The organism is Paraburkholderia kururiensis JCM 10599 = LMG 19447, assembly GCF_003986935.1.
Classification (GTDB): Bacteria; Pseudomonadota; Gammaproteobacteria; order Burkholderiales; family Burkholderiaceae; genus Paraburkholderia; species Paraburkholderia kururiensis.
On the sequence record NZ_RJZE01000001.1, the window covers coordinates 396,891 to 486,214 of the forward strand.

An 89,324-nucleotide genomic window follows, 5' to 3' on the forward strand; every position below is an offset into this window, starting at 1 on the left:
CGCGCTCGGGTGATGCAGCACGGAACCGTCGGGGCAGATTGCAATGGGCAGGTCTTCGGGGCGTGCGGCGAACTGCTCGATGAGATGCAACGCGTCTTCGTCGCTTTCGTCGATGACCGAATGCGGGTGGCTGTTGCGCGTGAGGAAACCTTGCAGGCCGACCAGCCGCGGATCGTGGCGCTTACCCACGAGAATCGGGCCGCCCGCGCCCTTTTCGATCAGCGCCACGCGCCGCAGGATCAGCGCGCGCATGATGCGCTCGCCCAGTTCCGCTTCGGCCACGATCAGCGCGCGCAGACGGTCGGGCGGAATCAGCAGCGCCTCGACGTGCTCGAGCGCCATGCCGTCCACGAGCGCCGGCCGCCCGGACAATTGGCCGACCTCGGCCAGAAAGTTGCCCTCACGGTGTTCGTTGATGAGCCGCTCGCGCCCGAGACCATCGCGCTGAAAGACCTTGACGGAGCCTTTGAGCACCACGAACATGCCGGGCCCCGGCTCGCCGGTGCGAAACAATGTCTCGCCCGCTTCCCAATGCAGGACTTCGCCGAAGCGGCGCAGCCGGTCGATCTCTTCGCAGGTGAGCTGCGGAAACATCTGGTGACGCCGCGTGGCGAGCGACGAGAACGGTGCCTCGGCGACCACGGGGGCGGAGTCGTTGCGTACTTCCACTTCCTCGATGGAACTCATCAGACTGCGCTCCTTGTTCGTTCGGCAGGACCGCCGCAGCGCGCACGCCGGAGCGCCCCTCGCGGTGCCTGCGCGGGCCGCCAGTGGCTTGCGCCCGCACGTGGGCGATGCGGCTAGACCGGTTTCGGCTCGATGCCGACGTCCGCCATTGGTTCGGCCGGCGGCGTGGCAAGCGGCTCGAGCGTTTGGCCCGCATCGCGCCAGGCGTCGAGCCCGCCGCGCAGCGGCAGCACGTCGTTGAAACCTGCTTCGTTGAGCTGTTTCGCCATCCACGCCGCCGAAATTTCGTTCGGACACGAGCAATAGATAACGAGCTTCTGGTCACGCGGATACCGCTGGATGATGTCGTCCAGCTGGCGCTCGTCCGCGAACACCGACCCCGGAATGACGTACGGGTCGAGCTTGCGCTTTTCATCCGAGCGGATATCGAACAACACCGGCGAAGTCCCGGCCTGGATGAGGTTGCCCAGCTCGTTCACTTCGATGCGCGCAGCCGCGAGCTTCTTGAGCAGCTGACGACGGCGATACCAGCGGTACGACGCATACAGCAGGAGCAGCACGGCCACCACGACGCCCGCCATGCGCCCGAGGCGCCCCGCGCCCGCGAACAGCATGTCGATCTGCTGCGCAAACACCACGCCGATGATCAGCCCGAGACCGGCCCACAGCACGGCGCCTATGCTGTCGAACGCGAGAAAGGCGCGGTACGGCGTGCCCATTGCCCCGGCCATCGGCACGGACACAATGGAAAGCCCCGGCACGAATTTCGATACCGCGAGCACGCGCACGCCCCAGCGGCCAAAGAAACGCTCGGTCTTTTTCACACAGGTATCGCGCGAGAGCGACAGCCGGCAAATGGTCTTCAGCGTGTTGCCGCCGTAGATGCGGCCCGCCAGGAACCAGGCGCTGTCGCCGATCAGCGTGGCGAATACGGACAGCACGAGCACGGGAATCACCTGCGTGCCGACCGATCCGGGATGCATGGCCGCCATGGCACCGAACAGGATGAGGGTGGGCAGCGCGGGCACGGGCAACCCGAGCGAAGCGGCGAGCACATTGGCGAAGACGATGGCAGGCCCGTACTGCGCGACGAGGTCATGTAGCATCGGCTTACTTCCTGAGCCTTTCGGGCGGGAAGCGGGTAGGGGAGTCAAGAATTATGGACGCATTTTCGAGGTATGAAAATGTCCCCTGAAATGCGATCGCTGCGCCGGAAATTCAAGTGCGGCGCAGCATGCAGGAAGCGAACGGAAAGCGTGTTGGGGTTGGACGATTAGCGACAGTTAGCGACGGTTGGCGGCATGGGTGGCGCGCCGCCAGCGGGATGGCATGCTCCTCGTGCGCTTAGCGGCTGTGCGATTCGCCGGGCAGTTCGGCGCCCTGGGCGCGGATAGCGGCAATCAGCTCGGCCGGCGTGATCTCGTAACGCACTTCGCGGTGCACGCCCGGCTTGCGTTCATCGACCTCGATGAGAAGAATGCTCTTGCCGTCTTCCGACGATTCGAGCCGCAGCGTGCGTACCTCGCGCCCCGTCGCGTCGTCGTGTTCGGTTAGCAGGGTCATGGCCCCGGAAGACCCGGTCGTGCGCATTGCTGTTGTCCTCTTCCGTTGTTGATCGATTCATTGTGCGGGTTGGCCATCGCACCTTGTGTATGCGACCGCGCATACACGTATCGCTCGCGTTTGCCCGCCCGCGGCGCGCCTGACTGACGTTCGGGCCGGCCCGCCGTGAACCGCGCGGTGACTGCCGCGCCGCGTTGTCGAAGCAGTGTAACGCGAGTCTTCGCGCAACTGCCGCATTTTTGCGTGCCCCGCGACGGTGCACGCGACGGTGGTCGTTTTCCGCCGCCATGTCATGGCGGTGTCATTGCCGCGTGCCGTCCGGCGGTTGCCAGCCGGGCGCCATAGCCAGGCGCTCCCCGCGCAAAAGGCGCCTATCATCTGAAAGATCTGGACCGGATTGGGCGGCAGCGCCCCGGGAGCCGCATGACATTGGATAGCGAAGCGCATTGGCTCACCATGCCGAGCCCGCTCGGCAACGTCCTGTTGCGCGCGGCGCACGACGCGCTGACAGGCGTGTTCTTCGTCGGTCAAAAGTACGCACCGTCCGATCCGGCCATGGGCTCAGCCGATTCGCCCGTGCCCACGCTGCGCGTGCTGCTGCAGGCGCGCGACGAAATCGGCGAGTATTTCGCGGGCACACGGCGGCGCTTCACCGTGCCGCTGCGCGCGCACGGCACGGCGTTCCAGCGCAGCGTCTGGGACGAGCTCGTGAAAATTCCCTATGGACAGATGGAGAGCTATGGACGTATTGCCGACCGCCTCGGCCTGGGGCTGGGCGCGGCACGCGCCGTGGGCGCCGCCAACGGACGCAATCCGATCGCCATCATCGTGCCGTGCCATCGTGTGATTGGCGGCAATGGAGAGCTGACCGGCTATGCCGGCGGCATCGAGCGCAAGGAGGCGTTGCTTGCGCTGGAAGGTAACGAACAGCCGGCGGCGCGCCAGATGAACCTGTTCGGCGGGACGTGAGCGGCAGCAACGTCAGGCTGGCGCTATGGGACAAAAAAACGGCCCGTCCGTTTTCGCCGGATGGGCCGTTCAAACGCCGTTGTTACTCGGGTCAGCCAGCCCGCGTGCCGGGCCCTGACAATCGCATCCTGACCCGATTGACCTACCCTGTCGAGATGGGACTTACGCCGATCTTTCAGATCAATCGGGCCGGCCGCCGCGTTCAGCCGCCGGGCTCAGTGGATCGAGGTCAGCCGGTCAGGCCGGAATTTCCTCTGCCTCGGGCGCCTTTTCGCGCTGTGCTTCGACCTTCTTAGCACGGAACGCACTGCCCGACGTTGTCGGTTTGCCGTTGCTGGCCACATTCGGAAGCGTGAAGAGACGCACGGCTTCGTCGAGCACGTCCGCCTGCTCCACGAGGCGCGTGGCCGTCGCCGCGGCCTGCTCGACGAGCGCGGCGTTCTGTTGCGTGGCGCTGTCCAGATGCGAGACGGCCTGATTCACCTGGCGGATGCCCTCGGCCTGCTCGCCGCTCGCGTTGGCGACTTCCATGATGATCGAGGAGACGCGGGCCACGGCTTCGTCGATGGAGCGCATCTGCGCCGTGGTGCGCGCGACAAGCTGCGTGCCCTGAGCCACTTCGTTCACGCTCGCTTCCACCACTTCCTTGATTTCCTTCGCCGATGCCGCGCAACGTTGCGCCAGCATCCGCACTTCGCCCGCCACCACGGCGAACGAACGCCCGGCTTCGCCTGCCCGCGCCGCTTCCACGGCGGCGTTGAGCGCGAGGATGTTGGTCTGGAACGCGATGCCGTCGATCACGCCCGTGATATCGGTAATCCGCTTCGATGCGTCGGTGATGCTGGCCATGGTGCGTTCCACCTGGCCTGCCATCGCGCCGCCTTCGGCGGCCGTCGCCTGCGCTTCGCGCGCGAGGTCGAGCGCTCGTGCGCTGGCTTCGGCATTGGCTTGCACGGTGGTGGTCAGCTGGTCCATCGTGGCGGCGGTTTCTTCGAGCGATGCCGCCTGCAGCTCCGTGCGCCGCGAGAGATCGAGGTTGCCGGTCGAGATTTCGCGGGCGGCGTCGAGCATGCCGTCGATCTGCTGGCGCACGTCCAGCACGATCGCCGTGAGATTCGCCTTCAGCTGGTTCAGGGCGAGCAGCACTTCGCCCAGATCGTCGTGGCGAATGACCTGGACGTCCGCGGTCAGGTCGCCCGCGGCCACCTGGGCCGAAACGCGCTTCATCTCGTCGATAGGTTTGCCGACATGGCTCACGAGCACGCGCCACGTGACAAGGCTTGCGAGGCAGCTGGCCGCGAACGCCATCCAGAACGGCGTGGGCGGAATGCCTTGCCACGCGGCAACGCCTGCCGCGAGCAGCGCGCCGGGACCGGCGCCGTAGCCCAGCACGGCGCGCTTCGCGACCGGCACGCGCATGACCGCGTCGACGAGCCCCAGCAGTCCCGTGCGAACCACGAGCCCGCGCCGCAGCTTGCGGCCGCGCAGCGTGCCTTCGCGCATCTGCGCGTAGAGCGCATCGGCTTCGCGGATTTCATCGCGCGACGGCTTCGTGCGCACGCTGAGATACCCCACCACCTGACCGCGCTCCGTCACCGGCGTGACGTTGGCCGCGACCCAATAGTGATCGCCGTTCTTGCGTCGGTTTTTGACGAGGGCCGTCCAGGGGCGGCCGGCCTGAATCGTCGTCCACAGGTCTGCGAATGCCTCGGCGGGCATGTCGGGATGGCGGATCAGGTTGTGCGGCTTGCCGATCAGCTCCTCTTTCGTATAGCCGGAAACCGCGATGAACGCCGGGTTGCAGTACTGGATGCGGCCTTTGAGATCGGTCGCGGAGACGAGCATTTGCGACGCGGAGTAATCGTATTCCTGCTGGGTGATGGGCTGGTTGTTGCGCATGTCGTTCCTTGCATTGAGGACGCGGGCAAAACGCACGTCCTGTTCATCGCTACAGGTCTTAACGGCATTAACCCCATCGACTTGAGGGAAATCCAGGCAATCTACCAGGGTAATAAGGCGGCGTTCACGATGCATGTTTGATTGCCATCATGTTTACATTTCATGCACATGTTTTTGCATAACATCGTGACAAGACGTCTGACGACTTCGCTTTTGGCTTGAGTGGGGCATGGCGCTTCGCGTGTGTCGGCGCAAATGATGGCAAGTGGTGGTCCATTGCCCGCAGGGCGTCGTGACGCAATTTGCCGCCGCGACGAATAGGCCTTTCCGCTCAACGCCTTGGCGGATTTGTGCAAAGGTTGTTCACAAGCTTGCGAACAAAATGTGGGGATAACTGCTACGTGGTTCACGCCGGCGGCCGCCGGTTCCGCGCGAAGCCATCAGTGGGAACCGCCGCCGCCATCGAGCGATGCGGCTCGCAGCGCCTCGCCGGGCTTCGTGAACACGCGCTGCCGCAGTTGGGCGATCTGGGCATCGCGGACCTGCGGCGCCAGCCCTTGGGCTTCGATCTGCGCGCGCTGCGCAGCGTAGCTCGCGTAGCGGTCGCGCCAGTCGGTCTCTTCCTGCTCCATCTGGACCACTCGCTGGGCGGCGTCGGGCCCGAGTGTTTGCGTGAGTTGCGCGCGCGTTTCTTCGGGCGAGGCGCCCGACTCCTGCAATTGCGCGATCTGCGAGATGGCCGCCTGTTGTCGTTGTACGCGTTCCTTCGTGGGGCGTTCCTCGGGCGATAGCGATTGATCGAGCGCCGCGAGTTGCTGCGCCTTCTGTGCCTCCGTCAACGTGGAGTTCCGTGCAATCTTCAGCCGTGAAAGCTCGTAGCGCTGGTGCTGCAGTTCGGCGCCGAAGAAGGGCGCGCTCCATTCGCCGAGCGTGCGGCTCGCAATGGCTTCGCGTTGATCGAGCGCGAGTTGAACGGAAGCGATATCGAGCTTGCCGGCAGAATCTGCGCCGCCATCCGGTAGCGACGCGAGCGCAGCCAGATACGCGCGATACCGCTGCCACACGTCGAGCGCTTCAGCCTGCGCGGCCGTGCCGTCGAGTTGCGCCGCGATTTCGCGCTTTACCAGTGCGTCGAGCGCACCCGAACTGAGATCGCTTTGTGCGCTCAGGCAATAGTCGAAGAAGTCGCGCACCGCGCGCGACTTCGCGAGATGGCCGCCGGCATCAAGCGGCAAACGCGGCGCGGAAGAACCCGCGAGGGACGTGGGCAGATTCGGCAGCTGTGCCGCGGCATTGCGCATCTGCGCGACGGCGGCGTGGGCGGGACCGGACGAGTTGCCGTTGGAAGCGCGATTGGCGCTTTCGTTTGCGGCTGTCGTCCCGTACCACGCCACGCCCGCCGCTGCGAGCCCGAAGACGACGCAGACGGCGAGCCCGATTGCCGTGACCGACCTGATGCGCCGCCTACGCGGCGTACTGCGCGAACGCAGGGGCATGGTTACACGCCGGCCAGTTTCAGGCGATTCGCGTGCGTGCGAATCACGGCGAGCGGATCTTCCGCATACGCGCCGCGCACGCCGAGCAGCTGGTTGATTTCGTCGAGGTGATTCCACTTGTAGCTCGTGCTCAGCACGCTGCCGTACAGCGAGCTGCACATCGAGACGAGACCGTCGTTCGGACCTGAATTGCGATTCATCATCACAGTGCCCGTGCCGAGCAGAACGAGCGTGGACGGGTCGAGCGCATTGGCCGGATCGACAAGCGGAATCGTGCTCGCGTCGCGTGTGGCTGTTGCGCCGAACAACGTGCCTGCCGATTGGACATTCGTGCCCGCCCACGAATACAGCAGGTGTGTGTTGCCGCCTACCGTCTCCGTGGGTGCGCCTGTCTGGCATGAACCCGGTGCGCCGAGCCCGGCGCTCGGGTACTGTGTGTTGAATGCAGCGGCGCTGGTGGTGGTCAGCGTGTTGAGCGCGGCTAACGCGTCCTGATTGGAATTGTTGGTGCTGTTGGTAAGCGTACCGAAGAGGTTGAAGAATTGTGCCGCCGCGACGCTGGAGAGGCCGGTGGGGTCGGTGGCCAGCAGGTTCTTCACGAAGTCGGCGAATTCGGAGCCGCGATGCGGCGTGCCGATGGTCGTGACGGATGCAACAAGATCCGGCGCGACCGCTGCGACATAACGTGAGGTCAGCCCGCCTTGGCTGTGACCGATCAGATTGACCTTGCTTGCACCTGTTGCCGCGAGCACCTGCTTCACGTAAGCCAGCAACTGCTCGCCGCGTCCGTTGGGTCCCGTGTCGCTCTGGAACCCTGAGAGATTGGCGACGTAGACGGTGGCGCCACGGCTTTGCAGGTCTTGCTGCACGCCGTACCAGTAATCCAGTACACCGAGGTATTTGTCCGTGCCGGAGAGACCGTGCACGAGGATGATCGGATAGCGCGTGGCCGCATAGTCGCTGGTGGGGGCGGTCTGGGCGTGTACCGGCGGGGTCGAGCTAATGGCGAGCAGTGCTGTCCATCCTGCGAGCGAGGCACCGGTCAAGGCCCAGGCAAATGCGCCCGCAGCGAATCGGGAACGTATTGAACGCTTCATGTTTGTCTCCCTCCATTTCGAGTTGTTGTTCGATCGGCGGGCTTCGTACAGGACTATCCCGATGCCGATAGATGAAGAGGGAGCATAGAGTATGTCCCGTGAAAGAGCGCAGTACATCTAACGAAATACGTTGGATTAGACGAGAGGCACTAGTTGGAGGCGGCGCTTCGCGGCATTGCACAGGAATGCGGGTTTGTTGCACCTCGTGCGGCCGCTCTCGTGATGAACCCTTTGCAACGGCAGAAAAAGGAGTGTTCATGCAAGACGATATCGACGACGCCAACGCGCCCCTCGTCGTGGTACATGCCGACAGAGAGATCAGCACGGTGCAGCGCCTGCCTTACTTCGTCGGCCTCTCGGCAGTGACCGCGGGCACGCGCGGGCTTTCGATGCACCTCGTCGTGGTACCGCCCGGCGGACACGCCGAGCCTCACGTGCATTGCGGCTACGAGACAGGCATCTACGTGCTGGAAGGTCGCGTGGAAACACGATACGGGCCAGGCTTGCGTCAGTCCGTCATCACGGAAGCGGGGGACTTTCTGTTCGTTCCGCCGGGCGTACCGCATCAGCCGTTCAATCTCAGCGACACGGCGCCGGCGCGCGCGATCGTTGCGCGCAACCGGCCCGACGAGCAGGAAAAGGTGCTGCCGTACGATCCTGCAAGCGAGAACCCGGCAGCGTAACCGCGAACGATTACCGCAGCTTCGCGACGTCCTTCTCCGTCACCTTCGCGGCTGGATTGCCGAAGTGCGCCGTCACGTAATTGGTGAGGGCCGCGATCTGCGCGTCGTTCAGGTCGGCCGCGAACGCCGGCATGCTGACGTTGTTGCCGGCCGCGTTGCGCTGTACGCCGTGCAGAATGACCTGGACGAGGTTGTTCGGGTTCGGTGCGCCTACCGTCGAGTTGCGCATCAGCGACGGGTAGTAGCTATCGGGCGAACCTTCGCCGTGAGCCTGGTGGCAAGTCGCGCAATTGCCCAGATAGAGCCGCGCCGGATCTGTCGCGTTGTTGAAGCCGACCCCGCGGAGTGTCGCGACGTCGTCCACGGGCTGGCCCCATGCGTAGCGCGGCTTCGTGCTGCCGTCGCTCACGGCGGGCACCGTGCGAATGTAGGTGGCCACGGCCTTCACGTCCGCGTCGGTCATATGCGAGAAGCTGTGCTCCACGGCTTCGCCCATCGGGCCCGCGGCCTGCGCGACGCCCGGTACGCTGCCCGTGCGCAGATATTGTGTGAGCTGCGCGTCGGTCCATGATCCGATGCCGCTGTTTGCATCCGATGTGATGTTGTAGCCGTCCCATCCCGAAAGTACGGATCCCGAAAGAAAGCCGCTGCCCGTTTCGTCGAGCGCTTTCTCCTGCATCGTGACGCCGCGCGGCGTGTGGCACGTGCCGCAGTGTGCGAGACCCTGCACGAGGTACGCGCCACGATTCCACTCCACGCTCTTGCCGGGCTTAGGCTGATACGAGCCTTCTTTCAGGAAGACCCAGTTCCACACGGTGAGCGGCCAGCGCATGTTGAGTGGCCACGGGATGTCGCTTGCGCGCTGCGGCTGGTCGATGGGCTGCACGCCGTGCTCGAAGTAGGCATAGAGCGCTTTCATGTCGTCGTCGCCGATCTTCGCGTACGAGACGTAGGGCATCGCCGGGTACAGGTTGTGGCCGTCTTTGGCCACGCCCTTGCGCACCGCACGTTCGAAGTCTTCATACGACCACGTGCCGATGCCGGTGTTCTTGTCCGGCGTGATGTTGGTGGAGTAGATCGTGCCCAGCATGGGCACTTTGAGCGGCAGGCCGCCCGCGAACGGTTTGCCCTTTGCGGCGGTGTGGCAGGCCATGCAGTCCCCCACCACGGCGAGATATTCGCCACGCTTCACGAGCGCGGCGTCGCCGCCGGGCGGGGATTGCGCGGAGTCGTCCGCACGCGCCATACCGGAGACCGCCAGGGCGCCCGCGAGCATCAGGAACAGGGTCTTCTTGAGCACGTCAGACTTCCTTTTTGAGCTGGTCCGCCATGCGCAGCGCGAGCGCCGCGATGGTCAAGGTCACGTTCACGGTGCCGACGGTGGGCATGGTCGCGCTGCTCGAAACGAACAGGTTCGGATGGTCGAAGGTGCGGCAATCCTTGTCGACCACCGAATTGCGCGGGTCGCTGCCCATGATGACGGAGCCCGTGATGTGGTTGTTCGGCGCGAAGTCGTCGTGGAATTCGACCTCCGTGCCGCCCAGCACTTTCGCCGCGGTGGCGTACACCTCGCGCGTGTGAGCGGCCCCGCGTTTCACGTAGTCGCCGATGGCGTAGGTGATCTCGGGGCGGGGAATGCCGATGGCATCCGTTTCCGTGCGGCTCGGCACGATGCGGTTTTCCGGCTGCGGCAGGATTTCGTGGAAGCAGTCGAACTGCACGTAGCGCGCCGAGCGGTCGCGAATCTGCGCGTCGAGATCGGCGGGCTTGAGCAACTTCTTCTGCCCGAAGATCTTCTGCGTCTCCTGGTCGATACGCGAGAGGTTCGACAGGTGGATCTTCTTTGCCGCTTGTTGCGAACGGAATGCACCGTCGCGAAAGCCGATCAGCGAGGTCATTTCCTGCGGCCCGCGTCCGGGCCAGAGTTTTTCGTCCGCGTAGAACGACACGCCGGTGCCGGGATGGTCCATCAGATTGCGGCCCACCATGTCCGAGCTGTTGCCCACGCCGTTCGGAAAATCGTGGCTCGTGGACATGAGCATGATCTTCGGCGTTTCGATGCCGTTGGCCGCAAGCACGAAATACTTGCCTTCCACGCGATGCGAAATGCCCTGAGGGTCTTTGTACAGCGCCGCGACGATGCGCTTGTTCGAGCCCACTTCGAGCCGGTAGACCACGGCGTTGTCGATCAGCTTCGCGCCCGCCATCTCGGCTTTCTCGACGTGCACGATGCCGTTGTACATCGCGCCGATCGGGCAGATCGGCATGCAGTTGTTGTTGCCGCAGCAGGTGGGGCGGCCGTCGTAGGGCACGCTGTTGCGCGCCACGGGTTCCGTCACGACGTGATAGGCCGCGTCGTAGGCGTTGAGCTTCGACTTGATGGTCGCCTCGTTGTACGAGAGCGGCAGCGGCGCCATGGGATACGGCGCTTTGCGCGGCGAATAGAGGTCTTCGTCGTTGGGCCCCCACACGCCCAGCTCCTGCTCCGCGCGGTAGTACCACGGCTCGAGGTCGTCGTACTGGATGGGCCAGTCGCGCGCTACGCCGTAGACGGTCTTCATCTTGAAGTCGTTCGGAATGAAGCGCCACGCGGAAGCCGCCCAGTGCCACGTAGTGCCGCCCACCGCGCGGATGTATTGCGAGTTGAACTTGTGCTCGCCCTTCAGGATGAGGTAGTTGTTCGGCGGGCCATATTCGGGATGCGGCGCCCACGGTGTGGACGGGTACGGCGCCATGAAGTCCATCTTGTCGAACTGGTTGCGAAAGCGTTCGACAATTTCCCAGCGCGGCAGGCGCGGCCCGGCTTCGAGCATGATTACCGACTTGCCGGCGAGCGCGAGCTGATGCGCAACGAGCGCGCCGGCCACGCCCGAGCCCACCACGACGATATCGGCTTGTAGTGTGTCGGCCATGGTCAGGATTGCCTCTCGACAGGTTTCGACGCCCAGAAGCCGGGCTTGTTGGGGCAGTAGGTGCGAATGACGAGCGTGTCCGACACCACGCTGAACATCAGCGCCTGCTCGTACGTGACGACTGTGTCGTCCACCACACCCATGTACCAGGCCGTGAGAATTTTCAGCGCGAGCGCTTCGTCGTCGGGCTTCAGCGAGCCGGACGCGAGCGCGCCGGCAATCTGCGGCACGCGCTGCGCGAGATCAGGCGTCTTCTTTTGCAGGGCCGCGACGAGCCGCGCACCGACTGCGCGGTCCAGCCCGCTCTTGCCCGTGAGCGACTGCGAGAGCGTCATGAACGCGTCGAGCGCCTGGCCGCTGTCTGCGCCGCTGGCAGGGCTTTGTGCGAGCGCTGTGAGCGTGGCGGAGCCGGTCAGACTCGCCGCGGCGAGAGCGAGCGTGGCTTGCAGCCAATGGCGCCGCGTGTAGTGCGTACCGGACGCGGGGGACGCGGACGCTTCGCTGCTGCTGGCGATCGGTGGTTCATCTCGTGTCAATTGATCGTCCTTTGAGGGATGTGCCGTGATGTGCCGGTGAAAGCCCGGCAAAGGCCGCGTTAATAAAAACGTAATGACGAAAGCGTAATGACAGGCACGAACGGCGCGATGAAACATCGCCGCCGCAGCCAACTTTGGATCCACTGCATTGCATTCGGGCGGTAGCAAAAAACGACCCCGCCCTCGCAAGAAGCCACAACATGCGTCAGCATTCGAGCAGCCTCGCGCGGCTATGTCAGAAGTTATGCATCATCCCCACGTAAGCACCCGTCTGCGATTCGCCCGCGAGCGGACTCGTGTTCGGATTCGCGTCGCGCGGCGTGGCGAACACCGAGAAGTTTGCGTGGCTGCTGTTGCGCAGATACGCCACGGTCCCGTAAAGAAACGTTCGCTTGCTGAGGTTGTAGGTCGTGCCCAGCACATAGAGCGTGGCGTGGCCTGAAGGGTCGTGCGCGGCATCGCCTGCGCCTTCGCCCACCTTGATGTAGAAGCCCGCGGCCGTTACGGCCCAGCCCTGGTTCGCCTGATACGTTGCGCCAAGCCAGTAGTGGTCTGCACTGTCGGCGAGACCTGCGGGCGTGTCCGGTGCCGCGTAATGCGTGTAAGCGCCCTGGAACTTGAACTTCGACACACGCACGTTGGCCCCCACGAAATATTCGCGCGACGCCGTGAAGATATTGCTGAAACGGCCGTTCGGATCGCGCAACTCGTCGTAGATGCCGCGCACGTCGAAGAGCGGCGAGTGGTACGTGAGCATGATGCCGTCCGAGCGGCCGAAGTCGTCGGGCGCGCCGTAATTGAAGCCGCGCGACTGGTTGCCGAACGCGTACTGGCCTTGCACGTCGAAGCCGCCGAATACCGGGCTGTGGTACTCCACGTTGTTGCTCGTCTGCTGCCAGTTGCGGCCGCGCACGAGCGACGCCGACGACACGGCCTGCTGCACGAGCGGATCGAATTCCCAGACGCCGTCGCTATCGATAAAGAGGTTGCGGCCCATCTGCACGCGGCCCCAGCGTTCGTCGCTCAAGCCGACGTAGGCGCGCCGCGAAAACATGCGGCCGCCGCCGGTGGTGCCGTTCATGATCTGTAAAGCGGTTTCCAGATCGAACAGCGCCGTGAGGCCGCCGCCCAGGTCTTCGACGCCCTTGAGCCCCAGCATGCTGGTGCCCCAGTCGCCGCCTTCGGCGCTCCAGCGCGTTGAGGTGCCGCCGGATGCGTTGGCGACGTGATTCAGGTATTCGAGGCCGCCGTCCACACGGCCGTACAGCGTGACACTGGTTTGGGCATACACCGCGGGCGTGGCTGCGAGCAGCACGGCGGCGGTTGAGGCGCGAAGTTTCATGGTGGGCATCCGCAAGTTGGCGTTGTGCTCTGGGACGGCCTGTCGGGAAGTGCGCAGCAAGAACGACGGCTGCAAGCAACTGCAAACAGGCCGTGCGGCTGCAACGAGCCGGCTGAATGAAGTGCTCCATGCTTCGCCGTCTCGCGCCGGGCAAGATTATAGTTGGAACCGGTTCCATATTGCGACGATTTGTCGCAATTAATAAGTGTGCGAGGTGAATCAATGGGTTTAAGCGGTATGCATAGACGCGACGCTTTAAGCGGCTCGCGTGAACCGCATCGAAGGTTGCAAAGCGGCAGTGCAAGCCATGCCATGGGCAGCGAAGGCGCATCGCATGTCGGTGTTGTTAAATCGTGCCGCGAGTTGGGGAAGCTCAAACCGCCTCATGTGCTGTGCGGGGGCACGCTTTAACGATCGGGCACCAACGCAGTGCACGCAGCCGACTGCTAGCAGTAACAGTTGCGGCTCAAACTGCGCATTCGGCGCGTCTTTAGCGATTCCTTATCGCTCGCTTAAATCGGCATGGAAGTTGCGTGAATGGGCTCGACGCCTGGTTGCCATCATCGCGAGCCTGGTTTGCGCCGGCACGGAACCCGTCCATGTACGGTGCAAGCGATGAAAACGCGGTTCGGACTGCGATTGAACGCGGGCCGCCGCATAGCGGTTACTCGATCGGGCGATAAAGATTGCGGCGGCATGCGCGCATGCTGCACCATACTGGGCAGCGCAAGCGCTGTTCAGTGTTATTGCGTCGATCGAAGAAGCGCTTGAGCGAAGAGCGGTCGCGGTGCGGTTGAATCGCGGACGCAACCGGGCCGGACCATGGCGGGCACAACGATTGGATGACCGGTTATGACGCAAGCTTTCTTCAGCGAGATGTTCGAACGCAGCGAACTCGACGTGCGCGGCGTATCGGCAGCGGCCTTTCCGCAGGCAGGCGACCCGCGGGCTCACTACCGCGAGTTCTTCTCATGGATGTCCGGGCAGAGCGAGCAGCAGATTCGCAACAAGCGCGCCGAAGCGGATCTCAATTTCCGGCGCGTCGGCATCACGTTCGCGGTGTACGGCGCAAAAGACGAAACCGGTGTGGGCACCGAACGCACCATTCCGTTCGACGTCATTCCCCGCATTTTTCCCGCACACGAGTGGGCTGCGCTCGAAAACGGCCTGCGGCAGCGCGTGAATGCGCTGAACCGCTTCATCTACGACATCTATCACGATCAGATGATCGTGCGCGCAGGCGTGATTCCGGCTGAGCAGATCGTCGGCAACGCGCAGTATCGCCCGGAGATGCAGGGCGTAAAGGTGGCGCGCGACATCTACGCGCACGTGGCCGGCATCGACATCGTGCGGGCCGGCGAGGGCGAGTTCTACGTGCTCGAAGACAACCTGCGCGTGCCTTCGGGCGTCTCGTACATGCTGGAGAACCGCAAGATGATGATGCGGCTCTTCCCGGACCTCTTTGCGCGCAACCGCGTGGCGCCCGTGGCGCACTATCCCGATTTGCTACTCGACACGCTGCGCGCCGCGGCGCCCGAGGGCGCGGACAACCCCACCATCGTCGTGCTCACGCCGGGCATGTACAACTCCGCCTACTTCGAGCACGCGTTCCTCGCGCAGCAGATGGGCGTGGAACTGGTGGAAGGCCAGGACCTGTTCGTCGACGACCATCATCTCTACATGCGCACGACGCAAGGGCCGCAGCGCATCGACGTGATCTATCGCCGCGTGGACGACGACTTCCTCGACCCGCTCGTGTTCCGCCCGGAATCCACACTGGGCGCGGCCGGTCTGCTCGACGTGTACCGCGCCGGCAACGTGACGCTGTGCAACGCAGTGGGCACAGGCGTGGCCGACGACAAGTCGATCTACCCCTACGTGCCGGACATGGTGCGCTTCTACCTGGGCGAGGAGCCCATTCTCAACAACGTGCCCACCTGGATGTGCCGCAAGCCAGGCGACCTGCAGTACGTGCTCGACCATCTGCCCGAACTCGTGGTGAAGGAAACGCACGGCGCGGGCGGCTACGGCATGCTGGTGGGCCCGGCGTCCACGACCGCCGAAATCGAGGCGTTCCGCGCCGCGCTCATCGCGCATCCTGACAAGTACATCGCGCAACCCACGCTTTCGCTCTCCACGTGCCCCACCTACGTGGAAGCCGGCATCGCGCCGCGTCATATCGATCTGCGTCCGTTCGTGCTCTCGGGCAACGAAGTGCGCATGGTGCCGGGCGGTCTCACGCGCGTTGCGCTGCGCGAAGGGTCGCTTGTCGTCAATTCGTCACAGGGAGGCGGTACGAAAGATACCTGGGTGCTGGAGCGATAACGCTCGCCTGCCCTCGCCGGCGGTCATACCTCCGGCACCTTCGCCAGATCGATTCAACGCCATTCAGGAGCACCCATGCTGAGCCGTACCGCCGACCACCTCTTCTGGATGGCCCGCTATACCGAGCGAGCCGAAAACACTGCGCGCATGCTGGACGCGAATTACCAGATGTCGCTGCTGCCGCAATCGGACGAGTACGCGGGGCTGGGCTGGCGCGCCATGCTTTCCATTTCGGAACTCGCGGGCAACTTCGCGGCTGCCCACCAGGGCGCTGGCATGAAGAGCCGCGACGTCATTGCGTTCATGTCCGCTGATCTCGCCAATCTTTCGTCGATCATCAGTTGCCTGCGGGCGGCGCGCGAAAACGCTCGCGCGGTGCGCGGCTCCATCACCACGGAACTATGGGAGACCATCAACACGACGTGGCTCGACGCGCAGCGCATGCTGGCCGAAGGTGTGCTGGAGCGCGACCCGTGCGAGTTCTTCGAGTGGGTCAAATTCCGCTCGCATCTCTCGCGCGGCGTGCAGGCCGGCACCATGGTGAAGGACGACGCGTTCTGCTTCCTGCGACTCGGTACGTTCATCGAGCGCGCGGACAACACCGCGCGCATTCTCGACGTGAAGTTCGAGATGCTGGAGCAGCTGGAACAGTTGGGTGGTGCGAGCGCGCAACCCGCCGCGCAGTCGTTTGCCCATTCGCTCGATTACTACCACTGGGCGGCGGTGTTGCGTTCGGTGTCGGGCTTCGAGGTCTATCGCAAGGTGTATCGCGATGTCATTACGCCGGAGCGCGTGGCGGGTCTGCTGATTCTGTTCGGCGACTGGCCGCGTTCGCTTGCCGCGAGCCTCGAAGAAACGAAGCAGATTCTTGGCCGCGTGCGCAACGCGCGGTCCGCGCAAACCGAGCAGCTTGCCGCGCAGCTCTACGCGGACGTGCGCGATTCGCGCATCGGCGACATTCTGAGCGGCGGGCTGCACGCATGGCTTGTCGATTTCCTCGCGCGCGTGAACGAACTGGCAAGCTGCATCAGCCGCGATTTCCTCGTGCCGCTCGCGCCCGAAATGGAGCAGCAGCAGGCGGCGTGACGCGTGCAACAGGAGCAGTCAGGGCCGCGAAGCAACAGGTGCCGCAGTGCTCGCGGCGCCCGCAGCCACGACGCGATGCACGAAGCGCAGTTTGTCGATGACAGGCGGCGGCAGCGTGAACGGATACCCGTCCGGCATGCCGAGGCTGCGGTTCAGGCTGTTGAGCACATAGGTGAGCGGAAACCAGCGCGCCATCAGGTCGTCGAAGCTCGCTTCGTCCACCGGCGTGCGGTCCGTGAGAGTGGGTTCGTGCGGACGCTCGGGGATGAGCACGAGTCCGCACGCGGTAGCGGTATCCAGCGTGTCCACAATATGCAGATAATGCGCCCACGTTTCGGCCCAGTCTTCCCAGGGGTGCATGGTGGCGTATGCACTGATGTACGACTGTGCCCAGTCGGCGCGCGGACCGTCGCGATAGTACGCCGCGAGCGCCGCGCCATAGTCGGCGCGTTCGTCGCCGAAGAGCTTGCGGAACTGCGCGAGCCCGCGCCGGCCGGTGACGAGCCGGTCGAAGAAGTAGTGGCCCGTCTCGTGGCGAAAGTGGCCGAGCAGCGTGCGGTACGGCTCGCCCAGCGCGGAGCGGGTCTGTTCGCGATGCGCGTCGTCCGCTTCGGCGATGTTGACCGTGATGACGCCGCGGTTGTGCCCGGTCATGACCTTCTTGTCTTCGGCGGTGTCTTCGAGGAACTCGAAGGCGAGCCCGCGCTTCGGGTCTTCCGCGCGCGGGCGTACGGGCAGGTTCAGCGCCATGAGCGTGTAGAGCAGGCGCCGCTTGGCCGCTTCCAGCCGATACCAGTAGAGCCGGTTGTCGGACCGGTCGAGGTTCGGAATGGTGCGCGTGAAGCGGCACGAGCGGCACAGTGTGTCGGGGGAATCGGCGGGGATCATCCAGTTGCAGACGTTTTCCACCGCGTAGTTGTGGCATTGGCGAAAGAGCGGGCCGTCGCTCGTTTCGGCCGACTCGCCCGGCGCGGTCGATGCGCCGGGTTGGCCGGCGCCGAGGCGTCGCCAGAGCCCGTCGCCCGCGTCTTCGAACGCGCTGATCTCGCCGCTTTGCGGCACGTAGCCGAGCAGCGCGGCGCATCGCTCGCAGCGAACGTTCTCGAAGAAAACAAGCTGCTGGCAGCGGTCGCAATGGAACGTTTTCATTCTTTGGCTTCCGTGGTCAGTCGTCGCAATCATTTCACACGCCGGCCGTGTGGCGCATCTTTGCGTCACGGTAATCACGCGTTGGCCGTGCATCATCGTGCCGCTGCACGATGCGCACGTGCCTGTGATCGCCTTCGTCGCTATCGGCGGTATGGACCTTCTCCGGTGCCGCCGCTTTCGTTTCTTCCCGCTTCGCGGGGTTCATTCGGGAATCAATCGAGGAGTCCGGTGTGTCCATTCGTGTCGCGTTGAACCATGTCACGCAGTATCGCTATGACCGGCTCGTCGGGCTCTCGCCGCAGGTGGTGCGGCTGCGGCCCGCGCCGCATTGCCGCACGCCCATCGTCTCGTATTCGATGCGCGTGGAGCCCGCCGAGCACTTCATCAACTGGCAGCAGGACGCATTCGCCAACTACCAGGCAAGGCTCGTGTTTCCGGAGCGCACACGCGAATTCCGCGTCACGGTGGATCTGGTGGCCGAACTGGCCGTCTATAACCCGTTCGATTTCTTCCTCGAACCCCATGCGGAGCATTTTCCGTTCTCGTACCCGGCGGAACTCATGCAAGAGCTTGCGCCGTATCTCGTGAAGCGCGAGCCGACGCCGCGTTTTGCGCAATTCGTGGCGAGCATCGACCGCTCGCCGCGCAAGACCATCGACTTTCTGGTGGACCTCAATCAGCGCCTGCAACACGAGATTCGCTACCTGATCCGCATGGAGCCCGGCGTGCAGACGCCGGAAGAGACGCTGCAAAATGCCTCCGGCTCGTGCCGCGACACGGGCTGGCTGCTCGTCGAAACGCTTCGCCAGTTGGGGTTGGCGGCGCGCTTCGTGTCCGGCTACCTGCTGCAGTTGAAGCCCGATACGAAATCGCTCGATGGCCCGAGCGGTGCGGAAGTGGACTTCACGGACCTTCACGCATGGTGCGAAGTCTTCTTGCCGGGCGCGGGCTGGATCGGGCTCGACCCAACTTCAGGGCTGCTCGCGGGCGAAGGCCACATTCCCGTGGCGTGCACGCCGGAGCCCGGCAGCGCGGCGCCCATTTCGGGCGCGGTGGACGAGTGCGAGGTGGAGTTTTCGCACACCATGTCGATCCAGCGCGTGCTCGAAACGCCGCGCGTAACGAAGCCCTACAGCGAGGAAAGCTGGGACGGCGTGCTCAAGATGGGCGCGCAGGTGGATGCGAACCTCACGGAAATGGACGTGCGCCTCACGATGGGCGGCGAGCCGACCTTCGTCTCAGTGCGCGACCGCGACGCGCCCGAATGGAACACGGACGCGCTCGGCCCCACCAAGCGCGGCTATGCCGTGGCGCTGATGGACAAGCTGCGCGCGCGCTACGGCGCGGCGGGCTTTCTGCACGTGGGTCAGGGCAAGTGGTATCCGGGCGAGCAACTGCCGCGCTGGGCGCTGTCGCTCTACTGGCGCACGGACGGTGAGCCGTGCTGGCAAGACCCCACGCTGTTCGCCGACGAACGCGAGCCGGCGTACTACACGTCCGACGACGCCCAACGGTTCATCAACCACCTCGCGGGCAAGCTCGCGCTGGACGCGCAATACATCCAGCCCGGCTACGAGGACGTCTGGTACTACCTGTGGCGCGAGCGACGCCTGCCCGTCAACGTCGATCCGTTCGATTCGCGTCTCGACGACGAGCTGGAGCGCATGCGCCTGCGCCGCGTATTCGATGCCGGTTTGCAGGCCGTGACGGGCTACGTGCTGCCGCTCGCGCGCGAACGCGAGGCGGCGCGCGGCCAGCCGTCGCTGCAAGGTCCGCGTTGGGTGAGCGGGCCGTGGTTCTTCCGCGACGAACGCATGTACCTGATCCCCGGCGACTCGCCGATGGGCTACCGTCTGCCGCTGGATTCGCTGCCGTGGGTCACGTCCAGCGATTACCCGTGGCAGCACGCGCACGATCCGTTTGCGCCGCCGGTGCCGCTGCGGTCCGCGGCGGAACTGCGCATGCAGTACCAGGACGCGGGCGTGGCCGCTACCGGCGACGAAGCGCTGGCGCTGGCCGATGAAGTCGCGCTCGAAGACATGGGGCTGGCTGAGCGACTGTCGGTGTTTGCAGAAGGCGGTCCGGCAGGCGGCGCGCGTTATGCGCGGGGCGCGGGCCTGGGCGATGGGGACTCATCCGCAGACGGCACGCCTCGCCAACTACCGGCTCGCGGCGAATCGGCAGCGTGGGTCACGCGCACGGCGCTGTGCGTGGAAGCGCGCGACCCGGCTCGCGCGGCGGGCCCCCAGGTGGAAGACGACACGTTCGGCAGCGGCCGCAAGCTGCTGCACGTCTTCATGCCGCCGCTCACCGTGCTCGACGACTATCTCGACCTGCTCGCCGCCGTGGAGGCCACCGCCGCCGAGCTGGGCATGAAGGTCATGATCGAAGGCTATCCGCCGCCGCGCGACCCGCGCCTGAAGCTGCTGCAAGTCACGCCGGACCCCGGCGTGATCGAGGTGAACATTCATCCCGCCTCGAACTGGGATGAACTCGTGGACCACACCGAGCACCTGTACCAGGTGGCGCACGAATCGTATCTGTGCACCGAGAAGTTCATGGTCGACGGCCGCCACACCGGTACGGGCGGCGGCAATCACTTCGTGCTGGGCGGCGCGACGCCTGCGGACAGCCCGTTCCTGCGCCGTCCCGATCTGCTCGCGAGCCTCGTGGCTTACTGGCACAACCATCCGTCGCTTTCGTACCTGTTTTCAGGGCTTTTCATCGGACCGACGAGCCAGGCGCCGCGCGTGGACGAAGCGCGCAACGATCAGGTCTACGAACTCGAAATCGCCTTCGCCGAGATCCAGCATCAGCTCGATCTGCTCGGCACGTATGGCGACGCATCGGGCACGCGGCTGCCGCCGTGGCTGATCGACCGCACGCTGCGCAACATCCTGATCGACGTGACGGGCAACACGCACCGCGCGGAGTTCTGCATCGACAAGCTCTATTCGCCCGACGGTCCCACCGGCCGCCTCGGCCTGCTCGAACTGCGCGGCTTCGAAATGCCGCCACATGCGCGCATGAGCCTTGTCCAGCAACTGCTGTTGCGCGCGCTGGTGGCGCGTTTCTGGAAGACACCGTACACCACGCGCCTCACGCGCTGGGGCACGGAATTGCACGACCGCTTCATGCTGGGCACCTTCGTGCAGATGGATTTCGACGACGTGCTCGCCGATCTGCGCGAAGAAGGTTACGCGTTCGAGCGCGAATGGTTCGCGCCGCATTTCGAGTTCCGCTTTCCGCTGGTCGGCGAACTGGACACGAATGGCATCGCGCTGACCGTGCGCCACGCGTTGGAGCCCTGGCACGTGATGGGCGAAGAGGGCGCCATGGGGGGCACGGTGCGTTACGTGGATTCGTCGGTGGAGCGGCTCGAAGTGCGCGTGCTCGGCCTCAACGAAAGCCGCCACGTGGTGACCGTGAACGGCGAGCCGCTGCCGCTGCAACCCACGGGCCGCGTGAGCGAGCACGTGGCCGGCGTGCGCTTTCGTGCGTGGTCTCAGGCGACGTCGCTGCATCCCACTATCGGCGTGCATGCACCGCTCACGTTCGACATCGTGGACACGTGGAGCGGGCGTTCCGTAGGCGGTTGCCAGTATCATGTCGCTCATCCGGGCGGGCGTAACTATCAGACGTTTCCGGTCAACGCGTACGAGGCGGAAAGCCGACGGCGCGCGCGTTTCTTCACCATCGGCCATACGCCTGGGCCGATGAAAGTCGAACCGTGCACGCGCAGCCTCGAATTCCCGTTCACGCTGGACCTTCGCCGCGCCTGACCCGACTGACGTACTGGCTCCAACACGCGATCAAACGCACTCAAGACCTTGGCTTTTCAATCGACCCTGCCGTTCGAGTCCACTGCGGACCACGCCGAAGCACTCGCGCTGCTGCGCATCCTGCCTGCCCGCAGCGGGCACTGGGACGAACTGCGCGATACGTCCGGCGCGATTCGCGAGCCGTGGCGGCGCTTCTTCGGCCTGCTGGGCGAAGACGGTGTGGCCGGGCTCGAACAGGCGGCGACGTCGGTCGTGCAGCAGATCCGCGGCAACGACATCACGTACAACGTCTATGCCGACAAGGGCGAGCCGCGGCCATGGGCGCTCGACCTGCTGCCGTTTCTGATCGACGAAGACGAATGGGCGGTGATCGAGCGCGGTGTGGCGCAGCGCGCGAAGCTGCTCAACGCCATCGTGGCCGACGTCTATGGCGAACAGACGTTGCTGCAGCGCGGCCTGTTGCCGCCCGCGCTGGTGTACGGCCACCCTGGCTATCTGCGCGCGGTGAAGGGTTTTACGCCGCCGGGCGGCCAGTATCTGCAGATTGTGGCGGTGGACCTGGCGCGCGCGCCCACGGGCGAATGGACCGTGATGTCGCAGCGCACCGAAGCGCCTTCGGGCCTGGGTTATGCGCTGGAAAACCGGCTGATCGTCTCGAGCCTCTTTACCGATGCATTCCGCTCGCTGCGCGTGAGGCGCCTTGCGCCCATGTATTCGCAGCTCATCGCCACGTTGGCCCAGGCGGCGCGCGCGACGATGCGCGAAGACGAGCGCAAGGCAAAGGGCGACTCGCCGCACATCGCGCTGCTCACGCCTGGGCCCTTCAGCGAGACCTACTTCGAGCACGTGTTTCTCGCGCGCTACCTGGGCCTTACGCTCGTGGAGGGCAAAGACCTCACGGTGCGCAACGACATGCTGTACCTGAAGACGCTGGGCGGGCTGGAACGCGTGCACGGCCTGCTGCGCCGGCTGGATGACGCGTTCTGCGACCCGGTGGAATTGCGGGCCGATTCCACCATCGGCGTGCCGGGACTGCTCCAGGTAATGCGCGCCGGCAACGTGATGGTGTCGAACATGCCGGGCGCGGGCTTCGTGGAGTCGCCCGCGCTGCATGGCTTCCTGCCCGGCATTGCCGCGGCGGTGCTCAATGAACCGCTTGCGCTGCCCAGCGTGCCCACATGGTGGTGCGGCGAGGAAGCGGCGCGCCAGCAAGCGTTCGCGCAGCTCTCCGAAGCGTTTCTCGTGCCCACGTGGCCGGGCATGCAAGGCCGCGTGGGTCCCGGCGCGCCGAACATTCCGGCCGGCATGGCGCGCGGGCCACAGCGCCTGGCGGACTGGGCCGAGCGCATCGAACAGGCCGCGGACGCGTTCACCATCCAGCAGCCATTGCCGTATTCCTACACGCCGCGCTACGAGGAGGGCACGCTGGGCGGCCGGCCCTCGGTGCTGCGCGTCTACGCCATTGCCGACCTGAACGGCGACTGGCACATGCTGCCCGGCGGCTTCACGCGTCTTGCGGCGGAGCACCAGACGTCGGTTTCGATGCAGTTCGGCGGCAGCAGTGTGGACACCTGGGTGCTGTCGAGTCAGCCCGGTTCCACCTTCTCGCTGCTGCCGTCGCCGATGAAGCCGGGCGACCTTGCGCGCCGGCATCGCATGGTATCGAGCCGTGCGGCGGAAAACCTGTTTTGGGGCGGCCGCTACGGCGAGCGCGCCGAAAACAACGTGCGGCTGTGCCGGCTGATACTCGGGTCGCTCGAAAGCAACGACGCCGATGAAATGTTCGGAACGCTAACGGAACTCGCGGCGCAGTGCGGGCTGATTCCATCCGTCGATACGCTTGCGCACAGTTCGCCTCACGCGTTCGAGCGCGTGCTCGTTGCGAATCTGCACGAGAACGCGGGGTACGCGAGCATCGGCCAGAATCTCGCGAGCCAGGCAAGAGCGAGCGGCGAGGTGCGAGGGCGGCTTTCCAACGACCACTGGCGCACCATCCTCGCGGCGCGCAACGACTTTCGCGACGCGCTGAGCGGGCTGTCGCTCGCGCCAGGCGGGCAGCGTCAGATGTTCGAGAGCGGCGGGCCCGGCTCGGGCAACGGCAGCGGCAACGGTGGGAATGGCGCCAACGGCGGCAATGGCGGCAATGGCACCGCCCGCGACCGCTACGAGCCATACGACCGCATGAAGCTGATGAAGGCGCTGGAAGACCTCGCCACGCAGCTTTCGGCCATCAGCGGCGCGCAGGGCGACCGCATGACGCGTGACGAAGCGTGGCGGCTGCTTTTCGTTGGTCGTCACATCGAGCGCGTGGCCACGATGACGACGTTCCTGCACGTCATTGCGAGCGAAGGCCGGCTCGCTACGCCCGCCGGCTTCGATCTGCTGCTGCAACTGTTCGATTGCACGCTCACGTATCGCTCGCTTTATCCGGGGCGCTTCGAGGTGCCGGCGCTGCTCGATCTGCTCGTGATCGACCCCACCAACCCGCGCGGCCTCTATGGCGTCTACGACCGCCTGCGCAAGAAGCTCGATGAAATCGCCGTGGCCGCAGGTGGCACGCGACGCGCGCCGTTCGCTGAACTTATGCCGCCGGTTGAGGCATTGCCCACGCTCGAGCAGTTGTGCGAGCCTGGCGAGAACGGCCGCTTTCCGATGCTGCTCGATCTGTGCGAACAGCTGGGCGCCTACGTTGCCGCGGCTTCGAACGAGATCAGCGCGCGTTACTTCAGCCACGCGAATTCGCTTGCCGAGCAGGTGGCGCCATGAGCGGCGATGTCGTGCTGACTGTCTCGCATCACACCGTGTACCGCTATTCCACGCTCGTGGAGACCGCGCAGCATCTCGCGACGATCCGCCCGCTCACGTGTGCGTGGCAGCGCGTGATGGCGCACAGCGAGCGCATCGAACCCGAACCTTCGTATCGGACGAGCCGCGTGGACGCGTTCGGCAACGACCTGCTCTATTTCTCGTTCGACTCGCCGCACGACTACCTCAAGATGACGAGCGAGACCACCGTGCTGCTGTCGCCGCGCTGGGCGTCGCTGGATCCCGAGGCCACGCCGTCTTGGGAAGAAGTTGCGCAGGCGCTGCGTTTTCGCGCGGGCGGCGCGTTTCATCCCGAAACCGAGTTCTGCTTTGCATCGCCCAACATCGCGCTTCTGCCCGAGCTGCGTGCCTATGCACAGCACAGTTTCACGCCGGATACGCCGCTTGCAGCGGGCGCGATCGACCTCATGCATCGCATCTACGCCGACTTCAAGTACAAGCCCGCCGCGACCACCTTCGATACCCCGGCTGCGCGCGCGTTCGAACTCAAGCACGGCGTGTGTCAGGACTTCGCACAGGTGATGATCGGCTGCCTGCGTACGCTCGGTTTGCCCGCGCGTTATGTGAGCGGCTATCTGCGCACCGACCCGCCCGAGGGCGCACCGCGTCTGATCGGCGCCGATGCGTCGCACGCGTGGGTTTCGGTGTTTTGTCCGGGCGTGGGCTGGATCGATCTCGATCCGACCAACGACGTGCTCGCCGATCTCGATCACGTCACGCTTGCCACGGGGCGCGACTATAGCGACGTGTCCCTGCTGCGCGGCATGATACTGGGCGGCGGTGAGCATCAGGTCGAAGTCGCCGTGCACGTCACCGGCGGCGAGCCGACCCTCGTCTAGTCCTGTCTGCGTGCGTTTTCGCGCATACCGTAACCCGGCGTTACCAAACTCGCAGACACGTTGCACCTGTCAAACGCTCCGATGCGTAGACTCCCGTCCACGGCCCCTCGGGCCGGACGTCGCATGGCGCCGCGCATTTGCCGCGCCACGCCTACGATCCATCAGCCGACAGGAGTGCCCCATGCTGCCACCCAGGAACCGGACGGTGACCGCGCAATTCGACAACGTGGAGATGTGTGCCGAGTACAGCGAAGAGACGGGACGCCTGCGCATCCTGCGCGACGGCGCGTTGCTTCACGAATGGTTTCCGCCCAACTCGTGGTTCGCGATTGCATCGGTGGCCGGCGCGCGCAACTGGGGAACGCAGCCCGATGAAAGCGAATTGCGCGCGTTGCTCGACAGCGAGGTATCGGCGTTGCGTATGGAGTGAAGCCGAGGCGCGACGCATACGTTCGCTTCACGCGAGACATCATCGAAGCGCGCTCCCATGAAAAAAGGTGGGCGGCTTTCACCGTCCACCTTCGACAGCACGCCGGCCACCCAGGGCGGCCCCACGCGCTGAATATCGCGCGACGCAAGCAATAAGCGCGTCGCGCGTTCGATGCTTACTGCAGGAGCTTCAGCACTTGCTGCGGCAGCGAGTTCGCTTGCGCGAGCACCGAGATACCGGCTTGCTGCAGCACTTGTGCCTTCGAGAGGTTCGCCGTTTCCGAAGCGAAGTCCGCATCGACGATCTGCGACTTGGCAGCGCTCAGGTTGGTCGATTCCGTCTGCGTGTTGCTGATAGCGGACTGGAACGTGTTCTGCGTTGCACCCAGCGTTGCCTGGAAGTTGTTGACTTGCGAGAGGGCTGCGTCGATTGCGGTGATCGCGTTCTGTGCACCCGACGTGGTCGAGATGTCGATGCCCGAAACGCCGAGGCCCGACGCATTCCACGTGGTCGAACCGAAGTTCGCCGTGATGGTCTGGTTGGCCGATGCGCCGATCTGGAAGTCCACGCTGCCGAGGCCACCCAGCACATTCTGACCGTTGAACGTCGTTTGCGTTTCAACGCGGTTGATTTCCGTCAGACGCGTCGTGACTTCAGTCTGCAGGTTCGCTTGCGCTGCCGAGCCGAGCGAGCCGTCGCCCGATTCCACGGCCAGCTGGCGGATACGCTGCAGGTTGGCCACGGTCGACGAGATCGCGCCCGAGGCGGTCTGCACCATCGAAATGCCGTTGTTCGCGTTCATCACGCCTTGATTCAGTGCGTTGATGGCGGCGGTCTGGCTGGTCGCGATCGCGAGGCCGGCGGCGTCGTCAGCGGCGGTGTTCACGCGCTTGCCCGACGACAGACGGTTGATGGCCTGCGACAGGGCGCTTTGCGAGCCGGACAGGTTCGTCTGCGTCGTCAGCGACAGGATGTTGGTATTGATATTAAGCATGAATCCCCTCGATTGGAGTGCGGATGTGCGTTTGATAACGAGTTAGGTTGCCGGCGATGTACTTGTCGGTCCGTGGACCAGCAACCTGTCCGTGTTATCGGCTCCGGATCGAACAACTTGAGAGGGGATTGTTCGTGGGACTGCGAAGTATTCTGCGAGCTCAGACACGAGGCCCAAAAAAATACCGGCCAGGTGGCCGGTACAAAATCCTCGTACTACATCCGAGCACCGTACGCCCTGTCGCAGGAATCGCGCGGTGTGCAAGCATTATGCGTGCTTGGAGCAGGGTTCGACAAGCGGAACATACCCTGCTTAGTGCAAGTGCTTACGCTCTCTTCCTCGGTGTTCCACGAACTTTTCGCGCTTTTCCGATGCGCGCGCTGCCGTTCTTAAGCATCCCTTAAGCTGCGTTCTGCTACGGGCGTGCTCTGTGTCGTTCGTATGACCTTTGTTATTTGAGCAACATCATCTGCACGATCTTCACGACCACGAGCCCTACGGCAATCATGAGGTAGCCGCGCAGCACGGCCATCCATACGCGGCTTGCAAGCGTCACGCTGGGCGGCGGCAATTCGTGAAGCGGCGGCATGCGCCAGGTGTCGCGAGACGATTGCTCGTGCGCCGTAGCGCTCGCCGTTGCCGTGTCCAGCGCTTCACGACGAACGTAGCGCAACCCGACCGTCGCGATACCGCCCACCACTGCGAGCAGTGTGCCGCCTGCGAGCACGGCGATGATCGTGTGACCACTGATGTCCGGATACATCACCGATGCCGTGAGGATGACTGACAACATCACGAGCACCCAGATGACGGCCGCGGTGAAGACATTCAGCTTCATCGTGTTCGCCCACGGTCCGAGTACGGCCTTGTCGTTGCATAGCAGAAGCAGGAACACCGTGGCGCTGGGCAGCAGCACGCCAGCCAGCGTTTGCACGGCTTCCGTGAGCAGACCGAGCGGACTGCCGGGAATCAGCACGAGCGCCGCAGCGGCGGCAACGATGCCGAAATAGACGAGATAGAAGCCTTTCGCGTCCGACACGCCGCGATGCAGCGAGTGGCGAATCTTGAACACGTCACCGATCGCATAGGCCGTGGAGAGCGATACGGCTGCGGCGCCGATGATGGCGGCATCGAACAGCGCGATGGCGAACAACACGGCTGGCGTGCGGCCCGCGTACTTTTCGAGACTCGCGATCACGCCGCCTGCGTCCGTGAAGTTGCCCGCTTCGGGCTTGCCTGCGTAGAGTGCCGCGCAGAAGGCCATCATCGCCACGGCGCCGATCAGTACGAACGCAATGCCGATCCAGAGATCGATCTTCTCGTACTTCATGAAACGCGGCGTGATGCGCTTGTCGATCACGTAGCTCTGCTGGAAGAACAACTGCCACGGCGCCACGGTCGTGCCCACGATGCCGATCACGAGCAGCATCACGTCCGCGAGCTTGCCGTGCGAGGGCCAGCCGGGCACGAGGAAATCGTGCGTCATCTGGCTCACGGGCGGATGAATGGTCACGAGCACCGGCACGAGCAACAGGCTCAATGCGCACAGGAACACCGCAAAACGCTCGAAGCGCTGAAAATTTCCGGTACTGACGGCGGCCATGGTGAGCGCCGCCGCGATGCAGACACCCGCAACCTTCGACACGCCGAAGAAGTCGAGCACGAACGTCATGCCGATGAATTCCGTGACGATGGTGAGTGCGTTCAGCAAGAACAGATCGATCACGCTGAAGGCGCCCCAGAACTTGCCGAAGCGTTCGAAGATGAGGCGCGCGTGGCCCACGCCTGTCACTGCGCCGAGGCGCAATACCATCTCCTGGTTGACGAACAGTACCGGCACGAGCAGCAGCATCGTCCATAGCAAGGAGGTGCCGTAGTTCTGCCCCGCCTGCGTGTAAGTGCCGAATGCGCCTGCATCGTTGTCGCCTACCATCACGATGAGGCCGGGACCCAGAATGGCGAGCAGCGTGCGCAGCCGGGCACCCCAATGCGTGCGCGGCGCAGTGTCATGGTGAGCGATGGTGCCGAGTGCGCCCTTGATGTCGCCCAGGTGGGCATCGTCCAGAACGGCGCTTCGCTGAAGGCTGCGTGGTGGTGAAACATTCGCTGGCGTGGACATTGGTTTTTCTCCCCGAGTAGCGGTTTGTCGAATGAGATGAATGTGCGCTTGCCGCGCGTTAGGCGACGCGGTTCACGAGGCTGCGCCAGAGCCGTAGCCAGAGCCGTGCAAGCAGCCGCGATTCACGGGGTTGCAGCGAAAGCAGGGTGTCGTAGTGCGCGTGCGATTCGCGCACGCGCGGCAGTTGGGAGACGAGCAGGCCGAAGTTCATGATGTTTCTCCGTGCGTCTTAGGGGACGCATTGGGCGGAAAGCCAGCAGACGGAGAAAGGCGCTTTGCGCGCGCAGTGAAGGGCGTCTACTCGCTTTCCTCAGCTAAACAGGAAAGCGCCCATAGCGGGCATGTGGGGCAATTCGGGCATAAGGGTTCAGGGTCGCTGTCGGACATTCCGGCTCCTTTATCACTGCGTCTTTCACGCTGGTTCAAACCGCCCGCGACGGACGCATTGGTTCACGCTCGCGCCTGCCGCCCGATATGCAGTGAGGCGGCAAGGCACGTACGAACGGCACCCCCGGCGCGAGCCGCGGGTGCAACTGCCATGCGAATGCGCGCAACGAGCAGACGCAGGTTGCGGCGCGCCACATGGCGCGAACAAGGGTGCACGAAGGAAGAGACTGCGACGCGCACCGTCTGCCTGCTGGCAAGACGGCGGCTTGAAGAAGAGAGCGCGGACGTCCTGCCGGTCAGGCAGTGAATCTGTTCGAAGATCGACTACTGCAGGTATCCAAGGCATTCGCCCCGCTTGTGAAGATGCTCGAATTTTAGGCGCCCGCCGAATAACAAGTCAACGACTTCGATAAGCAGAACAAAGGTATCTTGCCGGCTCTGTTTCTCGCGTCACACATGGCGCCGGGCACGTTCGAGCGCGAAAGCAAAATGAAATGAGTGCGATCAGGTGAATAATTCACGCCGCCGTGCGTTTACGTCATTTTTGCTTGCTGTCCCGTTCGCGCCCCGCATACAATCCGGCCCGTTTTCAACGGAAAGGAAGTCCTCGTGAACGCAGGCTCCTGTAGTGGATGTTCCTTGTCGGCTGAGGCCGGCGGCATGACCGCGAAATAGCGGGCAGGGTTTCTCTTTTGCCGCTAGCTCGCCGCAGTCGGGTTAGCGCGCTTCATCACGGCGCTCTCGCGCTCGTCTCACAAGCCGCTGCTGTTTTCATGGCCGCGCCATACGCAACGTGTCTGATCGAAACCTGCCGGGTTGCCGGCGGATAACCTTGCCATCACACCATGAAGAACAAACTCAAGACGAGCCTGCTGCGTGCGGGCGCTCCCGCGAGCCTGAGCGTGCTGCTGTGCGCGGGTCTCGTGCCCAGCGCATGGGCCGACGACAACAACGGCGCTGCCGCAGCGGCGTCGGGTTCCACCGCGGCTGGCGCGCCTGCACAGCCCGCCACGTCGGCCGGCGGCACAACAGCGGGCTCGGAACAAGCCGCAGCCGCGCCCACCGGGCTGTGGGACCGCTCGAACCTCTTTGGCGACATGGGCGGTCTGCGTCCGTGGCTCGGTAATTACGGCATCACGCTCGGGCTGCAGGAAACGAGCGAGTACCTGAACAACCTCTCCGGCGGCGTGAAACGCGGCGGCGCCTACCAGGGCGTAACGCAGTTCAGCCTCGGGCTGGATACGCAGAAGGCCTTCGGATTGCCGGGCGGCACCTTCAACGTGTCCGCGTTCCAGATTCACGGCACCAACCTCACGTCGCGCAATCTGCAGACGCTGCAGAGCGCGACGGGCATCGAAGCGGATGCCACCACGCGGCTTTGGGAACTCTGGTATCAGCAATCGCTGCTGGGCGGGAAGGTGGACGTGAAGGTGGGGCAGCAGAGTCTCGACCAGGAGTTCATGTCCACGCAGTACGGCAACACCTTCATGAACGCCACGTTCGGCTGGCCCGTGCTGCCGTCCAGCGACATGCCCGCGGGCGGGCCGGCCTATCCGCTCTCGTCGCTCGGTGTTCGCGTGCGTGCGGCCGTGTCGGATTCCGTGACGGTGCTCGCGGGCGTGTTCGACGGCAATCCGGCGGGCGACGGCACCGGCGACGCCCAGAAGCTCAACGCGCATGGCACCAACTTCAACCTGCACAACGGCGCGCTCTTCATCGGCGAGGTGCAGTACGCGATCAACCAGCCGTCGTCGGATGCTTCCGCGCCGCAGCCCGCCGGCCTGCCGGGCACCTACAAGCTCGGCTTCTGGTACAACACGCAGCGTTTCGACGATCAGCGGTTCGACAACACCGGCCTTTCGCTCGCCAACCCGGCGAGCACGGGCACACCGGCGTCGCATCGCGGCGACTACAGCTTTTACGCCGTCGCGGACCAGATGGTGTGGCGCGCAGGGCCCGACAGCCCGCGGTCGATCGGTGTATTCGCGCGGCTCATGGGTGCGCCCGGCGACCGCAATCTCGTCGACTTCGGCATGAACGCGGGTGTCACGCTGAAGGCGCCGTTCAAAGGACGCGACAACGACATGGCAGGTCTCGCCGTGGGCTACGCGCACATCGGTTCGCATGCGCGGGGCGAGGCAAGCGACGCCGCCGCCTTCACGCCCGGCACGCCTTCGCGCAGTGCCGAAACGGTGGTCGAGGCGACGTACCAGTATCAGATCGCGCCTTGGTGGCAAGTGCAGGCCGACTTCCAGTATGTGTTCCGACCCTCGGGCGGCATTTCGAATCCGCAAAACACGGCGGAGCGCATCGGCAACGAAGCCATCGTCGGTTTGCGCACCACGGTCGCGTTCTGAAGCTCGACGCGTCGCCATACGGGGCCGCACGCCGCGCCACAGCCTGTCGGGCGGTGTGGCTCAAAGGCAGCACCATCAAGAGATCGATGTTGAAGTCTGCGGCGGGCGCGGTAGCAGTGGCGGCGAAGGTATGCTGCGCCGCTGACCTCGCACGAGGCCGCATACAACGCCGCTCAAGGCCGCCCCATGCATCACGTCATTTGTGCAAAGCGCCCCGCAGCGAAGCGTACAAGCCTCACGGACCGACGACGTTGTCCGCAGCGGCGGACTCTTCGGCGGCGTCGAGCACGTGGAAGCGGAACGTGCCTTTGCCGGCTTCCTTGGCGTGGTAGAGCGCGGCGTCGGCGCGCTTCATCAGCACTTCCATCGTGTCGTCCGCCGCGGCGAACGATATGCCGATGCTCACGCCGATGCGTGCCAACGTGCCGCTCTGCAGCCTGTACGGCCCCGAGATCTGCTGGATGATGCGACGCGCCAGCGCCGCGCCGAGCGCGCGTGTGGCGCTCTCGACCACGATCGCGAATTCGTCGCCGCCGAGGCGCGCCACGATCTCGCCCTGCCGCAACAGGCGGCGCAACCGCTCGGACACCATTCGCAACACTTCGTCGCCGGCGTGATGGCCGAGCGCGTCGTTGACCTGCTTGAAGCCGTCCAGGTCGAGGTACATCACGGCCACCGTGACGCCTGGTGGCTGATCGCGCACGCCCAGCAGGCGTTCCAGTTGCTCGCAGAGGTCGCGCCGGTTGAGCAGGCCGGTCAGCGGATCGTGTGAGGCCCAGTAGAGAATCTGGGCCTGCGCCTCGCGCCGCTGCGTCACGTCTTCGATGATGATCACCGAACTGCCGTCCGGCACCGGGTTGCGCGTCATCTCGAGCTGGCGGCCGTCGGTGAGTTCGAGGTCGAGCGGACCGGCTTCGCGCGCAAGCCACGCGGTGCAGCGCTTCACGAGCTCCTGTCGCAGCGTTTCGCCGAACCTCACGAGGCCCACGTGCCCGATGAACTCGGGCAGTGGCACGTTGAGTTTCAGCGCTTCCACTGTGGCGCCGAACAGCTCGGCTGTGCGACGGTTGGCGATCACGACGCGATTCGCGTCGTCGAGCGTGCACAGGCCGAGCGGCATGTGAGCGAGCGCCGCGTCGAAGCGTGCGGCGAGTTCGGCGTGCTTCTGCTCCGCGGTCATCAGCGCCACGAGGCCGGTGTAATGGCGGTGCACCACGGACACCATCGCCGCCAGATAGAGCCCGAGCGGTGGCACGAGAATCCACCATCCGCCGCGCCAGGCGAGCAGGCCGCCCAGACCGATAGGCAGTGCGCCGAAGCATAGCTGCGTAATGGCAAGGCGCGGGACGGCCGCGTTGCGTGACGCGATGCCGCCCAGAATGCCGGCCGTCACCATGATGGCGAGCGTGGCGAGCTGGGCGTCGCCGGACATCACGCACGCCATGGTTCCCAGTCCGAACGAAATGCACGCCACCAGCCCGGCGGGCGCGTACCAGCGCGCCCACGGGGCTGGGTCCACGACCTCCTTGCGGCTGCACGCAGCGAAGCAGCGAATGATGGCGAACCGTGCGGCCAGTATCGCGAGGTCGGCGACGATCCAGAGGGCGGCCCACAAGTGATGCAGGCGCGCGAGCGCAACGCACGCGACGAACGTGCTTGCAATGCCCGAGAGCAGCAGCGGCTGCGTGTTTTCGAACAACGTGGAGAGCAACGACGCGCGAATCGAGCCGGCGACGGTTGTCTTGCCGCACGGTGGTGTGGCAAGGATGGAATCGAGTATGGATAGTCCGTCGGACATGGTGTGGCCCCTGCTGGTGGCCGTTTGCGTGGCCCCCTTTTTTGTGGCCTCGTGTATGGAGTTGCCTTTCCTGTTTGTGACCCTTCGTGGCCCTAAGGACCGGTCTGTGCAGGCCTGAACCGCCCGGGCAGGCGGCTGCTTACTTCGTTTACGGCTGACGCCGCGCTTTCTGCACCCCGTGTAAACGCCCAAGGCGCGGGCCTGCTGCGCCCGCGCTCGTCGTGACCACGATTGTTCATCCGGTCGCAATTGTGATTTCAGTCTATCGGCATAAATTTTCGATAGAGCTGCTCTAAACTCCCTTCCAACGTCGCTGCTGCCTGAAGTGCTTGAGCCACCGAACGGCGCAGCGTTTCGAAATCGAAAATCCTTTTGGAGGTTGTCATGAAGACCAAGCTGATCGCCGCTGTACTCGTCGCTGTTTCCGCCGCTGTTGCTGCTCCCGCGTTCGCAAGCGGGTACGGCCCGGCTCCGTTCTATCGTCCCGCCGACGGCGCGCCCGCTTCGCAACGCGGACAAAGCTCGCAAACGGTGGCGTCTGAGCAAAACGCCGTGGCCGGCGCGGCTACCGAAGCGTTCGGCGGCGTGGCGGACGGCGCGTCGCAGTCCGGCGCGCGCCACGTGGCCTCGGTTGCGAACGACGTCTACAAGGCCCATTGATCGCTGAAGCAACAGGAGCGGGCCGCATGTGCGGCCCGCTTCGTCGAGACACGACGTTCGATCACGAGGTGATGCAATGCTGCAAATTCTGGAAGGGGCCGCGGTGATTGCCGCAATGAGCCTGTACCTGATTCCTTCCATCGAAGCGGACGCGCGCGAACACGCTGACGCGTTCGCCATCACGATGGTGAATATCCTGCTGGGCTGGACGATTGTCGGCTGGTTCGCGGCCCGCGCCTGGGCGCACCGCGCAGACGACACGCAACCGCTGCTGCGCACGGCGCAACGGATTCGGAGCGCGGTGGGCCGGGTGACGAGCCAGAAGATCGTCGATCACGTGAAGCTGCGCGCGGCGCTGGAATGCCGGGACCTCACGAGGCGGCACGTTGCGACGGGGCCGTGTGCATGATGGCGGCTCGTTCTACCGGCGAGACGGGTCCCATGCGTCGCCTTGCGCGATCGTTGGGACCGCTGGTCGTTTCATTGATGGCCGCGAGTGCGGTGCTGGCGGGCTGCGCCTCCGCCACGGACGTGAGCGCGACAGACAAGCCGGGCACCTACACCGTGTCGGCCTCGGCCACGGGCGGGCGGCTTGCATGGGCACGCGCCCATGAACGCGCGGTGACCGAAGCCAACGATTACTGCGAAAGCCGCGGCATGCAGACTAGCGTGGCCTACGAGCGAACGGACGGCATCGAAGCGTTCCAGCAGCATGGCGCGGTGCTGCGATTCGAGTGCCATCCGAAGTTCTGAACGTCTGAACGGGCGCGGCCTCAGACCAGCCCGGTCATGTAATAGACAGCGATCACGAAGAACACCGCGAGCGTCTTGATGACCGTGACCGCGAAAATATCGCGGTACGACTCGCGGTGCGTGAGCCCTGTCACCGCGAGCAGCGTGATAACGGCGCCGTTGTGCGGCAGCGTGTCCATGCCGCCGCTGGCCATGGCCACGACGCGGTGCAGGACGTCGAGCGGAATGTGCGCGGCCTCGGCGCCCTTGATGAAGGTGTCGGACATCGCCGCGAGCGCGATGCTCATGCCGCCCGACGCCGACCCCGTGATGCCGGCCAGCGAACTCACCGAAACCGCTGCGTTCACGAGCGGATTCGGAATGCTCTTCAGCGCGTCGCCCACCACGAGGAAGCCCGGCAGCGCGGCGATCACGCCGCCGAAGCCGTATTCGGACGCCGTATTCATCGACGCCAGCAACGCGCCCGCCACAGCGGCCTTCGTACCCGTTGCGAAGCGGTCGCGCACGCGGTTGAACGCTGTCAGCACGACCAGCAGAATGCCCAGCAGCAGCGCGCCTTCAACGGACCAGATGGCGACGACCTGCTTGATGGTCGCCGTAACGGGCGCGTGCACGCCAGGCAATACCTCCGGCGCCACGGCGTAGGTAGCCGCGCCGTACCACTGCGGAATCAGGCGCGTGAGCGCGAAGTTCGCCACGCCCACCAGCACGAGCGGCGCGACGGCCAGCAGCGGATGCGGCAGGCTCGCCGTCTCCACGCGCTCCGGTTCGTTCACGAGCGCCGTGCCGTAACCCTCGCCCTTGGCCATCGCGCTGCGGCGGCGCCAATCCAGATAGGTAAGACCCACCACGATGATGAACAGCGAGCCGATCACGCCGAGCGCGGGCGCGGCCCAGGCGGTCGTCTTGAAGAACGTGGTCGGAATGATGTTCTGGATCTGCGGCGTGCCCGGCAGCGAGTCCATCGTGAACGAGAACGCGCCCAACGCGATGGCGCCCGGCATCAAACGCTTCGGAATGTTGCTCTGGCGGTAGAGTTCCGCGGCGAACGGGTACACCGCAAAGACCACGACGAAGAGCGACACGCCGCCATAGGTCAGCAACGCACACACCGCGACGATCACGGCATTGGCGCGCGAGCGGCCGATGTACCGGATGGCGGCCGCCACGATCGATTCGGAGAACCCGGACAGTTCGATCACCTTGCCGAACACGGCGCCGAGCAGAAACACGGGGAAATACAGCTTCACGAAGCCGACCATCTTCTCCATGAAGATGCCGGAGAACACAGGCGCCACGGCGGCGGGGTCGGTGAGCAGCACGGCGGCGAGAGCCGCGACGGGCGCGAAGAGAATCACGCTGTAGCCGCGGTAGGCGGCGAACATCAGAAACGCCAGAGCGGCAAGGACGATGACAAAGGACATTGAGTCTCCTGGTTGTTTTACGTGTACGCGCCGGCTTCGCGGGTGCGGTGGGGCATGTTGCGGCGCGATGAAGCGCGCCGCTGTATGCAGGTTCCGTGCCTGTCGGCCTGTAAACGGTGCCGCTGGCATCGGGTACCGTCCGGGCACCCCGTCTGAGGCGGCTGTGCGGTGTTTGGCACAGCGAGCCGCCCGTCACGTCGAGCGGCGAGTCACATCCGCTGGCCGTACCAGGCTGTCTCCATAGAGAGACGCCGCGGAGCATACGCGGGCCACAGATTACACCGATATCCGTGTATTTACGGGCTTGCTGCCTGTCTCCGCTGCGGGATACGATTTTCTCGAACTGGAGACAACGGGACATCCAGCATGCCGGGAGACGCTGACAGCATGATGAACGACTGGGCTGGCCTGCCCGCCACCTACGGCGATGTGTTGCGCCGCGCCATGGATTCGCTTTTCCGCACCTTCGAAAACTTCAGCGAAGGCACGTTCATCGTGGATGCCGACGCGCGCGTCGTGTGGATCAACAAGCGCTACGCCGCGCGCTTCGGTTTTGCGGACCCGCAGCAGGCCATCGGCCTCGACTGCGAGACCGTGATTCCCAACAGCCTCATGCGCGAGGTCGTGAACACGGGCAAACCGATTCTGCTCGACATCCTCGAGACGGACCGCGAACCGCTCGTCGTCACGCGTCTGCCGCTGAAGGACGATGCGGGCACGACCATCGGCGCCGTGGGTTTTGCGCTCTTCGACGAACTCAAGGCGCTCACGCCGCTCTTTTCCCACTATTCGAGGGTCCAGCAGGAGTTGATCGCGACGCGCCAGTCGCTCGCCCAGGCGCGGCGTGCCAAGTACACGTTCGCGAGCTTTGTCGGCACGAGCCCCGCGAGCCTCGAGGTGAAGCGTCAGGCGAGGCGGGCGGCGCAGGTCGACTCGCCGGTTCTGCTGCTGGGCGAGACCGGCACGGGCAAGGAACTGCTTGCGCATGCCATTCACGGCGCGTCGTCGCGCGCCGACAAGCCGCTCGTCACGGTAAATGTGGCCGCCATTCCGGACACGCTGCTCGAAGTCGAATTCTTCGGCGCGGCGCCGGGCGCGTACACCGGCGCGGATCGAAAGGGCCGCGTCGGCAAGTTCGAGCTTGCCGACGGCGGCACGCTGTTTCTCGACGAGATCGGCGACATGCCGTTGGCGCTGCAAGGCAAGCTGCTGCGCGTGCTGCAGGACCGCGAGTTCGAACCGCTCGGCTCGAATCGCATCGTGCGCGCGGACGTGCGGATCATCGCGGCGACTTCTGCCGACTTGCCCGCGCTCGTCACGGCCGGACGCTTTCGCGCCGATCTCTTCTATCGCCTCAACGTGCTGACCATCCATGCGCCGCCGCTGCGCGAACGGTTGTCGGATATCGAGTCGCTCGCTTACGCGATTCTGGAGGACCTTTCCACGGCGGGGCGCGGCGGTCATTTCGAACTGCAGGAGGACGCGTTGCGGCTGTTGTGCTCGCACGCGTGGCCCGGTAACGTGCGCGAGTTGCGCAACACGCTGGAGCGGGCGGTGATGCTGTCGGACAGCGAGCGCATCGATGCGCGGGCGCTCGCGCCGTTCATCGCCGTGGCCGGCGCTTCGCATGGCGCGAGCGCCGCGCCGGCCGCCGCGGCTAATGTGGCGGCTGGCGGTCGCGATGCTGCCGCCGCAACGGCAACGGCAACGGCCGCGGCCGCGGCCGAAGCGCCCGCCCAGCCGTCATGGGCCGACGCGATGGCGACTTTCGAGAAGCGCTTTCTGGGCGAGGCGCTTGAGGCATGCGACGGACACGTCGCGGCCGCGGCCGCGCGTATCGGCATGGGACGCGCGACGCTTTACAAGAAGATTGCGGCATACGGCATCGAGGTGTGACCGGCGGCGTTTCCTTGCCGCCATCGGGAGACAGCGATGAGGCGAGCAGCGGCGTTGCAACGAAATGGGCAAGCGAGCGCGATTGAGCGATCCGGAGCGAGATCTCATGCGCGGCATCGACGATCGGGCGCGGTGGCGAACGCAATAGCCAAACCTATGCTCGCGGCGGCGATCGTTGCGAGCATGCTGTGGGCGGCGTCTGCCGCGGTTGCTCAGGTGCCCCCTCAGACGCCTGCCGCTATTTCCAGCGTTTCGGCGGGACCGGCTGCCTCCGACGCGTCCGCTTCGTCGGCACCGTCCATCACCGAGCGCAAGAACTGGTACAACGATCCATTCTTCGCGCTCTCCCAGGACGTGCGTGGTTGCCCTCTGCCGCTTGGTCCGCTCATGACCAAAGCGGAGGCCGAAGACGACGCGCACTACCGCGTAGAACGCGGCACGACGTGCTGGCTTGCCCATAAGTGCACGAAGCCCAACTCCTATCTCTACGACGCGCCCATTGCCGACGCGGTTCGCGCTTATTTCAAGGGCTCCGCGGCCCATTCGCTGGCGGGCACGAGCGTCTGGATCACTGTGCAGCGGCGCTTCGTGTACGCGGAGGGTTGCGCCCCAGCATCGTTCGACCGGCAAACGCTACAGCGCGAGCTCGAGGCCATACCGGACGTCGAACAGGTCTTCATGCGCGTGACCGATACCCCGAATGGCCCGCTGCCGTACAAAACCCTGGCGGCGCCCGAATGATGCGGTGCAGTGCGCGCGGGGCACAACGTGGCAAAATCTGCGTCGAATAACAACGAGCAGACCGGGGTCTGACATATGGCACGCAATCGTTCGTTTTGCCCAAGCTGGATCAAGAGAAAGCCCACTGCAAGGATTGGCGCATTGGCAACTGCCGCGGCGCTGAGCACCCTTGCCCTGCTTGCCGGGTGCAGCAGCGGTCCGCCGCTTTTCCTCTCGGACGGCCGGCCCACCACGCAGGTGGACTGCTCGGGCACGGGTACCTGGGACTCGTGCGAGCAGCAGGCCCGCGCCCGCTGCGGTGGCGGCGCGTTCGACGCGTTGGGCCGCTCCATCGAAGGCCAAACGCGCACGCTCGTATTCGCCTGCCAGGCGAAATAGCGCGCTTCGCTTCAGCCTCTTCAGCGTTTCAGTTCAGAGCTTCCGGTCAACGCTTCGGGCCATGACGTCGGTTCGGAGCGTCGTATCAAAGCTTTCGTCATAGTTTCCAGTCACGCGCGGCCTGCACGTACCCGACCGCGCTTGCGCCCGGCAGATGGAGCAGCAGCCGGACGAGATCCGGTTGGCGATTCGTGCCCGTCTTCTGGTAGATGGACTGCATCTGCTTGCGCACCGTGTCGGGCTGCACGCCCACGCGCGTGGCGATGTCCTTGGGCGTCAGGCCGTCGGCGAGCAGGTGCGCGATGCGGCTTTCCGCGGGCGTCAGATCGAAGGCGGCGGCGAGCAGATCTTCGTCGACAGGGGGCGCCGAGCGAGGGTGATAGAAGATCAGCATCGCGATGGTGCGCAGCCCGAAGGTGGCCGACACCTCGCCCGGCACGATCAGGTTGTAGAAGACGTAGAGCATGTCGCTGCTGTCGGCGCCCGGCTCCACGGCGGGCAGGCCACTGTTGGCGGCGTCCGTGCCGCCCTGGCTCGTCATGGCGCCGTGGCCGTGGCCCTGGCGTCTTGCCGGCGGCGCCGCTTCGCCGGGAATGCGCATGACGCGATAGTGGGCGGCGTCTTCATAGGCGCGCGGCTCACCGCTGCGCACGCGCCTTTCGGTTTCCGCGCAATCTTCCAGAAAGCGGCTATAGAACGGTTCGGGCAGCACGATACGCCGGCCGGCAATGCGCACGAGGGACGTGCTTTGCAGCAGGTGCTGCGCCGGTTCGTTGTGGCGCAGGAGTTCGCCTTCCGTGGAAGTCAATATGACGGGCTGCCTCGACCGGTTGACGAAAGCGTGCCCCACGAGCGCGTCGGTCGAAAACACATAGCGCTGGGCCTGCAATTGCGCTGCCCGCTCCAAATGCGGCGTGAGCCGTTCGAGAAATGCCGCCATTGCAGGAGGAAAGGGTCCCTGCGCGGCTGTACGAAGACACGCGAAAATGACAGTTACCGTTTCATTTTCCAGGATTTTGCAAGCAGAGACATAGCGCCGTCCCACCGGAATCACGAATTCCTGAAAAAACCGGTTTTGCTGCACGAATACATCGTCAAAATGTTGATGACAATGGAACCATTTGCCGACCGGATACGACCAGAACAGTTCGAGTCTTGGATCGATTCGGTGATATCGCTGGATATATAGGATTTCACCGGCAGGCGGCAAGTTAAATCCGTCGCTGAATGACAGTGCCTGATGGCGTTTGTCAAATGCGAGCACGTGGATAGTGGTCGCGTCAACGAACGCAGCAAGCTGCGCGTAAAACGCCTGCCAGGCCTGTGGATGGCCTACGGTGTCATAAATCCGGTGCAGCAGGCGATCATATTCAACCTCGCTTGGCTCCACGGTTCCCCCGATGTTGATGGCGGTCCGGCGAACACGTGCATTCCGTGCTGCTCATATTTTCCCCAAATGAGGAATATACAAGGAAATTACCGCCCGTTAATCTCTCCGCTCCTTTCCGCACATTTCCCGGCCAGTTTGGCGGAGAAAACGAGAATTTCGGTGCGGAGGCCAACGTTTGTCGCGGGGGCGCCGTTTTATAGTGGCTTACACGTGCGCCGGCAAACACAGAGAGGGCAGGTTTTTCCGCATCGCAGTTGCGGCTAAGGACAAAACGGCACAGTTTTCCGCTACGAGGGCACGGCCGAAACCTCACGAACGCACGTGAGCGTGTGTGCAGCGGTCTTGATTGCAATTCCGGGGAAAGCAATGAATCACCATCAACTCGAAAAAGACATTGAGCATCTGGAGCAAGTCATCGCAAGAATCTCGGCGGAAGACCGTATTCCGCTGTCCTACTGGCGCAATCGTCTCGCGCGGGTGCAGTCGGCCGATCTCGTGCCGTCGCAGGCGAGCCGCATCCGGCGGCTGAACGAGGCGCTGCAGGCGCTGGAAGCACGAACCAAATAGGCCGGCACGCCGCGCACCTGTGCCACCTGCGCGGCGTTGAAGACTGCACGGCCGACAAGCATCGCAGCCATACTGAAGAAAATGCCGGCCTTGGGCCGGGCGACTGGAACACTCAGGGGGCCTCGATGAGACGAGCAGGATTTTCCGCTGCGCGACTGGAAAAACTCGGCACGGTCATGCAGGGCTACGTCGACCGGGGCGACGTGGCCGGTGTCGTCACGCTCGCATGGCGGCATGGAGAAACCGCGTGGTTCGACGCGCGCGGCTCACGCGACGAATCGTCGCAGGCGCCCATGGAGCACAGCACGCTGTTTCGTATCGCGTCGATGACGAAGCCGGTCGCGAGCGCGGCCGTGATGATGCTCGCGGAAGAAGACCGGCTCGCGCTCGACGATCCGGTGTCGCGCTGGCTGCCCGAACTCGCGTCGCCCCAGGTGTTGCGCGATCCCGCGGGCCCGCTCGACAACACCGAACCGGCGCGCACGCCGGTCACCGTGCTGGACCTGCTCACGCACCGGGCGGGCTACGCCTATCACTTCACGTCGATGGGGCCGCTTTCCGAGGCCTACAAGACGCTCTTCGATCGCCGCGATGCCTTCGCGAATGCCGATGCATGGCTTGCCGAGGCCGCGCGGCTGCCGCTGATCTTTCATCCCGGCACGCGCTGGAACTACAGCATCGCCACAGACATTCTCGGGGTACTGATCGAGCGCGTGAGCGGCACGACGCTGGAGGCATTCCTGCGCGAACGCATCTTCGTGCCGCTCGGCATGCGCGATACCTCGTTCTGGGTGCACGAGACGCAGCTGCCGCGCCTTGCCACGGCTTACGGCGTCACGCCGGGCACGATGCGGCGCGTCGTTGAAGATCATCCGTCGCGCAGCCGCTGGGCCAACCCCGCGCGCTTTCAAAGCGCCGGCGGTGGGCTCGTTTCGACGGCGCAGGACTATCTGATGTTTGCGCGCATGCTGCTGGACCGCGGCCGTGTGGACGACATTCGTCTGCTCTCGCATCGCTCCGTGGACCTGATGCGCTCGAACTTCCTCACGCGCGACCAGCGTCGTATTCCCGCATTCGGGCACGTGCATTGGGCCGGCCAGGGGTTCGGGCTGGGCCTCGCTGTCGTGGACGATCCGGCTCAGCAGTTGCCGCTCGGTTATCGCTCCACGGGCTCTTTCGGCTGGCCTGGCGCTTATGGCACCAGCTGGTTTGCCGATCCCGTGGAGAACATGATCGGCGTGATGCTGATTCAGTTGCGCACGGTCGAACCGTTTCCCATGGCCGCCGACTTCGAACGCCGCCTTTACGACGCAATCGACGATTGACGCGCGTTCTACCGCATGCCAATTGGTGGCTTAGCGGCGCTTAATCGTTTACGATCCGGTCCATGCCGCTTTATGGCGTACATTTGTGCGACGCATCGCGGCACTTACCTTGCAGACCGGAGATAAATGCTCATGCCAAGCTATAAGCAACTGACCGCCCAACTCGAAAAGCTCCATAAGGAAGTTGCCGTTGCACGCGAAAAGGAACTCGCGCAAGCCATTGCCGAAATCAAAGAAAAGATTGCGGAATATGGCATAACTGCCGAAGAACTTGGCTTTTCGGGCAAACGTTCGGTGGCACGCAAGCGCCCTCTGCCCGCCAAGTACCGCAATCCCAAGACCGGCGAGACCTGGAGCGGCCGTGGCCGCGCCCCCGCGTGGCTGGTCGGCAAGAATCGCGATCGCTTCCTTATCGAATAGTCTTCATGAGACGGGTTCACTCGCATGATTGCCCTGCGAGCGAATCTTGCCGGTTTTCGTCAGCAGATTTGAAGGTCCGCCGCTCGGCGAGCGAATGCGGCGGACTGTCTTTCGCGGGTTTTCCGTTATCTCGCGTAGTTTTCTTGCCTCTTTTACCCATTCTTTCCATTTCATTCTTTTCCTTTCGGGCGGATTGACCGACGTAATGGTCGATTGAGCATCAAACGGCGCGCCTCGGATGGCGTTCAGCATATTCGGGCCGCGCGCGCGGAATCCCCGATTGGGTTCCCGCAAACTCTCACCTTTCGAATTCTTTCGTGATATCGCATCGCCTTTCCACCGCGCCATTTATGCGGATCATGGGGAGTTTGCGCTGATTTTCAGGCCGAATTTCGTATGGCGTTTCCCTATGCGCTGTATAGGCGCCACTCTCCCGCAAACCCTCACCTTTCGCATGGCTGCGGGCAAACCCGGTGATGAGCGCGCCTCATAACGCGACGAGAAAACATCGATTCATCTGGGCTCAGGGGGGAATAGCACAATCCGCGCATTCCTCTGAATTGCGGATACGACCATGAGCGCTAATACGGAAACGCAGTTTTATATCGGCGAAGGATTTGAAGGGCCCGGCGCTAATCTCGCCCCTATCAACGGGCTGGTGGGACCGCGCGATGGCCCGGCATGCCAAAGGCGTTTGCCAGGGCGCTGGCGACGCCTTCGGCTGGGCGCCGTTTATCGTCATTGCGCGCGCCGCATCAGGAAAACCGCCTCATGAAATACGTTCGTCCTGGCTGGTCCGGCCTCGAGGTGTCGCGCCTGTGCCGCGGCACGACGAACATGGGCACGCCGCGCTTGTGCCCGGACCCCGCCTTCGCTCCCCAAAATGCGTTTTCCGGCCCCACGGCGCTGTGGCTTCAGGCGCCCATGGTTTTTGCAGAACCGGCGGCCAATGACGTGTATCATCGCGCCTTTCCGGCGAATTTTCGCCGCTGGCGGCATCGTCCGGTCATGCCGCCGCCTCTTGTGCCGCAAGGCTCGCGAAGCCTGCGCCAGAACCCGTGATGCCCAAGGCCGCCCGCGCACCGGACGCGAGCGCGCCCCCGTCGCTTCCTTTGCCGATGTCACTCTCCGAACTCAAACGTCGCCGCACGTTCGCGGTCATTTCGCACCCGGACGCGGGTAAAACCACGCTGACAGAAAAGCTGCTGTTGTTTTCGGGCGCCATTCAGATTGCTGGCACCGTGAAAGGCCGCAAAAGCAACCGCTACGCGACGTCCGACTGGATGGAAATCGAAAAGCAGCGCGGCATTTCGGTGGCGAGTTCCGTGATGCAGTTCGAGTACGGCGACGCCGTGATCAACCTGCTCGACACGCCGGGCCACGAAGACTTTTCCGAAGACACGTACCGCGTGCTGACGGCCGTGGACGCGGCGGTCATGGTGATCGACGGCGCGAACGGCGTCGAAGCGCAGACGCTCAAACTGCTCGAAGTCTGTCGCAGCCGCCGCACGCCTATCGTCACGTTCATCAACAAGCTGGACCGCGAGGTGCGCGAGCCGCTCGAACTGCTCGACGAGATCGAGCAGCACCTGGGCGTGGCGGCCGTGCCGTTCACCTGGCCCATCGGCATGGGCAAGGAATTCCAGGGCGTCTACGACATTCAGCGCGACCAGGTGCGGCTCTTCCGCGCGGGCCAGGACACGGCGGGCGGCGCCGTGGAAACGCTGCAGGCCATCAGCAACGAAGAAGGCGAGCGCCGTTTCGGCTTTGCATGGAACCGCGCGAAGGAAGAGATCGATCTGATCTCGGGCGCCACGCCCGCGTTCGACCGCGAGGCGTTCCTTGCCGGCCAGCAGTCGCCTGTGCTGTTCGGCTCCGCGATCAACAATTTCGGCGTGAAGGAAGTGCTGGACGCGCTCGTCGACCTCGCGCCGCCGCCGTCGGCCCGCATGACGGTGCAGCGCGCCGTGGATCCGAGCGAACCCAAGTTCACGGGCGTGGTGTTCAAGGTGCAGGCCAACATGGATCTCGCGCACCGTGACCGCGTGGCGTTCATCCGCGTGTGCTCGGGCCGCTTCGAGCGCGGCATGGCGCTCAAGGTGACGCGTTCGGGCAAGACCTTCCGCGCGAACAACGTGGTGAGCTTTCTTTCGCAGCGGCGCGAGACGGTGGCCGAGGCGTATCCGGGCGACATCATCGGCATTCCGAATCACGGCACGCTGAGTCTGGGCGACACGTTGACTGAGGGCGAAGACCTGCAGTTCGTCGGTCTGCCGTTCTTTGCGCCCGAAATTTTCCAGACCATCGAAGTGGTTGACCCGATGCGCGCGAAGCAGCTTGGCGAAGCGCTCAAGCAGCTGGGCGAAGAAGGCGCGATCCAGGTGTTCCGGCCGCTGCACGGCGGGTCGATGATCCTGGGCGCGGTGGGCCAGCTGCAGTTCGAGGTGGTGTCACACCGGCTCTCGGCCGAGTACAAGGTGGACGTGCGGATCATGCCGGCGCGTTACCGCATGTCGCGCTGGGTGACCTGCGAGGACGCCGGCGAATTGCGCCGCTTCACGGACGCCTACGCGGCCCGTATGGCATTCGATGCGTCGAACGCGCCCACGTATCTGGCGTCGCACGTTTCAGAGATCGAGGTGGCCCAGAAGGCGTGGCCGAAGATCGTGTTCAACGAGCTGCGCGAACACTCGGGCGCGCCGTTCAGGAAGGCGATGTAGGCGCGAGCGCCTCGCGTTGCGGGCGGCGGCATGCCGCCGCCCGCCGCTGTCTGCTGCCGCAGCCCGCGTGCGTTTCAGCGCACCGCCAGCAGATTCACCTGCACGTTCCCCCCACCCGCGGCCACGTTCACACCGATGTTGCCGCTCGCACCCGCCAGCGCGCCCGCGCCGAGCGAAGCCGCCAACGCCGCGGATTTCGCCGCCGTCTGTTCGAGCCGCACAGCGGCTTGCGTCTGCTGCTTCGTATCCACTTCGACCTGCGGGCCCGACACCAGCGCGATCTGATTCGCCTGCACATTGAGCGCACCTGCTGCCACGTTCACGCCGACGTTGCCGCTCACGCGGCTCAGGGCGTCGGCTCCCACGGCGGCAAGCGTTGGCTCGCTCCACGTGGTCCACGTAGCACTTCCCGCGCTTTCCTGCGTGGCCGAAAGCCGCGTTGCGCCGAATAGCGCCTGACTGTCGGCGCCGGCGCTGGCGTCGGCGTCGACCGTTGCCGTTGCTGCCTGCGACGGAGTCTGTGCAAAGGCGGACGGCACACTGGCCAGACCGGGCGCCAGAGCCAGCATAAGCACGAACGTACGAACCTTCATGAGCAGTACCCCGCGTGAGCGCGTCCATCGAGGACGGATAACCGGGGTAACGGCCTCTTTCAGCACAAAGTTGAGCCGCTGCGCGACTCCGTCGCAGGGCGAACCGCGGGCGCCAGAACCGCAGCACCGGAATGCGATACTGCGCGTTCCCGTTCACGCCCAACGAGGACCGCCTTCCGATGAACCCGCCGCCCCCCGCCACCGAGTCGCCCCAAGCGTCGCCCTTGCAGCGCCACGTGCCGCGCGCCATCTGGACGCTCGGCTTCGTGAGCCTTTTCATGGACGCATCGTCGGAACTCGTGCACGCCCTGCTGCCGATGTTCCTCGTGGGCAGCCTGGGTGCGAGCGCGACCATCGTGGGCGTGATTGACGGCATTGCCGAGGCGCTCACGCCGCTCGTGAAAACGCTGTCCGGCCTCCTGAGCGACTACCTTGGCCATCGCAAATGGCTCGCGGTGGCGGGCTACGGACTGAGCGCGCTCAGCAAGCCGCTCTTCGCGCTGGCGCCCACGTCTGGCGTGGTGCTCGCAGCGCGCATCGCGGACCGAACCGGCAAGGGCATTCGCGGCGCGCCGCGCGACGCGCTGGTGGCCGACATCACGCCGCCGCATCTGCGCGGCGCCGCGTACGGACTGCGCCAGGCGCTGGATACCGTCGGCGCGTTCATCGGCCCGTTGCTTGCCGTGGTCATCATGGAACTATCGGCGGACAACTTCCGGCTCGCGTTCTGGCTGGCCGGCATTCCGGCGCTGGCATCCGTGGCGCTGCTCGCAGCCGGCATACGGGAACCGGCCGCCACGCAGCGCGCGCCACGCGTCAATCCGTTCGCGCGCAGCAGCCTCGCCAAACTGGGCGGCGCGTACTGGTGGGTCGTCTTCGTCGGCGCCGCGTTCGCGCTGGCGCGCTTTTCGGAAGCGTTCCTCGTGTTGCGCGCCATGAAGAGCGGCGTGCCGGTCGCGTTCGTGCCGCTCGTGCTGGTGGCCATGAACATCGTCTACGCGTTGGCGGCCTACCCGTTCGGCAAGCTCGCCGATTCCATGAGCCACACGAAGCTGCTCGCCTGGGGGTTGCTGGTCCTGATCGCCGCGGACATGGTGCTCGCGCACGGCACGCAGTGGCCCGTGGTGCTCTTCGGCGTGCTGTTGTGGGGCCTGCATATGGCGATGACGCAAGGGCTGCTCGCCACCATGGTCGCGCAGACGGCGCCCGCGGACCTGAAGGGCACCGCGTTCGGCTTCTTCAATCTGATGAGCGGCGTCGCGCTGCTGATCGCCAGCGTCGTGGCGGGCGAGCTATGGGACCGCCTGGGGCCGCAGGCCACCTTTTATGCGGGCGCTGCATTTGCGTTGTTGACGCTCGCCGCCCTGGCCGCGAAAGGGTATGTACGCCACAGGGCGGATGGCTCATGATCGGGCATCGTATCGAGCCAGCCAGCGACAAGGAGAGGCCGTGACTGTACGCAATCTCGATGCCGTCTTCCGGCCGAAGTCCATTGCCGTGATCGGCGCTTCGTTGCGGCCCGGTAGCGTGGGTGCCATGGTGTGGACGCGCGTCTCCGAGGGCGGCTTCACGGGGCCGCTCTGGCCCGTCAATCCCAAATACACGGACAGCGCGGGCCTGGGCGGCCATACCGCGTTCGCCGATGCCGGCGACCTGCCGGAGGCGCCCACGGTGGCCGTGATCTGCACGCGTCCCGCCACGTGGCCCGGCATCGTGCACCGGCTGGGCGGCATGGGCACGCGCGCCGCGATCATCGTAGGCGAAGCAACCACCGACGACGACCGCGTCCACGTGCGGCACACGTTGGCTGCGGCGCGTCCGCACCTTTTGCGTATCGTCGGGCCAGGCAGCCTTGGCGTCGTGTCTCCCGCGCTGGGCGCGCACATGGGCGCGCCGTCGTGCCAGGTGAAGGCGGGCGGCGTGGCGTGGGTCTCGCAATCGAACGCGCTCACCAACGGCGTGCTGGGCTGGGCGCGTGCGCGCGATCTCGGCTTCTCGCACGCCATCGCGCTGGGCGGCGAAGCGGACGTGGATGCCGGCGACGTGCTCGACTACCTCGCGAGCGACCCCGGCACGCGCGCCATCCTGCTGGAACTGGGCACGGTGCACGCCGCGCGCAAGTTCATGTCGGCGGCGCGCGCGGCGGCGCGCAACAAGCCCGTGCTCGCCTTGCGCACGGGCCGCGCCGATCCCGCAGACGCGATGTACACCTCCGCGTTCCGCCGCGCCGGCATGGTGCGCGTGGATGCGCTCGACGACCTGCTCGACGAAATCGAAACGCTCGGCGTGGGCCGCGTGGCGGCGAGCGATACGGCCACGTTGATCGCGAGCGACAGCGGCGTCGCCACACTCGCCTGCGATGCCTTCGCCGCCGCTGGCGGCACGCTCGCGCGCTGGCCCGAGGCGGCGCGGGCCGCGATCGCCGACGTCCTTCCGCACGCGAACGCGGGCAACCCGCTCGTGCTTGGCAACGACGCGCGCCCCGAGCATTTCGGCGCCGCGCTCAAGGCGCTGGCCGTGCATCGCGAGACGGGCACGGCGTTCGTCGTGCATGCGTCCACGCACAGCGCGCCGGCATCGCAGGTGGCGCAGGCGTTGATGGAGAACCAGCGGCACGCCTATTGCGGCCTGCTCGCGTGCTTCTTCGGCGGCGTGGATGCCGCCACGCGCAACGCGCTGCACGCACATGGCATTCCGGTGCACAGCACGCCGGCGCGGCTCGCGCGTGCGTTCGCGCGTCTCGTGGATTACCGGCTGGGCCGCGAGCTGCTCATGCAGACGCCCGAGAGCGCACCCATTCACCACCCGGGCGCAGTGGACGCCGCGCTGCGCGAAGCGCGCGCCGCGCTGGCCGCGGGCACCACGGAGCTGACGGGCGCAGCCGCGGCGCCATTGCTGCGCTGCTTCGGCCTCGACGTGGAGGCCACCGATTCCGGGGAAGCGCAACAGAACACGCGCGACGCCACGACATCGCGTGCGTCGAGGCCCATCGTGGACGTGGCCGTTTCCCTGCACGACGACGACAACTTTGGTCCCATCTTCCGCTTCGATACGCCTTCCATCGACGGCGTCTCGCCGCCGCTCTGCGTGTACGGCCTGCCGCCGCTGAATCCGGTGCTGGCGCGCGACATCGTGTCCCGCACGCCATATGCGAAGCGCGTGCCGCCGGAGCCCACGCTCGCGGCGCTCACGCGACTTTCGCAGGCCGTGTGCGACGTGCGCGAGATCGTCGGTCTGCAACTCACGCTGCGCGTGCTGCCCGAACGCACGGTGATTCTGGCGCCGCGCATCGTGCTGGCGGGCAAGCGCAGCCGCCTCGCTATCGTGCCGTATCCGCGGCGGCTGGAAGAGATTATCGACTGGCACGGCGAGCGCCTCACGGTGCGGCCCATTCGTCCCGAAGACGAGGCGGCGCATCGCGAGTTCGTGGAGTCCATGACGCCCGAAGACTTGCGGCTGCGTTTCTTTTCGGCGGTGGGGAGCTTCGATCACTCGCAGCTTGCCCGCATGACGCAGATCGACTACGACCGCGAGATGGCGTTGATTGCCACCGAGACGAAGCCCGACGGCTCGATACGCACACTCGGCGTGGCGCGCGCCGTGGCCGACCCCGACAACGAGACGGCCGAATTTGCCGTGGCGGTGCGCTCGGACCAGAAGGGCAAGGGGCTGGGCCGGCTGCTGATGGAAAGGCTGATTGCCTATGTGCGCTCGCGCGGCACGCACTGGATTGTGGGCGAGGCGCTGCGCGAGAACACCGGCATGATTGCGCTCGCGAAAGCGGTGGGCTTCACGGTGACATCCACCGACGACCCCGGCGTGGTCGCCTTCAGACTGCCGCTGGACGAGCCGGAACAGGCGGCCCAGCCAGCGGCGTGAATGTGGCGGGGGCGGCCGAGGCCGCTTACATTGCGGCGCGCGTTACGGCCTTGGGTTACGCCGTGAGTTACGCAGCGAATCGTGCCGCAAATCGCGCCGTGGATGACGCCATGAATTACGCCGCGAGCTTCGCCGCGGCTTCGTTCACCTGGCCGCGCGTAATGGCCAGTTCTTCGAGCCATGCCGTGGCGTACTCGACGCCCGTTTCGCGCTCCAGACGCGCGATGGTCGCGGCGCAGCGCGCGCCGTCCTTCGGCGTGGCGATGAACGACTTCACCGATTGTCCCGTCTTGAACGCCTCGAAGAGCGGCTCGCGCACTTCGTCGGGCAACGCGCGCACCCACTGATACGGCTTGCCGTTGAACGTGAGCGAAGGCGGCAGCACGCGCTCCTTCTTCGCGGCCGGAATCAGGCCGTAAGTGCGCGCGGCCTCGCCGATCTGCTCGGGTGAAAAGAGTTCGTCGGGCGTGATCTCGAATTGCTGGATGTACGTTTCGATGGCCTGCATCGCGGCGGCGCGGTCGTCACGCTTCTTCTGCGCGCGGGCGACGATGTCGCGCAGCTCGTCCGCCTCTTCGGGCGTGATCGTGAAGCTGGCCTGTTTCTGCTGGAGTTCGGAAAAGCGCTGGAATTCGTGGTCGGTGAGAAGTTTCGCCATGTCTTACGAGATGAGGCGCGCTGCCCGGCAAGGCTGCCCGGCGCGGCGCGGTTTTGGGAGGGGCGACATTCTAACCGGATTCGATGGCGTGCCGGGACGTGGAACGGCGCGCGGCGCAGGCGAGGCTGCTGATGACCGGGCGCGGCGAGCGGAACGCCCCGACGCCAGGCCCTGCGCCTCGCGCTAACCTACCGCCGGCGCGTCCTGCTCGCGAAACATCGAGAGCGCCTCGGCCGTTTCGCGCAGCAGATTCGTGGCGTCGTCGAGCGAGGGCGCCACGTATTCGTCGATCCGCTTCAGGAACGGGCACGTGAGCGCCGCAATGGCCTGGCCCGAAGGCCCGAGCAGCGGAAACGTCACGTCGGTCACGCCGAAGATCTGCTGGCTTTCCTTGCGCAGGAAGCCCGCGGCACGCACGCGTTCGCACGCGGCTTCCAGGGCGTCGTGATCGATGGTCACTTCGCCCTTCACCTTGGTGTGCTCCGCGAGCATGTGCGCGCGCTGCTCAGGCGCCTGAAACGCGAGCATGGTGCGGCCCGAGCCGGTGTCCACGAGGCCCACGCGCGAGCCGAGCCGCACCGCGATGCCCCACGTGCCGGGGCCGTCCACCTGCGCGATCACGAGTAGGTTGCCGCGATCGTAGACGGCGAGGTGGCACGACTGCTCGGCCGTGTTCGCGAAGCGGTGCATGAGCGGCTGCGCGTAAGCGATCAGCCGCTCCATGGGCGGATGCCGGTGCGCGAGCGCGAAGAGCTTGAGCGAAAGCGAATAGCGGTCGCCGCCTTCGGATCGCACCACGTACTGGCGCGCCACGAGCCGCTCGAGCATGCGATACATCTCGCTCGCGTTGCGGCCCAGCAGCTTCGTGATCTCGGCGCGCGTGAGACCGCCGCGCTGGTCCGAGAGCAGCTCCAGTATGTCGAGCCCTTTGTCGAGCGCCGGCGCGCGGTAGCGGTCGGACTCGTCTTTCGGCTCGTCCCGCTGGTTCCTTTCCTCCGGCAGATCCCGTTCATCCCGCTCTGCCGCGCCTTCGCTGTCCTTCCCGTCCCCGTTGTTCATCGGCTGCGTTCCCGTTGCCTTGCTCATCGGATTATCCCGGCGCGTGAGTGTAGAGGCGAGGCGTCAGGCCGCCGCCAGGGAAAACACGGACGCATGGTGCGGTGCACTTGCCTTGACGTCCATAGGTTCGCCTATGAATAATAGATTCATTAATGAATTCACGCACTCATGTCCAACGTAGAGCCAAAGCGCACCCGAGCATCACGGAGAAACCCTTGAGCGGCCCACTGCCTACCGACCCGCGGCTGATCCTGCTGAGCCCGGAGGACAACTGCCTGATTGCGGGGGCGCGTCTGGAAGCGGGCACGCAGCTGGATATAGAAGGCGAGCGCGTCACGCTCGCGAAGACCATCGACGTGGGCCACAAGGTGGCCCGCCGCGCGCTGGCGAAAGACGAAAAGGTGGTGCGCTACGGCGCGCCCATCGGCCATATGACCGCGCGTGTCGAGCGCGGCGAGCACTTGCATACCCACAACCTCGAAAGCGACTACCTGCCCACTTACACCCACGACTCGGGCCACGAGTTCGTGAACCACTGACCGAATGCGGCCCGCGCCGTGCCGGATCGAATCATGAGCGATAGAGACGTAATCGAATCAACGGCGGCCGTCGGCCCGGGCGAGGCGCGCCCCGTGCTGCAGGGCTGGCTGCGCAGCGACGGCCGCAAGGGCGTGCGCAACGTGGTGGCCGTGGCCTATCTCGTGGAGTGCGCGCACCATGTGGCGCGCGAGATTGCCGCGCACTTCCGTACGCCACTGGGCGGCTTCGACGTGAGCGAGGCGAACGCGGAGGGTTCAGCGGCCGGGGAACCGCCCGTGCATCTGATCGGCTTTCCCGGCTGCTACCCGAACAGCTACGCGGAAAAGATGATGCAGCAGCTCGCCACGCATCCGAACGTGGGCGCGGTGCTGTTCGTCTCGCTGGGCTGCGAGAGCATGAACAAGCACTATCTGGCCGACGTGGTGCGCGAAAGCGGCCGGCCGGTGGAGGTGCTGACCATCCAGGAGAAAGGCGGCACGCGCAGCACGATCGAGTACGGCGTGGACTGGGTGCGCAACGCGCGCCGGCAACTCGCGGCACAACGCACGGTGCCTATGTCGCTCGACGAACTCGTGATCGGTACCATTTGCGGCGGCTCGGACGGCACGAGCGGCATCACGGCGAACCCCGCCGTGGGCCGCGCGTTCGACCACCTGATCGCACACGGCGCCACCTGCATCTTCGAAGAAACGGGCGAGCTGGTGGGCTGCGAGTACCACATGAAGAACCGCGCGGCCCGGCCCGAACTCGGCGACGCGATCGTGGCCTCCGTCGAGAAGGCCGCGCGCTATTACACGGTGCTGGGCCACGGGTCGTTCGCGGTGGGCAATGCCGACGGCGGGCTCACCACGCAGGAGGAGAAGTCGCTGGGCGCGTATGCGAAGAGCGGGGCGTCGCCTATCGTCGGCATCGTGAAGCCGGGCGACGTGCCGCCCACGGGCGGCCTCTATCTGCTCGACGTCGTGCCCGACGGCGAGCCGCGCTTCGGCTTTCCCAACATTAGCGACAACGCCGAGATTGCCGAGCTGATTGCCTGCGGCGCTCACGTGATCCTGTTCACGACAGGGCGCGGTTCGGTGGTCGGGTCCGCGATTTCGCCGGTTATCAAGGTGTGTGCAAACCCGGTCACTTACCGTAATCTGTCGGGCGACATGGACGTGGACGCCGGCCGCATTCTGGAAGGCCGCGCCACGCTCGACGAAGTCGGGCGCGAGGTGTTCGAACAGACGCTGGCGGTGGCGCAAGGGGCGCCGTCGAAGTCCGAGGCGCTCGGTCACCAGGAATTCATCCTGACCTACAAGACGTTCGAGCCGGTTGGCCCCGCATGCCTGCCCGCCAGTGCGCAGCCGCGCGGCGCGTTTGCCGTCGTGCCCAACTGATCGAACCCGGAGGAGACACCATGACAGCAGTGCTGCACCCCAAAGTGGCCGGCACGCGGCGCATCGGTCGCCGCGACGTGGAGGTCACCGGGCTCAGTCTCGGCACCGCGCCGCTCGGCGGCCTGTATCGCGATCTCTCGGACGAAGAGGCGCAAGCCACCGTGGATGCCGCCTGGAACGCAGGCGTGCGCTACTTCGATACGGCGCCGCACTACGGACACACGAAGGCCGAGCATCGGCTTGGCACGGCGCTGCGCCGCTACCCGCGCGCGGACTACGTCGTGTCCACGAAGGTGGGCCGCCGCTTCGTGCCGCGCACCACGCCCTATGACGGCAGCGAGGGCTGGCAAAACCCGCTGCCGTTCCAGGCCATCTACGACTACACGCACGACGGCATTCTGCGTTCGTTCGAAGACAGCCAGCAGCGGCTCGGCATGGTCGATATCGACATCGTGCTCGTGCACGACATTGGCCGCTACACGCACGGCGAGCGCAACGCGCACTACTGGAAGCAACTGACCGAAGGCGGCGGCTTTCGCGCGCTGGACGAACTGCGTTCGTCCGGTGCGGTGAAGGCCGTGGGACTGGGCGTGAACGAAGGCCAGGTCATTCTCGAAGCGATGGCGGAGTTCGACATCGATTGCGCTTTGCTCGCGGGCCGCTACACGCTGCTGGAGCAAGGCACGCTGGAAGACCTGCTGCCCGCCTGCACCGCGCGCAACGTGAGCATCCTGCTGGGCGGCGCCTTCAATTCGGGCATTCTCGCGCGCGGCGTGCAGGGCGACCTGAAGTTCAATTACGGCGATGCACCGCCCGAAGTGATCGAACGCGTGGCGCGGCTCGAAGCCGTGTGCCGCGCGCACGACGTGCCGCTCGCGGCGGCGGCGCTGCAGTTTCCGTACGCGCATCCCGCGGTGGCCACGGTGCTCACGGGCGCGCGCACGCCGGCCGAACTGATGGAAAACGTGGGCTCGTTCGAGCGCGCAATTCCCGCTGCGCTGTGGCGCGCGCTGCGCGAGGAAGGGCTGCTCGACCCGCGGGCGCCCGTGCCCGGGGACGCGCCGTGACGGCCGCATCGACGCCGCCCGCGCATTCGAGCGCGGTGCCGCGCATCGACGCCCATCAGCACTTCTGGAAGCCCGAGCGGGGCGACTACGGCTGGCTCACGCCGGAACTCACCACGCTCTATCGCACCTTCGGTCCCGCCGACCTCGCGCCGCTGCGCGAAGCGGCGCACGTGGCGCGCACGGTGGTCGTGCAGGCGGCGCCTACTGTCGACGAAACGCGTTATTTGCTGGATCTGGCGCGCGAAGACGAGTCGGTAGCGGGCGTAGTGGGCTGGGTGCCGCTCGACGATCCGAACGCGCCGCAGTGGATCGCCGAACTCGCACGCGAGCCGAAATTCAAGGGCCTGCGCCCGATGCTCCAGGACCTGCCCGACGACAACTGGATAGCCACCGCGCCCATCGCGCCCGCCATCGACGCGATGATCGAGCACGACCTCGCGTTCGACGCGCTCATCTTTACGCGCCACGTGGCGGCGCTCGAAACGTTCGTGCGCCGCCATCCGCGGTTGCGCGTGGTGATCGACCACGGCGCGAAGCCGCCCATCCGCGACGGCGCCGGCGATGGCAATGGCGACGCGGGCTTTCGCGCCTGGGCCGACGGCATTGCGCGGCTCGCGCAGCTTTCGCACGTGCAGTGCAAGCTCTCCGGGCTCGCCACCGAAGCGGCGCCGGGCTGGACCGAGGCCACGCTGCGTCCGTACGTCGATCATCTGCTGGCCACGTTTGGCGCCGCGCGCCTGATGTGGGGTAGCGACTGGCCTGTGCTGAATCTCAACGGCGACTATCTGCGCTGGCACGACGCTGCGCAGACGCTGCTCGCCGGCCTTTCCGCTGCACAGCGCGACGCCGTATTCGGCGGCAATGCCGCTGCGTTCTATCGTCTGTCAGCTCGCTGACGTATGTCTCGCGTGGAGCGCGTGCTGCAATAGCCAGTATGTCGCGCGCGCAATTTCGAGTGGAGCCGTGCATGGTACAAAGACTCAACGGAAAGACGGCATTGATTACCGCAGCGGGCCAGGGCATCGGGCTCGCCACTGCCGAGCTGTTTGCGCGCGAAGGCGCGCGCGTGATTGCGACCGACATTCGCATCGATGGCCTCGCGGGCAAGCCAGTCGAGGCGCACAAACTCGATGTGCTCGACGCGTCGGCTATCGAAGCGCTCGCACGCGACGTGGGGCCCATCGACGTGCTGTTCAACTGCGCGGGCTTCGTGCACGCGGGCTCCATTCTGGAAGCGAGCGAAGAGGACTGGGACTTTGCGTTCAACCTCAACGTGAAGGCGATGTACCGCACCATTCGCGCGTTTCTGCCCGGCATGCTGGCGAAGGGCGGCGGGTCGATCATCAACATGTCGTCGGCGGCGTCGAGCATCAAGGGCGTGCCGAACCGGTTCGTCTACGGCGCGTCGAAAGCGGCTGTGATAGGGTTGACCAAGTCCGTCGCGGCCGACTTCGTGACGCGCGGCATTCGCTGCAACGCGATCTGTCCGGGCACCGTGGCGTCGCCCTCGCTCGAAGAGCGGATCGCCGCGCAGGCCAAGGCGCAGGGCATCACGGTAGACGCCGCGCGCGCGGCCTTCGTCGCGCGCCAGCCGATGGGCCGCGTCGGCAAGGCCGAGGAAATCGCGGCGCTGGCGTTGTATCTGGCTTCGGACGAATCGGGCTTCACCACCGGCCAGGCCCATGTGATCGACGGCGGCTGGGCGAATTGAGCGCTTGCCGTTTGCTTTCACGGACCACTCGCATTGACCCGCATTGAGCACCTTTCTCCACTGAACACACAGGACACGCAACGATGAAACTGCTTCGTTATGGGCCGAAAGGCCAGGAAAAACCGGGCTTGCTGGATGCCGAGGGCAAGATTCGCGACCTGTCCAGCGTAGTGCCCGACATTGCAGGCGACGTGCTCACCGACGCGGGCCTCGCGAAGCTGCGCGCGGTCGACGTCGCATCGCTGCCCGTGGTGGAAGGCAATCCGCGCATCGGGCCGTGCGTGGGGCGCATCGGCAAGTTCGTCTGCATCGGCCTCAACTATGCGGACCATGCGGCCGAATCGAACCTGCCGGTGCCCACGGAGCCCGTCGTCTTCAACAAGTGGACGAGCGCCGTGGTGGGTCCGAACGACGACGTGGAGATTCCGCGCGGCTCGAAGAAGACCGACTGGGAAGTGGAACTGGGCGTGGTGATCGGCAAGCCCGCGAAGTACATCGACGAAGCGAATGCGCTCGACTATGTGGCGGGCTATTGCGTGGTGAACGACGTCTCCGAGCGCGAGTGGCAGATCGAGCGCGCGGGGCAGTGGGACAAGGGCAAGGGCTTCGATACGTTCGGCCCTATCGGCCCGTGGCTCGTGACGCGCGACGAAGTGGCGAACCCGCAGAACCTGGACCTGTGGCTCGAAGTGGACGGCCATCGCTACCAGAACGGCAACACGCGCACGATGGTGTTCACCGTGGCGAAGCTCGTCTCGTATCTCTCGCAATGTATGAGCCTTCAACCCGGCGACGTCATCTCCACGGGCACGCCGCCCGGCGTGGGCATGGGCGTGAAGCCGAACCCCGTGTATCTGAAGGCGGGCCAGACCATGCGCCTTGGTATTCAAGGGTTGGGCGAGCAGCAGCAGCGCACGTATGCCGCTGAATGAGCGGCCGCAATAAGTAGCGGCACGCAGTCGAGCAAGTAATCGAGGAAGTGAGCGAACAAATAAGCGAGCAAGCGTTCGCGGCAACTGTCGCGGTCACGTGAGCGGGCACGCGATGCATGGGCGCCTACGCCGAAGCGGCGAGGCGCCCGTTTTCTTCCGGCAGCCGGTTGATCGTGCCTTGCGCGACGGCCACCAGTTTTTCCTCGCCCGCATCCACCACGAACACGCTGCACTGGCACGTCGCCTGTTGACGGCTGGCGTAGATGACCTGCGCACGCGCAAGCAGCACGCCGCTCACTGCGGGCCTCAGATAGTTGATCTTGTATTCGCCCGTCACGACCTTCGGCCCCAGCGCCAGCGCGCCCGCGAACGTCAGCGCGTTGTCCGCCAGATAACTCAGCACGCCACCATGCACGAAGCCGTGCTGCTGCCTCAATTCGTCGCGCACGGGAAGGCACAGCGTCAGATCCCTCGTCCCCACATGCGTGAGTTCGGCGCCGAGCAGCATGCTGAACGGTTGGGCATGCAGCGCGCCGCGCGCGCGATCCAGTAAATCGGTCATTGTCGTTCCTCGGGGCCGGTCCGTCCGCTGCGACGTCCCTCACACTGGCCCTGTTGACGTTCTCAGGACTATAGGAGGCGTGTTGCGATCGGACAAGGACGGCTTGGTCGCAGCGTCCGCTTCGCGCACTCTCCATGCCGCCCCGTTTTTTGCGCTCAAGCCAACGTTTGCGCGGCCGTAAACCAGGGCGTGAGCGCTGGTGGCGGGTCGCGCTGCGGCGTCTCACCGCTTTCCTATTCCTCGCAAGTCAGGTGTTCAATGTTCAGCAAGATCAAGGTCGCATCCGGCCTGTTATGTGTTCTGGCCGCTTTTTGCGTGTTGCAGGTGGTGACCGAGGGGCTGGGGTTCTGGTCGCTCACGCGCACGCACGATGACGTAGGCGATCTCTCCAACATCGCGCTGCGGCAGATGGATGCGGTGAACGAGACCACCCAGCATCTGATGGACGCACGCATCAACCTCGCGCGCGCGGGCACGCGGATGGTTCGCGGCGGGACCGAGCCCACCGACATCGTTCAGCACGCGCGCGAGCAGCTCGCGCTCGCGGAAAAATCGTTCGCCACATTTACGGGCGCACGCAAGATGAGCGCCGAAAACAGCGCGCGCGCCGCGGCACTCGCCGAGCGCTTTCAGAAACTGCATGGCGCGCTGACCGAACTCGCGCAGTTTCTCGACGCGGGCAACATCCAGGCGTTCCTCGATCAACCGACGCAGTCTTTCCAGGACGCGTATCTCGCCGAGCAACACAATTTCGTGCAGTTCAGCACGGCGGCGAGCCGCGCGTCGCTCGATTCCATCGACAGCCGTCTTGCGTTGTTCGACGGCGTGGGTCTCGCGATTCTCTTCATGCTCGTCGCGCTCACGGTCGCGGTCTACATCGCGTTGCGGCGCGGCGTGGTGGGGCCGCTCGAAGACGCGGGACGTCACTTCGAGCGCATCGCGCAAGGCAAGCTGAACGAACCGGTCGTGGCTCAGGGCACCAACGAGATCGGCCGTCTCTTCTCTGGTCTCGCGAGGATGCAGGCCAGCGTGGCGCGCACGGTGAAGGTGGTGCGTGAAGTGGCGGACTCCATCCATATCGGCGCCGACGAAATCGCCACGGGCAACGCGGATCTTTCGGCGCGCACCGAGAACCAGGCGGCGTCGCTGGAAGAAACCGCCGCGAGCATGGAGGAGCTGACCTCCACCGTGCGCCGCAACGCCGACCACGCGCGCGAGGCGAACGAACTCGCGAACACCGCGCTCGATGCCACGTCACGCGGCAGCGAAGTCGTGAACGAAGTGGTCGACAAGATGCGCGGCATTGCGCGCAGCTCGGACAAGATCGCGGAGATCATCGGCGTGATCGACGGTATCGCATTCCAGACCAACATCCTCGCGCTGAATGCCGCCGTGGAAGCGGCGCGCGCGGGCGAGCAAGGCCGCGGCTTCGCCGTGGTGGCCGGCGAAGTGCGCGGGCTGGCCCAGCGCAGCGCGCAATCGGCCAAGGAGATCAAGACGCTGATCAGCGAATCCGTCGCGCAGATTCAGGGCGGCTCGGAATTGGTCGAGCGCGCGGGCGAAGCGATGAGCAACGTGTCGGCATCGATTTCGCGCGTGACGCAGATGATGGCGGACATCACCGCGTCGTCGATGGAACAGAGCACCGGCATCGAGCAGGTCAACCAGGCCGTGGTGCAGATGGACGAGATGACGCAGCAGAACGCGGCGTTGGTGGAAGAGGCCGCGGCCGCCGCGGCGTCGCTGCATCAGCAGACGCAGCAGTTGAAGCAGGCGGTTTCGGTGTTCGAGATTTCGGAGGCCGTGCTGGGCGACGCGCGCAGCGGCGGCATGTCGGCGGGGCGGCGAGTGGAGCCCGCGGGCGCGTTCGCGGCGGCTTGAGCGCGAATGGCTGCACGCGTTTCGTTTGCGTGCGGTGGGCTCGTTTAGTTGACGCTCGCGGGCTTCAGCGGCGCGAGCTTGTTTGCGTTGAATCGAAGCGCTGGCTTGAGTTTTAGTCCGCTAGATGAGGGCACTCGATAAGAGCGCCCTCATGGGACTGTCGTTGCGCTGACGGCGCTCAAGGCAGCGCGGCGTAAGCGGTGGCGAGATGGTACGGCGTGGTGGACGGCATGTCCGCGCGCGCAACGTCGCCTGCGGGCGTCTTGCACTCGAACCAACCGCGCGCGTGCAGAAAGCGCTCGCGAAAGCGCTCGATCTGCTGCGGCAGCGCTGCGCGCACCGCGACGTCGCTATGTGTGGCGAGCGCGCGCAGATATTCGGTCTGCGCCCAGATGCGCTGCGTGGCATCGAGCATGCCGCCGTGTTCATCGAGCGCCGCGGCCACACCGCCTGTCGATGCGTCCACGCCGTGCTGTTGCGCGAACGTGAAGGCGCGCGACATGGCCTCGTAGAGGCCCGAGTCGCCAAGCAGACCTTTTGCGCGCGAGACCAGATAGAACCATTCGAACTGATGTCCCGGCTCGAGGCGATTGCCCTCGGCGCCGACGGGCAACTCCGCGATGCAGCCCGTGGGCGCGTGCACGAACGTGCGCGCGATGGCTTGCGTGAGGCGCGTGATGGCGCCGTCGAACGCGGCATCGCGCGTGGCTTCGCGCGCGGCAAGCCAGGCTTCCGTGAGATGCATCAGCGGATTCTGCAGCGGCGTGCCGGTGACGCTGCGAAAGTCTTCGCCCAGCGCCGCATTGAAGAGGCCGCCGTGCGCGGCGAAGCGCTCTTCGATCAGCGCGGACGTGCTGTGCACGACACCCAGCGCGTCGCGATTGCCGAACTGCGCGCCATACACGGAGCACGCGAAGACGACGAACGCGTGCGTGTAGAGGTCTTTCGTGGTGTCGAGCGGCGCGCCGTCCGGGCCGACGCTGTAGAACCAGCCGCCGTGACGGCGATCTTCGAACGTGTGGCGCAGGGCATCGAAGAGCGTGTGCGCGTGGGCGTCGTCGTTGGCGAGCGAGAAGACGAACAGCTGGCGCGCGCACGCCATCGCGCGATAGCGGGTGACGGGCAGCGGACGGTGATCGTCCGCCGTCACCGCTTCATAGGGCAGACGCAGCGCGGCGTTGAAGCCGGCGTTGCGCCACAGCGGCAGAATCACCTGAGAGAAATGATCGCGCAGCGCGGCTGCCGGCGTGGATGCGTTCATCTGGGTAAGCGTCGCGTCGGCGCGTGCGTGGGAACTGCGCGCACGCATGCGGACGGCGGTAGATCGGGAAGGTTGCGATTGTACGCCGTTCGCTTTGCGCGTCTCATCGCGGGCATGGCGCGCGACGCCTGTGGGCGAGCGTCAGCGGCGTGGTGCTGTCGGGTGTTTCGGAGAATGCTGGAGTGCCAAGCGAGTGGCAAACGAGTGCCGAATGAGGTCGGCAGAAGCGCGGCTACGTGCGACAATGCCGCCTTGAAATTGCAGCAAGTCCAGACAGCATTGCGGGACGGCCCAACCGAGGCATGGGCCACGGTGAGGCCGCCGCGCGGCGACAATCGCACGTTCCCTATGGCAGATTCCGCAGCACCCAGAACCACTCGCACCTCGCGCGCCGCGTCCACGAAACGGCGCGCTTCCACCGTTTCCACGGATACCGAAAACAAGCTCGCGCGCGCCGCCCAGTCGGTGCAGCGTCTGGCACAACTCACCGACGTGCCGCGCGACGACAGCACGCTCGACCTCTTTCCCGACGACCCCACGCGCGAACTGGTCGAAGCGATGCAGATCGACGTGAGGCAGGGCACGCTCTCGGGTTTCGAATTGCCGGAGGTCGTGCTGGCGGCCGTGACGGCGACCCAGCACGATGCATTGGCCGCCGTAACGGCCGAGCAGGCGAAGCCGGCACGGCGCTCGATGCGTGCGTCGAAAGCGGAAGCCGTTGCTGCGGAGCAGACCGATGGTGCGCAAGACGAGCAGGTGGTGCCCGCCACGGTTGCCCGGGGTGTCGCGAATGAGGTGAGCGAGAAAGCCGCTGAGGATGAGGGCGCGGATGCGGTGACTGCCGCCCGGGCAAACGATACGACTTGCGGCGAAGCTCGCAGCGAAGCTCCGGCGATGGCCACGCTCGCCGCCAGTACCGGACGACATGCAAATGAAACCGCGGTTGCCAATGATCGTGCGGCCACTGCGCCTGGCGATGCGGACCCCGAACCTTCTTCCCCCGACGGGCCGGCCGCCCACGCCGTCGAACGTTCTGCGAGCAAGGACGCGAGTAGTGCGTCGCCGCCGACCGTAACGCAACGCAATGCCTCCTCGCCTGCGCAGACGCTCGCTTCGATCGCGAACACCGCTGCGCCGGCGTCGGACGCATTGCGATCGGTGCTTCAGGCGCGTCAGCAGGCCATGGCCGCGAATGGGTCGACGACCGCCACACCCGGTGTTTCGGCGCAGCGGTTCGCGGCGCCGCGCACGGCAAGTGCGCCGCTGGAGACAGTCGCGGGCAATACCGCGCATCACGTCAGCCCGGAACTGGACCGCGCCCGCACGACGGCGTTTGCCGATACGGTGGATGCGCTCTATGGCGTGATCGCCGATCAGCGCCGCGCCGCCGCAGATCATTCGCGGCGAATGAAGTGGATGCTTTCCATCGTGGTGGGCGCGCTGCTCGCAACGGTGGCGATCGGCATCGCGCAGACGCTGCTGCTGATGCGGCTCACGCGCGACACCACCGCGCAGCAGCAGCGCATGGAGCAAATGCTGATGAGCCAGCAAGCGACGCTCGCTACGCTGCTCGATACCGATTCGGCGACGGTCGCCGTGCCACAGCCGGCCGCACTGACGGCTGCGCGGACGAACGCCACGACTGCGCCTTCCGTGGGAGCCGGTGGACCCGCGCAGGCCACGCAACATTCCGCCGCGACAAGCGCGCGGCACAGCGCGAAATCTCAGCACGCGCATAAGACGAAAGCGTCGTCGGCGACGCATTGACCCGGCCCGCGCCGCCACGCGATATTCGCCTTGAACCGCCCGCCGCTGCCGCCTATCTTTTAAGTCGCTTTCCTCCTTCCGGAGACGACCATGGGCGGCGACGCAGTCAATGTGCACTTCGACAGGACACACCTGGTGCTCGACCTGTTGGATGGGCGGGCCATTCAGTTTCCGCTGCACTGGTTTCCCGTGCTGGAAGCGGCGACCCAGGCGGAGCGCGAGCACTTCGCGATATCGATGGACCGCAAGCAGTTGTACTGGCCGGAACTCGACGAAGACGTGAACGTGACGGCGCTTCTCATGTCGATGGCGGAAGGCACGCGACATTAGATGTCTGTGGTCTATCGAGGCCTTGATCGTCGGATCGCTGGCAACTTTCGGTTTTCGGCTTTCGTGCTGGAAGGGTTGGCGCTCGCGTTGCTCCTTGCCTGCCTTGCCTTGACCGCCGATTGTGTCCGCCAGATGCCGCGTGACGCTTTCGCGTGGCGGTTTCTGCCTACCTCTCAATCGCGACTCGTCCCACGGGCTCGACGTGGCGAGTCCGTGTCGGCCTGCCATGCCTTTTCCGGTGCCTCGCGGATGATCCGGCCCGCGTCGCCTGAACCGGACCTGGGCCGGAAAAGTTCGCGCCAGAAACCGTATATACTGTTTATACCAATTAACGACGGGGATCGTGATGAGCACACCGCAAAGCAAGCAGCCAACGAAGAAGGCGTTCCAGCTCCCGAAAGGCGCAGAGGAACCGGCAACGGGCAACAGCGAGCAGCCTGCCGCCAAGGCGAGCCGCCGCGCCGCCACGTCGAAGCCGGCGGCCGACGCCGCGACGGCGAAGCAGGCGACGTCGGTGAAGGCTGCGCCGGTGAAGGGGAAGAAGGCGCCGGCTACGGGGCAGAAGAAGGCGGGCAAAGCGGTCACTGAAGTGGTAGCCGAGGCTGCCGCGCAAGCCGTCGCGAAAAAGAACGCGGAAAAGAACGGGGAAAAGGCTGCACAGACGCCGGCGAAGAAGAAGGCTGCAGAGGCCGCATCGAAGAAACCCACCAAGGCTGCCAGGACCACCGAAGCCACCAGAGCCACCAAAGACGAACCCGCCGCGAAGGTCGCCGCAGAAGAAAAAGCGCGCCGCGCGAAGAAGGAAAAGGTAGTGCGCGACAGCTTCACGATGCCGAAATCGGACTACGCGAAGATCGCTGAACTCAAGCAGCGTTGTTTGTCCGCGGGCGTGCAGGCGAAGAAGAGCGAGCTGCTGCGTGCGGGCTTGCTGCTGCTCGCCGCGAAAGATGAAAAGGGGCTCGTGGACGCCGTTTCGGCGGTCGAACTCGTCAAGACCGGGCGCCCCGCCAACGCGTAACGTTTCTTTCCGTCGATGCTGTTCCGAGGCCGCCGTGTGCGGCCTTTTTCAATTCCGCCAGCGGCCGATGTATGGCAAGTCACGCAGATACGCCGCTGCGCCAAACGGCCGTCCTCAGTGCGAATGCCGGTGATGGATATCCGGGTAGTGCGCATGCGTATGGGCGATCGCATCGTGCTGATGTGGGTGGGTATGCGGCTCGTTGCCGTCCCAGTCGAAGTCGTGCGTGTGCCGGTGATGTTCGTCATGCCGGTGACGATGGCTGTGCTGCATCGGCTCATGCGTGTGAGCATGTTCGTGACGCTCGCGCAGATGCAGCCAGACGCCCAGCCCCATGAGAACGGCGGCGGCCCAGAACGGCCACGGCGGCATCTGTGGCCAGAAGATGAGGGCCAACGCCACGCCGAACAGCGGGGCAACCGAGAAATACGCGCCAGTGCGCGCGGTGCCGAGGTGGCGCAACGCCACAACGAAGAGCGCAAGGCTCACGCCATATCCTGCGAAGCCGGTGACCATTGCCGCGAGCGCCGTTGCGGCTTCGGGCAGATGGGCGCCTGATCCCAGCGAGATCGCCAGATTGACCGAGCCGGCCACCAGTCCTTTGAGGCAGGCAATCATCGTTGCGTCGTGGGCGGAGATTTTGCGGGTGAGGTTGTTGTCGATGGCCCAGCAGGCACACGCGGCCGCCACGAAGAGTGCGCCCGTCGTCATGCCGCCTGCACCCGGTTGCCAGGAGAGCAACAGGCCGCCCGCCACGATGGCGACCATACCCAGAAAGACCGACAGATCGACGTTCTCGCGGAACACCACCCACGCGATTACCGCGGTGAACACCCCTTCCAGGTTCAGCAGCAGCGACGCCGTGGCGGCCGGCGTCGTGGTGAGGCCGAGCATGAGAAGGGCGGGGCCGGCCACACCGCCCGCGGCGATCGCGCCCGCCAGCCATGGAATCTCAGCGGACGCGATGTGGTCGTTACGCGCGGCTTCCTTTGCGTGCCGCCTTGCTCGCTGTATCGACATGACGGCGGCGAGCCCGATGCCGCTGCCCAGATAGAAGAGCCCCGCCACCATGAACGGAGAAATCGACCCGAGCAACGCCTTGGCAAGCGGAGTCGTGGCACCGAAGAGCGCAGCGGCCAAAAGTGCCGTGAATGCGGCATTCAGGTGAAGACTCGGGCGGGAATTCGGAGGGGCTTGCATGAGACTGAGGATCCATTGAAACGGCAATTGGGCGGCGAGACGCAACGATACATCGACGGCGTGACGTGACGACAGTCGGCCATTCGGTGGAGTGCAGACCGTCTGGAAAAAGGGCGCGAAATAAAGAGATTTGTCCCTGTTTCGGGTGCGCGAGCCCAGCCGCGATCCATGGTGCCTGTATGTTGTATCGCTGCAACGCGTCAATCTTGTCTACGCCGGCTTTTTCAAGGATCTCCAAAAAAATGCTGCGGCGCACTAGCGTCTAACTAGGGAAAACCCTATACTTCATAGGTCAGGGAAAACCCTTAATCACTCAGCACCAACCGGGAGTCGCCATGAGCTTTATCCTCGCACTGTTCCAGAAGGTGAGCGATCTCTTCGCGTCGCCGCACCTGCCGATGGACTCCGACTATTCGTACGAAGCGCGCCACCGCGAAGCCGAGCGCCTGCGCCGCTCGCAGGTCTCGCTGTTCGGCATTCTTGGCGACTGATCGAATCGATTCCCCGTTTTGCGCGGGCGCATTGGCTTTCGCGCAGCCGTCTTTGTCGAACTGCGTGTTTGGCTCACCGTAGGGCCGGGTAGATAGACACGGCAAGAACGCTGCAAGGCCGGCTTTCCCTCAGCGGGAAAGCCGGCCTTTTTAATTGTTGGTCCCTTCCGGTGTCTTCAAATCGAACCGCCTCGTGTGGCTGCTCGCGAGACACGCCGTCGGCGCGTTCGCTTACGGTTCATACACTTGCGGTCGCTGTGCCCAGGTTTTCCACACCCTTGCCAACAAAATATGTGGAAAACCGGCATGCGCCGGGTGGAGGCGCATTTTCTTCCGTACGTCGAGTGGTGCGGCTGCGTCCAAAACCCGTCAAAGCTTCCCGTCTGCTGCCTCTTGGCGCCGTCTGCCCGTCGTTGCAACGCGACACGAAAATCGTTGCCCATCAGTGTCTTGCTGGGCATGTCCGGGCGTTTTCCACAGCCTTGCCAACAAAAAATGGGGATAACTCCGTTAGCCGTTGGGCCGATTGTCGGTGACGAACGGGCGCACCGATAATCAGGCCGTACCTTCCTGCGGCCCCATCACGGAGGCGTCCATGCAATTTCCCACGGGATCTGTTGTTGCGCTGAGCTCGGCGGCATCGACGGTGTTTTCCATCGGCATGATTTCGCTCACCTGGTGGGGCATTCACGAACCCACGCCGTGGCGCGCCGGCGACGTGGTGGTCACGCTGCTCGCGCTGTTCGGGTTCGCGTGCCTCGGTTTCGTGCCGTGGCTGGCCACCTCGCCCATGCGGCATGAGGCCGACGAGTCGCGGGTGGCGATTGCGCGTCGCGCGTTTCTGGCGGGCGTGATCGCGATGTGGCTGTCCATCGTCGCCGCGATCGTCGTCGCATGAAACGCGGCGGACGAGGTCATGCGAGGCACCGGCAAGCCGGCGCCTCGCAACCGGTCACCGCGCGCAGGCGTCGCGATATTATCCATCGCGCAAGCCCGCGCTGCGGTCGCCCACAACGATCAGAACCGCGTGCGCATGCCCACCGTGCCGACCACCTGGTTCGCCGTCGAAGACGCGCCGCCGGCCGTATTGATGAATGCCACGTAGTTCTTGCCCGACGCGTGCTGGTACATCGCTTCGAGGTAGACGTCCGTACGCTTGGAGAGCTTGTAGACCGTCTGGAAGTCGACCTGGTGCCACTTCGGATCTGCGCCGAACGTCGACGTGTTGTCCACGTGCCCGTTCGTGTACGTGTATGCGAGGCCGAGGCTCAGCGCCGGCGTGACCGCGTACTTGCCGTTCACTTCGAAGTTGTTGAAGCTCACCGTGCCGCCCGTCGAACCGAACGAGCCCGAGTTCTCGTACTCGCTGCGGGTGTAGACGAAGCCCGTCACGAACGGTCCGAACGCATAGTTGATGCCGCCGCCGAACGAACGCATGCGGTCCGCGCCGAGCGCGAAGCCGCCCTTGCCGTTCGCCGCCGATTCGGCCAGGTCCACGGCACCCGGGCTGCTCGCCGTGGCACCCTTCGAGCCATTGATCTGCAAAAAGCCGCCGGCTACCGAAAGCGGGCCGTTCGTATAGCTCGCGCCGAAGCTGTAGGCGCGGTTCATCGCGAAGTCCGTGTTGTTCGAGAACGCGTACAGGCCGCCGAACTTGATGCCCGCGTAGTCGTTGCTCGCGAACTTGACCGCGTTGCTGATACGCAGCGAGTGGTTCAGGTTGTCGTTGTCGAACGGGTGCGCAAAGCTCGCGTCGCCGAAGGTGCCCGCGGTAGCCGAGAGCGGCGCCACGTAGTCAACCAGCGAGTCGTACTGGCGGCCCAGCGTGAGCGTGCCGAGCTGGCTGCTCGAAAGACCGACATAGGCCTGGCGGCCAAAGAAGCGACTGTCCTGGCCCAGCTTGCCACTTTGCACGTTGAAGCCGTTTTCGAGGACGAACAGCGCCTTGAGGCCGCCGCCCAGGTCTTCGCTGCCGCGCACGCCGAAACGGCTGCCGTTGATGTTGCCGCTCGTCGCTTGCCAGAGCGGGCCGCTCGTTTTGCCGCTCACCACGTTGTTCGTGTACATGATGCCGGCGTCGATCAACCCGTAGAGCGTGACCGAGCTCTGTGCATGCGCGGCCGATGCGGCGAATGCACCCGCGGTCGCAAGCGCAAACGAAATCTTTTTCTTCACTGGAATAGCTCCTGAACTGTGCTGCAGGGGAAATGAAACTGCGTCAGGAGTGTAAGAAGGCGGCCGCGCGAGAAAAGCCGCTGTGCATGGAGAACAGTCTTGCTCAGGTTGGAACGAAGATGTCATCGCCTTGTCATGTAGCGGCAGCGGACAAGACCGTGCGCGGCCCGAAGCCGCCGCGCACTATATTGATGTGGAGAATCGAATCAGCCGCGCGCCTGCGGATCCACCTTGAACACGCTCACCAGTTGTGCAAGCTGCGCAGCCTGGTCGCGCAGGCCGGCGGCCGCATTCTCCGCCTCGGAGACCATCGACGCGTTCTGCTGTGTCGCCTCGCCGATCTGCGTGACCGCGAGGTTCACCTGCTCGATGCCACCCGACTGCTCGCGCGAAGCGACACTGATGTCCGCAATGATCTGGCGCACTTCGTCCACGCGCTCGACAATGCCCTGCATCGTCGTGCTCGCCTCTTCGGCGATGCGGTAGCCGCTCTGCACTGTGGCGGTGGATTCGGCGATGACCGCGTCGATCTCCTTCGCCGCCGCCGCGCTGCGTTGCGCGAGCGCGCGGACTTCCGCGGCGACCACCGCGAAGCCCTTGCCGTGATCGCCCGCCCGTGCCGCTTCCACGGCTGCGTTGAGCGCGAGGATGTTGGTCTGGAACGCGATGCCTTCAATCATGTTCGTGATGTCGGCGATCTTCTGCGACGAGCGGTTGATGTCGCTCATCGTGGCCACCACGCGTTCCACCGCGCGGCCGCCGTTCAGCGCAGCGTCGGCGGCGGTGCTCACCACGGAATTCGCGCGCGCCGCGTGGTCGGCGTTCTGCTGAACCGTCGACGTGATCTGTTCCATGCTTGCAGCCGTTTCTTCCACGCTGCTCGCCTGGGTCGCGATGCGCGAAGCGATCTCGCCGCTCGTGGCCGCGATGCGTGTGGTGCCGTCGGCCATATCGGACGATGCGTGGCGCACCTGCGTGACGATGCGCGCGAGCCCTTCGCCAATGCCATCGATGGCGTGCATGAGCCGCCCGATCTCGTCCGCGCGAGCGCGCGAAGCGTCGGCGCCGTCGGCATCGTCGGCAGTGAAGCCTCGCTCCGCGCGGCCCTTGCCATGCGCGAGACGCACGCTCAGGTCCCCCGCCGCGAGGCGTGCCGCGGCCTTGGCCGCTTCGTCAAGCGGCCGGCTCACGAGTCGCCGCGCCGCCACGAGGAAGACCACCGCGAACGCGATCACGAGCGCGAAGCCCAGCGCGGCGAAGCGGTCGCGCGTCGCGGTCACGTCGGCCATCACTTCGTCGTGAATCGCGACGCCGCCCACGAGCCACTGCCATTCCGGCACGGTGATGAACGAGACGCTCTTTTCGCGCGGGCTCGTTTCGCCGAGCGTTGCGTCGGCGGAGGTGTAGGTGATGCGGCCTTCCTTCGCCTCCAGCATCTGCGAGTAGGGCGCGTTCGCGTCGTCGAAGTGCTGGCCGGCGGCGGCCGGATGAACGATGAACTTGCCGTTGTTCGGCCCCTTCGACGCGTCCACCACGAAGTAGTAGCCGCTGTTGCCGATCTTCATCTGCCGGATGCCGTCTTCCACAGACTGAATCTGCGCGCCCACGTCCACGCCCACGAACAACGCGCCGATCACGCGACCCGCGGCATCCATGACCGGTTTGTACTGCGTGATATAGCGCTTGCCGAAGAGCGGCGCGAGCCCGGTGAAGGTGCGGCCCGCGAGCACAGGGCCATACGCGGGGCCCTTGCGGTCCAGCAGTGTGCCGATGGCGCGCGAGCCGTCCTGCTTCTTGAGCGAGGTGGTCACGCGCACGAAGTCGTCGCCGCTGCGCACGAAGAGCGTGGCGATAGCGCCGCTCTTCGCGAGGAACTGGTCGGGAATCGAGAAATCGAGGTTCAGCACTTTGTCGCCGGCCTTCATCGTTGGCGTGGCGACACCGTTGATGTCCACTTTCTGGGATTCGTCGACGCTGATCTCGCCGGGCAAAAAGCTCGCGAAGAGCGACATCGCGCGGCCCACTTCGGCGGAAAGGGCGTCGTCGAAGAGATGGATCATCGCGGCGACGGAGCGGTCGCGGTCGTCGATACGGGCCAGCACCTGGCGGCTCACCTGCTGGCCAGCCGTGTGGGTGAGCGCCCACGTGAAGACGACGAATATCGACGCCACCAGAACGCAGGACAACGCGGCAAGCCGCGCACCGACACTCATGCCGCGCGGGAACAGAACTTTCATGGGCCTCCTGGGCGCTCGGAAGACGCGGGGAGCGGCGGGCGCCGCATGGCCGCGCGGCGCCCAGTACGTCGGCCCGGTGGTTGGGCCGACGGCGCGCGCGGCAGCCCCGCAGGGTTACGTCACGATCTTGTCAATTACGGCAGACCGCGGCGGTTCTTGAATGCGGGACCGACCAGGGGCAGGGTGGAAGCCCTGGCCACAACCAGGGCGAGGACCAAAGCAAGCCAGAACCACGCCCGGTTCTGGCCGAAACCAGGCGAGCCCAGGCGAGCCCTTACCCCTGGCTCCGCGGACGCCAGGCGCGCAGCAGCAAGGCGTTGGTGACGACGCTCACGCTGGAGAACGCCATTGCGGCGCCCGCGAGCATCGGATTGAGCAGCCCGAAAGCGGCGAGCGGAATGCCGATCAGGTTGTAGACGAAGGCCCAGAAGAGGTTCTGCTGGATCTTGCGCCAGGTGCGCCGCGAAATGTCGATGGCGGCGGCGACGAGCAGCGGGTCGCCGCGCATCAACGTGATGCCCGCTGCGTGCATGGCGACGTCCGTGCCGGTGGCCATGGCAATGCCGAGGTCGGCGGCGGCGAGCGCAGGCGCGTCGTTGATGCCGTCGCCGGCCATGGCCACGATGCCTGCGGTGCGGATTTTCAGGTCGCCGATCACGCGTGCCTTGTCGTCGGGCAGCACGCGCGCGTGCACTTCGTCGATGCCGAGATTGTTGGCCACCGCCGCCGCGCTGCCCTGGTTGTCGCCGGTAATCAGCACGCTGCGAATGCCGAGGCGCCGCAGTTGCGCAACGGCGGCGCGCGCGGACGGCTTCACGGTATCGCCGAAGCCGATCAGCGCGAGCACGGCGGCGGGCTGCGGCCTGGGCGTTGGCGTAGAAGGCGACGGCGCTGCCGAAGCCGCGCCGTGCGCGAAGAGCCACGAGACCGTCTGACCCGCATGCTCGAGTTCGGCCGCACGCGCGGCAAGCTGTGCGGGAATCGCGATGCCGAGTTCATCGAGCCAGACGCCGCTGCCGATGGCGATGCGCCGTCCGTCCACCTCGGCTTCCACGCCGCGGCCGGGCACAGCGCGGGCGTGGGTGGCCGGCAGAGATGCAGCCGTCAGAGGCGCGGCGGTCAGAGGCGCGGCGGTCAGAGATGCAGACGTCAGAGGCGCCGCCGTCAGAGACGCGGCCGCCCGGAGCGCGACCGCCGAAGACGACTCGTGCGCGCCGCCAACGGTCTCTTCCCAGCGCCGCACCACCGCTTTCGCGAGCGGATGGTCACTCTGGCGCTGCACGGCGGCGGCGAGCGCCAGTGCTTCGTCGACCGAAGTGTCGGGCGCGGGTTCGAAGACCGTGACGCTGGGTTGTCCCACGGTCAGCGTGCCGGTCTTGTCGAACGCGACCACGTTGATGCGATGCGCGATTTCGAGCGCCTCGGCGTCTTTGATCAGCACGCCCTGGCGCGCGGCGACGCCGGTGCCGGCCATGATCGCGGCCGGCGTGGCGAGCCCGAGCGCGCACGGGCACGCAATCACGAGCACCGCCACGGCGTTGAGGATCGCAGTCTCCGCGGACGCGCCGGCGAGCAGCCAGCCGCCCAGCGTCACGGCGGCCACGACGAGAATCGCCGGCACGAACACGGCGCTCACGCGGTCCACGAGCCGCTGGATGGGCGCCTTGCCGGCCTGAGCGGTTTCGACCAGACGGATGATGCGGGCAAGCGTGGTTTCCGCGCCAATCGCCGTGGTTTTGACCGCGATGGCGCCTTCGCCGTTGATCGACCCCGCCGTGACCGGATCGTCGGGCTGCTTCGGCACGGGCAGGCTTTCGCCGGTGATCAGTGACTCGTCGATATGCGTGCGGCCTTCCAGCACGGCGCCGTCCACCGGCACGCGTTCGCCGGGCCGCACCACGACCACCGTGCCCACTCGCACCTGCGCGAGCGGCACCTCGCGCTCCTCGTGGCCTGTGCGGATGCGGGCGCGGTCGGGGCGCAGCGCGTTGAGCGCGCGGATGGCGTCCGTGGTCTGGCGCTTCGCGCGCGCTTCCAGCCATTTGCCGAAACGCACCAGCGTGATGACCACGGCAGAGGCCTCGAAGTACAGGTGCATGGCATCGTCCGGATGGACCACCATCTGGTAGACGCTCACGCCATATGCGGCAGACGTGCCGAGCGCGACGAGCAGATCCATGTTGCCGGCGCCGGCGCGCACGGCCTTCCAGGCGGCACGGTAGAAACGCGCGCCGAACACGAATTGCACGACGCTCGCGAGCGCCAGTTGCAGCAGGGCGGGCAGCATCACGTCCGCGCCGAGCGACGCGGCAATCATGGGAACGACGAGCGGCAGGGTCAGCAGCGCGGACATCAGGACCCAGGCAAGTTCGCGACGCACGGCGGCGCGTGCGCGATCGGTGCCGTCGGCGGCGGGTGCCGCTTCGGTTTCTACGACCGGCGTTGCCTCATAGCCCGCCTTCTGCACGGCGGCGACCAGCGCGTCGAGTTCGCTCGCGCTGACCGGTCCGCGCAGATTGACGGTGGCGCGTTCCGTCGCGAGGTTGACCGAGGCGCCCGCCACGCCAGGCACTCGCGCCAGCGCCTTCTCGACGCGCGTGGCGCAGCTCGCGCAGGTCATGCCGCCGATGGCCAATTCGGCGACGGCGGTGGAGAGCGGAACGGCGCCGTAGCCCGCCTTCGTCACGGCCGCTACGAGCGCGTCGGGCGCAACTTCGCGGTTGGTCTCGACGGTGGCTTTTTCCGTGGCGAGGTTCACCGACGCACGCGCCACGCCAGGCACCTTCGCCAGCGCCTTCTCGACGCGCGTGGCGCAGCTCGCGCAGGTCATGCCGGTAATTTCCAGTTCCGACACCGTGGGTTCGGCGCGCGCCTCGGTGGGAAGTTCGGCGGAGAGATCGGTCATGGCGATTGGAGGGTGGCAATGCCACAGTAGCAAGCGGTGTTGGCCGCTGAGCGCGCAGACGGGAAACCGCCCGCATGAACAGCACATAAAACGCAAGTATCGACCTTCCAGTCATGGGAAGGTCAAGCCGGGTCGGTCAACCTAACTGACGCATGGATAGCAGGTAAGTGGGGACCCACATGCCGGGAGCGCCTCATTTTTGCGCTGGCGAGGCAGGGATAATTCCGTATTGACGCCTTTTCATGCCTGGTCGCGAGGGATACGATACAACCCGGCGCGATGGGGAGAAGATCGAGGCGAGGCGAGGAGACGGCCGCGGGGCCGCGCGGCGCAGCCTGTTTCCATCGGCGTCATCTTATGGACCAGACTGATCCGCACAATCAACGAATGATAAAAAATCGTCGCGAACCCTACTCGTTTCAATGGACCTGCGCTGCGCTCGCAGGTTTTGCCTTTCTGGCGGGATGCGCTTCCGCGCCCGCGCCCACCGAAAAAAGCACTGGCTGGGTCAAGGACGAAGTGTCCGACTCTTATGTGTTCGGCTATCCGCTCGTCGTCATGGACATTGCGCGCGACGCCGCCGTAGGCAGCGGGCCGGGCCAGGCGGCGGTCAACACGCTGCGCCATGCCCAGGCGCTGCCGCCCGTTGGCGCAGCGAATCCGACCATGCCGAGCCTGGATACCTTCGATTCCACGGGTTGGCTCGACGTCGCAGACGAACCCGTGATCGTCTCCCTGCCCGACTCGCGCGGCCGCTACGTGGATGCGCGCGCGCTCGACATGTGGACGAACGTGGTGTGGTCCACTGGCGACGCTGGTACCACGCGGGTGACCGGCATCAAGGCCCAGACGGTCGCCTTTGCGGCGGCGGGCTGGAAGGGCGACCTGCCGGCCGGCGTCAAGCGCATCGACGTGCCGACCCGCTACGTGTGGCTCTCCGTGCGCATCCAGACTGCGCGTGGCCGCGACCTTGCCGCCGTGCGCAAGCTCCAGCGCGCCATCCGCGTGGCGCCGCTTTCGGCGTACACGGGCGATGCGCGTCCCGCACCCCAGGTGGCGCGCAACAGCGGCGCCGGCACAGATTCGGCTGCCACCGTGAACCCGGTGGCCCGCGCCGCCGCGCTGGACGCGAACGGGTTCTTCAGCCGCCTTGCGCAGGCGCTGCCCGACAATCCGCCCGCACCCGACGACCCGCACGCGCTCAAGATTCTCTCGGACCTCGGCGTGACGCCGGGGCAGCCGGTGGCGCTGCCCGCCGCCGCGAGCGATGCCGTGGCTGCCGGCTTCAGCGATGGCCGCGATCGCGTGGCAACGGCGCCGTCGAATCTGCTGTCGGCCAATGGCTGGAGCTGGGCGAGCGACAACGCGGGTGCGTACGGCTCGGATTACGCGCTGCGTGCCTACACGGCTTTCACGGAACTGGGCCTCGGAACGAAAGACGACGAAGTGCGCGCGGTGGTCTCGCAGGACAGCGACGGCCACGCGCTGAACGGCGCGAACCGCTACGTCATCCACTTCGCCGCGAAGCAGTTGCCGCCGGTGCGCGGCTTCTGGTCCATTACGGCGTACACGAAGGACGGCGCGCTCGGCGAAAGCGCGCCGGCGCACGTTTCGCTGAGCGACCGCTACGGCCTGCGACGCAGCCGCGACGGGTCCGTGGACGTCTACGTTTCCGCGGTGGGCTCGAAGAAAACGCCCAACTGGGTTCCCGCGCCGCGCAGCGACTTCAAGCTCGTGCTGCGGCTCTACGCGCCGAAGCAGCAGGCGACGGACGGCAGTTGGGAGCCGCCCGCCGTCGAGCGGCAATAAGGCGCGCGACGACGGAACGCATACTGCAACAGACAGCCGGGTAAATAGCCCAGTACACAGCGCCCGGCGCGCTTGCTCGCCCGGCGCGCTGCCCCGGCCACCGCTCGCCTCGGTGGCCGGCTCCCCCTTCCGGCTTGCGTTTTGCATTTATTCACAATGCTCACGCTGTCCCCCTGCAAGCCCGCGACATATACTTCCACGAACCTGAACCACCAACGGTTTGCCCTGGTTGCGACATGTCTGCCGCCGCCGTGCGGCGAGCCTCGCTGGCTCGCCGGCCTGGCCGGCGCGGCTGTCTTCGCGGACCCGCCCTTCGCGGGCAACGCCCACGCGTTCCACCTGTGACCACATCCGAGGCATGGCAAGCATCAACAAAGCATCTCTCACTTCCTCGCTGCGCGCCGTGCGCGATGCAGCGCACAGCCGGCGGGCCCGGCGTATCACGATCGGGCTCGTCGTCTTTCTCGTGCTGTTCGGCCTGCTCGGCTTCTTCGCGGCGCCGCCGCTGATCCGCCATATTGCAGCCCAGCAACTGAGCAAGCAGCTCGACCGGCCGGTTTCCATCGGACGTATTGCGCTCAATCCGTACACGCTGCGATTCGAGGCGGACCGCGTGCATATCGGCGAGCGCGGCGGCTCGGGCGATTTCGCGGACGTGGAGCGGCTCATCGTGAAGCCTTCCTGGACGTCGCTCTTTCGCGGCGCCGCGATCGTGGACGAACTCCAGATCGATTCGCCGCGTTTTCACATCGTTCGCTATGACGCCCAGCGCTTCAATTTCAGCGACCTGATCGAGAAGTTCTCCACGCCGTCGCAGCCCTCCAGCAAGCCCACGCCGTTTTCCATTTCCAACATTCATCTGGAGAACGGCCGCGTCGAGTTCGACGACCGGCTGCTTGGCGAGCAGCACGTGGTGGACCGCTGGTCGCTCGGCGTGCCGTTCATTGCAACGCTGGCTTCGAAGACGGACATCTTCGTGGAGCCGCTGCTGCGCGCGCGTATTGACGGCAGTCAGCTCGCCATCGACGGCAAGACGCTGCCGTTTGCGGCGTCGCGCCAGTCGCAGGTGTCGCTGCGGCTCGATGCGCTCGACGTGCCGCGCCTCATCTCGTACGTGCCGGCCAAACTGCCGGTGACGGTGCAGTCCGGCAAGCTTTCCACGGACCTCAAGCTTAACTTCCTGATGTCGGGCGATACGCCTTCGCTCACGGTTTCCGGCACGGTGGATCTGGACGACGCCAACGTGCTGGACCCGAACAAAGCGCCGTTCTTCGCGGCGCGCGCGGTGCACGTGGCGGCGTCCACACTCGAGCCGCTCAAGAGCGTCTATCACTTCGACGAGATCCGGCTGGACGGCGCGGACGCAACGCTCACACGCGACAAGGCCGGCGTGCTGAGCGTGCGGCGGATGTTCGCGGGCTCGCCGCAGACGTCGGCGAGTGCGCCGCGTAGTGCCAGCGCGCCGGCTGCGGGGTCGGCGCCGGGTGCTGCTGCTACTTCTACTGGCGCTTCGGGTGCGTCCGCGTCGTCGGGCGCTGCTTCGGCCGCTGCCGCTGCATCCGCACCGAAGCCCGAAGCGGCCACCACCACCGCCGCGCCGCTCGACCTCGCCATCAAGCGCTTCGCGCTTAACGACAGCATCCTGCGCTTCACCGACGAAACGCCGTCGAGGCCTGTCGTGTTCGGGCCTACCCAAGTCTCGGCCACGCTCACGGATTTTTCGACGCTCGCCAAAACGAACGCGCACTACGGGCTGAACCTGGCATTCGACGGCGGCGGCTCGCTCGCCGTGAGCGGCGCATTGGGCCTCGTGGCGAAGACGGCGGACGCCAAGATCGACGTCAACGCATTGCCGCTCGCCCCGCGCCAGCCGTATCTCGACAGTGTGACGGCCGCTCAGGTGCTGGACGGCACGCTTACCGCCAACGCGAACGTCAGCGCGAACTGGAGCGCCACGCCGTTCCAGCTCCAGGTAGGCGCGAGCGACATGCAACTGAAGTCGCTGAAGGTTGCCATGCGGGGCGCTGGACGCGGATCAAGCGGCACGAGCAACGAGCCCGTCATCGCACTGGCAGACGGCCGCGTCCAGGTGAAGAAAGTGGATCTGGCGGCCCAAACAGCGGACATCGACGCCGTCGACCTCAAGGGCCTGAAGGTGAACGCTGAGCGTCGCAAGGACGGCAGCATCGACCTGGCCGACCTTGCGGGCACGCACGAAGCCGCGCATGAAGCGGCCCCGGCGCATCCCGCGGCCCACGCAACCGGAAAGACCGCCCAACCGGCTGCGCCCGAATGGCACTACCGCATCGGTACGCTCTCGCTCGCGGATTCCGAAGCGAACTTCACGGACAGCACCACCGCGCGCCCGGTGAAGCTCAACGTCGCGCCGCTGCAACTCAAGGTGCAGCAGATCACGGACAACATGAGTCACGCGCTGCCCGTTGAACTGCATGCCACCGTGAACCGCAAGGGCACGCTCGGCGTGACCGGCGACGTGACGCCCACGCCGCTGAAAGCCGCGGTGCGCGTGAACGCGGACCGTCTCGACGTGGCCGCGCTGGAGCCGTACTTCGGCAACGTACTCAACGTGACGATTGCGAGCGCGTTCGTCACCGCGAACGGCGATCTCGCCGCGACGCAGGGCAAGGCCCTCAAGGCGTCGTATCGCGGCGACGCGGCGCTCGTGGACGTGCGGATGCTGGACAAGGCGACGTCGGACCCGTTCGCGGGCTGGCGCTCGCTCGCGCTCACGAACCTGAAGGCGAACTACGACGAGCGCGGTACCGACGTGGACGCAGCACGCGTCACGTTCTCGAACTTCTATGGCCGCGTGCTGCTCGATGCACAAGGCAAGCTCAATCTCAAGGACGTGGTGGCGCATCAGACGGGCGAGGCGCAGTCGCTCACGCGCGACAACAGCGGCAAGGCGCCCGTACCGCTCTCGCCGCCCACGGCGGCGGAAGCGGCGGCGGCATCGGCTACCGCGGCAACGACGGCAACGACGGCAACGACGGCTAAGACGGCTAAGACGGCTAAGACGGCTAAGACGGCTACGACGGCGGCAACGGTGGCAACGGCAAAGCAGGCCTCGGGCGCGCGGCCCGCGTCGGCGCCGCCTGTTACCGTGGTGGCGGCGAAAGAGCCGGAAAGCCCGGTGCGCATGCACTTCGGCGAACTGCTGCTGCGTAGCGGCCGCGTGACCTACACGGACAACTTCGTGAAGCCGAACTACACGGCGAACCTGGTCGACATTCAGGGCAAGGTGGGCGCATTCGGCACGCAGTCCACCACGCCCGCGCCCGTGGACGTGGCCGCGAAGCTGGCGGCCAACGGGCCGGTGGCCATTCGCGGCTCGGTGAATCCGCTCATCGAAAAACCGCAGCTCGACCTCACGGCCACGGCGCACGACGTGGAACTCACGAACCTCACGCCGTATTCCACGAAGTACGCGGGCTATCCGATCACGAAGGGCAAGCTCAATGTCGATCTGCACTACACGCTCGAGAACAACCAGCTGACTGCGAACAATCACCTGTTCATCGACCAGCTCACGTTCGGCGATCACGTCGAGAACGACACGGCGACGAAGCTGCCGGTGCGCCTCGCCATCTCGCTGCTCAAGAATTCGAGAGGGCAGATCGACGTGAACATTCCGGTATCGGGCTCGCTCGACAATCCGCAGTTCAGCTTTGGCAGCCTGATCTGGCATGCCGTGCTCAACCTTTTGCAGAAGGCCGTGACGTCGCCGTTCACGCTGCTCGCGAACGCGTTCGGTGGAGGCGGCGAGGAACTGGGCTACGTCGAATTCGCGCCGGGGTCGGCCGATCTCACGGAGGCCGACAACCAGAAGCTCGACAAGATCGCGAAGGCGCTGGCAGACAAACCGTCGGTGAAGATCGATCTGATTGGCCGCGTCGATCCGGCCGTGGACGAGCCCGCGCTGCGCAACCTGTACGTGGACCGCCTCGTGCGCCAGCAAAAGCTCAAGGACACGATCGGTAAGGGCGAAAGCGTGGATCCGATGTCGATCAAGGTGGACCCGGCCGAGTACGAAAGCTATCTCGCGAAGGTCTACAAGGCGGCGGACTTCAAGAAGCCGCGCAATTTCATCGGTCTCACGAAGTTCCTGCCCGCCGACGAGATGAAGAGCGCGCTCGCCGAGCACGCGCCCATCAACGAGGCCAGCCTGCGCGATCTCGCACAACGTCGCGCACAGAGCGTGCAGCAGTATTTCGAAGGCAAGGTGGATTCGAGCCGCGTGTTCATCGTCGCGCCGAAGCTCAACGCCGACGGTATCAGCGACAAGGGTGCGCCTACGCGCGTGGACTTCGGTTTGAAGTAGAGCGCCCCGCGCGAGGCGAAGCATCGCGCCGCACGGGCGAATGCCCGGCGGCGCGATTTTTTTATGCCGAGCCGGTTTGGGCTTCGGTCGATGCTTCGGTTTGCGCTTCGGTCTTTGCAGCTTCGGCGTTTTGCTTCGCCGTGGCCGGGCCCGCTCGGCTCGGCGCCCGGTTCGAGGCCGCGCGCGTGCGGCCGAACGCATGCTGCTCGATCACGCCGGCAAGCGTGGCGAAGGCAGGATCGATCTTCTCGTTGGGCACGCACGCGTAGCCGAGCAGCAGGCCGCGCTGCGGTGCAGAGCCGTTGCCGCCTGCATCGCTATTGCCGGCGCCGCTCATGTCGCCGTTGCCGCTGTAATACGCCGCGAGCGGACGCACGATCACGCCCGCGTCGAATGCGGCCGCGGCTACCGCGCGGTCGTCGGCGTGGTCGGGCAGGCCGAGTACGAGGTGCAGCCCGGCTTCGTCGCCCATCACGGGCAGCGCGTCGCCAAAGTGCCGCGTAATGGCGTCGATCAGCATCTGGCGACGCTCGCCGTAAAGCGCCCGCATGCGGCGCACGTGCGAGGTCAGGTAGCCGTCCATGATGAATTCGGCGAGCACGGCCTGCTGCATCAACTGACCTTCGCGGTAAAGCTCGGCCACGCCCGTGCGGAACACGTCGACGAGGTGCGGCGGCGCGATCATGTAGCCGATGCGCAGGCCCGGAAACAGCATCTTGCCGAGGCTGCCCACGTAGATCACCTGGCCCGCTTCGTCGAGCCCTTGCAGCGACGCGAGCGGACGGCTGCCATAGCGGAACTCGCTGTCGTAATCGTCTTCTATGATCCACACCTTGTGCTGCCGCGCGTATTCGAGCAGCGTGCGGCGGCGCGCGAGGCTCATCACCATGCCGAGTGGGTACTGGTGCGAAGGCGTGACGAGCGCGAGCCGCGGTGGATCGAGCAGATCGGATTCGCGTGGGTTGAGCCCTTCGCTGTCCACGGGCACCGGCACGAGCGTGAGCCCCGACGATTGCAGCACGCTGCGCGCGCCCCAGTAGCACGGCTCTTCCACCCATACTCGATCGCCCACGTCGGTGAGCAGGCGCACGGCAAGGTCCATCGATTGATGGATGCCGGTCGTGATGATGATCTGGTCCGGTGTGCAGTTCACGGACCGCGCCACGCGCAGGTAGTCGGAGAGCGCGCGCCGCAACGGCCGATAGCCGCCGCCGGGCGCATAGGTGAGCAGATCCGCGTTCGCCTCTTTCCATAGCCGCGCTTGCAGGCGGCTCCACGTGCGCGCGGGAAATTCGGCGACGTCGGGCACGCCCGGCATGAAGGCGCCCCACTGCTTGGGCGAGACGCCAGCCTGATCGATCAGACGTTGCCCGCGCATCGACATGGCGCCTGGCTCGTGGCGCACGGCGGCTTGCGGCGTGCATGCCGTTGCAGTCGTAGCGTCCCTCGAGCGTTCGGTGGCTGTGCCTGGGGCGGGTGCTGCCTTGCTTGCCGTTCCTGCTGCTGGCGCTGTGGAGCCACTTGCCGAAGCCGGCCCGCCCGCAGTGCCCGACGAACCCGCAGTCCCTTGCTCCCGCCGCACGTTCACCGCGGCTTTGTCCGGCCGCGTGTCCGCCACGTACGTGCCGCTGCCCGTCGTCGAGATGACATAGCCCTCGGCGGTGAGCTGGTCGTACACGTGCAGCACCGTGTTGCGCGCAATGCCGAGGTCGGTTGCGAGCGTGCGCGAACTCGGCAGCTTGGTGCCCGGCGCGAGCTGGCCCGTGAGGATGGCCTGCTGCATGAGCCGCAGCACCTGGCGATACATCGGCTCTCCGCATGCGCGGTCGATCCGCGCCGACAGCCAGTCCGCGAGAATGATCGTGTCCAAGTGGCTCTATCCAGAATAATGAAATGGTTCCATATTGTAGAACCGTAAGCGGCTATAGTGGATCACGCCATTAGCTCAAACCCGCCTTGCGGAGGGAGCCAATGGTAAGGAAACTGCATTGTGAGGAGGAGACTGGGGCAATGAAAAAAGGGGACGTGATCGTCAGCTTTCGCGGTGTGCGAAAGACCTATGACGGCGAATCGCTCGTGGTCAAGCAACTTGACCTCGACATCTACCAGGGCGAATTCCTCACGCTGCTCGGCCCGTCGGGCTCGGGCAAGACGACCTGCCTGATGATGCTGGCCGGCTTCGAATTTCCGACCGGCGGCGAAATCTGGCTTGACGGCAAGCTGCTCAACAACGTGCCGCCGCACAAGCGAAACATCGGCATGGTGTTTCAGAACTACGCGCTGTTCCCGCACCTGACCGTCGAGCAGAACGTGGGCTATCCGCTTTCGGTACGCAAGGTATCGGCGGAAGAACGCGCGCAGCGCGTCAACAACGCGCTGAAGATGGTGCGCATGGAAAGCTTCGCAAAACGCTATCCGGCGCAGCTTTCGGGCGGCCAGCAGCAGCGTATTGCGCTTGCCCGCGCGCTCGTGTTCGAACCGAAGCTCGTGCTGATGGACGAACCGCTCGGCGCGCTCGACAAGCAGTTGCGCGAACACATGCAGTACGAACTCAAGTCGCTGCACGAGAAGCTGGGCGTCACCTTCGTCTACGTCACACACGACCAGGGCGAGGCGCTCACCATGTCCGACCGCGTCGCGGTGTTCGACAAGGGCGTGGTGCAGCAGCTCGATACCGTCGACCGGCTCTACGAGTCGCCCTGCAACGAATTCGTCGCGAACTTCATCGGCGACAGCAACCGGCTGCGCGGCACGGTGGAAAGCGTCGACGGCGAGTTCTGCGCGTTCCGTCTTGCGGACGGCACGCGGCTCGTGGGCCGCAACGTGGGCGGTGCGAAGGCTGGCGTGCCCGCGGTAGCGTGCATTCGCCCCGAGCGCATGAAGCTCGCTTCCGGTATTGCAGGTGCCGCAGGCCAGAACGGCAACACGCTCGCCGGCGAGGCGCGCGGTCTCATCTATTTCGGCGACCACGTGCGCATGCGCTGCGGTCTGCCGGAACAGGACGAGTGCTTCGTGAAGGTGCCGCTCGGCACCGATGCGCTCGACGCTTTTGCGCCCGGCCGCCCGGTCGCACTCGAATTCGCGCCGGAGCATCTGCGCGTGTTCGCCTGAGTCCCAGTTGTACACAACAACCCTGTACCAAAGACCACCAGAGAGGAACTGACATGAAAACGATCGGGATGACGCGCTTCGCGGCAGCCGCCGCTACGCTTGCCCTGGCATTCGGCGCAACGGCCGCCGCTGCGGCGGAAGTGACTGTCGTCAACTTCGGCGGCGCCAATGGCGACGCGCAGAAGGCCGCCTTCAACCAGCCGTTCGAGGCGCAGACGGGCAACAAGGTGACCGCCGTCGAATACAACGGCGAGCAGGCCAAGGTGAAGGCCATGGTCGAAGCGAAGCACGTGAACTGGGACGTGGTGGAAGTGGAATCGGGCGACCTGGGCCGCGGCTGTGACGAAGGCCTGTACGAGAAGCTCGACTGGTCGAAGATCGCGAAGAAGTCGGATCTCATTCCCGAAGCGCCGCAAACGTGCGGCGCCGGCATTTTCGTGTGGTCCACGGCGCTCGCCTATAACGCCGACAAGCTGAAGACCGCCCCCGCCAGCTGGGCCGACTTCTGGGACGTGAAGAAATTCCCCGGCAAGCGCGGCATGCGCAAGGGTGCGCGCTACAACCTCGAATTCGCGCTGATGGCCGACGGCGTGGCACCGAAAGACGTCTACAAGGTGCTGGCCACGAAGGCTGGCCAGGACCGCGCGTTCAAGAAGCTCGACGAGCTGAAGCCGAACATCCAGTGGTGGGAAGCCGGCGCGCAGCCGCCGCAGTTCCTCGTGGCCGGCGACGTGGTGATGTCCACGGCCTATAACGGCCGCATCAGCGCCGCGCAGAAGGAAGGCAAGAACCTGAAGGTGGTGTGGAACGGCAGCATCTACGACCTGGACTACTGGGCCATTCCCAAGGGCTCGCCGAACAAGGATCTGGCTGAGAAGTACATCGCTTACTCGCTCTCGCCGAAGCCGCAGCAGGAATACGCGAAGCACATCGCGTACGGTCCGGTGAACGTGGCCGCCATCAAGGCGCTCGACGAAAAGACGCTGGAGAACCTGCCGAACTCGCCCGCCAACGGCAAGAACGCAGTGCTGCAAAACATCTCGTTCTGGACCGACCACGGCGACGAGCTGGAGCAGCGCTTCGCGTCGTGGGCGTCGAAGTAAGCAGCAAGTAACCCGCAAGTAACTAGGAAAGACCGGGCGCGGCCGCGCTGCGCCCCGCGCCCGGCAAGCAACGGTGCGAACCTTCGCTGAAAGGCGAACGGTTCGCGCAGTGAAGAGCATGAGAGGAGTCAGGGTGTGACGACGATGACGATGCCCGCCGACGAGGCCGGCGGATCGACTGCGCGGCTCAAGCGCGAGCTGAAGGCGGCCGAGGCGCGCAAGCGGACGATGGCGCTGCTGCTCGTGGCGCCGCTCGCAATTTTTCTGCTGCTGATTTTCGTCGTGCCGATTGCCGCGCTCTTGACGCGCGCCGTGCAGAACCCCGAAGTGGCTACGGCCCTGCCGCACACGATTGGCGTGCTGCACGATTGGGACCGCAAGAGCCCGCCGTCCGACGCCGCCTACGCCGCGCTCGCCACCGACCTCACCGCGATCCAGGACGGCGAGGCGATGGGTGCGCTCGCGCGCCGGCTGAACACCGAGATTCCCGGCTTCCGTTCGCTGGTCGCGAAGACCACGCGCGCGATGCCGCTCACCGACGACGCCGGCCATGCGCTCGCGCCCGCCCAGGTCCACGCGAAAATCGCGGAAATCGACGACCGCTGGAACGACGTCACGTACTGGCAGGCCATCGCGAAGAACAGCAGCATGTACTCGCCGTTCTATCTGCTGGCCTCGCTCGACCATCGCCAGGACGCGTTCGGCCACATCATTCCCGCGGACCCTGATCAGCAGATCTACCTCACGGTGTTCACGCGCACCTTCACGATCAGCGTGGCCGTGACGCTGCTGGCGCTGCTGCTCGGTTATCCGCTCGCGTACTGGATCTCCACGCTCTCGGAACGGCGCGCGAACCTCGTGATGATCCTCGTGCTGATCCCGTTCTGGACGTCGATTCTCGTGCGCGTGGCCGCATGGATCGTGATCCTCCAGGGCGAGGGGCTCGTCAACAAGGCGTTGATGGGCAGCGGCCTGATTTCTTCGCCGCTTTCTTTGCTGTTCAACCGCGTGGGCGTCTATATCTCGATGACGCACATCCTGCTGCCGTTCATGATCCTGCCGCTCTACAGCGTGATGAAGTCGATTCCGCCCACCTATCAGCGCGCGGCAGTTTCGCTCGGCAGTCATCCCTTTGCGGCGTTCTGGCGCGTGTACGTGCCGCAGACGTACCCGGGCATCGGGGCCGGCGCGCTGCTCGTGTTCATTCTTGCGATCGGCTACTACATCACGCCGGCGCTGCTCGGCGGACCGAACGACCAGATGGTCAGCTACTACGTTGCGTACTTCACGAACGTGACGATCAACTGGGGCATGGCGTGTGCGCTCGGCGGGCTGCTGCTCGCGGCAACCACCGTGCTGTACGTGATCTACGGACGCTTCACGCGTTCGCAGCTGAGCCTCGGCTGAACCCGGCGACGGAGAACCATGCAATGAAACTCGCCAGACCCCTGTTCGCGCCGCATACGTCGCTGGTTGAACGCGTGTGGTATTTCGTGCTGCGCGGCATGGCCGTGCTCACGCTGCTGTACCTCGTCATGCCGGTGCTCGCCATCGTGCCGCTGTCGTTCTCGTCGAGCACGTTCCTCGTTTATCCGATGCCGGGCTGGTCGCTGCGCTGGTACGAGAACCTGATCACCTCCGACGACTGGCGCATGGCGGCGAAGAACAGCTTCATCATTGCGCCTTCCGCCACCATCGTGGCGACGGTGCTCGGTACGCTCGCCGCCATCGGTCTCACGAAGGCCGAGTTCCGCGGCAAGGCGCTGCTCATGGCCATCCTCATTTCGCCGATGATCGTGCCGGTGGTCGTGGTGGGCGTCGGCATGTACCTCTTCTTCGCGCCGCTCGGTCTCGCGAATACGTACACGGGGCTGATCCTCGCGCATGCGTCGCTGGGTGTGCCGTTCGTGGTGACTACGGTGGCCGCGACGCTGCAAGGCTTCAATCACAACCTCGTGCGCGCCAGCCTTTCGCTGGGGGCGAATCCGGTGAAGACGTTCTTCCGCATCACGCTGCCCGTCATCGCGCCGGGCGTGATTTCGGGGGCGTTGTTCGCGTTCGCGACGTCGTTCGATGAAGTGGTGGTTACGCTGTTCCTAGCCGGCGCGGACCAAACGACGCTGCCGCGTCAGATGTTCACCGGCATTCGCGAGAACATCACGCCGACCATTGCGGCGCTCGCTACCATCCTGATTCTTTTTTCGACGTCGCTGCTGCTCGCGCTCGAATGGCTGCGTGGCCGCAACGCGGCACGTGCCGTGCGGGCTTGAGGGCCCGCGCTGTCTGCATTGATGGCCTGACCGGCAGAGGCATGACGCCGGTCAGCGCCGCACCCACATGTCTCCGTCTTTGACGTACGAGCGCTTCACCGCAGCCCACGCGATGCGGTGCGCGATCTCTTCGTGGTCGGGGTCGCCCGCGTGCGCGGCGAAGGCGTGATTGAAGGCCTCGCGATAGATGTCCTGCGCGTGAGGCGGCAAGTGATTGCGCACGGATGGCGGAAGGTCGTCGTTCGAGGCGTACGGCATGGCGTGCTCCGTTGGCGAGGGTTGCCTTTCGCTTTGGCGCAACAAGCGCGCCTGAGGCCGCGGCGTAATCGCGAAGGCGGACACGCCGTTTCAGCGCTTCCGCCTTCGGTCGAGGGTTGCCGCCTGTCCGGGTCAGCGCATGTTGCCCGTGTGGCCCAGCGAATAGCGGCCGGGCTGCGGCCACACCGTGAGGCCGTGCGGCTCCATGCCCACGGGAATCGACTTCACCGCGCCCGTGGTCGTGTCGAACGCATAGACCACGTCGTCGAAGCGGCCCGAGAGCCACAGCGTCTTGCCGTCCGCGCTGACGTTGCCCATGTCGGGGCTGCCGCCGCCCGGAATCGGCCAGTTCGCGACGACCTTGCGCGTGGCGAAGTCGATCACAGAGACGCTGCCCTTGCCGTGACGCGGGCCGTGCACGAGGTTCGATCCGCGATTGGCCACATAGAGCTTCGTGCCGTCGCGGCTCGGATAGAGCCCGTGCGTACCCACGCCGGTTTTGACGAAGCCGACCTTCGTGAAGCTGTCGCCGTCCACGACGAATACGCCGTCGGCCATCATGTCGGCCACATAGAAGACCTTGCCGTCCGGCGAGATGCGGATGTCCTGAGGCATGCCCTTGCGGTCCAGTTCCAGGTAGCCCACCACCTTGCGGTTCACGAGGTCGATCTTCGCGAGCTTGCCCCCGAATTCGCAGGTGAAGAGCGCGTACTTGCCGTCGATGGAAAAGTCCGCGTGGTTGATGCCCTTGCACTGCGGCACGTCGAGGCTCGATTTGAGCGCCATGGTGTGCGCGTCGCGAAAGTCGAGGCGCGCGTGCGCTTCGGCTACCACGATGGCTTCCTTGCCGTCGGGCGTGAAGTACATGTTGTACGGGTCGTCGACCAGCACGGCCTTGCCGGGCTTGCCCGTTTTCGGGTCGATGGGCGTGAGGCTGCCGTCGTTACGGCCTTCGGCATTGTTGGCGACCCACAGCGTCTGCAAGTCCCACGAGGGCACGACGTGCTGCGGGCTGCGGCCTACCGGGAATTTATCGACCACCTTGTAGGTAGCGGGGTCGATCACGTAGACGTCGTTGGAGCGCAGGTTCGGCACATAGACGCGCGCGAGCGCGCCCGCGACGGCCGAACTCATGTGACCGGATTCCGCTTCGCTGTACAGGTTGCCGGCGTTCGGCACGGGCGGCATGCCGGGCACGGTGGTGACGGCCGACGTGGTCGACGTGGCCGAAGCCGTGGACGCCGCGACGGCATGGCCGGCTCCGAGGCCGGCGAACGAGGCGGCGGCGAAAGCGGTGAACGCGGCGAAGGCAATGAGCCGGGACCGACGGGAAAAGAAGGGTTGACGCAATTGCATGGTGGAGTCCGTTTGTCGGTTGTTGGATGGGTAGACGGTGGATAAACGGGCGCGTGTGTGCGGCGCAGGGCTTCAGTGGCCTGCGGTCTCTTTCTTGATCGCTTCGATGGTGCGCGAAACGATGGCGTCGGTGCCGAGCTGTCCGAGTTCGACGCTGGAGCGGCGCGGATCGCCGCCGTAGACGCCGTCGGCGGCGCTGGGTTTGGGCGCCGTGCGCAGCTTGTCGAGCCGCACCATCTGCGGCGCGACCGCGAGCAGCAGCGACGTGTCCGCGAGTCCGGCGTGCGTGCCGATCTCGGCATCCGTGACGCCGTGCTGACGCAGGATCTGCGCGTAGCCGTCCGAACTCATGCCGTAATACTCGGCCGGCACGAAGGCGCGCGCGGAGCCGGCCCACGACTTGTTGAGCTGCGCAACCGCGCGCCGGATGTCGTTCTGATACCCACCGTGGTCGCCGAGGAACACGATGTTGGTGAAGCCGTGCACCTTGAAGCTGTTGGCGGCGGACTCGAGCGTCTTCTCGAACACGTCGTCGGGCACGGTGATGGTGCCGGGAAAGCGCATGTGCGAGGTGGCGGGCGCATAGCCGCCTTCGGGCACATAAGCGATCACGGGCGCGACGATGGCGTTGCCGAGACCTTGCGCGATGCGTTCGGCGAGAATCTTCGCGCGCACGTTGTGCTTGCCGAGCGCGACGTAAGGCCCGCTCTGTTCCGTGCCGCCAATGGGAATCAGGATCGTGGTCTTGCCGGCGCGAATCTCGTCGCGCAGTTCGGTCCACGTGAGATCTTCCAGCTGTACCGTTTTGGGCACCTGCGCCACGGCCATGTGCGCAGCGGCGAACGCGAGCGCGGCGGCAATTGTGGCGAGAGCGTGTCGAACTTGAAAGCGCATGAGAAGTCCTTGCGAAGAGGCTTGGGCCGGCGAGGGCGGGGCCGGCCCGATGTCCTGCGACGTTATCACAGTGGTGTATTCGAGCGGACGCCCTGCGGGCTTGTTCGAGATCAAGGGTTGTGCAGGTGGTGGCGCGCTGCGTTCGGTGCCGGAACGGCCTGCGGTGAGCCGCGCCGGGGCTGAATCGCGTGTTGACTTCCCGTTCGCGGAATGTCTAGAATTCCGGCTTCGTCACAAAAGGGGCCGATGCCTTGGACAGTAGCAGTTGTCGATCTTCGAACGGTTTTATCGCCTGACCGGCAAGACGTCCGCGCTCCCTTTTTAAGCCGCCGTCCTGCCAGCAGGCAGACGGTGCGCGTCGCAGTCATTCTCCCCGTGCACCTTTGATTCGCGCCATTTGGCGTGGCGTTCGCATGCCTGCTTGTTGGCTTGCGCGCCGCTACGTGCGGATGGTCCGGCCGCGAGTCCGTTCGTTCGCACGTGTCGCGCTTGTGCCTGAGCGCGTGCTCCGTGCGTACGGCTCTCGTGGAAAACATCAGCCAGCAGCAAGGAGCGGCATAGCGCAGTGTGGGCTCGATGCGAGCCCCGCCCGCGTGGCCACTTGCTGAGCGATTGCCTTTATTGAGTCATGGTGGATTTTCTTTTCAATCCGAACCGCACCGCGAACGCCTCAGCGTGGCGGCTGCTGCCCAACGGCTGGGACTTTGTGGCGTTCCCGCTGATCCTGTGCCTGATCGCGATGGCGGCCATCGGCTTTCACCAGACGCTCGCGCCGATGTCCACGCTGCAGACCCAGGCCATCTCGCTGGACACGTCGATGCTGCCCGAGTACGCCATGCGCACCACGCTGCGCATGCTCGCGGCGATGGTGGCGTCGCTGGCGTTCACCTTCACCTACGGCACGCTGGCGGCCAAGAGCCGGCGCGCGGGCATGGTGCTGGTGCCGGTGCTCGACATCCTGCAGTCGGTGCCGGTGCTGGGCTACA

Annotated in this window: 72 protein-coding genes and 2 pseudogenes (1 of these 74 only partly in view); 42 read left to right on the plus strand and 32 right to left on the minus strand. The window is 65.5% G+C overall.

The window, feature by feature from the left end:
* The 3 genes from PKKP23_RS01810 to PKKP23_RS01820 form a co-directional block, all read right to left on the minus strand.
* On the minus strand, positions 1-687 hold the 5' portion of the coding sequence (locus PKKP23_RS01810; protein ID WP_126875564.1) for an FAD-dependent oxidoreductase. Its footprint begins 1,035 nt before the window's first position; 687 of the gene's 1,722 nt are visible here — the first part of the coding sequence; its start codon is at positions 685-687; its stop codon lies off the left edge, out of view.
* A 113-nt stretch (positions 688-800) separates the two neighbouring features.
* Positions 801-1,793 carry a DedA family protein/thiosulfate sulfurtransferase GlpE gene (locus PKKP23_RS01815; RefSeq protein WP_017774207.1) on the minus strand — a complete coding sequence of 331 codons (993 nt, stop codon included), beginning with the start codon at positions 1,791-1,793 and terminating at the stop codon, positions 801-803.
* A gap of 238 nt (positions 1,794-2,031) precedes the next feature.
* Positions 2,032-2,277, minus strand: coding sequence for a hypothetical protein (locus PKKP23_RS01820; RefSeq protein WP_026121314.1), 246 nt, complete (start codon positions 2,275-2,277; stop codon positions 2,032-2,034).
* Between the two features lie 396 nt (positions 2,278-2,673).
* Here PKKP23_RS01820 and PKKP23_RS01825 point away from each other — a divergent pair, with 396 nt between their 5' ends.
* Complete coding sequence (locus PKKP23_RS01825; protein WP_126875565.1) at positions 2,674-3,219, plus strand: methylated-DNA--[protein]-cysteine S-methyltransferase; 546 nt, start codon at positions 2,674-2,676, stop codon at positions 3,217-3,219.
* A 237-nt stretch (positions 3,220-3,456) separates the two neighbouring features.
* Here the strand turns inward: PKKP23_RS01825 and PKKP23_RS01830 are convergent, their stop codons facing one another.
* The 3 genes from PKKP23_RS01830 to PKKP23_RS01840 form a co-directional block, all read right to left on the minus strand.
* Positions 3,457-5,118 carry a methyl-accepting chemotaxis protein gene (locus PKKP23_RS01830; RefSeq protein ID WP_017774210.1) on the minus strand — a complete coding sequence of 554 codons (1,662 nt, stop codon included), beginning with the start codon at positions 5,116-5,118 and terminating at the stop codon, positions 3,457-3,459.
* Between the two features lie 440 nt (positions 5,119-5,558).
* Positions 5,559-6,614: a lipase secretion chaperone gene (locus PKKP23_RS01835; RefSeq protein WP_126875566.1), complete on the minus strand. Its 1,056-nt coding sequence runs from the start codon at positions 6,612-6,614 to the stop codon at positions 5,559-5,561.
* 2 nt (positions 6,615-6,616) lie between these two features.
* A complete protein-coding gene (locus PKKP23_RS01840; protein ID WP_126875567.1) occupies positions 6,617-7,711 on the minus strand; it encodes an esterase/lipase family protein in 1,095 nt (364 codons plus the stop codon).
* A 257-nt stretch (positions 7,712-7,968) separates the two neighbouring features.
* On the opposite strand from PKKP23_RS01840, the gene PKKP23_RS01845 reads away from it, so the two are divergent.
* On the plus strand, positions 7,969-8,394 hold the full coding sequence (locus PKKP23_RS01845; protein WP_126875568.1) for a cupin domain-containing protein: 426 nt from the start codon (positions 7,969-7,971) through the stop codon (positions 8,392-8,394).
* A gap of 10 nt (positions 8,395-8,404) precedes the next feature.
* Here PKKP23_RS01845 and PKKP23_RS01850 read toward each other — a convergent pair whose 3' ends face one another.
* The 4 genes from PKKP23_RS01850 to PKKP23_RS01865 form a co-directional block, all read right to left on the minus strand.
* Entirely contained in the window at positions 8,405-9,694 is a 1,290-nt protein-coding gene (locus PKKP23_RS01850) for a c-type cytochrome (protein WP_126875569.1), read from the minus strand.
* Position 9,695: 1 nt separating this feature from the next.
* Entirely contained in the window at positions 9,696-11,306 is a 1,611-nt protein-coding gene (locus tag PKKP23_RS01855; RefSeq protein WP_126875570.1) for a GMC family oxidoreductase, read from the minus strand.
* A 2-nt stretch (positions 11,307-11,308) separates the two neighbouring features.
* Entirely contained in the window at positions 11,309-11,842 is a 534-nt protein-coding gene (locus PKKP23_RS01860; protein WP_126875571.1) for a sugar dehydrogenase complex small subunit, read from the minus strand.
* A 235-nt stretch (positions 11,843-12,077) separates the two neighbouring features.
* Complete coding sequence (locus PKKP23_RS01865; RefSeq protein ID WP_126875572.1) at positions 12,078-13,184, minus strand: porin; 1,107 nt, start codon at positions 13,182-13,184, stop codon at positions 12,078-12,080.
* An 852-nt stretch (positions 13,185-14,036) separates the two neighbouring features.
* On the opposite strand from PKKP23_RS01865, the gene PKKP23_RS01870 reads away from it, so the two are divergent.
* Entirely contained in the window at positions 14,037-15,509 is a 1,473-nt protein-coding gene (locus PKKP23_RS01870; protein WP_126875573.1) for a circularly permuted type 2 ATP-grasp protein, read from the plus strand.
* Positions 15,510-15,584: 75 nt separating this feature from the next.
* Positions 15,585-16,595, plus strand: coding sequence for an alpha-E domain-containing protein (locus tag PKKP23_RS01875; RefSeq protein WP_017774220.1), 1,011 nt, complete (start codon positions 15,585-15,587; stop codon positions 16,593-16,595).
* A gap of 18 nt (positions 16,596-16,613) precedes the next feature.
* On the opposite strand, the gene PKKP23_RS01880 is transcribed toward PKKP23_RS01875, so the two are convergent.
* Positions 16,614-17,744: a zinc-binding metallopeptidase family protein gene (locus tag PKKP23_RS01880; protein WP_126875574.1), complete on the minus strand. Its 1,131-nt coding sequence runs from the start codon at positions 17,742-17,744 to the stop codon at positions 16,614-16,616.
* A gap of 230 nt (positions 17,745-17,974) precedes the next feature.
* Between PKKP23_RS01880 and PKKP23_RS01885 the strand changes: the two genes are divergently transcribed.
* The 4 genes from PKKP23_RS01885 to PKKP23_RS01900 all read left to right on the plus strand — a co-directional run bounded on the left by PKKP23_RS01885 (position 17,975) and on the right by PKKP23_RS01900 (position 25,621).
* A complete protein-coding gene (locus PKKP23_RS01885; protein ID WP_126875575.1) occupies positions 17,975-21,526 on the plus strand; it encodes a transglutaminase family protein in 3,552 nt (1,183 codons plus the stop codon).
* 48 nt (positions 21,527-21,574) lie between these two features.
* Complete coding sequence (locus tag PKKP23_RS01890) at positions 21,575-24,292, plus strand: circularly permuted type 2 ATP-grasp protein (RefSeq protein WP_126875576.1); 2,718 nt, start codon at positions 21,575-21,577, stop codon at positions 24,290-24,292.
* Complete coding sequence (locus tag PKKP23_RS01895; RefSeq protein ID WP_126875577.1) at positions 24,289-25,191, plus strand: transglutaminase family protein; 903 nt, start codon at positions 24,289-24,291, stop codon at positions 25,189-25,191. Before PKKP23_RS01890 ends, PKKP23_RS01895 begins: the two co-directional genes overlap by 4 nt.
* Positions 25,192-25,372: 181 nt before the next feature.
* Positions 25,373-25,621, plus strand: coding sequence for a hypothetical protein (locus tag PKKP23_RS01900; protein WP_026121318.1), 249 nt, complete (start codon positions 25,373-25,375; stop codon positions 25,619-25,621).
* A 175-nt stretch (positions 25,622-25,796) separates the two neighbouring features.
* Here PKKP23_RS01900 and PKKP23_RS01905 read toward each other — a convergent pair whose 3' ends face one another.
* From PKKP23_RS01905 to PKKP23_RS33980, 3 genes are all read right to left on the minus strand, one after another.
* On the minus strand, positions 25,797-26,615 hold the full coding sequence (locus PKKP23_RS01905; protein ID WP_017774226.1) for a flagellin domain-containing protein: 819 nt from the start codon (positions 26,613-26,615) through the stop codon (positions 25,797-25,799).
* 451 nt (positions 26,616-27,066) lie between these two features.
* Complete coding sequence (locus tag PKKP23_RS01910) at positions 27,067-28,734, minus strand: NRAMP family divalent metal transporter (protein WP_126875578.1); 1,668 nt, start codon at positions 28,732-28,734, stop codon at positions 27,067-27,069.
* 58 nt (positions 28,735-28,792) lie between these two features.
* Positions 28,793-28,945 carry a hypothetical protein gene (locus PKKP23_RS33980; protein ID WP_168724513.1) on the minus strand — a complete coding sequence of 51 codons (153 nt, stop codon included), beginning with the start codon at positions 28,943-28,945 and terminating at the stop codon, positions 28,793-28,795.
* 1,021 nt (positions 28,946-29,966) lie between these two features.
* On the opposite strand from PKKP23_RS33980, the gene PKKP23_RS01915 reads away from it, so the two are divergent.
* Complete coding sequence (locus tag PKKP23_RS01915) at positions 29,967-31,478, plus strand: carbohydrate porin (RefSeq protein ID WP_126875579.1); 1,512 nt, start codon at positions 29,967-29,969, stop codon at positions 31,476-31,478.
* Positions 31,479-31,713: 235 nt separating this feature from the next.
* Here the strand turns inward: PKKP23_RS01915 and PKKP23_RS01920 are convergent, their stop codons facing one another.
* Both PKKP23_RS01920 and PKKP23_RS34790 read right to left on the minus strand, forming a co-directional pair.
* The gene (locus PKKP23_RS01920) at positions 31,714-33,276 is read right to left on the minus strand and encodes a sensor domain-containing diguanylate cyclase (protein ID WP_176048821.1); all 1,563 of its coding nucleotides are present in this window, start codon (positions 33,274-33,276) and stop codon (positions 31,714-31,716) included.
* Between the two features lie 257 nt (positions 33,277-33,533).
* Positions 33,534-33,662 carry a hypothetical protein gene (locus tag PKKP23_RS34790; RefSeq protein WP_275094553.1) on the minus strand — a complete coding sequence of 43 codons (129 nt, stop codon included), beginning with the start codon at positions 33,660-33,662 and terminating at the stop codon, positions 33,534-33,536.
* Here PKKP23_RS34790 and PKKP23_RS01925 point away from each other — a divergent pair.
* From PKKP23_RS01925 to PKKP23_RS01935, 3 genes are all read left to right on the plus strand, one after another.
* A complete protein-coding gene (locus tag PKKP23_RS01925) occupies positions 33,661-33,936 on the plus strand; it encodes a hypothetical protein (protein ID WP_017774232.1) in 276 nt (91 codons plus the stop codon). The genes PKKP23_RS34790 and PKKP23_RS01925 overlap by 2 nt on opposite strands.
* Before the next feature lie 76 nt (positions 33,937-34,012).
* The gene (locus PKKP23_RS01930) at positions 34,013-34,345 is read left to right on the plus strand and encodes a superinfection immunity protein (protein WP_017774233.1); all 333 of its coding nucleotides are present in this window, start codon (positions 34,013-34,015) and stop codon (positions 34,343-34,345) included.
* A 77-nt stretch (positions 34,346-34,422) separates the two neighbouring features.
* Positions 34,423-34,689: a hypothetical protein gene (locus PKKP23_RS01935; protein WP_126875580.1), complete on the plus strand. Its 267-nt coding sequence runs from the start codon at positions 34,423-34,425 to the stop codon at positions 34,687-34,689.
* Positions 34,690-34,709: 20 nt separating this feature from the next.
* Here the strand turns inward: PKKP23_RS01935 and PKKP23_RS01940 are convergent, their stop codons facing one another.
* Complete coding sequence (locus PKKP23_RS01940; protein WP_126875581.1) at positions 34,710-36,113, minus strand: GntP family permease; 1,404 nt, start codon at positions 36,111-36,113, stop codon at positions 34,710-34,712.
* Between the two features lie 387 nt (positions 36,114-36,500).
* Here PKKP23_RS01940 and PKKP23_RS01945 point away from each other — a divergent pair, with 387 nt between their 5' ends.
* The 3 genes from PKKP23_RS01945 (at position 36,501) to PKKP23_RS01955 (ending at position 39,128) form a co-directional block, all read left to right on the plus strand.
* Positions 36,501-38,009 (plus strand): sigma-54 interaction domain-containing protein, encoded by a 1,509-nt coding sequence (locus PKKP23_RS01945; RefSeq protein ID WP_126875633.1) that lies wholly within the window; start codon positions 36,501-36,503, stop codon positions 38,007-38,009.
* 156 nt (positions 38,010-38,165) lie between these two features.
* On the plus strand, positions 38,166-38,750 hold the full coding sequence (locus PKKP23_RS01950) for a BON domain-containing protein (protein ID WP_126875634.1): 585 nt from the start codon (positions 38,166-38,168) through the stop codon (positions 38,748-38,750).
* A 141-nt stretch (positions 38,751-38,891) separates the two neighbouring features.
* On the plus strand, positions 38,892-39,128 hold the full coding sequence (locus PKKP23_RS01955; RefSeq protein ID WP_017774238.1) for a hypothetical protein: 237 nt from the start codon (positions 38,892-38,894) through the stop codon (positions 39,126-39,128).
* Between the two features lie 97 nt (positions 39,129-39,225).
* Here PKKP23_RS01955 and PKKP23_RS01960 read toward each other — a convergent pair whose 3' ends face one another.
* Complete coding sequence (locus tag PKKP23_RS01960; RefSeq protein WP_126875582.1) at positions 39,226-40,518, minus strand: helix-turn-helix transcriptional regulator; 1,293 nt, start codon at positions 40,516-40,518, stop codon at positions 39,226-39,228.
* A 366-nt stretch (positions 40,519-40,884) separates the two neighbouring features.
* Here PKKP23_RS01960 and PKKP23_RS01965 point away from each other — a divergent pair, with 366 nt between their 5' ends.
* The 3 genes from PKKP23_RS01965 (at position 40,885) to PKKP23_RS01975 (ending at position 42,830) form a co-directional block, all read left to right on the plus strand.
* Positions 40,885-41,085 carry a hypothetical protein gene (locus PKKP23_RS01965; RefSeq protein ID WP_017774240.1) on the plus strand — a complete coding sequence of 67 codons (201 nt, stop codon included), beginning with the start codon at positions 40,885-40,887 and terminating at the stop codon, positions 41,083-41,085.
* A gap of 125 nt (positions 41,086-41,210) precedes the next feature.
* Positions 41,211-42,410 carry a serine hydrolase domain-containing protein gene (locus PKKP23_RS01970; RefSeq protein ID WP_126875583.1) on the plus strand — a complete coding sequence of 400 codons (1,200 nt, stop codon included), beginning with the start codon at positions 41,211-41,213 and terminating at the stop codon, positions 42,408-42,410.
* A 132-nt stretch (positions 42,411-42,542) separates the two neighbouring features.
* Positions 42,543-42,830: an H-NS histone family protein gene (locus PKKP23_RS01975; RefSeq protein ID WP_026121323.1), complete on the plus strand. Its 288-nt coding sequence runs from the start codon at positions 42,543-42,545 to the stop codon at positions 42,828-42,830.
* Between the two features lie 3 nt (positions 42,831-42,833).
* On the opposite strand, the gene PKKP23_RS01980 is transcribed toward PKKP23_RS01975, so the two are convergent.
* Complete coding sequence (locus tag PKKP23_RS01980) at positions 42,834-43,082, minus strand: hypothetical protein (RefSeq protein WP_126875584.1); 249 nt, start codon at positions 43,080-43,082, stop codon at positions 42,834-42,836.
* Between the two features lie 322 nt (positions 43,083-43,404).
* Here PKKP23_RS01980 and PKKP23_RS34390 point away from each other — a divergent pair.
* The 3 genes and pseudogenes from PKKP23_RS34390 to PKKP23_RS01990 form a co-directional block, all read left to right on the plus strand.
* A pseudogene (locus PKKP23_RS34390) lies at positions 43,405-43,556 on the plus strand (formaldehyde-activating enzyme); the annotation flags it as partial.
* A 45-nt stretch (positions 43,557-43,601) separates the two neighbouring features.
* On the plus strand, positions 43,602-43,892 hold the full coding sequence (locus tag PKKP23_RS33985; RefSeq protein WP_168724508.1) for a hypothetical protein: 291 nt from the start codon (positions 43,602-43,604) through the stop codon (positions 43,890-43,892).
* A 56-nt stretch (positions 43,893-43,948) separates the two neighbouring features.
* Entirely contained in the window at positions 43,949-45,550 is a 1,602-nt protein-coding gene (locus PKKP23_RS01990; RefSeq protein WP_026121324.1) for a peptide chain release factor 3, read from the plus strand.
* Positions 45,551-45,624: 74 nt separating this feature from the next.
* Here PKKP23_RS01990 and PKKP23_RS01995 read toward each other — a convergent pair whose 3' ends face one another.
* Complete coding sequence (locus PKKP23_RS01995) at positions 45,625-46,143, minus strand: hypothetical protein (protein WP_126875585.1); 519 nt, start codon at positions 46,141-46,143, stop codon at positions 45,625-45,627.
* 179 nt (positions 46,144-46,322) lie between these two features.
* Here PKKP23_RS01995 and PKKP23_RS02000 point away from each other — a divergent pair, with 179 nt between their 5' ends.
* Together PKKP23_RS02000 and PKKP23_RS02005 are read left to right on the plus strand one after the other, a co-directional pair.
* The gene (locus PKKP23_RS02000; RefSeq protein ID WP_126875586.1) at positions 46,323-47,552 is read left to right on the plus strand and encodes an MFS transporter; all 1,230 of its coding nucleotides are present in this window, start codon (positions 46,323-46,325) and stop codon (positions 47,550-47,552) included.
* Between the two features lie 40 nt (positions 47,553-47,592).
* Positions 47,593-50,022: a bifunctional acetate--CoA ligase family protein/GNAT family N-acetyltransferase gene (locus PKKP23_RS02005; RefSeq protein ID WP_126875587.1), complete on the plus strand. Its 2,430-nt coding sequence runs from the start codon at positions 47,593-47,595 to the stop codon at positions 50,020-50,022.
* A 115-nt stretch (positions 50,023-50,137) separates the two neighbouring features.
* On the opposite strand, the gene PKKP23_RS02010 is transcribed toward PKKP23_RS02005, so the two are convergent.
* Together PKKP23_RS02010 and PKKP23_RS02015 are read right to left on the minus strand one after the other, a co-directional pair.
* Positions 50,138-50,680 (minus strand): hypothetical protein, encoded by a 543-nt coding sequence (locus tag PKKP23_RS02010; RefSeq protein ID WP_017774247.1) that lies wholly within the window; start codon positions 50,678-50,680, stop codon positions 50,138-50,140.
* A 183-nt stretch (positions 50,681-50,863) separates the two neighbouring features.
* The gene (locus PKKP23_RS02015) at positions 50,864-51,766 is read right to left on the minus strand and encodes an IclR family transcriptional regulator (protein ID WP_240658680.1); all 903 of its coding nucleotides are present in this window, start codon (positions 51,764-51,766) and stop codon (positions 50,864-50,866) included.
* Positions 51,767-51,954: 188 nt separating this feature from the next.
* Between PKKP23_RS02015 and PKKP23_RS02020 the strand changes: the two genes are divergently transcribed.
* The 6 genes from PKKP23_RS02020 (at position 51,955) to PKKP23_RS02045 (ending at position 57,368) form a co-directional block, all read left to right on the plus strand.
* Positions 51,955-52,278: a UxaA family hydrolase gene (locus PKKP23_RS02020; protein ID WP_126875588.1), complete on the plus strand. Its 324-nt coding sequence runs from the start codon at positions 51,955-51,957 to the stop codon at positions 52,276-52,278.
* 33 nt (positions 52,279-52,311) lie between these two features.
* On the plus strand, positions 52,312-53,658 hold the full coding sequence (locus tag PKKP23_RS02025) for a UxaA family hydrolase (protein ID WP_126875589.1): 1,347 nt from the start codon (positions 52,312-52,314) through the stop codon (positions 53,656-53,658).
* Positions 53,659-53,678: 20 nt separating this feature from the next.
* Positions 53,679-54,725: an aldo/keto reductase gene (locus tag PKKP23_RS02030; protein WP_126875590.1), complete on the plus strand. Its 1,047-nt coding sequence runs from the start codon at positions 53,679-53,681 to the stop codon at positions 54,723-54,725.
* Positions 54,722-55,621: an amidohydrolase family protein gene (locus tag PKKP23_RS02035; RefSeq protein WP_420873176.1), complete on the plus strand. Its 900-nt coding sequence runs from the start codon at positions 54,722-54,724 to the stop codon at positions 55,619-55,621. Before PKKP23_RS02030 ends, PKKP23_RS02035 begins: the two co-directional genes overlap by 4 nt.
* Before the next feature lie 71 nt (positions 55,622-55,692).
* Positions 55,693-56,436, plus strand: coding sequence for an SDR family oxidoreductase (locus PKKP23_RS02040; RefSeq protein WP_126875591.1), 744 nt, complete (start codon positions 55,693-55,695; stop codon positions 56,434-56,436).
* Between the two features lie 83 nt (positions 56,437-56,519).
* Positions 56,520-57,368 carry an ureidoglycolate lyase gene (locus PKKP23_RS02045; RefSeq protein ID WP_017774254.1) on the plus strand — a complete coding sequence of 283 codons (849 nt, stop codon included), beginning with the start codon at positions 56,520-56,522 and terminating at the stop codon, positions 57,366-57,368.
* A 124-nt stretch (positions 57,369-57,492) separates the two neighbouring features.
* Here PKKP23_RS02045 and PKKP23_RS02050 read toward each other — a convergent pair whose 3' ends face one another.
* Complete coding sequence (locus PKKP23_RS02050; protein ID WP_017774255.1) at positions 57,493-57,930, minus strand: PaaI family thioesterase; 438 nt, start codon at positions 57,928-57,930, stop codon at positions 57,493-57,495.
* A gap of 258 nt (positions 57,931-58,188) precedes the next feature.
* On the opposite strand from PKKP23_RS02050, the gene PKKP23_RS02055 reads away from it, so the two are divergent.
* Positions 58,189-59,811 carry a methyl-accepting chemotaxis protein gene (locus tag PKKP23_RS02055; RefSeq protein WP_126875592.1) on the plus strand — a complete coding sequence of 541 codons (1,623 nt, stop codon included), beginning with the start codon at positions 58,189-58,191 and terminating at the stop codon, positions 59,809-59,811.
* A 178-nt stretch (positions 59,812-59,989) separates the two neighbouring features.
* Here the strand turns inward: PKKP23_RS02055 and PKKP23_RS02060 are convergent, their stop codons facing one another.
* Positions 59,990-61,072, minus strand: coding sequence for an AGE family epimerase/isomerase (locus PKKP23_RS02060; protein WP_126875593.1), 1,083 nt, complete (start codon positions 61,070-61,072; stop codon positions 59,990-59,992).
* A 27-nt stretch (positions 61,073-61,099) separates the two neighbouring features.
* Here PKKP23_RS02060 and PKKP23_RS02065 point away from each other — a divergent pair, with 27 nt between their 5' ends.
* The 3 genes from PKKP23_RS02065 (at position 61,100) to PKKP23_RS02075 (ending at position 64,187) form a co-directional block, all read left to right on the plus strand.
* Positions 61,100-62,839, plus strand: coding sequence for a hypothetical protein (locus PKKP23_RS02065; protein ID WP_240658682.1), 1,740 nt, complete (start codon positions 61,100-61,102; stop codon positions 62,837-62,839).
* 90 nt (positions 62,840-62,929) lie between these two features.
* Complete coding sequence (locus PKKP23_RS02070) at positions 62,930-63,169, plus strand: DUF2442 domain-containing protein (protein ID WP_017774259.1); 240 nt, start codon at positions 62,930-62,932, stop codon at positions 63,167-63,169.
* Between the two features lie 346 nt (positions 63,170-63,515).
* Entirely contained in the window at positions 63,516-64,187 is a 672-nt protein-coding gene (locus PKKP23_RS02075; protein WP_126875594.1) for a hypothetical protein, read from the plus strand.
* 114 nt (positions 64,188-64,301) lie between these two features.
* Here PKKP23_RS02075 and PKKP23_RS02080 read toward each other — a convergent pair whose 3' ends face one another.
* Entirely contained in the window at positions 64,302-65,387 is a 1,086-nt protein-coding gene (locus PKKP23_RS02080) for a DMT family transporter (protein WP_126875595.1), read from the minus strand.
* Positions 65,388-65,722: 335 nt separating this feature from the next.
* On the opposite strand from PKKP23_RS02080, the gene PKKP23_RS33990 reads away from it, so the two are divergent.
* Complete coding sequence (locus PKKP23_RS33990; RefSeq protein WP_017774262.1) at positions 65,723-65,878, plus strand: hypothetical protein; 156 nt, start codon at positions 65,723-65,725, stop codon at positions 65,876-65,878.
* Between the two features lie 595 nt (positions 65,879-66,473).
* Positions 66,474-66,776 carry a hypothetical protein gene (locus tag PKKP23_RS02085; RefSeq protein ID WP_126875596.1) on the plus strand — a complete coding sequence of 101 codons (303 nt, stop codon included), beginning with the start codon at positions 66,474-66,476 and terminating at the stop codon, positions 66,774-66,776.
* Between the two features lie 119 nt (positions 66,777-66,895).
* Here the strand turns inward: PKKP23_RS02085 and PKKP23_RS02090 are convergent, their stop codons facing one another.
* From PKKP23_RS02090 to PKKP23_RS02100, 3 genes are all read right to left on the minus strand, one after another.
* On the minus strand, positions 66,896-68,053 hold the full coding sequence (locus PKKP23_RS02090) for a porin (RefSeq protein WP_017774264.1): 1,158 nt from the start codon (positions 68,051-68,053) through the stop codon (positions 66,896-66,898).
* Positions 68,054-68,259: 206 nt separating this feature from the next.
* Positions 68,260-70,290, minus strand: coding sequence for a methyl-accepting chemotaxis protein (locus PKKP23_RS02095; protein WP_126875597.1), 2,031 nt, complete (start codon positions 70,288-70,290; stop codon positions 68,260-68,262).
* 274 nt (positions 70,291-70,564) lie between these two features.
* Positions 70,565-73,195: a heavy metal translocating P-type ATPase gene (locus tag PKKP23_RS02100; RefSeq protein ID WP_126875598.1), complete on the minus strand. Its 2,631-nt coding sequence runs from the start codon at positions 73,193-73,195 to the stop codon at positions 70,565-70,567.
* A gap of 387 nt (positions 73,196-73,582) precedes the next feature.
* On the opposite strand from PKKP23_RS02100, the gene PKKP23_RS02105 reads away from it, so the two are divergent.
* Both PKKP23_RS02105 and PKKP23_RS02110 read left to right on the plus strand, forming a co-directional pair.
* Positions 73,583-75,004: a DUF1254 domain-containing protein gene (locus PKKP23_RS02105; RefSeq protein WP_126875599.1), complete on the plus strand. Its 1,422-nt coding sequence runs from the start codon at positions 73,583-73,585 to the stop codon at positions 75,002-75,004.
* Positions 75,005-75,362: 358 nt separating this feature from the next.
* Positions 75,363-79,346 (plus strand): DUF748 domain-containing protein, encoded by a 3,984-nt coding sequence (locus tag PKKP23_RS02110; protein WP_126875600.1) that lies wholly within the window; start codon positions 75,363-75,365, stop codon positions 79,344-79,346.
* Between the two features lie 61 nt (positions 79,347-79,407).
* On the opposite strand, the gene pdxR is transcribed toward PKKP23_RS02110, so the two are convergent.
* Entirely contained in the window at positions 79,408-81,216 is a 1,809-nt protein-coding gene (gene pdxR / locus PKKP23_RS02115) for a MocR-like pyridoxine biosynthesis transcription factor PdxR (protein WP_126875601.1), read from the minus strand.
* A gap of 140 nt (positions 81,217-81,356) precedes the next feature.
* On the opposite strand from pdxR, the gene PKKP23_RS02120 reads away from it, so the two are divergent.
* From PKKP23_RS02120 to PKKP23_RS02135, 4 genes are all read left to right on the plus strand, one after another.
* Positions 81,357-82,457, plus strand: coding sequence for an ABC transporter ATP-binding protein (locus tag PKKP23_RS02120; protein ID WP_126875602.1), 1,101 nt, complete (start codon positions 81,357-81,359; stop codon positions 82,455-82,457).
* A gap of 53 nt (positions 82,458-82,510) precedes the next feature.
* Positions 82,511-83,560, plus strand: coding sequence for an ABC transporter substrate-binding protein (locus PKKP23_RS02125; protein WP_017774271.1), 1,050 nt, complete (start codon positions 82,511-82,513; stop codon positions 83,558-83,560).
* Positions 83,561-83,695: 135 nt separating this feature from the next.
* On the plus strand, positions 83,696-84,967 hold the full coding sequence (locus tag PKKP23_RS02130) for an ABC transporter permease (RefSeq protein ID WP_126875603.1): 1,272 nt from the start codon (positions 83,696-83,698) through the stop codon (positions 84,965-84,967).
* Positions 84,968-84,990: 23 nt separating this feature from the next.
* Positions 84,991-85,830 carry an ABC transporter permease gene (locus tag PKKP23_RS02135; protein WP_017774273.1) on the plus strand — a complete coding sequence of 280 codons (840 nt, stop codon included), beginning with the start codon at positions 84,991-84,993 and terminating at the stop codon, positions 85,828-85,830.
* A gap of 51 nt (positions 85,831-85,881) precedes the next feature.
* Here PKKP23_RS02135 and PKKP23_RS02140 read toward each other — a convergent pair whose 3' ends face one another.
* The 3 genes from PKKP23_RS02140 to PKKP23_RS02150 all read right to left on the minus strand — a co-directional run bounded on the left by PKKP23_RS02140 (position 85,882) and on the right by PKKP23_RS02150 (position 88,338).
* Positions 85,882-86,088 (minus strand): ChaB family protein, encoded by a 207-nt coding sequence (locus PKKP23_RS02140; RefSeq protein ID WP_126875604.1) that lies wholly within the window; start codon positions 86,086-86,088, stop codon positions 85,882-85,884.
* 132 nt (positions 86,089-86,220) lie between these two features.
* The gene (locus PKKP23_RS02145) at positions 86,221-87,444 is read right to left on the minus strand and encodes a YncE family protein (RefSeq protein WP_240658684.1); all 1,224 of its coding nucleotides are present in this window, start codon (positions 87,442-87,444) and stop codon (positions 86,221-86,223) included.
* 72 nt (positions 87,445-87,516) lie between these two features.
* Positions 87,517-88,338: a creatininase family protein gene (locus PKKP23_RS02150; protein WP_126875605.1), complete on the minus strand. Its 822-nt coding sequence runs from the start codon at positions 88,336-88,338 to the stop codon at positions 87,517-87,519.
* Positions 88,339-88,969: 631 nt separating this feature from the next.
* Between PKKP23_RS02150 and PKKP23_RS02155 the strand changes: the two are divergent.
* Positions 88,970-89,324, plus strand: a pseudogene (locus PKKP23_RS02155) (ABC transporter permease); the annotation flags it as partial.

Excerpts from the sequence above, each read along its gene's own strand:
- PKKP23_RS01815 (WP_017774207.1), bottom strand. The coding sequence starts at position 1,793 with ATGCTACATGACCTCGTCGCGCAGTACGGGCCTGCCATCGTCTTCGCC.
- PKKP23_RS01820 (WP_026121314.1), bottom strand. The coding sequence starts at position 2,277 with ATGCGCACGACCGGGTCTTCCGGGGCCATGACCCTGCTAACCGAACAC.
- PKKP23_RS01825 (WP_126875565.1), top strand. The coding sequence starts at position 2,674 with ATGACATTGGATAGCGAAGCGCATTGGCTCACCATGCCGAGCCCGCTC.
- PKKP23_RS01830 (WP_017774210.1), bottom strand. The coding sequence starts at position 5,118 with ATGCGCAACAACCAGCCCATCACCCAGCAGGAATACGATTACTCCGCG.
- PKKP23_RS01835 (WP_126875566.1), bottom strand. The coding sequence starts at position 6,614 with ATGCCCCTGCGTTCGCGCAGTACGCCGCGTAGGCGGCGCATCAGGTCG.
- PKKP23_RS01840 (WP_126875567.1), bottom strand. The coding sequence starts at position 7,711 with ATGAAGCGTTCAATACGTTCCCGATTCGCTGCGGGCGCATTTGCCTGG.
- PKKP23_RS01845 (WP_126875568.1), top strand. The coding sequence starts at position 7,969 with ATGCAAGACGATATCGACGACGCCAACGCGCCCCTCGTCGTGGTACAT.
- PKKP23_RS01855 (WP_126875570.1), bottom strand. The coding sequence starts at position 11,306 with ATGGCCGACACACTACAAGCCGATATCGTCGTGGTGGGCTCGGGCGTG.
- PKKP23_RS01865 (WP_126875572.1), bottom strand. The coding sequence starts at position 13,184 with ATGAAACTTCGCGCCTCAACCGCCGCCGTGCTGCTCGCAGCCACGCCC.
- PKKP23_RS01870 (WP_126875573.1), top strand. The coding sequence starts at position 14,037 with ATGACGCAAGCTTTCTTCAGCGAGATGTTCGAACGCAGCGAACTCGAC.
- PKKP23_RS01875 (WP_017774220.1), top strand. The coding sequence starts at position 15,585 with ATGCTGAGCCGTACCGCCGACCACCTCTTCTGGATGGCCCGCTATACC.
- PKKP23_RS01880 (WP_126875574.1), bottom strand. The coding sequence starts at position 17,744 with ATGAAAACGTTCCATTGCGACCGCTGCCAGCAGCTTGTTTTCTTCGAG.
- PKKP23_RS01895 (WP_126875577.1), top strand. The coding sequence starts at position 24,289 with ATGAGCGGCGATGTCGTGCTGACTGTCTCGCATCACACCGTGTACCGC.
- PKKP23_RS01900 (WP_026121318.1), top strand. The coding sequence starts at position 25,373 with ATGCTGCCACCCAGGAACCGGACGGTGACCGCGCAATTCGACAACGTG.
- PKKP23_RS01905 (WP_017774226.1), bottom strand. The coding sequence starts at position 26,615 with ATGCTTAATATCAATACCAACATCCTGTCGCTGACGACGCAGACGAAC.
- PKKP23_RS01910 (WP_126875578.1), bottom strand. The coding sequence starts at position 28,734 with ATGTCCACGCCAGCGAATGTTTCACCACCACGCAGCCTTCAGCGAAGC.
- PKKP23_RS33980 (WP_168724513.1), bottom strand. The coding sequence starts at position 28,945 with ATGAACTTCGGCCTGCTCGTCTCCCAACTGCCGCGCGTGCGCGAATCG.
- PKKP23_RS01915 (WP_126875579.1), top strand. The coding sequence starts at position 29,967 with ATGAAGAACAAACTCAAGACGAGCCTGCTGCGTGCGGGCGCTCCCGCG.
- PKKP23_RS01920 (WP_176048821.1), bottom strand. The coding sequence starts at position 33,276 with ATGTCCGACGGACTATCCATACTCGATTCCATCCTTGCCACACCACCG.
- PKKP23_RS01925 (WP_017774232.1), top strand. The coding sequence starts at position 33,661 with ATGAAGACCAAGCTGATCGCCGCTGTACTCGTCGCTGTTTCCGCCGCT.
- PKKP23_RS34790 (WP_275094553.1), bottom strand. The coding sequence starts at position 33,662 with ATGACAACCTCCAAAAGGATTTTCGATTTCGAAACGCTGCGCCGTTCG.
- PKKP23_RS01930 (WP_017774233.1), top strand. The coding sequence starts at position 34,013 with ATGCTGCAAATTCTGGAAGGGGCCGCGGTGATTGCCGCAATGAGCCTG.
- PKKP23_RS01935 (WP_126875580.1), top strand. The coding sequence starts at position 34,423 with ATGGCCGCGAGTGCGGTGCTGGCGGGCTGCGCCTCCGCCACGGACGTG.
- PKKP23_RS01940 (WP_126875581.1), bottom strand. The coding sequence starts at position 36,113 with ATGTCCTTTGTCATCGTCCTTGCCGCTCTGGCGTTTCTGATGTTCGCC.
- PKKP23_RS01945 (WP_126875633.1), top strand. The coding sequence starts at position 36,501 with ATGATGAACGACTGGGCTGGCCTGCCCGCCACCTACGGCGATGTGTTG.
- PKKP23_RS01950 (WP_126875634.1), top strand. The coding sequence starts at position 38,166 with ATGCTCGCGGCGGCGATCGTTGCGAGCATGCTGTGGGCGGCGTCTGCC.
- PKKP23_RS01965 (WP_017774240.1), top strand. The coding sequence starts at position 40,885 with ATGAATCACCATCAACTCGAAAAAGACATTGAGCATCTGGAGCAAGTC.
- PKKP23_RS01970 (WP_126875583.1), top strand. The coding sequence starts at position 41,211 with ATGAGACGAGCAGGATTTTCCGCTGCGCGACTGGAAAAACTCGGCACG.
- PKKP23_RS01975 (WP_026121323.1), top strand. The coding sequence starts at position 42,543 with ATGCCAAGCTATAAGCAACTGACCGCCCAACTCGAAAAGCTCCATAAG.
- PKKP23_RS01980 (WP_126875584.1), bottom strand. The coding sequence starts at position 43,082 with ATGCTGAACGCCATCCGAGGCGCGCCGTTTGATGCTCAATCGACCATT.
- PKKP23_RS33985 (WP_168724508.1), top strand. The coding sequence starts at position 43,602 with ATGAAATACGTTCGTCCTGGCTGGTCCGGCCTCGAGGTGTCGCGCCTG.
- PKKP23_RS01990 (WP_026121324.1), top strand. The coding sequence starts at position 43,949 with ATGTCACTCTCCGAACTCAAACGTCGCCGCACGTTCGCGGTCATTTCG.
- PKKP23_RS01995 (WP_126875585.1), bottom strand. The coding sequence starts at position 46,143 with ATGAAGGTTCGTACGTTCGTGCTTATGCTGGCTCTGGCGCCCGGTCTG.
- PKKP23_RS02000 (WP_126875586.1), top strand. The coding sequence starts at position 46,323 with ATGAACCCGCCGCCCCCCGCCACCGAGTCGCCCCAAGCGTCGCCCTTG.
- PKKP23_RS02010 (WP_017774247.1), bottom strand. The coding sequence starts at position 50,680 with ATGGCGAAACTTCTCACCGACCACGAATTCCAGCGCTTTTCCGAACTC.
- PKKP23_RS02015 (WP_240658680.1), bottom strand. The coding sequence starts at position 51,766 with ATGAGCAAGGCAACGGGAACGCAGCCGATGAACAACGGGGACGGGAAG.
- PKKP23_RS02025 (WP_126875589.1), top strand. The coding sequence starts at position 52,312 with ATGAGCGATAGAGACGTAATCGAATCAACGGCGGCCGTCGGCCCGGGC.
- PKKP23_RS02030 (WP_126875590.1), top strand. The coding sequence starts at position 53,679 with ATGACAGCAGTGCTGCACCCCAAAGTGGCCGGCACGCGGCGCATCGGT.
- PKKP23_RS02040 (WP_126875591.1), top strand. The coding sequence starts at position 55,693 with ATGGTACAAAGACTCAACGGAAAGACGGCATTGATTACCGCAGCGGGC.
- PKKP23_RS02045 (WP_017774254.1), top strand. The coding sequence starts at position 56,520 with ATGAAACTGCTTCGTTATGGGCCGAAAGGCCAGGAAAAACCGGGCTTG.
- PKKP23_RS02050 (WP_017774255.1), bottom strand. The coding sequence starts at position 57,930 with ATGACCGATTTACTGGATCGCGCGCGCGGCGCGCTGCATGCCCAACCG.
- PKKP23_RS02055 (WP_126875592.1), top strand. The coding sequence starts at position 58,189 with ATGTTCAGCAAGATCAAGGTCGCATCCGGCCTGTTATGTGTTCTGGCC.
- PKKP23_RS02060 (WP_126875593.1), bottom strand. The coding sequence starts at position 61,072 with ATGAACGCATCCACGCCGGCAGCCGCGCTGCGCGATCATTTCTCTCAG.
- PKKP23_RS02070 (WP_017774259.1), top strand. The coding sequence starts at position 62,930 with ATGGGCGGCGACGCAGTCAATGTGCACTTCGACAGGACACACCTGGTG.
- PKKP23_RS02075 (WP_126875594.1), top strand. The coding sequence starts at position 63,516 with ATGAGCACACCGCAAAGCAAGCAGCCAACGAAGAAGGCGTTCCAGCTC.
- PKKP23_RS02080 (WP_126875595.1), bottom strand. The coding sequence starts at position 65,387 with ATGCAAGCCCCTCCGAATTCCCGCCCGAGTCTTCACCTGAATGCCGCA.
- PKKP23_RS33990 (WP_017774262.1), top strand. The coding sequence starts at position 65,723 with ATGAGCTTTATCCTCGCACTGTTCCAGAAGGTGAGCGATCTCTTCGCG.
- PKKP23_RS02085 (WP_126875596.1), top strand. The coding sequence starts at position 66,474 with ATGCAATTTCCCACGGGATCTGTTGTTGCGCTGAGCTCGGCGGCATCG.
- PKKP23_RS02095 (WP_126875597.1), bottom strand. The coding sequence starts at position 70,290 with ATGAAAGTTCTGTTCCCGCGCGGCATGAGTGTCGGTGCGCGGCTTGCC.
- PKKP23_RS02100 (WP_126875598.1), bottom strand. The coding sequence starts at position 73,195 with ATGACCGATCTCTCCGCCGAACTTCCCACCGAGGCGCGCGCCGAACCC.
- PKKP23_RS02105 (WP_126875599.1), top strand. The coding sequence starts at position 73,583 with ATGATAAAAAATCGTCGCGAACCCTACTCGTTTCAATGGACCTGCGCT.
- PKKP23_RS02110 (WP_126875600.1), top strand. The coding sequence starts at position 75,363 with ATGGCAAGCATCAACAAAGCATCTCTCACTTCCTCGCTGCGCGCCGTG.
- PKKP23_RS02120 (WP_126875602.1), top strand. The coding sequence starts at position 81,357 with ATGAAAAAAGGGGACGTGATCGTCAGCTTTCGCGGTGTGCGAAAGACC.
- PKKP23_RS02125 (WP_017774271.1), top strand. The coding sequence starts at position 82,511 with ATGAAAACGATCGGGATGACGCGCTTCGCGGCAGCCGCCGCTACGCTT.
- PKKP23_RS02135 (WP_017774273.1), top strand. The coding sequence starts at position 84,991 with ATGAAACTCGCCAGACCCCTGTTCGCGCCGCATACGTCGCTGGTTGAA.
- PKKP23_RS02140 (WP_126875604.1), bottom strand. The coding sequence starts at position 86,088 with ATGCCGTACGCCTCGAACGACGACCTTCCGCCATCCGTGCGCAATCAC.
- PKKP23_RS02145 (WP_240658684.1), bottom strand. The coding sequence starts at position 87,444 with ATGCAATTGCGTCAACCCTTCTTTTCCCGTCGGTCCCGGCTCATTGCC.
- PKKP23_RS02150 (WP_126875605.1), bottom strand. The coding sequence starts at position 88,338 with ATGCGCTTTCAAGTTCGACACGCTCTCGCCACAATTGCCGCCGCGCTC.